The sequence below is a fragment of the Novosphingobium sp. TH158 genome (genome assembly GCF_002855555.1).
Classification (GTDB): domain Bacteria; phylum Pseudomonadota; class Alphaproteobacteria; order Sphingomonadales; family Sphingomonadaceae; genus Novosphingobium.
Window position 1 is genome coordinate 2,276,305 of the sequence record NZ_PKRT01000001.1, and the last position, 110,596, is coordinate 2,386,900.

Below are 110,596 nucleotides of genomic sequence, written 5' to 3' on the forward strand. Positions count from 1 at the left end.
TGCCGGTTATCCAGGGCAAGGCCTCGTTCCACGAATCGATCCGGGCGTGGGCATGGCCGGCCTTGTGCGCGCAATGGATATGCGGGGCGAGCAGCGGCTCGCCGCACAGGTGCAGGCGATGCACCTGCGGGGCCAGTTCGGCGACCGAGCCGTGATGGTGGGCAATGTCATCGACGAACAGCGCCCGGCTCGGCGCATACTCGGCAACAATGCGCTGCAGGGCCGGACCTTTCGGGCCCAGGTTGGTAAAGACCCTCAGGTCCAGCCCGTGCGCGGCAAGCTGGGCCGTGCGCGCGGCGTTGAAGTGATCGCCCAGGTTGGTGAGCACCACGACATCGGCCTCGCGGGCAATCTCGCCAATCGCCTCGATGGCTCCGGCAATCGGATACTGCCGGTCCATCTGGGTTTCGAAGAACTGGTTGAGCAGCCGCCAGGTTTCCTCTGCCGGCACCAGTTCGCCGGTGTCGGCACGATGCACCGCCTTGCCGAAATCGTTGCCGTTCCAGTGGAAATCGATGCCGTGGAATTCGAACAGCCAGTCGCGGAAGGGCTTCACCATGTGCAGCAGCACTTCATCGCAATCGGTGATCAGCAGGGGGCGGCTCATCGTGCCAGCCTTTCAGCCGCGGCGGCGAGCTGCGCCGGCGCAACCCCCAGCGCCTCGCTTGCCGCAACCAGATCGGGCTCATGCGCGCAGAGGAAATCGAGCACGGCACCCAGCATGCCGGGATCGCCCAGCCCGCCGCGCAGGTCATCCGGGGCAAGGCCGGTCAGCGCCAGCAGTCGCTGGGCGCGATTTTCGTCCGAAAGCACCCAGCCCAGCGCTCCCAGCGCCAGCACCTGGGGATCGGCTTCGGGGGATGGAGGCTCGCGGAGAATTGCCAGTTCCTTCGATTTGGGATTAGAGGACGCGCATGGCAAAGCGCATCCTTGTTGTCGAGGACAACGACCTCAACCGCAAGTTGTTCTGCGACGTCCTGAAGAGCCAGGGCTACGCGGTGGAACCTGTGGCCGACGGCCACGTCGCGCTGGATCGTGCGCGAGACTTTGTCCCCAACCTGATCATCATGGACATCCAGCTTGCCGACGTTTCCGGCGTGGAGCTGATCGAGAAGGCCAAGGCCGATCCGATCCTGCGCCCGATTCCGGTGCTGGCCGTCACCGCCTATGCCGGCAAGGGCGATGAGGAGCGCATCCGCGATGCCGGCGCGGAAGGCTACTTGGCCAAGCCGGTCTCGATCGGGCCGTTCATGATGGCGGTGAAGGGGCTGGTCGAGCGCGCCTGATTATCGGGCGTCCGGGTGCTGCCAAAGCGCGGCTTCCCGCCTGATCCACCCGGCGCCACTCGTGATCGACGCACGAGTGCCTCCACTTCGTGAAGCCTATTCTTCCTTGAACTTGTCGTGGCACTGCTTGCAGGCCGCGCCGGCTTCCTTCACCGCCTCCTGCAGGGTGACAACCGGCTGGCCGGCGGCGAAGGCGTCAGCGGCCGTCGAAAGCTTGGCGGATGCTGCCTGGAACTGGTCGAGCCGCGCCTTGAATTCGGCAGGCTGGGTCCAGACTTCCTGCTTGGTCTCGGTGCGCAGGCCATCGGCTGGGCCGCTGCCGGCGGGGAACCAGCCGGGCATGTCCTTGGCCTTTGCCGCCACGGTGACCACGGCGGCGCGGATCTTCTGCGCGTCGGGGGCCTGGGCCTTCATTTCATCGTTGATCGTCTTGAAGGCATCGCCCAGCGCCTCGAAATTCTCGTGCCGCGCATCGGCGGCACGGCCGCCGGGGGTGTCGGGATTGCCGCAGGCGGCAAGCGCCAGCAGGGGCAGGATCAGCGTGGTTCGGGCGATGGCATGGCGCATGGGAACGGCCTTCTTCCTCTCGTCGCGGTCGGCCCCGTGCCGACCGGTGTCTCGCTTCATGCCTGCAAGCGGGCCCCTTGCCAAGTTGTCACGACGGCGGACAGCGCCCCGGCAAGGCTTGACTTTTTCGCTCCATCGCCGCTTTTCGGCCCCAATCCCCGGCCAAGGGGCCGCACCAGACTTCGGGAGCACGTTTACGCATGGACCGCCAAGCCACTGACGAGAGGATCCGCGAGCTGATCGCCCCCTTCAACAAGAAGGGCGTGGAGATCGGCGATGCGACGACCTTTGCCGACGACCTGGAACTGGACAGCCTTTCGGTGATGGATTTCGTCGCCGCGATCGAGGATGAATTCGACATCATCATCTCGATGAACCAGCAGGCCGAGATCGAGAACTACGGCCAGCTGGTCGATGCCGTGGTGAAGCTGCGCGCATGAGCGACCTGTTCTCCAAGTTCGACCCGCTGATCGAACTGCGCCGCAACCTGCTCTCCGCCGGGCAGGAGGACCCGTTTGGTCTGGTGATGGAGAAGGTGATCTCGCCCACCGAAGCGATCTGCAACGGGCGGCCCACGATCCTGCTGGGCACCTACAACTACATGGGCATGACCTTCGATCCCGACGTCATCGCGGCGGGCAAGCAGGCGCTTGACGATTTCGGTGCGGGCACCACCGGCAGCCGCGTGCTGAACGGCACCTATGCCGGGCACAAGGCGGTCGAAGATGCGCTTTGCGAATTCTACGGCATGAAGCACGCCATGGTCTTCTCGACCGGGTACCAGGCGAACCTGGGCATCATCTCCACCGTCGCCGGAAAGGGCGATTACGTGGTGCTCGACATCGATAGCCACGCCTCGATCTGGGATGGCTGCAAGATGGGCGATGCCGAGGTCGTGCCCTTCAAGCACAACGATATCGAGGCGATGGAAAAGCGCCTGAAGCGCATCCCGGAAGGCGCAGGCAAGCTGGTCGTGCTCGAAGGCGTCTATTCGATGCTGGGCGACATCGCCCCGCTCAAGGAGATGATCAAGGTTGCCAAGGCCAACGGCGCAATGGTGCTGGTGGACGAGGCGCACTCGATGGGCTTCATCGGTCCCAACGGACGCGGCGTGGCGGAAGAACAGGGCTGCCTGGACGATGTGGATTTCGTCATCGGCACCTTCTCGAAATCGGTCGGCACGGTTGGCGGTTTCTGCGTTTCCAACCACCCGAAGTTCGAGATCCTGCGGCTGGTCTGCCGCCCCTATGTGTTCACCGCGAGCCTGCCGCCCAGCGTGGTGGCGACGGCCTGCACCTCGATCCGCAAGCTGATGCATGCCGGCAACAAGCGCGCCCACCTGTGGGAGAATTCGCGCACGCTGCACAAGGGGCTGAAGGATGCCGGCTTCCAGCTCGGCACCGATGAACCGCAGTCGGCGATCATCTCGGTGATCATGCCCGATCTCGAACGCGGCGCCGCCATGTGGGAAGCGCTGCTGCACGAAGGGCTTTACGTCAATCTCGCCCGCCCGCCGGCAACGCCCGCGAACATGACCCTGCTGCGCTGCTCGCTGTGTGCCGAACATACCGCGGAACAGGTGCAGAAGATCATCGGCATGTTCCAGCGGGCCGGGAAAACGGCAGGCATCCTCGGCTGATCGAATGGCGGGGGCGATGGTGCGACCGGGCTGGAAATCTCCTTCTGCCTGGCTGCGCGCCGCCGTCGTCGCGCTGGCCGTAGTGGGGGCCCTGCGCCTTCTTGCCCCGGCCCTGCGCCCGGCCACGCGCGGCATGGCGGACGATGCCTGTCCTTCGGCCGAAGCGTCCCTGTTGGACAAGGCTCTGCTCTCGCTGCGGGTGCTGGGCGGGGATCGACCCTATTTCGATCACTGGACCGCACTCTGCTTCTATGCCGAGGAAAACGCCGCGATCCTGCGCGAAGGGCGCAAGGTGGAGACGGCCTTCATCGGCGATTCGATCACCCGCAACTGGCTGATCAGCGATCCGGCGGCCTTTGCCGGGCCGCAGGTCAATCGCGGCATTTCCGGCCAGTCCGCAGCGCAGGTGCTGGCGCGGTTCCAGTCCGATGTCGTCGCACTGAAGCCGCGCACCGTGCACCTGATGATCGGCACCAATGATGTCGCCGGGCTGCACGGGCCATCGCGTCCGCAGGACTGGCAGGCAGCGATCCGCGCCATGGTCGATCTGGCGCAGGCAAACGGGATTGCCGTCATCCTCGCCACCCTGCCGCCGATGGCAGTCAATCCGGTCGATCCCGATCACCGACCTGCCGAGGTCATCCGACAGCAGAACGCGTGGCTGGCGCAGTTCGCGGCGGAGAAGGGGCTGGTCCTGGCCGATTACCACGCCGCGCTGGCCGATGCCCAAGGCGGCTTCCGGCCGGGCCTGTCGCTCGACGACATTCACCCTTCCGAACAGGGCTATGCCGCGATGAAGCCGGTGCTCGAAGGCGCGCTGGCGGCGGTCTCAGCCAGGCCAGCCGCCGAGGGGCGCTAGGATCACCCTGCCTGCACGGTCGTGGGGTGGGCGCACTTGGCTTCGGCTTCCTTGCCGCCGCCGCCCAGCAGGGTGATGGCGAGGAAGCCCGCTACGACCAGCGCGATGAAACCGGCAGTGGCCAGGCCCAGGTACTTGTCGATGAAGGCCTTGATCGGTGCGCCGAACAGGCGAAACAGTACGCCCACGATCATGAAGCTGATCGCCCGGCTGATCAGGCTGCCCAGCAGGAACACGCCCAGGCCCATGCCGATGAAGCCGGCGGTGATGGTCAGCAGCTTGAACGGGATCGGCGTCGCGCCCTTGGCCACGAAGATCCAGAAGCCGTATTCGTTGAGATAGCAGCGCGCGCTGGGGAAGCTGTCGGTCAGGCCAAGCAGCGCCAGGATCTGCGTACCCAGCGCATCGAACAGGAAATACCCGATGGCATAGCCCAGAAGGCCGCCGGCGACAGAGGCCAGCGTGGCGATCGCGGCAAAGCGCAACGCCTTCTTCGGTTCGGCAAGGCACATCAGGCCGAGCACCGGATGCGGCGGGATCGGGAAGAAGCTCGCTTCGATGAACGAGAACAGCGCCAGCCACCATTCGGCGCGCGGATCCGACGCCTTTGCCATGGTCCATTCGTAAAGGCGACGAAGCATGCGATCTCCCGGGGCGCTAGGTGGCGCCCTATTAGGGGGACTGCGGGAATCCGGCAAGCGCGCAGTCGATTAACCGATATGGTTCTTTGTGCTTGACAGCGTAACGCTGTTATGGCACAAATATGGAACATCGCGATGAACCGATTCGGATCGGTCTTCACCGCCTTCCCGCAACATTTTCCGGAAAGCCCTGCATGGCGGATAAGCCCAAGTCCTGCCCGCGCGCCCCCGTGGCCGTGCGGCAAAAGCCCAGCTTTGCCAAATGGTCGAAGTCCTTTCTCTCCGAACTCGCCGCCACGTCCAACGTTACCGCCTCGGCGCGCAAGGCGGGGGTAACCACCGCCACCGCCTATGATGCCCGCCGCGCCAACCCCGAATTCAACCGCGCCTGGCAGCGCGCCCTGTGCGAAGGCTATGATCACCTTGAGATGGAGCTGCTCCACCGCCTGCGGACCGGCGAGGTAAAGCCGGTTGCCGGGGCAAAGCGCGGCACCCGCGCCTTCGACAATGCCACCGCCTTTCGCCTGCTTGCCGCCCACCGCGACAGCGCCGCACGGCAGCGGGCGATCCAGTCGAACGAGGATGCCGAGAAGATCGTTCTTGCGATCAACGCCAAGCTGGAGGGCATGCGCCGCCGAATGCTCGCTGCCGCCAGCGAACCCCAGGGCGTGACGATCGCAGGGCAGGTCAGCGATGAACGCCGCGAACCGTAATGCCCTGCTCGCCTGGTTGCTCGACCAGGAAGAGGAGGTAAGGCTTGAGCACCTGCGCAGGCTATCCGAGGAAGAACGCAAGGAATTCGCCTCGCACTGGCGGCTTTGGGCCCGCAAGGACCAGCTCGCGCCTGCCGGTGACTGGCGCACCTGGCTGATCATGGCCGGTCGCGGTTTTGGCAAGACCCGCGCCGGGGCCGAATGGGTCCGCGCCGTGGCCGACAGCGATCCGCAGGCGCGCATCGCGCTGGTCGGCGCCTCGCTGGTTGAGGCGCGCTCGGTCATGGTGGAAGGGGAAAGCGGCCTGCTCGCGGTTTGCCCGCCGGGTCGCTGCCCTACCTTCGAACCCTCGTTGCGGCGGCTGACCTGGCCGAACGGCGCGCAGGCGCTGCTCTATTCCGCGCTTGAGCCCGAAGGCCTGCGTGGCCCGCAGCACAGCCACGCCTGGTGCGACGAAATTGCCAAGTGGGACAACGGCAGCTCGCGCGCCATGCGCGTGTGGGACAACCTGCTGCTCGGCATGCGTCTGGGCGAAAGCCCGCGGGTGCTGGCCACCACCACGCCGCGCGCGGTGCCGCTGATGCGCCGCGTGCTCTCGCGCGAGGAGGATGGCGTCGTCGTCACGCGGGGGCGGACAGAGGATAATGCCGCCAACCTGCCCGGCCGCTTCGTGCGCGATATCCGGCGCGAATATGGCCGTTCGCAGCTCGGCCGGCAGGAACTGGACGGCGAACTTCTCGAAGATATCGAAGGCGCGCTGTGGACCCGCGCCCTGATCGAGGCGGCGCGCGAGGGTTTCCCCTCGGCGTCGCCTCTGCAGCCGGAAAGCGCCCGCATCGTGATCGGCGTCGATCCGCCTGCCTCGGCGGGCGGCGATGCCTGCGGGATCATCGTCTGCGCCCTGGGCCATGATGGCATCGCCCGTGTGCTTGCCGATGCAAGCGTTACCCGGCCCAGCCCGGAGCGCTGGGCCCGCGCCGTCGCCAGCGCCGCCAGGGCCTGGACTGCCGACCGTGTCGTTGCCGAAGCCAACCAGGGTGGCGCCATGGTCGAAAGCGTATTGCGCGCCGCCGATGTCGCCCTGCCGCTCAGGCTGGTCCATGCCAGCAAGGGCAAGTCCGCGCGCGCCGAACCCGTTGCCGCACTCTACGAAGCGGGCCGCGTTCGCCACTGCGGGACTTTCCCGGCGCTGGAGGACGAACTGTGCGGCCTGATGGCCGGAGGCGCCTACGAGGGCCCGGGCCGATCGCCCGACCGCGCCGACGCGCTGGTCTGGGCCTTGACCGAACTGTGCTTGAAAAGCCGCGCCGCTCCGCGCGTCCACACCGATTTTTGACGAACGAAAGGCCCCCCATGTCCTTCCTCCAGACGCTTGCCGCCGCCTTCAAGGGCGGGGGTGATCGCGTGCCGCTGGCGCGCGCCTATACTTCTCCGTGGATCCTTGCCGAGGCCCATGCCGCCCGCGCGCCATTCGAATACCAGGGGGCGGTGCGGCGGGCCTATCTCGACAATCCGGTGGCCCAGCGCGCGGTGCGGCTGGTGGCGGAATCGATCGGGCAGGCACCGATGCTTCCTGTCGATCCCGCACTGGCGGCGCTGGTTTCCGAAACCAGTGCCGGGCAGCCCCTGCTTGAAACCCTGGCGGCGCAGCTTGTGCTGCATGGCAATGCCTTCGCGCAGGTGGTCAAGGACGGGCGCGGGCGGCCGATCGAACTCTTCGCCCTGCGCCCCGAACGCATGAGCGCCCAGCTTGGCGCCGACGGCTGGCCCACGGCCTGGACCTATCGCGTCGGCGAGAACGTGCTGACGATCCCGGTGCTGGACGAGGACGCGAGCCCCAACGTCATCCACATCCGCCACTTCCATCCGGTGGACGATCACTATGGCGCCGGCTGCCTTTCTGCTGCCGATCAGGCCGTGGCGATCCACAATGCCGCGAGCCTGTGGAACCGCGCCCTGCTCGACAATTCCGCCCGCCCGTCCGGCGCGCTGGTCTATGATGCGGGCGATGCAGGGGGGCTGACTGCCGACCAGTTCGACCGTCTGAAAGCCGAACTGGCCAATGCCTTCTCCGGCCGCGACAATGCCGGGCGCCCGATGCTGCTTGAAGGCGGGCTGAAGTGGCAGTCGCTGTCGCTTTCGCCGGCGGACATGGACTTTGCCACGCTCAAGGCTGCCGCGGCGCGCGATATTGCACTCGCCTTCGGGGTGCCGCCGATGCTGCTCGGCCTGCCGGGCGATTCGACCTATGCCAATTACCGCGAGGCCAACCGCGCTCTCTGGCGGCTGACGCTGCTGCCGCTGGCCGGCAAGCTGCTGGGCGCCCTGGGCGAGGGGTTGAAGACCTGGTTTGCCGACGAAAAGCTGGCCGTCGATCTCGATCGCGTGCCTGCCCTGGCCGAGGATCGCGAGCGGCTGTGGTCGCAGGTCAGCGCGGCTGATTTCCTTTCGTCCGATGAAAAGCGTGCCCTGCTGGGCCTGCCCCCGCGCGCGGATGCCGACGCGGAGGCTGCCCAAGCGCCCGCGAAGCCCACCCGCTCAAGGAACAAAACATGAACCGAGAAGACATGCTTGCCGGCCTGATTGCCCAGGCCGCGAGCACCGGCGCCGACCTGGTGACCCTGCGCGCCATTGTCGAGGAATCGAGCGAGCTGGGCGCGGTGCGCGTGCTGGCCCGCATGGGCCTCGACGATGCCAAGGCGCACGAGGACCTTTCCGAGCTGCGCGAACTGCTCGCCGCCTGGCGCGATGCCAAGCGCTCCGCCTGGCGCGCCTTCGTTTCTTGGGCGCTGCGCGGCGCGGCGGCGCTGCTGCTCATCGGCCTCGCCTATCGCCTCGGATTTTCGGAGATGCTGTCATGACTGAACCCGCGCCCACGGCCCTGCGTTTCGCCGGCTATGCCGCCCTGTTCGGCAGGCGCGATGCGGGGCTCGATGTCATTGCCCCCGGCGCCTTCGCCCGCAGTCTGGCCGAGCGGTCCGCGCCTTACCCGCTGCTGTGGCAGCACCGGCCGGACCTGCGCATCGGCTGGATCGAAAAGATCGCCGAAGACAAGCGCGGCCTGCGCGTGCTTGCCCGCATCGACAACCCCGTAGGCGGGGCGGCCACCGCGCTGAAGCGCGGCTCGGTCACCGGCCTGTCTTTCGGTTATCGCGTCCGCACCGCCCGCAATGACGGCATCGGCCGCGAGCTTTCCGACCTGCTGCTGTTCGAAGTCAGCCTCGTCACGCACCCGATGCAGCACGGCGCCCGGGTCCATCTCGTCGAATAGCCTCCCCTCCGCTCCAACCAGTCCGGCCGCCAACCCCTTTTCCCATGGGGAATTGCGGTCTTTTTCGTGAAAGGTGAACTGCCCCATGGATACCCCTGTCCCTGTCGATACGCTCGACACCTCCTTCGATATCGTCGCCCGCCAGGATGCCTGCGATGCGGCAATCGAAGGCCTGCGCACCGATGTCGAGGACGTAAAGTCGCGCCTCGACAAGGTATCGCGCGCTGCTGCCCGCCCGGTGCTCGACGGTGCCGCGCCGGTGCCTTCGGTCGAGGTGAAGAGCTTCGTCGATGGCTACCTGCGCCTTGGCCGTGAAGCCGAGGTGAAATCGCTGTCCGGCGCGGTCGCGGCCGATGGCGGCTTTGCCGTCCCGCGCGAGATCGACGAGCGCATCTCTGCCCAACTGAGGAAGATGAGCCCGATCCGCGGCATCGCGCAGGTCGTCCAGGTCGGCACGGCCGGCTATCGCAAGCTGGTGACCACCACCGGAGTCGCTTCCGGCTGGGTCAGCGAAACCGGCGCCCGCCCGGAAACCCAGACGCCAAAGTTCGCCGAAATTGTCCCGCCCTCGGGCGAGCTCTACGCCAATCCGGCGGCAAGCCAGGCCATGCTCGACGATGCGGCCTTCAACCTTGAAGAATGGCTGGCCGGTGAAATCGCCGCCGAATTCGCCCGCGCCGAAGGGGCCGCCTATGTCAGCGGCACCGGCACGAACCAGCCGCGCGGTTTCCTCTCCGCGCCGACTGCGGCCACCGCCGATGCCACCCGCGCCTTCGGCACGCTGCAGTTCATCGGCAGCGGCAATGCCACCGGCTTCGACACGGCGCCGGAACTGAAGCTGATCGACCTGGTCCACGCACTGAAGCCCGGCCATCGCCAGGGCGCCGTCTTCGTGATGAATTCGGCAACGCTTTCGGTGGTGCGCAAGCTCAAGGCGGCGGACGGCTCGTTCCTGTGGCAGCCGGGCATCATGGAAGGCCAGCCGGCCCGCCTGCTGGGCTATCCGGTGGTCGAGGCCGAGGACATGCCGGACGTTGCCGCCAATGCCTTCCCGATCGCCTTCGGCAACTTCCGCAATGGCTACCTGATCACCGAACGGACCGCGACGACGATCCTGCGCGATCCCTACACCAACAAGCCGTTCGTTCACTTCTACGCCACCAAGCGCGTGGGCGGCCAGGTGCTCGATTCGGATGCGATCAAACTGCTGAAGATCTCCACCTGAGGTCTTTGAACCGGCCGGCGAGCGCAGCCCCTCTCGCGCCCCGGCCGGTTTGCGCCCGCGCCTCCCTGCGGCTGCCGCTCCCTTCCCCCGCGGGAGGCGCGGGCGCCTTATCTTTCGCCTGACTGCGGTGCGGAAAGGTCATCCGGCTTTCCCTCGGCACGGCCCGTGCCCGGTGCCGCAAGCTCCCGATGGACCAGGCGCACACTCAAACGAACGGAGACCGCCATGAAGCGGGTTATCGTCGCCCAATCGACGCTTGCGCCACAGGCGCTCGCCGAGCTTAAGGAATGGCTCGGAATCACGACGGCGCAGGAGGACGCCACGCTTGCGGCCCTGATCCTCGCCGCGCTGGAAAGCTGCGAAGGGTTCACTGGCACCCTGCCGATCGAATGCGAATGCGAGGAATTGCTGCCGGTCTCCTCGCAATGGATGCGGATCGAGAGCCGGCCGGTCCATGCCATCACCGCGGTAGAGGCGATCCCCGCCGATGGCCCGCGCGTGACCCTGGAAACGGGCGCCTACGCGATCGAATTTGCCGCTGACGGAGCGGGGCTGGTCCGCATTGTCGATCCCGGGCTCGCCACCCGCGTGGCGGTTCGCTTCACGGCAGGACTGGCTCCCGATTGGACGGCGCTGCCCGATGGCCTGCGTCACAGTGTGGTGCGGCTCGCCGCCTATCATTACCGTCAGCGCGAAGGCGACGCAGGGCAGGCCCATCCGCCCGCCGCGGTTGCCGCGCTTTGGCGTCCCTGGCGCAGGCTGCGGCTGGCATGATTGCCACCAGGCCTGCCGCCTCGTTCGAAGGCTTCGCCGCCCGGCTGGCCGACAAGGCCCGGCGCCTGGCCGAAGCACGCGCCGAACTTGATGCCCGCGCCGCGCGCAACGATGCGTCGCGCTGGCGCAGTTCGGCCCTGCTCTGGCCCCTCTTCACCAAAGGATGATGCCGATGGAAGTGCCCTTCCGCGCCGCACTGCTCGGCTGGCTTGCCGCCGATCCGGCCCTGTCAGCCGCGTTGAACGCCATTGTCGAGGAAGCGCCCTCGCGAACCGCCTTGCCCTGGCTTGCCGTGGTCGCCAGCGCCAGCGCCGATTGGAGCGTCAAGGACCGTCAGGGACGCGAGGTGCGTCTGGCGCTGGAACTGCATTGCCGGGGTGACCGGCCCGAAAGCGCCAGCACCCTTGTTGCCGGCATCGAAAGCCGCATCGCCGCGATGCTTCGCGCACAGGATGGCTTCGAGATCGTCTCCAGCCAGTTCCTGCGCAGCCGCGCGGAACAGCGCGCCGCCAACACCCGCGCGATCCTTATCGAATACCGGTTCCGCCTGATTGCGCCCTGATCCCAGCGCGCACCCGACACCCCCAATCCCGCCCAAGGAGACCCCATCATGTCCGCCCAGAAAGGCGCTGCCTTCCTCCTCAAGATTTCCGATGGCGCAACGCCGCCCGTCTATCGCACCGTGGCCGGTCTGCGGACCACGCAGATGTCGATCACCGGCGATACCGTGGTGATCACCAGTCGCGATTCCGGCGGCTGGCGCGAATTGCTCTCCGGGGCGGGTATCCGCCAGGTCTCCGTTTCCGCCGCCGGCATCTTCCTCGGCAGCGAGGCGGAAAACCAGATCCGCGGCCACGTGCTGGCCGGCACGATCGACGATTACGAGCTCAGCTTCGAGGACGGCGCAAGGATGCGCGGTCGCTTCCTTGTCCAGCGACTCGATTACTCGGGCGATTACAACGGCGAGCGCAACTACTCGCTGGTGCTGGAGAGCTCGGGTGAGGTGGTTCCCGCGTGAGTGCGGGCGCAAACCCGCTGCGGGGTGAAGCAGAACTTCTCGTCGCGGGCCGGCCGCGCGTGCTGCGCCCGACCTTTTCGGCGCTGGTCGCGGCGGAAGAGGAGCTCGGCCCCCTCTTTGCGCTCGTTGAGCGGGCCGGTGAAGGGCAGCTGCGGATCGCCGAGATGGCGGCACTTTTCTGGCATTGCCTGAACGACCGCGACGGACTGACCCGCGAGGTCGTGGGCGAGGCAGTGGCTCAGGCCGGCCTTGCCGCCTGTGCGCTGCCGCTGCGTGCGCTCCTCGCCCAGATCCTCCAGGGCCGGGCGTGAGCGAGGGGCGCTTCGGCACTTCCGCCCTGCGCTTCTGTTCGCTCGCCGCCCGTATGCTCGGCTGGCACCCCGCCGAATTCTGGGACGCAACCCCTGCAGAACTTGCCGCCATCCTCGCCCCGCAAGGCGCAGACGGCGGACTCTCGCGCAACGATCTCACCCGAATGATGGAGCAGGATAATGGCTGACACCGTCGATACGCTGCTTGTCGATGTGCGCGCCTCGACCCAGGGGTTTGCGCAGGACATCGCGCAGATGCGCGGCACCTTCGATGGCACGCTGCTCAGCGGCTTCGAACAGGCCGGCACTGTCCTTGAACGCGGACTGACCACAGCGATCCGCAAGGGCACTTTCGGCTTCGAAGACCTGCGCCGCATATCGCTTGGCATCATCAACGACATTGCTGCTCAGGCCACGCGAACCCTGTTCGATTCGATCGGGCTGGGTGGTTCGGCTGGCGGGGGTGGTGGCACGCTGGGCGGGCTGTTCGGCGGCCTTATCGGCGGCCTGCTCGGCCTGCCGGGCCGCGCGATCGGCGGGCCGGTTTCTCCGGGCAAGGGCTATGTGGTAGGTGAACGCGGCCCCGAACTGTTCGTGCCGACAAGTGCCGGCCGGATCGAGAACGCGCTGGGAGCAGGCGGGTCGCGCGATGTGCGCATCGCCATCAGCGTCAATGCTCCCACCGGGCCGGCGGCCAGTCAGGCCCTGCAGCGCTCCAGCCGGCAGGTTGCGAGCGCCGTGCGCCGCGCGCTGCGCGAATTCTGAGGATTTCCATCATGGCCTTCTGGCTTGCCACTGCCCGCGAAGGGCAGGAAACCGACTGGATCCAGCGCTTCGACCCGCGCTTCTGGACGATAGATTTCCCGCGTCCGATGATGGCCTCGGTGGTTGCATCGGCCCCCGATGCACTGCGCGTCGATGCGGTGTTCATGACCGAGGGCGATCTGGCCGGGCTGATCTGGTCCAGCGAGGACCTGCTCGATCACCCCCTTCTCGCCTATCGGACCGACCGCGACTATACCGGGGCCACGCTCTCCTTCCGCTGGCGCTCGTCCGGGGTCGTCGCGCTCGATGCCGTCAACGGCCCGACGCTCACCGTCGAGGGCCGGGACGCCGCCGGAACTGCCCGGACATGGTACGTCCGCCTGTGGAACTATGCACAGGGCACGGGCAGCGATGCGCAGGTGTCCCTGCCGTTCAGGGAGCTTGCCGCAGGCTGGGCCGCCTATGGCGAGGCGGTCCACCCGGCTGCGATCGACCGCCTCTTCATTTCGCTTGTCGCTCCCGGTTATGTCGCCGGAAGCAGCACCCCGCTGCCGGCTCCGGCAGAAGCCTGGGTCGAACTCACCGGGATCGCCTGCACCGGTGCGCGCTGCATACTGGAAATCGGGGATGTCGTAGTGCCGCCGCATGGTCTGGCCTGCGCGACAGCCTATGACGATGCCTGCAACCAGACGCCGCAACGCCTGCTGCGCAACCTGATTGGCCTGGGTTATCGGGGATCGGTGCTGCACTACCTGGGCATGAGCCACTTTTTCAGGCTCAGCGCACAGGCTGGCGCATTCCTCGTGGACCCGGCAGCGCCCGCTTTCTGCACCCCTGCCGTTCGCTGGCACCGCGCCTACTTCGCCGCCTGCACCGAGGCCGGCCTCTCGCCGATTGCCTCGCTGTCCTATGAATTGCTGGCGCAGCATTGCCCTGATGCCTGGCAGCAGCGCGCCCATGACGGCGCGCCTGCGCGCACCGGCTGGGATCCGCCATCGGCACTGCTTTCGCCTGCCAGCAGCGCCGCAATGGCCTGGTTGCAGAAGGTCGGAGCCGCCGCTGCGACGATGCTGCGCGAGGCCGGCGCCGCGGTTCGTTTCCAGATTGGCGAGCCGTGGTGGTGGGTCGACGGGCAGAGACGGATCTGCCTCTATGATGATGCCGCCAAGGCCGCCTTGGGAGGCAATCCGCCGGTAATTGCCGATCTCGCAGCCCCGCTGACTGCGCCGCAGAAGGCGCTGCTCGACCAGGCCGGCGCGCTGCTTGCAGCGTCGACTGCGGCGCTGCGCGATGCCGTGCGTGCCGCTGCCGCACCGCAAGCGGCAGAGGTCTTGCTGCTCAGCTTCCTGCCGACCGTACTCGATCCGGCGACACCTGAAGCCCTGCGCGCAAACCTTCCGACCGGCTGGGCCAGTCCCGCGTTCGACCGGCTGCAACTGGAAGACTACGACTGGCTGACCGCTGGCAAGTCCGCCCTGCGCCGCGCCGCTTATGCGCTGGCCAATGACAGGCTCGGCTATCCACCGGCCGAGCAGGATTATCTGGCGGGTTTCGTGCCTGCCGGCCGCGAACCCGATCTCTGGCTCGCGATCGACGAGGGCATAGACGAAGCCCAGGCACGCAGCGCTCACGAGGTCTTCGTCTGGGCCCTGCCGCAGGTCTGCCGCGACGGTTTCGTGCGCTTGCCCACCCCGCAGGAGGACAGCCCCATGCAGGCTTTCGATGATATTGCCTATCCGCTCGCCCTTGGCCGCGATGCCACGGTCATTCCGGAATTTTCGACCAGCGTTTCGGTGACTGCATCCGGGTTCGAGCGCCGTAACAGCCTGTGGTCGAATGCGCGGCTGCGCTTCGATGTCGGGCCTGGCATCCGGTCCGAACTGGAACTGGGCGAACTGATCGCCTTCTTCCGTGCCAGGCGCGGCGCTGCGCGCGGCTTCCGCCTGCGCGACCCCACCGATTTCAGCTCCAGCGGAATGACCGGAACGCCGACGCCGGCCGATCAGTTGCTTGGCATCGGCGACGATGTAACGGCCAGCTATCCATTGGTAAAACGGTATGGCGAGGGCGCAGAGGCGCAGCTGCGCCGCATCACCCGGCCGCTTGCCGAAAGCGTCCTGGTCCAGGTTGGCTCCTCGGTGCTGGCTACGGGCTGGACGCTCGATCCCCTGGGTGTGGTTACCTTCCAGACACCGCCCGCAAGCGGCGTCGAAGTGCGCGCCGGCTTCCTGTTCGACGTGCCGGTGCGCTTTGCCGAGGACAGCCTGCAGGTGTCGGGCTCCAGCTTTGCCGCCGGGGAAGCGCCGAGCGTGCCGGTTGTCGAAGTGCGCGAGGCATCATGAGCCGGGTCTGGTTTTCCCAGTCGCTGGAAACGGTTGCCACGTTCTGGCGCGTTGCACGGCGCGACGGGGTTACGCTGGGTTTCACCACCCACGATGGCGATCTGTGGTTCGATGGCGTGCTGCACCGGGCCGTGCCCGGAATGCTGCCCTCGGCCATCCGCCGCAGTGCCGATCTCGAGCCTGACAGTGCCGAAGTCGAAGGGGCGCTCAGCCACGATTCGATCTCCACGGCAGACCTTGCCGCAGGACGCTTCGATGGTGCGCGGGTTGCGATCGGTCTGGTCGACTGGCGCAGCCTCGAACGTCACGTGCTCTATCGCGGTGCGATCGGGCAGGTGGTGGAGGAAGACGGCCGGTTCAACGCCGATCTTGTCTCTCGCAAGGCGGAATTGCAGCGCGATCCCGTGCCTCGCACCAGTCCCACGTGCCGTGCTGCTTTCTGCGGCCCCGGCTGCGGCCTCTCCGCCGCCCGCTTCACGCACGATGCGCGGGTTGTCGGCTGCGGTCTCGATACCGGCATCATCGCGCTCGAAGGCATAGCGGTGACGCAGGACCTTGTTGCCGGAGCCCTGCGCTGGCTCGATGGTCCGCTGTCGGGCACCGGCTCCGAGATTGCCGGCGTTTCAGGCAATGGCGTCGTGCTTTCCCTGCCGCTCGATGTCGTCCCGCCGACCGGCACGCGGGTGCGCCTGCGCGAAGGTTGCGACCGGACCCTTGCGACCTGCAGCTCCAGGTTTGGCAACGCGGTGAATTTCCAGGGCGAACCGCATTTGCCGGGGAATGACCTGATAGCCCGCTATCCCGTGGCAAATCCATGAGTGGCGAGGCTTTGGCCCGCGCCGCCATGGCCTTTGTCGGCTGCCCCTTCAGGCTGCACGGCCGCGATCCGGCAGCGGGCCTCGACTGTATCGGGCTGATCGAGGCATCGCTCCTCGCCATTGGCAGGCCTGCCCGCCTGCCCAATCGTTACGCTTTGCGAACGGGCCGTTGGCATGGCCTGGACGAAATGGCGCAAAGCTGCGGCTTCGCCTTGGCTCCAGGCGCCGAATTGCCGGGCGACATCTGTCTGTTCCGGCCATCGGCCATGCAGATGCATTTTGCGATTACCGGGCCTGACGCCGCCATTCGGATCGAGGCCCATGCGGGGCTTCGCAAGGTCGTCGCCACCCCCACTTCCGCAAGCACACCGCTCCGCCGCTGGCGGATGGACTGAGGCAAGACAATGGCAACACTGCTTTTTACCGCACTCGGCTCGCTGTTCGGCGGCCCGATCGCCGGCGCGCTCGGTGCATTGGTCGGGCGCCAGCTTGATCGCGCGATCATCGGTACGCCGGGACGAGAAGGCCCGCGCCTCAAGGAGCTTTCGGTCACGACCTCAAGCTATGGTACACCGATTCCCCGGGTCCATGGCAGGATGCGGGTGCCCGGCACGATTATCTGGGCCACCGACCTGGTTGAGCATCGCGACAAGCAGGGGGGCGGCAAGGGCAAGCCCTCCTACACCACCTACAGCTACTCCGCCTCGCTTGCCGTCGCGCTGTCGAGCCGCCCGTTGCAGGGCATCGGACGGATCTGGGCCGATGGCAATCTCCTGAGGGGGGCTGCGGGGGACATGAAAGCGGGGGGTGAAATCCGCTTTTACAACGGCTTCGGCGACCAGCCGGTCGACCCCTTGCTGGTTGCGGCAGAAGGGGCCGGTGAATGCCCGGCCTATCGCGGGTTGTCCTACGTCGTGTTCGAGGACCTGCAACTCGGGGACTTCGGCAACCGCATTCCAGCGCTCACCTTCGAAGTCTTCACCAGCGAGGGCGAACTCACCGTTTCGAGCCTGCTTGACGGTGTCATCGACGACGTATCCGGCAATCTTCCGCTCGAGGGTGTTGAAGGTATTTCCTGCGAGGGCCCGCTGGCGGACCTGCTCGGTCAAATGGATGCGGTTTTTCCGCTCGACTGCGATGTGAGCGGCGATCGTCTCTCGCTTGGGAGGGAGGGCGCCAGTCCGGTGCGGGCCTTGTCCGATGCGACGATATCGGTTGCCGATGATGCCTTTGGCGCGCAGCAAGGCTTCAGTCGCAAGCGGCTTCCCCAGCCCTCTTCCCGGCCTGAAATCCTGCGCTATTACGACGTCGACCGTGATTACCAGCCGGGCCTTCAGCGGGCCCCTGGCCGGCCCGCAGCAGGTCAGCCGGCGACAATCGACCTTCCGGTCGCCATCGCCGCCGGCAACGCCCGATCGCTCATATCCCGCACGGCGCAACGGGCGGGGTGGGCGCGGCAATCGCTTTCCTGGCGCACCGCCGAACTCGATCCTGCCATTGCTCCCGGCAGTCTCGTGACCATTCCGGGCGAGCCCGGCGTCTGGCGGGTTGAAGAATGGGAATGGCGCGAATCCGGGCTGGAACTGGGACTCTGGCGCGCGCCGGCGATCGCACCCGCCCTTGTCGGAGGAGATTCCGGCAGGCTCAATCCGCCGCTCGACCAGCCTGTTGGCGAGACCATCCTGCAAGCCTTCGAGCTGCCATGGGATGGCAACGGACCGGGCGATAGTCCGCTGCTCTACGCCGCCGTTTCATCACCTGCCGCAGGCTGGCCGGGTGCTGCGCTCTTTGCCGATCAGGGCGATGGACAGCTCCAGCCACTGGGGGCAAGCGGGCGGACCCGGGCGACGATTGGCGAAGTTCTCGGCGTCCTGTCTCCAAGCTCTCCGCACGTGTTTGACCGGAACTCGCAGATCGAGGTCCGCCTCGCCTCGCCCACGATGGCGCTTTCCTCCGCCGATGCACGTGCGCTTGCGTTCGGGGCAAATCGCGCCTTGCTTTGCAGCGAGATCGTTCAGTTTGCCGGGGCGGTATCGCTTGGCAACGGGCATTGGCGGCTCTCGGGTTTCCTGCGCGGCCGCGGCGGCACCGAGGCGGTGATCGCCGGCCATGGCGTGAACGAACGCTTCGTCCTGCTCGATGGCACTCAGGTGCCTCTCGATCCGGGCATTGTCGGTGATCTGGCCGGGGTCACGATTGCTGCCCTGGGCCTCGGCGAAAGCCAGCCGGTGATCAGCCAGATCGCCTGTCGCGGCATTACCCGCCGGCCGCTCAGCCCGGTCCATCCGCGAATGGCGAGCGATGGCTCCGGGGGGCTGGTGCTGCGCTGGACGCGTCGGGCGCGCGGCGCATGGGGCTGGCCGGATGGCGTGGACCTGCCTCTCAACGAAGAAACCGAAAGCTACCAGGTGGTCTACGAATCCGCCGGGGTCGCGTTGGCCGCCTGGACGGTATTCGAACCGCGGATCGAGATTGCGGCAAGCCTGCTTGCAAGCCTCGTCGAGGCAAGTCCGGCCGGTAATTTCGCGGTGCGCCAGCAGGGCAGGCACGGCCTGTCCGAACCGCTGTTGTTTGCTGCAACGGCATGAAACACAGGAGGAAACCGAAATGACCGACCCGATTTTCCTGGATCAGGTTACCCCTCGACTGGCGCTGCCGATGCTGTTTGCCGGGCAATCCCAGAAGGAAATTTTTGTAAACGAGGCGCTCGTCCGGATCGATGCGCTTTGCCATTGCATCATCGAGGATGAAATTGCGTCCCCACCGGCTTCCGCGCCTGACGGCACAGCCTGGCTGGTGGGTTCCGGCGCGACCGGAGAATGGGCGGGGCGCGACGGGGCAATCGCCTTGCGCCAACTCGGGCAATGGCAGTTTTCTGCGCCTGTGGACGGTATGCGAATCACCAATCGGGCGACCGGGCAGGTCATCGGGCGAGTGGACGATGCATGGGTCAGGCCAGTCGCGCCGCAAGTCCCTTCCGGAGGTGCCACGATCGACATCGAAGCGCGCGCAACCATCGCTGAACTGATCGCCAGACTACGCGAAGCCGGAATCTTCGCCATTGCCTGACCAGCAATGGCGGGAGTCCCGGAAATCCGCCAATGCTGGGAGAATTGCCATGCATTTTCTTGACCAACGCGTGGAAAATGCGGCATTCCTGCAACAGGATGGGGCTTTGATCGCTTGCGCGGCAAACCCTTAGGCGATAGACAGTCGCCACTCGGTGGCAACAATTCCAAGAAGAGGGGAATTTGTAATGCGGAAACTGGTCATAGGGATGGCGCTGGCTTCGACTGCCCTCGCCACGCCGGCACTGGCCCGTGACGACTCGTGGTACGTCGAACTCGACGGCGGTGCGATGCTCGTCGAAGACCTGAAGTACGATATCGGCACCACGGCGAACGCCATGCAGGTCGATAACAAGTACGGCTACGATTTCGGCGGTATCGTCGGTTATGACTTCGGCATGTTCCGTCTCGAAGCGGAAGCCAGCTGGCGCGAAGCCGATCCGGACGTCCTGAATTCGACGATCCGCATTCCGGCTGCCGGCAGCGTTGCCAGCCTGAAGTCGGGCATCGGTCGTTACGACTACGTCGCCGGTGACACGAACGCGCTGAGCTTCATGCTCAACGGCCTGCTCGATTTCGGTCCCGATGATGGCCTCCAGGGCTTCATTGGCGGCGGTGTCGGCGTTGCACGCGTCGGCGCTCACTACTCGATCAACTCGGCTGGCCCGGGCATCGTCAACGACAGCGATTCGGGCTTCGCCTGGCAGGCTCTCGCTGGCGTCCGCGCACCGCTCAACGATCACTGGGATGTCGGTCTGAAGTATCGCTTCTTCAACGTGAACAACGTTGACATGGTCGATACCGGCGGTCGCGCAATGTCCACGCGCTTCCGTACTCACAGCCTGATGGGTTCGCTGACCTACAACTTCGGTGGTGCAGAACCGGTGGCTCCGCCGCCTCCGCCGCCGCCGCCGCCGCCGCCGCCGCCCCCGCCTCCCCCGCCGCCGCCGCCGCCTCCGCCGCCGCCGTGCAACAAGGGCCCGTACATCGTGTTCTTCGACTGGGATAAGTCGGACATCACGCCTGAGGCAGCGTCGATCCTCGACAACGCCATCTCGGCTTACGGCAATTGCGGTGGTGCGCAGATCATGCTCGCCGGTCACGCTGACCGCTCGGGTGCGCCCAAGTACAACATGGGCCTCTCGGCACGTCGCAATGACTCGGTCACTGCCTACCTGACCAGCCGTGGCGTCCCGGGCGGTGTCATCACCAGCCAGGCCTTCGGCGAAACGGTCCAGCGCGTCCCGACCGCCGACGGCGTTCGCGAGCTGCAGAACCGTCGCGTCGAGATCAACTACGGTCCGGGTTCGGGCAATTGATCTCAGCCGCTAGGCAAACGAATTGGGGGCCGGAGCAATCCGGCCCCTTTTTCTTTGCGCGATGCCCGGCGCAAACGCGCCCCGTCCGCCAACGATTCAAATTCCTGAAAGAGCGAAATCAGTCCGCGTAGCGGATTGGATCGACACGGCCAGCTTGGGCAAAACCCTGCTTGCGCAGGCGGCAGCTATCGCAGACACCGCAGGCCAGGTCACCGGGCTGGGGATCATAGCAGGACCAGCTCAGGGCGGGATCGAGCCCGAGCCGGAACGCCTCGCTGGCGATCTCGGCCTTGCTCATGAACTGCAAGGGCGCATGAATGGTAAAGCCCCGTCCCTCTACGCCGGCCTTTGTCGCCAGGTTGGCCAGATCGGTAAAGCCTGCGATGAATTCGGGACGGCAATCGGGATACCCCGAATAGTCGAGAGCATTGACGCCGATGAAAATATCGCGCGCACCCACTGCCTCCGCCCAGGCGAGCGTCAACGAGAGAAAGACCAGGTTTCTGGCCGGTACATAGGTAACCGGAATCTCATCTCCAACACCGGATGCCGGCACATCGATATCGTCCGTCAGAGCGGAACCGCCGAATTGCCGCAGGTCGAGCGGCAGGACCACATGCCGATCGGCACCCAACTCGCCGGCGATAGCCGAGGCTGACGATAACTCACGCCGATGACGCTGGTTATAGTCGATGGTCAGCGCAAACAGCCTGAACCCGGCCTCGCGGGCATGGCCGGCTGCGACCATGGAATCCAGACCACCTGATAGCAGCACAACGGCTGCAGGCCTCTCTGCGCTGCGATTTTCCATGATCACCGGCTAGACGCCCACTTGGTCGCGGGCAATTGATTTCAGCTCGTGCAGTCGCCGACCCGGCGCCCCTCAGCCGCGAAATCGAAGGGCAGACCGCCTGCGATGCCTTGCGACTGCAATTGCACCAGCTGATCGTTTTCCCGCCGGATCTGGGTGCGGCCATAACCGCGGCCTCGGCAGGTGTACTGTACGGTTACCTGGTTCGGCTGGTCATCAACGACGAGCCTTTCACAAGCCTGCTCGGGATGGCGCAGCTGGATCAGTCCCCGTCCGTCCTGAAGGCACACGCGCTCGACCTGATTCCGCTCGCCGCGAATGCGCAATTCCCAGCGACCGTCCGCCAGCTGGTCCAGCATGGTGAGCGGACGCTTTTGCCCGAGTGCCGGTGCTTGCGCCCCGACAGCCAGCATCGCCGCCAAAACCACTGCGGGTCGAAAGAACCCAGCCAGACTCATCGCGTCACTCCTGCGGGGCCGCATCGAGAAGCGTAGCCCGAGTAATACGTATAAACGAAAAAGCCGCTGCGACCAAGCGTGTTAAACCATCGACGAACTGTGCCTAGATTTCGATCCGGAAAAGGCGCGAACAAAAGGCGCAGTCGATAGAAACAAGCCCATCATCGTCCCGCATTTCGATGCGGTCTTCTTCCGCGAAACGCGACAGGATCGAACGATAGTGTTCCTCGGTACAACGACATCCGCGTGAGAGCCCGGATCCCGGCTCTACCCGGATCTCGGCCTCGTCGTGAAACAGGCGCCAGACAATAGCTTCCAGCGAAAGATCGCGGCTTGCAAGCTCGTCCGCTCGCACCGAACCGCCTAGCGCTGCAACGTGTTCCCATTCCGGATGGTCCATGCGGACATGCAACCTTTCGCGGCCCTCCTCACCATCAGGCAGGTGCTGGACCAGGAAGCCAGCGGCAATGCAGCCGCTGCTTCCGGCGCGCACGGCAATCCGGATCAGCGTGGGAATCTGTTCGGACTGAGCGAAATAGTTCTCGCAGGATTCCGCCAGCGTTACGCCGACCAGCGGCACGATGCCCTGGTATCGCTGTCCCGATTCGCCAATATCGAAGGTGACCGCCAGGTAGCCCGAGCCAAGCAGGCTGGTGAGCGAGGGCATGGCTTCCAGGGCTGCCAGCCGCTCGGCATCGTGACGCACATAGCCGCGAATCTCGCCCCCCCGGAAATCGCACACCAGAAGGTCGACGATACCGTCATCGCTCTGCGCCTGCAGCGTCAGCTGGCTGCCATCGTTCTTGAGCAGCGAACCCAGAAGCACCGTGACAACGAGCGCTTCGGCCAGCAACTGGCGAATTGCGACGGGATAGTCATGCGCGGAGAGGATCGTGTCCAGCACAGGACCAAGACGAACCACCCGTCCGCGCGCATTCCGCTCAGGCAGGGTGAAGGCCAGCACCCGGTCAAAACCGGTCTCGCCTTCAGGAATGCCCGCCTCCTCCGTCACAGCAGCCCCGCTGCCCAGAGCAGGATGCTCTTCTGCGCGTGGATACGGTTCTCCGCCTCGTCCCAGACAACCGATTGTGGGCCATCGATCACACCGTCAGTCACTTCCTCTCCGCGATGGGCAGGCAGGCAGTGCAGGAACAGGGCATCCCCCTTTGCGCGGGCCATAAGGTCTTCGTTGACCTGGAACGGCGTCATCGCAGCAATGCGGGCTTCGGCTCCGGTCTGGCCCATGGAAACCCAGGTGTCCGTCACAACCACATCCGCACCATCAACGGCCGAGGCGGCATCGCGGTGGGTGGTGATGACCGCGCCGGCGGCCTGTGCCCTGGCGACGAAATCCCGATCGCAGTCATACCCATCTGGCACGCCGATACGGACGTTGAACTTCATCAGCCCCGCCGCTTCGACGATCGAGTTGAGCACGTTGTTACCATCGCCAAGCCAGGCGACTTCAAGTCCGGGCAGGGCCTTGCCGTGCTCGATCACCGTCAGCAGATCGGCAACGATCTGGCAGGGGTGGGAAAGGTCGGTCAGGCCATTGATCACCGGTACCGTGGCATGAGCAGCCATCTCCTCGACCTTCGCGTGATCGTCGGTGCGGATCATGATTGCATCGACCATGCGGCTGAGAACCCGCGCGGTGTCGGCAATTGTTTCGCCCCGGCCGAGCTGCATCGAACCGGCTTCCATCACGATGGCTCCGCCACCCAGCTGGCGCATCGCCATATCGAAGCTGACGCGAGTTCGCGTCGAACTCTTCTCGAAAATCATGGCCAGCGTACGCCCGGCGAGAGGCGCATCGCGATCGGCCGCGCCCTTGGGCATGCCGGTGCGCGCGTACTTGCGCGACAAGGCATCGTTGATCATGGCGGCGACGGCATCGCCGCCGGCATCTGCGAGGTTCAGGAAGTGGCGCGTGGTCATGCCGGTGCATCCGCCTTGTAGCTCGCTGCTGCGGCAGAGAGCTTTTCCATGAATTCATCGACGTGGGCATCGTCGATCACGAGCGGCGGCACGAGCCGGAAGGTGTTGTCACCACCAGACACCGTAAGCAACTGGTGGTTGTCGCGCATGTGAGCCACGAAGCCGCGCGGTTCGGGCTTCATCTTCACGCCCAGCATCAGCCCCTTGCCGCGGACTTCCTCGAACAGTTCGGGATAGTTGCCGATGAACTGTTCCAGCCGGGCCCGCACCTTGTCACCCATGGTGCGGACGCGATCGAGAAATTCCTCATTTGCCACGGCATCGAGCACGGCTTCGCCAGCGGCCATCGCCAGCGGATTGCCGCCATAGGTCGATCCATGCGTACCGATCACCATTCCCCTGGCTGCCTTCTCGGTGGCAAGGCAGGCGCCCAGCGGGAAGCCGCCGCCGATACCCTTTGCGCTGGCGAGAATATCCGGTTCGATGCCGTAATGCTCATAGGCGAAGAACTTGCCGGTGCGGGCATAGCCGCACTGCACTTCGTCCAGCACGAGCATCAGGTCATGCTCGTCAGCCAATGCGCGCAGGCCCTTCATGAATTCGTCCGAGGCCGGGCGGATGCCGCCTTCGCCCTGGACGGGCTCGACCAGGAAGCCTGCCGTGTTGGGGCCGATTGCCGCCTTCGCTGCCTCAAGGTCGTCGAATTCGACGTATTTGAACCCGGCGAGCAGCGGCAGGAACCCCTTGTGCATCTTTTCCTGGTTCGATGCGCTGATGGTCGCCAGCGTGCGGCCGTGGAAGGCGTTCTTGAAGGTGATCAGCTCGTACTTGTGGTCGTTCCCGACATGCTGGTGGTAGGCGCGCGCGGTCTTGATCGCGCATTCCACCGCTTCCGCACCTGAATTGGTGAAGAACACGGTGTCGGCAAAGGTCAGGTCGACGATCCGCTGGGCAAGGTGTTCGCCCTGGGGGCTGCCATAGAGGTTCGATACGTGCATCAGCGTTTCGGCCTGGCTCTGGATCGCGCCAATCAGGCCCTTGTGCGAATGGCCAAGGATGTTCACGGCGATGCCTGCCGCGAAGTCGAGATAACGTTGCCCGTCTTCGCCGATCAGGTGGCAGTGGTCGCCCTGTACGGGCCGGAACGCGCACCGCGGGTAAACTGGCATCAGCGGGGTAATCGACATCGAACGTATCCTTTGAATTCCAGAAATTGGCAGAACTGGGGAACGCAAACGACAAATGGCGACTCCATACGGAGCCGCCATTGCCACGCGTTTATTCGGTTGCGCGCCGCCGGTCAATTTCCGGCAGCGGTGCGCCGGCTGTCAGTCCTGGCGCGGCACCAGGTTGACCGCCGAGTACTTGCCTCGTCGATCGACCTCGATGTCGAATTCAAGCCGGTCGCCTTCATTCAGGTCGCGAAGACCCGAACGCTCGACCGCGCTGATGTGGACGAACGCATCCGGCTGGCCATCATCACGGGTGATGAAACCGAAGCCCTTCATCGAATTGAAGAACTTCACCGTGCCGGTCGCCTTTTCACCGGTCAGCTGGCGCTGGGGCGCAGCTTCGCGCTTTTCAACGGCGATCACATCGCCCACGACCGAGAGGTCGCTGGCAGAAATCTTGCCGCCGCGGTCAACCAGCGTGAACTCAAGCCCCTGGCCTTCGGCCAGGCCTTCAAGCCCGGCACGCTCGACCGCGCTGATGTGGACGAAGACGTCTTCGCCGCCACCTTCCTGCTGGATGAAGCCGAAGCCCTTCTGTGCGTTGAAGAACTTGACGACGCCCTTGCCCTGGCCAACGACCTGGGCCGGCATGCCGCCGCCACCGCCACCGCGGGGACCGCCGCCGAAGCCGCCGCCGCCACCGCGGGGGCCGCCGCCGAAGCCGCCGCGATCGCCGCCGCCGAAGCCGCCGCGCGGGCCGCCGCCGCCAAAGCGATCACCACCGCCGCCAAAGCGATCACCACCGCCGCCGAAGCGGTCGCCGCCACCAAAGCGGTCACCACCGCCCATGAACGGGTCGAAATTATCCTCTCCGAAACCGTCCCGCTTGTCGCGTCCCCGGCCGCGACGTCCTCTATCGAAACCCATAAACCTGCAATTACCTTCGCTTCGCCCAGTCATCACTGCCCAAACGACGCGGACGAGACGCGTTGGGCGACAGGACGAGCACCCACCTTTGCAAGCGGCACTCCCCTCTGCAAAATCGGGCATAACCTAAAAAAACCGCAAGAGCGAATCGAATCCGTGCATGGGCTATTTGTCGGAGAGGCGTGACATTTCTGCACGACGGGGCGGGGCATGCCGGTGAACGTGCTTGCCAGCCGATCAGCGCGCGACATAGAAGCTGCGCGATTGTTTTCGGGCCAGCAGGAAGGCAGGACATGTTTCGCAAGTTGACCGACCGGGTTTATGCCAGTCCGCAGATCGAACTGGCCGATGTGACGCAGGCGGCGGCCGAGGGCTTCGCCCTGATCATCAACAACCGCCCTGAGGGCGAAAGTGCAGACCAGACGCCCGGCAGCGAGATCGAGGCGGCTGCCGCTGCCGCCGGCCTTGGATACGTTGCCATCCCGGTCACCCACGCGGGCTTCAGCGAGCCGCAGGTTCGCGCCATGGCCGATGCGCTGGCGGGCGAAGGCAAGGTGTTGGCCTATTGCCGGTCCGGCACGCGCTCGACCCTGCTCTGGGCCCTGGCCGAGGCAAGCCGCGGGGAAGATCCCGAAGCCCTGGCCGTTGCGGCAGCGGGGGCGGTATACGATCTTGGCCCGGTCCGTTCACTCCTCGACATGCTTTCGGCACAGGCCAGGTGATCGCGACCCTGGTCCAGATTGCCGTTTCCCTGTTCGCCGTGCTTGCCCTTGCGGCTCTGGCGAGGCGCATGAGCCTTGGCGGCGATGTCCGCTTGCGCGACAAGGCCGAGGCCTGCGCCCTTGCTGAAGCCGCAGTCTGCGGCTTTTCTCCGGTTGAGGTGACGCTGGACAAGGCGGGGATCGGCGCGCTGCTACGCGATGCGCAGGACCGGGTGATGTTGCTCAAGCGGCACGGCGCCCACTTTGCCGCCCGCCTGCTTGCCAGCCACGAAGGCCTGCGGCTCGACCGGAATTTCCTCACCATCTCGACGGGCGAGCGCACCTTCGGCACGGTAACGCTCGACCTTGGCGGCGAAGCACAGGCCTGGGCAGGTAGCCTGCGCCGGTTGGGCAAGGCGCGATGAAATTCGATCCCGTCACCCTCGCGACGCCCGCCTTCCTGATCCTCATCGTGATCGAGATGCTGTGGGCGCGCAGGAAAAGGCCGGCGGCCTACGAGCCCGCCGATACGCTCGTTTCGCTGCTCATGGGATTGGGCAGCGTGGTGGCGGGAATGCTGACCGGCTGGCTGGTGCTGGAAGTGATGTTCGCAGCCTTTGAGCTGCGCCCGCTTACCGTTAGCTGGGAATGGTGGGCGTGGATCGCCTGCTTCGTGCTTGATGACCTTGCCTATTACTGGATCCATCGCACCGGCCACCGCGTCCGCTGGTTCTGGGCCAGCCATGTCAATCATCATTCCAGCCAGCACTACAACCTCTCGACCGCGCTCAGGCAAAGCTGGACCGGGTTCATCGCGCTGGGCTTCCTGTTCCGCGTGCCGCTGGCGCTTGCCGGTTTTCATCCCCTGATGATCGCTACCTGCGTGGGCGTGAACCTGACCTACCAGTTCTGGATTCACACAGAGGCTATCGGCCGCATGCCCCGGTGGTTTGAGGCCGTGTTCAACACGCCGGGATTCCACCGCGTTCACCACGCCGTCAATCCGCAGTACCTCGACCGGAATTATGCCGGCGTGTTCATCGTCTGGGATCGCCTTTTCGGCACCTTTCAGCCCGAGCAGGAGGGGGTGCGCATCCACTATGGGATCGTCAGGCAGCTTGGCAGTTTCAACCTGCTGTGGACTGCTTTCCACGAATGGATCGGCATTGCCCGTGACGTTTGGACTGCCCCGTGGCGGCACAAGCTTTCCTACATCTGGCGCGTCCCGGGCTGGACCCATGACGGCAGCCGCGACACCAGCGACGCGATCCGTCAACGCTGGCTGTCCCGCCAATCGGACTGACCTTCCCCCGGCTACTTGCCGATAACAAAAAAGGGCCCGGAAGCGGCTGGCTTCCGGGCCTTGTAGTTGCGTTCGCAGGAGGAACGTCGGGAGGCGGGACCGAGAGGAGGAGAGGAGGAGAGCTCCCGATCCCGCCAAGTTCGGGACAAGCGCTTAGTAGTTGTATGCGCGCTCGCCGTGTTCGTTGAGGTCGAGGCCTTCGCGCTCGGCATCTTCGCTGGGGCGCAGTCCGAAGACCTTGTCGATGGCGAAGAACAGCACGGCGGAGACCAGGCCCGACCAGACCAGGGTCAGGCTGACCGCCTTGATCTGCGTGACCAGCTGTGCGGCCATGTCATAGGTGCCGGGAACGGCGGGGAACTTCGTGTAATCGAAGAAGCCCTGGCCGCCGAGCGCCGGGTCGGCGACGATGGCGGTGCCGATGGCGCCGACGATGCCGCCCACGCAGTGCACGCCGAAGACATCGAGCGTATCGTCGTACTTCAGCTTGTTCTTCACCGTGGAGACGAAGAAGTAGCAGATCGGCGAAACGATCAGGCCAAGGGCAATGGAGGTCATCGGAGCCGCGAAGCCGGAGGCCGGGGTGATCGCGACGAGGCCGGCGACGGCACCCGTGGCGGCACCCAGCATCGAGGGCTTGCCGTGGTGGGCCTGCTCGACGAGCGACCAGGAAAGCGCGGCGGCAGCCGTGGCGACGAAGGTGTTGATGAAGGCCACCGCGGTCACGCCGTTGACTTCGAGGTTGGAGCCAGCGTTGAAGCCGAACCAGCCCACCCACAGCAGCGAAGCGCCGATCATCGTCATGGTCAGCGAGTGTGGGGGAGTGGCTTCCTTGCCAAAGCCCAGGCGCTTGCCGATCATGAGGCAGCCCACAAGGCCTGCGATACCGGCGTTGATGTGCACCACCGTGCCACCGGCGAAGTCCAGCGCACCCCAGCCCCAGAGCAGACCGGCATCGGTCGGTGCATCAGGCAGGAAGTCCGGTCCGGCCCAGTACCAAACCATGTGCGCGATCGGGAAATAGGCGATCGTCAGCCACAGGACAGTGAACAGCATCAGCGGCCAGAACTTGATGCGTTCGGCAAAGGCGCCGACGATCAGGGCCGGCGTGATGCAGGCGAAGGTCATCTGGAAAATGACGAAAACGAATTCAGGCAGGTAGACGTTGTTCGAGAACGTCGCGGCATAGGTCGAAGCCGAAACACCCTGGAGGAACGCCTTGTCGAAGCCGCCGACCAGCGATGGCCAGGGCGTGTTGGTAGAGGTGAAGGCCATCGTATAGCCCCAGCCCACCCACACGAGGGCGGCCACGCTGACGATCATGAAAACCTGCATCAGCACCGAAAGCATGTTCTTGGTGCGGACCAGGCCGCCGTAGAACAGCGCCAGTGCGGGGATGCTCATCAGCAGCACGAGGACCGAGCTGACCAGCATCCAGCTGGTATCGCCCTTGTTCACCATGGTAGCCATTTGCTCGACTGTCGGCGCCTTGATAGGCCCAGCGGCAGCGGCCTCCTGTGCGAAGGCGGCGGTGGCGGTGAGCAGCGAAGTGCCTACAGCGCCGGCGCCGCAAATCAGTTTGCGGAACATTGTGTTTTCCCTCCTGTCGGATTGGCGCGTCACAGCGCTGTATCCCCGGCTTCGCCGGTGCGAATGCGCACGGCCTGCGCGAGGTCGAGGACGAAGATCTTGCCGTCGCCGATGGCCGATGTGCTTGCCACTTGCTGGATGGTTTCGACCACCTGGGGTGCAAGATCGTTGCTTGCGGCAATCTCGATCTTCACCTTGGGCAGCATGTTGGTGGAATATTCTGCCCCGCGGTAAATCTCGGTCTGCCCCTTTTGCCTTCCGAAGCCTTTGACTTCAGACACTGTCATGCCGGCAATCCCGATCGAACCGAGCGCTTCGCGCACTTCGTCGAGCTTGAACGGCTTGATAATGGCGATGATGAATTTCATGCCTGTTTCCTGTCAGCCTGCCGGACCCGCTCCGGCTGGACTGACTTCGCAAAGCGCGTGCCAGAATTAGAAAAATAAAGAAATTCAGGTAAATAAGGAAAACGATAGTCAGGCAATGCTGCGATGCAGCGCCCGATTCGCAAGCATGTGCCTAAAAATTAGGCAGTGATGAGCTCGGCGAAAACGGGCAAATGATCCGATGCACGGGCGGCGAGGGGGCTGTGATGCACACCCTTGCGCAGGCACTGCCATTCGCTCGAGACGACGATCCGGTCCAATGCAGCAACGGGCTGCCGGGTCGGGAAGGAATTGCCCGGCGTCAGCAGGTGCCAGCCATTGTCGACCTCGCGCATCGCCCCGCGTGCGTGCGACCACTGGTTGAAATCGCCCATCAGGACGGCAGGCGCGGTCCGTCCGCAATTGGCAATGTGGTTGAGCACTGCGCGAAGCTGGTGCCGGCGGCGCAGGCCTGACAGGTCAAGGTGCATACCCACCACCAGCAGGCGTTTCCCGGCAATCGACAGTTCCGCGCAGACGGCGCCCCGCGGCTCGAGCGTGGGCAAGGGCACCGGCTCGGCGTGGATCACCTCGATCTCTCGGCGCACCAGCAGGGCATTGCCGTGCCAGCCGATCGAATCCGGGCGCATGCGAAGCGGCACCGCTTTCCACGGCGAATGATCGTCGATGGCCTGTCGCGGCAGGACGCTGGCCCGGTCGCCAAAGCGCAGGTCCGCTTCCTGAAGCGCGATCACATCGGCATCGATCTCGCGCAGGACCGCAAGGATGCGATCGGGATCCCGCCTGCGGTCAAGCCCCACGGCCTTGTGAATGTTGTAGCTGGCAACCTTGATATGCACGGGATCGGGTTCAGCCTGTCTCGCCGGGGATGTAGCGGTCCGTCGGCCGCGCGGGAAGGCCATCGATGCTGCGGGTGCGCGATCCGTACTTGGCGGTCCATTCACCGGCGTCCTTGCCGCTGTGGAACTTCACCAGCGTTTCGCGGTGCCGCTCGTGCGACATCATCGGTACGCCCCAGCCGCAGCTCGTCTGCACGCTTTCCACGGCAATGTCGAAGATCTGGCGGGTGCCCGGCAGCAGGGTGAAATGGGGGGCAAGTTCCGGCCAGTCTGGATCGGCAGGCAACACGGGCCGGCCGCGCCCGTAGATTCGCAGGATAAGCGCCGGCTGGTCGAAATTGCACATCATCACCGTGATGCGGCCGTCTGCCAGCAGGTGGGCGTTGGTCTCGTTGCCCGAACCTGCAAGGTCCAGGTAGGCAACGCGGCGGGGCGAGAGCACGCGGAACGTATCGGCCAGCCCCTTGGGGCTGAGGTTTATCCGCCCCTCGCTCGCGGAAGTGGCGACAAAATAGACCGATTGTTTGTCGATCATCTCGACATGGCTGGCCGTCAGGCTATCTGTGAACTCGGCCATGCGAACATGGCTAGACCAAGCGGCGCGGCTTGAACAGGCCCGCGTCCCGCCAGGACAGGGAAGCGACAGTTGAGCGAGAACGAAGCCGGGCGGAAGACCTATTCCCCCAATGCCGTGCTGGGCATGTTGCTGGTGGTCTATACTTTCAATTTCCTGGACCGGCAGATACTCGCCATCCTGGCCCAGCCGGTGAAGGCGGACCTTGGCCTCAGCGATACGCAGATGGGCGTGCTGGGCGGGCTGGCCTTCGCCTTGCTGTTCTCCACCATGGCGATTCCGCTGGGCGTTCTGGCCGACCGCAAGGGACGTGCCCGCGTGATCGGCTGGAGCCTTGCGGTGTGGAGCGGCTTTACCGCCCTGTGCGGCGTGGCGACGAGCTTCTGGCAGCTATTCCTGTTCCGCCTGGGGGTGGGCATCGGCGAGGCGGGCGGCGTTGCGCCGTCCTATGCGATCATTTCGGAAACCTTCCCGCCGGAAAAGCGGGCACGCGCCATGGCGACCTATTCGCTGGGCATCCCGCTTGGCCAGGCGGTGGGCGCGCTGTTCGGCGCGATGATCGCCGCGGCTGTAGACTGGCGGCTGGCCTTCATCGTGCTTGGCCTTGCCGGCCTGCTGGTTGTCCTGCCGTTCCGCCGGGTCGTGCGCGACCGGCCGATCGCGCCGGAGGCCGTGCAAGTGCCCGTGGCGCAGACCTTCGCCCGCCTTGCCCGCCTGCCGGTGTTCTGGCTGATGTCCCTGGGGGCGGCGACGGGCTCGCTTTGCGGATACGGCATCGCCTTCTGGGTGCCGACGCTGATCCAGCGCTCCTACGGGCTGACACTGGTCGAAACCGGGCAGTTCATGGCCGCGCAGCTGCTGCTCGCCGGTACGGTCGGGATGTATGCCGGCGGTTTCGTGGCGGACCGGATCGGTACGCGGGACCGGGCGGGCTATGCCCGCGTCGGGGCCATTGCCTATGCGCTGTCGTTCCCGCTCATGGCGCTCGCCTTCCTCAGCACCGATCTTGTCGCCCTGTTCCTCATCCTGCTGCTGCCATCGGGACTGATCTACGTCTGGCTCGGCCCGACGACGACGGCGATCCAGCACCTTGTCCCCGCGAATGAGCGGGCCACGGCTTCGGCGTGTTACCTCTTCGTCAACAATGGCATCGGGCTGACCTTCGGCTCGCTCGCGGTCGGTGGTCTCAGCGATGCGCTTGCGCCCTATTACGGGGCCGAATCGCTGCGCTGGGCTGTGATCGCGGTCTGCTCGCTCTATCTGCTTGCCGCCCTGTTCATGACGCTTGCCGCACCGCGCCTGCGCAAGGCCTGGATTGACTAACCGGATTTCGCGTCGGCCAACACCATTGCCGCACCCTTCTCGGCGATCATCATCACCGGCGCATTCGTGTTGCCTGAAGTGATCGTCGGCATGACCGATGCATCGATGACGCGCAGGCCGGAGATTCCCTGCACCCGCAACTGGCTGTCGACCACGCTGCCCATGGCGGCAGTGCCCACCGGGTGGAAAATCGTTGTCCCAACATTGCCGGCTGCCTCGATCAGCTGCGCCTCGTCCGCATATTGCATGCCGGGCCGCATTTCCTCGGGGGCATAGCGGGCAAGCGCCCGCTGGCCGACGATCTCGCGCGTGATTGCGATTGAGCGCGCGGCGATCCGCCGGTCCTCGTCGGTGGAAAGGTAGTTCGGCCGGATTGCCGGATGATCGGCCGGATCGGCACTGCGGATCAGGCTGGTGCCGCGGCTTTCGGGCCGAAGGTTGCAGACCGATGCGGTGAATGCCGGCCAGGGATCGAGGTTTCCGCCGAAGGCCTCAAGGCTCAGCGGCTGGACATGGTATTCAAGGTTCGCGCTTGCCTGCCGTTCGTCGCTTTTAAGGAACATGCCGAGCTGGCTGGGCGCCATGGCCATCGGGCCGCTGCGCCGCAGGACATATTCCAGTCCGATCAGCGCCTTGCCCAGCAAGCTGGCCGCGCGCTGGTTCAGCGTGGATACGCCCGATACCTTCCAGGCGCAGCGCAATTGCAGGTGGTCCTGCAGGTTGCCGCCAACGCCCGGCGCATCCACCTTGGGGGCAATGCCCAATCCGCGCAGCCGCTCTGCATCGCCGATGCCCGAGCGTTCGAGGATCGCCGGAGAGCCGATGGCCCCGGCGGAGAGCAGGACTTCGCCATCGGCACGCGCCACCCGCTCCTCCTGTCCGAGACGATAGGCGATGCCCACGGCGCGGCCCTGTTCGACGATCACCCGGTCCACCAGCGCCCCGGTGACGACCTTCAGGTTTGCCCGGCTGCGGACCGGCTTGAGGAATGCGTCCGAAGCGCTCCAGCGCCAGCCGCTGCGCTGGGTGACCTGGAACAGGCCGGAACCTTCATTGTCCCCGCGATTGAAATCGTCGGTCGGCGGTAGGCCCCATTCGGCTGCGGCCTGCTGGAAGGCTTCGAGGATTTCCCAGCGCAGGCGCTGCCGCTCGACCCGGATTTCACCGCCTGCACCGTGGAATTCGGTGGGGCCTGCGAAGTGGTCCTCTGCCCGGATAAACAGGGGCAGGACATCGTCCCAGCCCCAGCCCGGGTGGCCCAGTTGCCGCCAGTGATCGTAATCGCGCGCCTGCCCGCGCATGTAGATCATGCCGTTGATGGCAGAGCAGCCGCCCAGTACCCTTCCGCGGGGATACTTCAGGCTGCGACCGTTCAGTCCGGGGTCGGGCTCGGTGGTCATGCACCAGTCGGTGCGGGGATTGCCGATGCAGTAGAGGTAGCCGACCGGCACCTTCACCCAGATGTAATTGTCACGCCCGCCGGCCTCCAGCAGCAGCACACGGTTGCGCGGATCGGCGGAAAGGCGGTTGGCAAGCACACAGCCGGCGCTGCCCCCGCCGGCGATGACGTAGTCGAAGCGCTCCCCCTTCACGCGATCCCGTCCCACACAAGTTTGGCCCCCAGCAATACCATCAGCCAGTAGATGATGGTGTAGAACCGGTGCGAATCCAACCGGCGCAGGATCTTCAGCGTGATGATCGTGCTCACCACGGCCAGCGGCATGAGCAGCATGGCTGCTTTCAACGTCTCCCAGTTCAGCGTGCCCAGCATGATGTAGCCCGGCACCTTGATCCAGTTCATCAGGGCGAACAGCACGGCATTAGTGCCGATGTAGGTCGTGTGCGGCAGGCGGCGCGGGGTTACCCACATCTGGAAGGGCGGGCCACCGGCGTGGGCGACCTGGCTGGTGATCCCGGCGGCAACCCCGAACAGGGTGCCCACCCATCCCGGCGAGTTCGATGCAGCAACGATACGGCCGCCGCGTTCCACCCACAGGCGCAGCAGCCCGAAGGCCAGCGTTATCGCGCCGAGCAGCAGCAGCAGCCAGCGCTCGTCCACACTGGCGGCGAAACCGGTGGCCAGGGTAATGCCTGCGATCGTTCCCGGCAGCATCCACCCGACGATCCAGCGGCTCCAGTCATGCCGGAAGGACCATACGCTGACCACATCCTGCACGATGATCACCGGCAGCAGCACTGCCGCCGCGACTGCCGGGGGCAGGGCAAGCGCCAGGATCGGCGTGCCCAGCGCACCCACGCCCGAAAGCCCCCCCTTGGCCATGCCGATCACCAGCACGGCAAGGAATGCAAGCGCCAGGGCATAAGGATCGGCGAGCAGCGACATTGCCCGCCGCCAAGCACAGCCACCGGCGCAGTGCAAGTCGCGCTGTCCTACAGGCTCGCAGGTGTGCGACCATCGCGGGCCCAACCAGAATGAGGATACTCAATGGAACAAATCATAAACAAAATGGCCGCCGCAGGTCATCGGCTGGGTGGCCTGTCCGAACTGTACGAGAGCGGCGGGCGCGGTCCCGGCACGGTTTCGGGCGGGCAGGGCGATCCGGGGGGCGTGTCCTATGGACTGTACCAGCTCGCCAGCCGCACCGGCACCGCCGCTGCTTTCGTCAAGACAGAAGGCTCGCGCTGGGCTGCCGAACTCGCAGGGGAACCGGGGTCGCCCTGCTTTTCGGCGGCGTGGAAAGCCATCGCCCTGCGCGAAGGGGAAGCCTTTGCCACCGCCCAGCACGCATTCATCCAGCGGACCCACTACGTGCCTGCGGTGAGGGCCGTGCGCGCGGCCACGCGTTACGATCTCGATTGTCGCGGTCCTGCCTTGCGCGATGCCGTCTGGTCCACCGCCGTCCAGCACGGCAGTGCGGCGCGCCTGCTCATCGCCGCCGTTGCCGATGCCGACAAGCTTGCTCCCCGTGGCACAGTTGAACACGACCGCGCCTGTATCGAGGCGATCTATCGCCGGCGCACCGCGCATGTCATGGCGATAGCGGCAAAGTCCGGTCCCGCCGTCCGCCGCACGCTGACCAACGTGGCGCAGCGGCGTTATCCGGCTGAACTTTCGGCGGCGCTGGAAATGCTCGCGCGCCTGGGCTAGCTTTTCCCTGCCAATTCAATTGCAAGAGGGAAAAATCGACATGACCGATCCACGCGCCATGGTGCAGACCATGATCACGCTCGCTTCCGCCTCGCTCGGCCTTGTCGCCGCGCTGGCATGGAACGAAGCGATCAAGGCCACGCTCGGGAAGCTGGGGCTGGGAGACGATCTTGCCGGGCTTTACAGCTATGCCATCCTTGCCACCGTGATCGCGATTGTCGTGCTGACCATCCTCGGCCGGATTTCGGCCCGGATCGGCGGCAATGCCGCTTTCGAGCGCGAAGCCGAAGGCTGAGCCTGCCGCTTCTCCGAAAAGGCGCCTTGTGCAGGGAATCGACAGGCTGTTGCCCATTCCCCGCACAAGCGTCTAGCAATGCGGTTCAACCGAAAACCGGGGTCCTGTCCATGCGCGTCCATTCGATCACCTTCGCCGCCCTTGCCGCCCTGATTTCCGGCCCGTCCGCTGCCGGAACGCCCGAGCAGGTGGCTGATGCCGCGCTGAAGGCACAGCCGGTGTGGGACGGGCACAACGATGTGCCCGAGCAGCTGCGCGACCGGCGCAAGAACGTGCTTGCCGGGTTCGATTTCCAGGACACCACCGGCACGGCCGATCCGGCCAAGGGCGTGATCGCCATGCAGACAGACCTCAATCGCAGCCGCAAGGGCCGCCTGGGGGCGCAGTTCTGGTCGGTCTATGTCTCGGCCAACCTTCCCGAGCCGCAGGCCGTGCAGGCTACGCTGGAGCAGATCGACACGGTGAAGCGGCTCGTGGCGCTTTATCCGAAGTACCTGCAGTTCTGCGTTGACAGCGCCTGCGTCGCGGCGGCGCAAAAGGCAGGGCGGATCGCCTCGCTGATCGGCATGGAAGGCGGTCATTCGATCGGTGGCAGCCTGGCCGTGCTGCGCCAGATGCACGCACTGGGCGCCCGCTACATGACGCTGACCCATTTCAAGACCACCGCCTGGGCCGATGCTGCAACCGATGAACCCAGGCACGATGGCCTTACCCCGTTCGGCGAAGACGTGGTGCGGGAGATGCAGCGGCTGGGGATGCTGGTCGATCTCAGCCATGTCAGCGAAGCGGCCATGCTCGATGCCATGCGCGTGGCCCGGGCACCGGTATTCTTCAGCCACTCGAACGCGCAGGCGCTCAACAGCCATCCGCGCAATGTGTCGGATACCGCGCTGAAGGCGCTGAAGGCCAATGGCGGCATCGTCATGATCAACTTCTATCCGGCCTACGTGGTCGGCGATACACGCGCCTGGTCGATCCGCCGGTCAGCCGAAAAGGCCCGGATCGACGCGGTCAATCTTGGCAATCCGGCGGCAGCCAAGGCGGAAATGGCCGCCTGGGAAAAGGCGAACCCTGCCCCCAGCGGCACACTGGCCGACGTTGCCAACCAGATCGACTATGTCGCCAAGCTCATCGGCCCCGACCATGTCGGGCTGGGGGGGGACCTCGACGGGATCGATACGACGGTGAAGGGCATGGAGGATGTCTCCACCTATCCGGCGCTGTTCGTCGAACTGGCGCGTCGCGGCTGGAGCCAGACCGACCTTGAAAAGCTTGCCGGTCGCAACATGATGCGCGTGCTCAGGGCAGCCGAAGCCTATGCCGCCTCGCGCCGGGGTGATCCGCCGATCGAGAACCCCACCGCGTTCTAGTGCGCGTCGATGCGGCCCAGCATGCGGAAGAAGAAGGCCGTCGACCAGCCGAGCAGGATCATGCCGAGGATCGATTCGAAGGCGCCCAGCAGGCGCCACTCCTGCACGATGTGGGCATCATTGTAGCCGACGGTCGAATAGGAAATCGTCGAGAAGTACAGTGCGTTTTCCAGGCCCGTGACCGCGCCGGTGGCGAGATAGACGATGGCGAAAGCCCAGATCTCGACACCGTGCAGCGCCAGCATGGCGACCACCGTGGTCAGCGTGAAAATCGCCCCGCGCGGGCTGAGGGCATCGATGTTCTGCAACCGCTCCAGCGACGATTCCGTCCGCAGCGCGCGGCTCAGGCTGAACAGTCCGATGCCATGGATCGCCACGCAGAGCACCACCAGCAAGGTGGAAACCAGGAACTGCGTGGCGAGCTGGCTCATCAGTCGCGCAGCAATTCGTTGATGCCGGTCTTGGAACGCGTCTGGGCATCCACCGTCTTCACGATCACCGCGCAGTAAAGCGAGGGGCCGGGGGTGCCATCGGGGAGCGGCTTGCCCGGAAGCGCACCGGGGACGACCACCGAATAGGGCGGCACGCGGCCAATGTGGACCTCGCCCGTGGCGCGATCGACGATCTTGGTCGAGGCACCGATGTAGACGCCCATCGAAAGCACTGCGCCTTCGCCCACGACCACGCCTTCGGCTACTTCCGAGCGCGCTCCGATGAAGCAGTTGTCTTCGATGATGACCGGCCCGGCCTGCAGCGGCTCAAGCACGCCGCCGATGCCGGCGCCGCCCGAAATGTGCACGTTCCTGCCGATCTGGGCGCAGGAACCAACCGTTGCCCAGGTGTCCACCATCGTGCCTTCGCCCACATGGGCGCCCAGGTTCACGAAGCTCGGCATCAGCACCACGCCCTTGGCGATGAATGCGCTGCGCCGCACGACAGCACCCGGGACGACGCGCACGCCGGCTTCGCGGAAACGGGCATCGTCCCAGCCGGTGAACTTCAGCGGGACCTTGTCGAACGCCGGAGCGCCGGCAGAGCCGTATTCCATCACGCCGTTGTCGTTCAGGCGGAAGGAGAGCAGCACGGCCTTCTTCAGCCACTGGTTCACCTTCCAGCCGCCCTGTCCGTCCGGCTCGGCCACGCGGGCCTTGCCGCTGTCCAGCAGGTCGAGCGCCTGATCGACGATTGCACGCACATCGGCCGAAGCGGGGGTTACGGTATCGCGCGCTTCGAAAGCGGCTTCGATCTGGGTTTCGAGGTTGGACATCTGGGCTATCCCGAATGGAGTGAGTTCGCCAGCGCGCCTATCGCCAGTAACCGCTGGTAGCAAGCGCCGCGGCGCAGACGGTCTGTTCTAAAGATCACGATTGCGCCATGATCCTGGCGCAAGAGGGGAGGGTCATGGTCGCTCCATCCACCGCGTCCAAAGGGCGCAATCGCAATCCACGGGCACGACGCGCCTCTGCCGCGCTTGCCTTCTGCTTCATTCTCAACGCCTGTGGCGGCGGCGGGACGGTGAGCACACCGGCACCGCCACCTGCGCCAACACCGACGCCAACACCGACGCCGACGCCAACTCCCACCCCGGCTGCCGCATTCGATACGGCCGAATATCGCCGGTCTGACGGCCCTTCGTTCCACAACGTCATCCCCGCATGGCAACTCGGCGCGAACGGCGAGGGCGTTACCCTCGCAATCATCGATTCGGGCATCGACACGGCCAACCCGGAATTTGCCGGGCGCATATCGCCCCAGTCGCAGGACGTTGCCGGCAGCCGCGGGCTCGACAATGCGGACTCCAGCCATGGCACGCAGGTCGCCCTGACGGCAGCAGCGGCGCGCAATGGCACCGGGATCGTCGGCATTGCCTGGGGCGCGACGATCCAGGCCCTGCGGGCGGATTCGCCCGGATCCTGCGCTACGCCCAAGGATGGTGACAAGGGCGGCTGCACGTTCTTCGATTCGGCAATCACCGCCGGGGTCGACAGGGCCGTGGCGGCGGGGGCCAGGGTGATCAACATCTCGCTTGGAGGCTCGCCCCCCAACAGCTCCCTTCGCGCTGCGATTGCGCGGGCTGCTGCGGCGGGCATCGTCGTCATTGTTTCGGCCGGCAACGATGGGGTTTCGAGCACGACCAACCCCGACAGCTTCGCCGTGGGCCTGCGGCAGGCGGGCAACGGCAATGTCATCATTGCCGGGTCGGTTGACGAGAACCGCCAGATTTCCAGCTTTTCCAACCACGCCGGAACTGAGGCGCAATGGTATCTCATGGCGCTGGGTGAGCGGGTCTGCTGCGTTTACGAGAACGGGCAGATCAAGATCACGACCGACAGCAGCGGGCAGCAATTCGTAACTGTCGTGTCCGGAACCAGCTTTGCCGCGCCGCAGATCGCGGGGGCCGCAGCGCTGCTTCGCCAGTACTTCCCCAACCTCACGGCAACGCAGGTGGTCGACCTGCTGCTGCGTACCGCCAGCGACGCCGGGGCAACCGGCACCGACGACATCTACGGGCGCGGCATCATGAATATCGGCGCCGCCTTCGCGCCGCAGGGCACGACCAGTCTGGCCGATAATTCCACGGCGATGGTACCGCTGGGCGAAACGACCTTTTCCGGTTCGGCAGCGATGGGAGATGCGGCCAAGACGGGCAACCTGGCGGCCGTCGTGCTCGATTCCTATGGCCGCGCCTATCGCACCAACCTGGCCGCAAGCATGCGTTCCGCGCAGGTCCGGCCACGGCTGGGCAGCGCCCTGCTGGGCGGCAGCCGTTCAATAGACGGAGCGGCAGGAGGGCTCAGCCTCGCCTTCTCGGTGGTCGATCCGCTGCGGGCGGGGCGCGCTGGGGGCTGGAGCGGGCAATTGCGCCTGTCCTCTCGCGATGCCGAGGCCGCCCGCGTGCTGGCTGCGCGAGTGGTGGCCAGGGTTTCGCCGCGCGCCACCATGGCTTTCGCCTATGCCGAGGGTGCGGATGGCATGGTCGCGCAATTGCAGGGCCAATCGCGTCCCGCTTTTCTCGTCTCGGGCGATCCCAATGGCGATTTCGGTTTCTTCCGCACGGGGCTGACCTCGCTTGCCCTGCGGCGCCAGTTCGGTCCGCTGGGCCTCACGGCCCTGGCGGAAAATGGCAAGGTGCTCACCGGTTCGCCGATTTCGCTGACCCATTCGATCATGTCGCCGCGGCTGGAGGATCATTACTTCCGTTTCGGCCTGTCGCTCGACCGCCATTTCGGTCCGGTCGAAACCAGCCTCGGCCTGAGCTGGCTGCGTGAGGACCGCACGATGCTGGGCGCGCGGCTCCATTCCGGCCTTGCTGGCAGCAGCGGTGCGGACAGCCTGTTCCTTGACATTGGCGCGGCATACCGTCCTTCGGCGGACTGGCGGCTGGGGGCCAGCTGGCGGCGCGGCTGGACCTCGCCCCACCTCTCCGGAACGCTTGTTGCAGGATCGCGGCTTAGCAGTTCCGGCTGGGCGGTCGATGCCAGCAGGCTCAACCTGTTCCGCGATGGTGACAGCCTGTCCGTGCGCCTTTTGCAGCCGCTGCGGGTGGAAAGCGGCGGGCTGGCGATGCGGCTGCCCGACGCATACGATTATGCCACGCTGGCGGCGACCTCGGTGGTTCGGCGGCTCGACCTCAGTCCGCAAGGTCGCGAACTGATGCGCGAGCTCGCCTGGCGCGGGCCGCTCGGCGGTGGATCGCTGACGGCCAGTGCCTACTGGCGCAGCGACCCCCAGCATCATGCCGACCTGCCGGACGATTTCGGCCTTGGCCTGAGCTGGGCGGCGAGGTTCTGACAGGGGGCTGCACATGGACATTTCCCGGCTGTTTTCGCTCGAAGGGCGCGTGGCGCTCGTTACCGGGGGATCGCGCGGCATCGGCAGAATGATCGCCGAAGGATTCCTCGCTGCCGGTTGCCGGCGGGTCTACATTACCGCGCGCAAAGTGGCGGAGGTGGAGGCAACCGCCAACGAACTGGGCGAGCGCTGCATCGCCCTTCCCGGCGACATCGGCGACATGGCGGGGATCGAGGGCCTGGCTGGCGAGCTTGCCTCGCGCGAAGAGTGCCTGGACATCCTTGTCAACAACGCCGGGGTTGCCTGGGGCGCACCCTTCGACGCCTTCCCCGAGACGGGCTGGGACAAGGTGATGGACCTCAACGTCAAGACCCCGTTCTACCTGACGCAGAAGCTGCACCCCATGCTGCGCGCTGCCGCCAGCCGGGAACGCCCCGCCAAGGTGATCATGATCGCCTCGGTCGATGGCATGCGGCTCAACCCCTGGGAGACCTATCCCTACCAGGCATCGAAGGCTGCGCTGATCCACCTGACCCGGCGCATGGCGGCGCGATTGGCGGGGGAGAACATCGTGGTCAGCGGCATCGCGCCGGGCATGTTCCCTTCGCGGATGAACCGCGCGGCCGATCAGGCGCCGGAAAAGGTCGCGGCCCAGATCCCCGCCGGTCGCACCGGCTGCGATGAAGACATGGCCGCTGCTGCCATCTATCTTGCGGCGCGCGCGGGCGATTATGTGGTCGGCGAAACGATTGCCGTCGATGGCGGCTGGGTCAACGCCTGGGTGCCGGGGGATTTCGTCGGGCCGATGGGCGAATAGCCGCCCGCGGCCGGCTTACTTCAGCAGTTCGCGCACGAAGCCGATCAGCCCCGTCTGGCGCTGGCGGCGCATCCGTTCGGCCTCAAGGATCTGGACGACCTTGGCGAAGCAGGCGTCGATATCGTCGTTGACCACGACATAGTCATAGCCGTCCCAGTGGCTGATCTCCGCCTTGGCACGGTCCATGCGGGCCTGGATCACCTCGGCGCTGTCAGTGCCCCGACCGGTCAGGCGGCGGCTCAGCTCATCGATGCTGGGGGGCAGCAGGAAAACGCGGACAACGTCCTGCTGGTCCTTCTGGTAAAGCTGCTGGGTGCCCTGCCAGTCGATATCGAACAGGTAGTCCTGCCCGGCCTTGAGTCCGGCGCGGATGTGCGCCTTGGGCGTGCCATAGCACTGGCCGAATACTTCGGCCCATTCGTAGAACTCGTCCTCTTCCACCATGCGGTGGAATTCCTCGCGGCTGACGAAGTGGTAATCCTTGCCGTCAACCTCGCCGGGACGCATCGGGCGCGTCGTGGCGGAAACCGACAGCATGATCTCGCTGTCTTCGGCCAGAAGGCGCCTGGCGATGGTTGTCTTGCCCGCACCCGAGGGCGAGGAGAGGATGAACATCAGCCCGCGGCGATGCAGCGCGTCGGAACCGCTCATGCCTTGGTTTCCGGCTGGACGGCTGCCTTCATTGCCTTGCGCTTGTCATGCACGGCCTTGGCGATCAGGCCGCCGGTGACCAGGATCGCGCCCGGCACGGAACGGGTGGCCACCCGCATCAGGGCAGCTCCGGCAAGCTTTCCGGCGATGCCGCTTTTTGCCGTCACGGCGGGCGGCACAAGCCGGTCAACCGCTTCGTCGAGCAGCCTGCCGCCGTTCTGGCGGACAATCCGGCCAAGAATCGAGCGGACCATTACTTCCGCTTGCCGAAATCGACCGTGACCACGTTCGATCCGTCCTCGGTGGTTACGCTAGGGCCATCGGTGCCTTCGGGGGCGTCGTTTTCCGCATCGTCGTGCGGCTCGGGCGCGAGATCGGCAACCGTCGCCTGGAATTGCAGGCCGAAGTCCACCGCCGGATCGACGAACGCGGTGATCGCCGCGAAGGGGATTTCCAGCTTGGCGGGCACCTGGTTGAACGACAGGCCGACAGAGAAGTGATCCTCGGCGACGGTAAGGTCCCAGAACTTGTTCTGCAGGACGATGGTCATCTCGTCGGGGAAGCGTTCCTTCAGGTGCGTGGGGATCGATACGCCCGGTGCCGCCGTCTTGAAGGTGATGTAGAAATGGTGCGTGCCCGGCAGCGTGCCGCCGGTATCGACAATCTGGCCCAGCACCCGTCCCACCACGGCGCGCAGCGCCTCCTGCACGATTTCGTCGTAGGGAATGAGGCTGTCTGGTGTGTCGGTCATGATGATTCCCAAGTGGCCCCGCGCAATCGCCCGGTCAACCCCGCTTGCGCTTGCTGTTCGCAGGTCTATAGGCCCGCCAAGCAAAGGAATCGGCCATGCGCACAGCTTCGATCACGCGGAAGACTCACGAAACCGACATCGCGGTCGAGGTGAATCTCGACGGCACCGGTAACTATGAGGTGTCGACCGGCATCGGTTTCCTCGATCACATGATCGAACAGTTCAGCCGCCATTCGCTGATCGACATCAAGTGCCGCATCGTGGGCGACCTCCACGTTGACCAGCACCACACCACCGAAGACAGCGCCATCGCCATCGGCCAGTGCATTGTCCAGGCGCTGGGCGACAAGGCCGGGATCGGCCGCTACGGCGAAGCCCATTCGGCGATGGACGAGGCGCTGAGCCGTGTCGTGCTCGACATTTCCGGGCGTCCATGGCTGGTGTGGAACGCGAAGTTCACCCAGGAACGGCTGGGCGAAATGGACACCGAGCTGTTCCAGCACTGGTTCCATTCGATCGCCCAGGCGGCCGGGCTGACGCTGCACATCGAGCAGCTCTACGGTGAGAACAACCACCACATCATCGAAGGCATCTACAAGGGCTTCGCGCGCGCCATGCGGCAGGCGGTGGAACTCGATCCGCGCAAGGGCGGCGCCATTCCCAGCACCAAGGGGCTGCTCGGTGGCTGAAGTTGTAGCCCTCGTCGATTATGGCGCGGGAAACCTGCATTCGGTGGAGAATGCGCTGAAGGCAGCCGGTGGCGCAGGCGTTACCGTGACGGCCGACCCCGACGTGGTCCGCGCGGCAGACCGCATCGTCCTGCCCGGTGTCGGCAGCTTCAAGGCCTGCGCCGAAGGGCTGCGCGCCATCCCCGGCCTGGTCGATGCCATGGCGGAGCGGGTGCAGGTGGGCGGTGCGCCGTTCCTTGGCATCTGCGTTGGCATGCAGCTGCTCGCCAGCCGCGGGGTGGAGCATGGCATTACCGAAGGCCTTGGCTGGATTCCGGGCGAGGTCCGCCTGATCGAGCGCACCGATCCCGCGATCAAGGTGCCGCACATGGGCTGGAACGATGTCGCGCTCACGCCCCATGCCCCGGCGGGTGACCTGATCGAGCCGGGCGAGGCCTATTTCCTCCATTCCTATCACTTCGTTCCCGAAGACGGACGCGCCATTGCCGCGATGACCGATCACGGCGGCGGGCTGGTCGCGGCCGTGGCCGATGGCAACGTGGTGGGGGTGCAGTTCCATCCCGAGAAAAGCCAGGCATATGGCCTCGCGCTTCTCTCCCGCTTCCTCGAATGGAAACCGTAAGCATGATCGTCTTCCCCGCCATCGACCTCAAGCAGGGGCAGGTCGTCCGCCTGTCCGAAGGCGACATGGCGCGCGCCACGGTTTATGGCGACAATCCCGCAGCCCAGGCCATGCTGTTTGCCGAGGCTGGCTCGCAATACCTCCACGTCGTCGATCTCGACGGTTCCTTCGCGGGCCGCGCCGAGAACCGCGAGGCGGTGGAAGCCATCCTCGAAGTGTTCCCCGGCCACGTCCAGCTGGGCGGCGGCATCCGCACGCGCGAGGCGGTGGCCGGCTGGTTCGACATGGGTGTCAGCCGCGTGGTCATGGGCTCTGCCGCGCTGAAAGACCCCGAATTCGTCAAGGATATGGCCCGCGAATATCCGGGCGGCATCGTTGTTGCCGTCGATGCGCGCGACGGCATGGTCGCCACCGAGGGCTGGGCCGACGTGTCGGACGTTTCGGTGGTCGATCTTGCCCGCCGGTTCGAAGACGCGGGAGTTGCCAGCCTGCTGTTCACCGATATCGGGCGTGACGGACTGCTCAAGGGCGTGAACATCGATGCGACCGTCGATCTTGCGCGCCGGGTGGATATCCCGGTGATCGCCAGCGGCGGCGTGAAGGGGCTGGACGATATCCATGTCCTGTCGATGCACGCCGACGAGGGTATCGAGGGCGTGATCACCGGCCGGGCGCTTTACGAAGGGCGGCTGGACCTGAAAGCGGCCATCGCGATGGCCAACAGGGACTGAACCATGACCGTCCGCGTCCGCGTCATTCCCTGTCTCGACGTAGCCAATGGCCGGGTGGTCAAGGGCGTGAACTTCGTTGACCTCAAGGATGCGGGCGACCCGGTGGAACAGGCGCGCGCCTATGACGCGGCCGGGGCGGACGAGCTGTGCTTCCTGGATATCACCGCCAGCCACGAGGCGCGTGGCACCCTGCTGGATATCGTGCGCCGCACGGCGGAAGTCTGCTTCATGCCGCTTACCGTTGGCGGCGGGGTGCGCACGGTCGAGGATGCCCGTGCGCTGCTGCTTGCAGGGGCAGACAAGGTGGCGGTCAATTCCGCGGCGGTATCGCGCCCGGAAGTGGTTTCCGACATTGCGGAGAAGATGGGCAGCCAGTGCATCGTCGCCTCGGTCGATGCGCGGCGGGTCGAAAGCGGGCGCTGGGAGATATTCACGCACGGCGGGCGCAAGCCGACCGGGATCGATGCCCTGGAGCACGCGGTGAAGCTTGCCGGGCTTGGTGCAGGAGAGCTGCTGGTCACCTCGATGGACGGCGATGGCACCAAGGCCGGTTACGATCTGGACCTGACCCGCGCGATTGCCGATGCGGTGTCGGTCCCGGTGATCGCCAGTGGCGGGGTCGGTACGCTCGACCACCTGGTCGAGGGCGTGACCAAGGGCCACGCCAGCGCGGTTCTGGCCGCCTCGATCTTCCATTTCGGCACTTATTCGATCGCCGAAGCCCACGCTGCCCTGCGCGCAGCCGGATTGCCCGCCAGGGGCTGAAACTGTCGGTTACTTTTACGGTAACCATAATGCCGGAAGCCCGGTTAACCATTGATTCGGGCGGTTGAGGCGGCGTTGCCCAAGCTGGCATGGCGCTTGCGTTAACCCAGTCGATGATCACCAAGATCGCCATAATGGCCGCCTTCCCGGCGGTGCTCCTGGCCAGCCAGCCGGCAGGGCGGAACGCCAATGCGATTCCGGAGCCGACGCACCTTGCGCTGTTCGCCTTCGGCATCACCGGCGTGCTGCTGGGCCGCAGGCTGGCGCAGAAGCGCAAGGACGGCGACGAAGATTGAACGCGATTTCAGCGGGCTCCGGGTTTTCTCCTTTTTCCCGGCGCCCGCGAAGGGGGGAGGGCGCCCGGACCGACACGGGCGCCCTTTTCCATTGGGGAAACGCGTTCTATGGCAGGGCGCATGAGCGTCACCCTTTCCCGCCTCGAAGCGACAATCGCCGCGCGCCGCAGCGCCGACCCATCGCAAAGCTATGTCGCCAAGCTGCACGCCCGCGGCCTGCCCAAAATCACCCAGAAGCTGGGCGAAGAAGGGGTGGAAACGGTGATCGCCGCGCTCTCGGGCAGCCGCGAGGAACTGGTTGGCGAGGCGGCAGACCTGCTGTTCCACCTGCTTGTCCTGCTTGGCGCCAAGGACGTGCCGCTTGCCGATGTCCTCGCCGAGCTTGATCGCCGAGAGGGCGTTTCCGGAATTGCCGAGAAAGCCGCAAGGAAGCCAGACTGATGCCGATCGACCCGCGTGCCCCCTATGACGACAACAATGTCTTCGCCAGGATCCTGCGTGGCGAGATCCCGTGCAAGAAGGTCTATGAGGACGAGTGGGCGCTGGCCTTCCATGACATCAACCCCCAGGCACCGGTGCACCTGCTGGTGATCCCCAAGGGGCCCTACGTCAGCTGGGACGACTTCTCGCAGAAGGCCCCGGCAGAGGAAGTGGCCGGCTTCATCCGGGCAGTCGGGCAGGTCGCGCGCGAGGCGGGCCTCGTCGATCCGGGTTACCGGATGCTCGCCAATGTCGGCGGGCACGGCCACCAGGAAGTGCCGCACCTGCACGTCCACATCTTCGGCGGGCGCCAATTCTATGCCATGGTGCCGCAATAGGGCTTAGCTTCTGCACGGTTTGACTCCGCTTGCTCTTGTGCGGCGAGTCGCGCCCCGGCTAAGACCTGCCCGATGGCAGGCTATCCCCAACCTCCCGGCGGCGTGATCGATGGCTATGTCCATCGTTTCGCGGTGCGTGCCTATTTCGAGGACACGGACCTGTCCGGCGTGGTCTATCACGCCAATTACCTGCGCTGGTTCGAACGGGCCCGGTCGGATTTCCTGCGCCTGCTGGGAATAGATCAACGTGCCGTGCAGGAAGCCGGCGGCGGTGCCTATGCCGTCAGCGAGCTTACCATCCGTTATGCCGCCCCGGCGCGGCTGGACGATACCGTATTGATCGAAAGCGTGGCAGAGGAGCTGCGCGCTGCCTCCTGCCGCATTCACCAGACAGCCATGTGCGATGGTGTCCTGCTGGCCGAAGCGCGGCTGCGGGTCGGCTTCGTCGGCCCCGATGGCCGCCCCCGCCGGCAACCGGAAGAATGGCGCAAGGCCCTGGCGCACCTGGTTCCACCAACGACGGAAGAAAAATGAGCCTGACCCAAGTTCTCGCCGCCCCGGTCCTTTCCGGGCCGCTCAATCCCCTGCGGCTGTTCCTGCAGGCGGACCTTGTCGTGCAAGCAGTCATGGCCGGGCTGGTGATTGCCAGCGTCTGGGTCTGGGCAGTGGTAATCGGCTTTTCCTGGCGCATGCGCGGGCTGGACCAGCGCAACGAGGCCTATGAATCAGAGTTCTGGAAGGCCAAGGATATCGAGGCCTACCATGCGGAAAAGGGCAAGGGAGACATTCCCTCTGCCCGCGTTGCCGGCACGGCAATGGGCGAACTGCGCCGCTCGCTCAGCGTCAGGAACCCCGACCCCGAAGGCCTGCGCCAGCGGCTTGCGATGGCGATGAATGGCACGGTCGAGGCAGAGGCCGACCGTCTGGCAGCGCGGCTCAACATTCTTGCCACGGTCGGCACTTCGGCTCCCTTCATCGGCCTGTTCGGCACGGTCTGGGGTATCATGCGCACGCTGGGCGCCTATGCCGAGGAAAGCTTCACCATGGCCCGTGTTGCGCCGGAACTGTCCGAGGCGCTGTTTGCCACCGCCATCGGCCTGTTCGCCGCCATCCCGGCGGTGATCGCCTATAACCGCCTGAGCCTGACGGTGAACCGGTTCGAATCGCGCTTGCAGCGCTTCGCCGACAAGCTGCACGCATCGCTGACGCGCGAGCTGGGGGCCGGCTGATGGGCGGCGGGTTCTCTCCGGGGCCGGGAAGGCGGCATTCGCGGCGCAACGGTCGTGCGCCGATGGCGGAAATCAACGTGACTCCGCTGGTGGACGTGATGCTGGTGCTGCTGGCGATCTTCATGGTCACCGCGCCGCTGCTGGCCGCGGGCGTGAAGGTCGAGCTGCCCGAAAGCCGCGCCGAAGCCCTGCCGCAGGCCGCGCAGCAGGTGACGCTGACCATGACCGCAGACGGGCGCATGTGGCTGGACCAGGACGAGCTTGCCCCCGGCGAGCTGCCTGACCGGCTGGCGCAGGCCGTCGAAGCCAGTGGCGGCAAGCCTCCGCAACTGACCCTGCGCGCCGACAAGGCCTTGCCCTATGGCGATGTCATGGTGGCAATGGGAGAAGTGAACCGCGCGGGCGTCACGTCGATCGCGCTGGTCACCGACAGTTCAGTTTCGGCACCATAGTCCGGCACCATGGCAGCAACGCGCATCCGTGGAGAGGACATTGCCGGCATCGCCATTGCCGTCATGGCGCACGTGGCGCTGCTCGCCGTTCTGGTCCTGCGGCGCGAGCCGGAGCCGCCCCCGCCGGTCCGCAAGATTACCGTAACCCTCCAAGGCCCGATCGCCGCCGAAGCGGGATCGCCATCGCGTGAAGAAGCGGCCGCTGCCGTCGCACCGCGGCTGGCGGAAGAACCATCGCCGCCTGAAGCCGCCCCGGCACCGCCGCCGCCGGCTGTGCAGCCACGGCCTGTACCCCGGGCGGAGCCACAGCGGATTCAGCCGCCGCCCCGCCCTGCGCCCAAGGCAGCGCCCCAGCCTGTTCCGGCCCCGCGCGCCCAGCCGCGTCCTGCCGTGGCCCAGCCCAAGGCCGCACCGCCGCGCCCGGCATCGCCGCCGCCCAAGACCGGGCCTGCGCGCCCTTCGCGCATTGGCGACAATTTCCTGCCGCCGCAGCCCAAGGGCCAGCCGGGACAGGCCTCGCGCACCGGTGGCGGCAGCCGGATCGGCGACGATTTCCTGCGCGGCGCTTCAGCCGGCAAGGGCAAGGCGGAAACGCCGCCCGGCCCGGCCCTGACGCCGCAGGTGCGCTCCTCGCTGGCCATGGCCGTCTCGCGCGAGTTGAAGCCGCACTGGCAATCACCGCAGGGGCTGGAAGTGGAAAAGCTGGCCACGACCATCGAGTGGGACCTGAAACCCGATGGAACGCTTGATGGATCGCCGCGGTTCATTTCGCAAACCGGTGTCACCCAGGCCAATCGCCCGCAGGCCGACCGTCATCGGGAACAGGCGATCCGCGCCGTCCGCCTCGCCGCGCCTTTCGCATTGCCGCCGCAATTCTATGCTGGCTGGAAGCGCGTACGCTTTACCTTCGACCGAAAGCTCGATTGATGAAACGCCTGACTTTCCTGATCGCCCTTGCCCTTCCCGCTGCGGCACTCGCGCAGCCTGCCCCCGCGCCAACACCCGGCGCAACGCCGGTTGCCACCGATGCGCCCGAGGTGCTGACCGGTACGGTTACCGACGAAAGCGCCTGGCAGGACCTTGGAATTGCCATTCCCGCCTTCCCGACCAATGCCGATGTGCCAACCCAGGCAAGCTCGGGCAGCACGGCGGCGACGGGCCGGGCGCTGGCGCAAGTGATCACCGACAACCTGCGCAACAACGGCCTGTTCAAGCCCACCGGGCCGGGAAGCCTGCCGGTGCCAAGCGTGGCCCAGGTTACCGCGCCCGATTTCCCCGTATGGCAGGGCAAGGGCGCAGACATGCTGGTCCACGGCTATGTGCGCGCCAATGGCGACGGCAACCTGACGATCGGCTGCTATCTTTATGATGTCGCGCTCAACCAGCAGCTGGTGAAGGGGGCATGGGTGGTCGGCCCTGCCGAGTGGCGCCGGGCTGCGCACAAGTGCTCCGACCTTGTCTATTCGCGGCTTTCAGGCGAGAATCCGTTCTTCGACAGCCGCATCGCCTATATCGCCGAAACCGGCCCCAAGGACCGGCGGATGAAGCGGCTGGCCGTGATGGATTCCGATGGCGCGAACCACCGCTTCATCACCAGCGGGCAGGCCATCGCGCTGACCCCGCGCTATTCGCCGGACTACAAGCAGATCGTCTACCTCAGTTACCTTAACGGCAACCCGCGCATCTACATCTACGATACCGAGCGCGGCACGCAGAAGCTGGTGACGCAAAGCAAGAACCCCACCTTCGCCCCGCGCTGGTCGCCGGATGGCAAGTGGATCCTTTATTCGATGGCGGTGGGCGGCAATACCGATGTCTACCGCGTTCCCGCCAGCGGCGGGGAAAGCCAGCGCCTGACCGATTCGCCGGGCATCGACGTTGGCGGTTCCTATTCGCCCGACGGCAGCCGGATCGTCTTCGAGAGTGACCGCTCGGGCAGCCAGCAGGTCTATGTGATGAACGCCGATGGAACCGACCAGAAGCGCATTTCGTTCTTCGGGGGGCGTGCGGCCACTCCGGAATGGAGCCCGCGCGGTGACCAGATCGCTTTCACCCGCATCGCCGGCGATTTTCACATCGCGGTGATGAACCCGCAGGGCGGCTCGGTACGTGAACTGACCCAGGGCTGGCAGGATGAAGCGCCTACCTGGGCACCGAACGGTCGTGTCATCCAGTTCTTCCGGACCGAGAAGAACTCCGGCCGCTCGGCCCTGTGGCAGGTGGACCTGACGGGCAAGAACGAACGCCGCCTGCCCACGCCGGTCGACGCGTCGGACCCGGCATGGGGCCCGGTTTTGCCATGATCGGCGCCAAGTTCAGTATTACGGGGGCATAAGGAGATAGTCATGTCGCAATCGAAGACCCTGATCCTGCTGCTTGCAGGCAGCGCCGCGCTTGCCGGGTGCAGTCCCAAGCCGCCCAAGCAGCTGCCGCCCGATCCCGGCAATGTCGCGACGACGACGCAGACCACGCCGGGAACCATGGGCCAGCCGGCACCTGGCAGCCAGGCTGACTTTGTCGCCCGCATGATGGGCAGGGACACGATTTACTTCGATACCGACAAGTTCAACATCGACAGCCAGGATGCCGTTGCCTTGCAGGGGCAGGCGCAGTGGCTGATGCAGTATCCCGCCAAGCGCGCCACGATCGAAGGCCATGCCGACGAGCGCGGCACGCGTGACTACAACCTGGCGCTTGGCGAAAAGCGGGCCAATGCGGCGAAGAACTATCTGGTTAGCCTGGGTGTCGAGGCGAGCCGCCTGACGACGATTTCCTATGGCAAGGAGCGCCCGGTGGCGACCGGTTCGAACGAGGAAGCCTGGGCGAAGAATCGCCGCGCGGTCACGCTCACGATCGATTGATCGCGCTGGCTCAGCGCAGGATCGGCATTTCCGGAAGGGCGGGCAGTTGCAGCAGTTCCGCCCTTTCGGGGACCAGCGCGGCGGCACCGGCATCCGATCCCAATTCCACCGACTTGCCGCCCAGCACGGCAAAGCCTGCCATCAGCAGGACGGAAAGTGCAGAGGAAAAAGCCAGCTTCTTGCTCATGTTCGGTATCCGTGATGCTAACCGTGCTTAATATAAGCGCGGCATGAAGATGTTGCAACGCACAATCTACTCGTCACATATGAACGGCAGGTTGACCGTTCAAGTGCTTGCCCGATCGCTGCCCGCGCGACTAAGGCATGGTCATGAGCCGTGCACGCCGATCCGATAACTGGGGCTTCCCCCGCTGGGGCGGGTACGGTGGCACGCGCGAGGCGGTGACGGTGCGGCTCTGCGACCGCACGGGCTGCAATGAAAAGGGCGATTGCCCCGCTCCGAAGAGCCCCAGCAGCCCGGACCGCTGGTATTTCTGCCAGAAGCATGCCGCAGAATATAACGCCGGGTGGGACTATTTCGCCGGGCTCGATGCCGAAGAGGCAGCCGAGCGCGAAAAGGCGGAACGCCAGACTCACGAAGGCTACCAGGAATCGGCGCACTATGGCTGGGCTGGCTCTGGCGATGGCACCCGCAGCCGCGACGAGCTTCGCGCGCTCGAGGTGCTGGGGCTGGGGACCGATGCCGATTTCGATGCGGTGAAGAAGGCCTGGCGGTCGAAGGCCAAGGAAGTCCACCCCGACGTCAAACCGGGGGACGAGGTTGCCGCCAAGGCCTTCCAGGCGATCCAGCTGGCCTACGAAGTGCTGCGCGCCGCCGAAGAACGGCGCGAGTGGAAGGGCTGAGGGCTCAGGCTTCCTCGGGCAGCTTCTCGTTACGGCCGAGCAGCAAGAGCAGCAGCGAACCAAGGATCACGCCCACGCCGGTGACCAGCAGGAAGACCACGAAGTTCCCCGTCTTGGCCAGGGTAAAGCCCAGGAATGCCGCACCGATCGAGGTGGAGAACGAGGTGATGGCAGTGATCAGGCCCATCACCGAGGAATAGACCCCCACACCGAACCGCCGGGCAACGAGAAAGGCCACGACATCGCCTTCCGCGCCGAAGGTGAAGCCGATGAAGTAAACCGACAGCAGCAGCAGGACATGGGCATCCATGCTGCTTGCGATGAAGAACAGGCCGATGCTGGGCAGGGCCATGGTCAGGAAGGCCACGCGATAGGGGTTCATCCGGTCGATCGCGAAACCGGCGATCAGCCGCCCCGAAAGCTGGCCCAGCAACAGCGCGATGGTGGCCTGCCCCATCATCATCCCGGTCATGCCGTTTTCAAGGATCAGGTTCTTGAGCTGCGCCTGCGGAATGGTCTGCGGCAGGTTGCACAGCAGCATCGATGCGCCCAGCATCCAGAAGGCGGGATTGCGGAAGATCATCGGGTAATCGTCACGCGCGCGCCGTTTCGTGCTGGCAACGCCGTGGCTCTTCGATCCTGGCGGGATCAGCAGGAAGGTGACGATGCCGGCCACCACGGCGAACATCGCAAGGAACTGGTAGCCGTCGCGCCAGCCCTGCGTTTCGACGATGGAATTGAGGATCGGGCCGACGATCATGCCGAAAAGCGCCGGGCCGGATGCGACAATGGCAAGCGCCATGCCGCGCGATTTCTGGATATATTGCACGGCGAGACGGCAGAAGACCGTGGCGGTCGTGGTCATGCCGATCACGCCCTGGGCAACGAACAACATGCTGTAGGTGCCGATCGAGCCATCCATCAGGCTGAGCAGCAGGTAGATCACCGGCATGGCGACCATGCCGATCAGCGCGGTCATCCGCACGCCCAACACGTCTGCCAGGCGTCCGACGAAGGGCAGGACCAGCGAGGAAAACAGCCCCAGGGTGCCGACATAGGCAAAATCGGAGGGAGACCAGCCGTTGCTCTTGATCAGAGAGGGAGCCATCGTGCTGATGACCGTGCCGGCGAGCGACATGCCCGTGCCGACCCCGATGGTTGCGGCCAGCAGCGGGCGCCAGTTATCGCGCAATTCGCGGACGTAGGTCATGCAGTGGTCTCTCCCAGCCGGACGGCCCGCAGCCGCCCTTGCGCGCCTGTCTCTGCGATTGCCTCTTCCGGGTCAACTGCGCCACCAATCGCCGGAGCGGTTTGCTCCCGCCAATTGTCAGACGGCGGCAAGCGCCTGTTCGAAGTCCGCGATCAGGTCGTCGGCGTCCTCGATGCCCACGGATATCCGCACGAGGTTGTCGGTGATGCCCAGTTGCGCCTTGCGCTCGTCGGGCACGGAAAGGTGGGTCATGCTCGCCGGGTGGCTGGCCAGGGTTTCGGTGCCGCCCAGGCTGACCGCGAGCTTGGCGATCTTCAGCGCATCAAGGAAGCGGAAGCATTCTGCCTCGCCGCCCTTGATGAACACGGAAAAGGTGCTGCCTGCGCCGCTGCAGTGGCGGCGGAAGATGTCTGCCTGCGCCGGATCGTCGATCATGCCGAGATAGCCCAGCCCTTCCACCTTCGGATGCTGCCTGAGGAAGGCGCAGACCTTCGCCGCGTTCTCCCCCGAGCGGGTCATGCGCAGTTCCACCGTCTCGAGGCTGCGCAGCAGCATCCACGAGGTATTGGGATCGAGGATTGTGCCCATGGTGTTGCGCAGCATGCGTACCGGATCCATCCAGCGCTTTGCGCCCGAAAGCCCGCCTGCCACGAGATCGGAATGGCCGCCGGCATATTTGGTCAGCGAATAGACAACCACGTCCGCACCCTGCCTCAGCGGTTGCTGCCACAGCGGGCCGAGGAAGGTGTTGTCGATCGCGATCGGCACATCGGCGCCTAGCACTGCATTGCGCGCGGCATTTACCGCCTCCACGTCTACCAGCGCGTTCGTCGGGTTTGCCGGGCTTTCCAGATAGACCATGGCGACCCTGCTGCCCTGATCTTCCGCCAGCTGCCTGCCCTTTTGCAGCGCCGCCTCGATTTCTCCCTGCGCGGCCCCGGCCGGAAAATCGACATAGCCAATGCCGAAACGCGAAAGCGTCTTTGCAATGAACCCCTCGGTCGCGGCATAAAGCGGGCCGGAATGGACGATGACGTCGCCTTGGTTGCAGAAGGCCAGCAGCAGGGTGGCAATGGCCGACATCCCGCTGGAGAACACCAGCGCATCCTCTGCACCGTCCCAGACGGCCAGGCGATCTTCGAGAATCTCCTGGTTCGGGCCGTTGAAGCGGGAATAGACCAGTCCTTCGGCCCCGCCGGGCCGCTTGCCGGTAATGCCTTCGAAGAACCGCTTGCCCTCAGCCGCACTGGGAAAGGCGAAGGTGGAGGTAAGGAAGATCGGCGGCTTCAGCGACCCTTCCGACAAAGTGGGGTCATAGCCGTGACCCATCATCAGGGTGGAAGGCTTGAGCGGCCGATCGCCGATCGTGGTGACCTGGGCCTTGGGCTTGCGGCGGGGGGTAGGGGGAACGGACATGGTTTCTTGTGTAACCTTTTCCCGACGCCATGGCGAGGAGGAATTGCCCGTCCCGCGTCAGACCACCGCGTGGACCATCCAGACCACCCCGACGATCAGGAACACACCGGCAAGATCGAGCGCGAGCCCGGCCTTCACCACGCGGCCGAGCGCGACGTGCCCGGTGCCCCAGGCAATCGCGTTCGGCCCGGTGCCAGCCGGCAACATGAAGCCCCAGGTGGAAGCAATCGCAGCCGGCAGGGCCAGCAGGATCGGATCGCCACCCAGCGCCACTACCAGCGCCGCGACGACCGGCATGATGCCGCTGGCCGTCGCGATGTTGCTGGCAAATTCGGTGATAAGGATGACGAAGGCCACCAGCGCCAGTGCCACCACCGGGAGCGGCACCGATTTCAGCGGCAGCAGCATCTCGCCCATCCAGGCGGCAAGGCCGGATTCGGTCATGCCCATGGCCAGTGCCAGCCCCCCGCCGAACATCAGCACCACGTCCCAGGGCGCGCGATTGGCTTCGCGCCACAGCAGCATCGGGCGACCGGTCCCGTCGGGCAGGACGAACAGGACAAGGCCCGCAATGGCGGCGATGGTGCCGTCGGTCAGGCCGCCCTTGGGGAACAGCCCCTCAAGCCAGGGCTGAGCAATCCAGGCACCCATTGCCAGCACGAAAACCGGCAGCAGCCTGCGTTCCGGCGTGCTCCAGATGGTCGCCTGCGCAATAGCCGCGCGCGCGGCGGCCGGATCGAAGGTGTCATGCCTGAGGTTCTGGACACGGGCGATGATGAAGGCGGCCAGCGGCACGGCGATCAGCACGATCGGCATGCCGTAGATGCTCCATTCAAGGAAGGTGATCTTCACGCCCAGTGCCTTGTCGATCAGTCCGACGGCGATGGCATTGGTCGGCGTGCCGATCAGCGTGCCGAGGCCGCCGATCGATGCGGCAAAGGCGATGCCCATCGGCAGGGCGCCGGCGATGCCCTCGGTCTCGCCCTCCTTCACGCCGCCCGCAGCCAGCATGGCCAGCGCCATGGGCATCATGATCAGGGCAGTGGAGGTGTTGGAAATGACTGAGGACAGCAGCGCCGTCGCCATCATCACCCCCAGCAGCAATTGCCACGGCTTTGCCCCGGCCAGGCCCATGATGAACAGCGCCAGCCGTCGGTGCAGGCCGGTCCGCTCGATTGCCAGGGCCAGGAAGGCGCCGGCGATGAACAGGAACATGATCGGCGAATAATAGGCCGACGCCGTCTTGTTGGCATCGGCCACTCCCACCAGCGGCAGGACGATGAAAGGCAGGATTGCCGTGGCATAGAGCGGCAGCGCCTCGGTCATCCACCAGACCGCCATCCACCAGACGAGGCCAGCTGCGGGCCATGCCGCATCGGGCATCGATCCGGGCGGCGGCACCAGCAAGGTCAGGATGAAACCGGCCAGGCCAAGCCAGAAGCCGATCCTTCGCGTCGTCATTCCTGCCCCCTTGCACTGCACGCTTGGTGAAAATCGCTTTCCGGCCTAGCCTTATCGCCTGACAGGCGAAAGGGAAGCCACCCGATGAGCGAGGCTGACAGCAGCGGTGCAGGAAGGGTGCTGGGGATCGGCGGATTGTTCTTCCGGTCGCCGGATCCGGAGCGGCTTTCGGCCTGGTATCGCGCGCACCTGGGCGTTGGTGCGGGCTGTTCGGGCACCGGCGAGCCCGCCGGCGAGTGGACGTGGAAGGCCGCGGGCGGGGATACCGTCTTCGTCCCGTTCCGGCAGGACAGCGATTACTTCGCCGCCGACAAGGCGTTCATGATCAACTTGCGGGTAAGCGGCATCGATGCCCTCGTCGACCGGCGGGAAGCGGCAGGCATCATGGCCGAGCGGCGTGCCGAATGGGACGATCCCGCAGTCGGGCGATTCGCCCGGATCCATGATCCGGACGGCAACGCCATCGAATTGTGGGAACCCCCGGCCAGCTGACCGGGGGCAGGCCGGATCACTTCGGTGAAATGACCATCAGCATCTGGCGGCCTTCCATGCGGGGATAGGCCTCAATCTTGGCGATTTCCGCCGTGTCTTCCTGCACCCGGCGCAGCAGGTTCATGCCGAGCTGCTGGTGGGCCAGTTCGCGACCGCGGAAGCGCAGGGTGACCTTGACCTTGTCGCCCTCGCCGATGAACTTGTGGATCGCCTTCATCTTCGTATCATAGTCATGATCGTCGATGTTCGGACGCATCTTGATCTCCTTGATCTCCTGCGTCTTCTGGGTCTTGCGGGCGAGGTTGGCCTTCTTCTGAGCCTCGTAGCGGAACTTGCCGACATCGAGGAACTTGCAGACCGGCGGATCGGCGTTGGGCGAAACCTCTACCAGGTCAAGGCCGACATCGGCCGCCTGCTCGATTGCTTCGCGGGTGTACATGACGCCAATGTTTTCACCGTTCTCATCGATCACGCGGACCTTGTCCGACTGGATGAGGTGATTGTAGCGCGGCCCGCTCTTTACTGGGGGCTGCAGCATGCGCCGGGGTGGGGGAGCTATAGTCTGATCTCCTGTAATTGCTCTTTGGGCGCGCTCTTAAAGCGAATCACCGCCTTGGGGAAGCGGCGATTTCATGCAGCTTCCACTTCCACGGTTTCCTCACCGGCAGCTTCGAGCAGGGTTGCCTCCACCTCTTTGATGCGACCGGCGTGTTCCAGTTTCTCGCCGAGCAGGTCCGTGACGTAGAATGTGTCGACCGCGCGTTCGCCATAAGTGGCGATATGGGCGGAATGGACGATCAGGCGCGCCTCGAACAGCGCGCGGGCAAGGCGATTGAGGAGGGCGGGGCGGTCCCGCGCCGCCACCTCGATCACGGTAAAGCGGTTGGAGGCCTTGTTGTCGAAGGCAACACCGGGGCGCACGGTAAAGGCCTCGGCGCGCGGGCGGGCAAGTGGCCGGGCGGCAAGGCGCGGCACCAGCTTCACCCGGTTGGCCAGGGCATCGGCAATCATCGTTTCGATGCGCTTGAGCTGGTCGCCTTCGCTGAACGGGCGGCCCAGCGGATCCTGCACGAGGAAATTGTCCACCGCCACGCCGTTCTTCGCGGTGTGGATGCGCGCATCGATGATGTTGCCGCCGGCAAGGTGGATGCCGCCCGCGATGCGATAGAACAGCCCCGGATGGTCGGCGGCGATCACCGTGACGAGCGTTGCCCCGCGCGCGGCGTAGTATTCGCAGGCCACGTGCAGCGCGGCGCCCTTCGATGCCTCAAGCTGGCGGACGTTCCAGGCGATGATGTCTTCGGGTTCGGCAATCCAGTAGGCATCGCCAAGTTGCTTGCCAACGGAATCGACCAGCTTGCCCTGCTTGCCCAGCAGCTCGCGGACCTTGTCCTTCTTGCGCGCCACGCGTTCGCTGCGGCCGTGCTGCGCATGGCCCAGCCGCAGCCGTTCCTCCGACGCCTCGTAAAGATCGCCCAGCAGCTGGCGCTTCCAGCTGTTCCAGGTGGTGGGGCCGACCGCGCGGATATCGACGATCGTCAGCAGGGTCAGCTGGCGCAGGTTCTCGATCGACTGCACGACCTCGACGAAATCGGTGATCGTCTTCCAGTCGGCAAGATCGCGACGGAAGGCGGTGTCGCTCATCATCAGGTGATGGCGCACCAGCCAAGAGACGAGTTCCGTCTCGCCGGCATCGAGGCCGAAGCGCGGGCAAAGCTTGCGCGCCACTTCGGCACCAAGCACCGAATGGTCCCCGCCGCGCCCCTTGGCGATATCGTGCAGCAGCACCGCGCAATAGGTGACCCGGCGCGAGCGGATCTGCGGCAGCAGCCGGGTGGCAAGAGGGTGGTCTTCCTTGCGCTCGCCCCGCTCGATCTGCGCCAGCAGGCCGATGGCGCGGATCGTGTGCTCGTCCACCGTATAGTGGTGGTACATGTCGAACTGCATCTGCGCGTTGACCCGGCCGAAATCGGGCACGAAGCGGCCGAAGACGTCCGCCTCGTTCATCCAGCGCAGGACGGTTTCCGGGTCATTGCGGCTGGTCAGCAGGTCAAGGAACAGGGCATTGGCGCGCGGATCGGCGCGCACGGCAGCGTCGATCAGCTTGGCGTCGCGGGCCGCCCGGCGCATGGCCGAAGGGTGGATTTCCAGCCGGTGCGTATCGGCGAGGTGAAACAGCTCGATCAGGCGGACGGGATCCTTTTCGAACCAGTCGTCCGATGGCGTGTCGATCTTGCCGCCGAATACGCGCCAGCCACCTGCCAGTGTGCGCGAGCGGGCGCGGAACCCGGCGAGCAGGCCCTTGGGCTGCTTGCGGGCGAACTGCTCGTCCAGCTGGGCCAGGAACAGGCCGCTCAAGGCCCCCACGCGCTTTGCCTGGAGGAAGAAGTACTGCATGAACCGCTCGACCGCGCTCTTGCCCGGGCGGTCGGCAAAGCCCATGCGGGCGGCAACCTCGCGCTGGAGGTCGAAGGTCAGGCGGTCCTCGGCGCGGTTGGTGATGGTGTGCAGGTGGCAGCGCACCGCCCAGAAGAAGGTCTCCGCCCGCTTGAACGCGCGGTATTCCGTTGCCGTCAGCAGCCCGACATCGACCAGCTCGGAAGCGCTGCGCACCTTGTGGATGTACTTGCCGATCCAGTAGAGCGTGTGCAGGTCACGCAGCCCGCCCTTGCCTTCCTTGACATTGGGTTCGACGACGTAGCGGCTGTCGCCAAGACGCTTGTGCCGTTCGTTGCGCTCGACCAGCTTGTCGGTCACGTATTCGCGCTCGGTCCCGGCGACGACTTCGGCCCAGAACCGGCGGGTCGCCTCGTCGAACAGGTCCTGATCGCCCCAGACATAGCGCCCTTCCAGAAGCGCGGTGCGGATCGTCAGGTCGCTGCGCCCCATGCGCACCATGTCATCGAGGCTGCGGCTGGAATGGCCGACCTTCAGGCCCAGGTCCCACAGGAAATAGAGGATCGCCTCGATCACCTGCTCGCACCAGGGGGTCTGCTTGCCGGGCGTCAGGAAGCCAATGTCCACGTCCGAATGCGGCGCCATCTCGCCCCGGCCATAGCCGCCCACCGCCATCACGGTGATACGCTCGCCAGTGGAACGGTTGCTCGCGCGGTAGACATCGCCCACCACGTGATCGTGGATCACCCGCACCAGCTGGTCGACGAGGAAGGCTTGTGCCGTGGCGCATTCGTTGCCGGCAGATGGCTTCTCAGCCAGCCGCCTGGCGATTTCCGCCCGCCCGGATTTCATCGCCTCGCGCAGCAGTTCCACCACCCGCTGGCGCGCGCGCTCCGCCCCTTGTTCGGCGACCTTGTCGGCAATGGCGGCGGCAAGCGCGCGCCGGTCGATGATGGCGCGCTGGTTGGCAATGCGTTGAAACGTCAAGGGTCGGGTCCGTAAAGATTCAGCGCCCGTTCCATTGAGCCGCATAGCGCGCCTTGAGGCTGCGCTTGTCGACCTTTTCGGTACCGAGCCGCGGCAGTCTATCCGATTCCCGCCAGAAACGCACCGGTATCTTGAAGGCGGCGAGCCGTGCGCCCAGGAATTCGCGCAGGTCGTCTTCGGAAACGTCGGCTCCGGGGTGCGTCACGTAGACCGCCACCGGCTGTTCGCCCAGCCGTTCGTCCGGCAGGCCGAACACGCTTGCTTCGGCAAGGCCTGGATGGTCGTAGAGCGCGGCCTCCACCTCGCTTGCGGTGATGTTCTCGCCGCCGCGAATGATGATGTCCTTCTTGCGATCGACGATGAACAGGTAGCCATCCTCGTCCAGATAGCCGAGGTCGCCCGACAGGAACCAGCCGTCTTCGGTAAGGCAGGCACGGGTCGCCTCCTCGTTGCGCCAGTAGCCAAGGAAGTTGCAGACCGAGCGGATCGCCACTTCGCCGACGGCACCGGGGCCGAGCGGCTGGCGGGCATCGTCGAGGATCGCAAGGTCCACCAGCGGCTTGCTCGCAGGGCCCGTGGAGTTGGGCTTGTCGAGGTAGTTTTCGTTGAAATTGCCGCAGCCCACGGCATTGGTTTCGGTAAGCCCATAACCCAGGATGGGATAGCCGGTTGGCAAGGCATCGCGGATGGCGCGCACATGGCTTGCCGGGCGCGGCGCGCCGCCCGCGGCGAAGTGGAAGCAGGTTGAAAGGTCAAACCTGCCGCGATCGGGATGCATGGCGATCTCGTGGCTCATCAGCGGCACGCCGATGAAATAGCTTACCTGTTCGCGCTCGATCAGCCGCATGGCCTCCACCGCGTCCCAGCGCGGCATGATCACCAGCTTGCGCCCGGTGATCATGCTTTGCAGCATCAGCGGGATTTCGCCGGTCACATGGAACAGCGGCACGGCCACCAGCGCGGCGGGCTGCCGGTCCGGCACCTGGCCAAGCCCCGCGTGGTACGTGTAAAGCATCAGCGTCTGCGCGGCGAAGTTGATCGTTGCCTGCACCACGGCGCGATGGTCCGATACCGCGCCCTTGGACTGTCCGGTCGAACCGGAGGTGAACAGGATCGTGGCAAGATCGTCCCCGCGCAGAGCCGGCAGGGTGGCCTCGCCCGAACCGAGCAGGCAGGCCAGCCCTTCGCGCGGATCGCCGTGGTCAAACAGCAAGACCTCTCCGCCGTGGTCGATCGCCTCAAGCCGTGCGGCCCGCGAGGCATCGGCAAGGATCAGGCGGCAATCGGCCAGCCGGATGCCGCCAGCCAGTTCCTCGCCGGTCCACCAGCCGTTGAGCAGCGCGACGCAGCCACCCGCGAAGAGCACGCCCATGTAGGCGATGATCCAGTTTGCCGAATTGCGCGCGGCAATGCCCACGCGCTCTCCGCGCTGCAGGCCATGGCGGTTGACCAGTCCTGCCCCCACCTCGCGGGCAAGGGCAAGGGTTTCCCCGAAGGTCAGCCGCAGCTCACCGTCGACGATGAAGTCCTTGGCCGCGTGGGCCGACCCATAGGCATCGAAAAGGGCGGGCAGGCTGGGCGGGGCGTTGCGGAACACCGTATAGGTCTGTCCGCGCACCTCCTGCGTGGCCGTTTCCAGCATGGCCCCCGGTGCGGTCAGGCCATCCATCACCTTGCGCAATGTAAGGTCGAGATCACTCGGCATGGTGCGCCGCTACATCCTTTCCCGCTGAACCTTCATTGTCCACAGCCTGTTCCCTCTCGGGCCAGCCTGTGCCAGAAGCATTTGTGCAACCGGTTCTAGGGGTTTGGCACCTTGCTGTCACTATTGCTTACCACTGCGGCGCAGCCGATCTACTTCGACGATCTGGGGCTGACGCGCGGGATCGATCTCGGCTTCTTCATGCTGCGCTGGTACAGCCTGGCTTACCTGGCCGGCATTGTCCTGGCCTATTGGCACACTTCGAAGGCGATCAAGACGGCCGGTGCCCCCCTTGCCCAGCGCCATGCCGACGACCTGTTCTTCTATTGCACGCTCGGCATCATCATCGGCGGCCGGCTTGGCTATGCCACGTTCTACGCTCCCGAGCTGTGGGCCAGCCCCGGCGATCTGGTGAAGCTGTGGGAAGGCGGGATGAGCTTCCATGGCGGCCTGCTCGGCGTGGTCGCCGCCTTTGCCTGGGTATCTTGGCGCGGCAAGCTGAACTTCCTGCGCGTGGCTGACTACGTCTCGGTCGCCGTGCCCTTCGGCATGCTGTTCGGGCGGCTGGCCAACTTCGTCAACGGTGAACTCTGGGGCCGCCCCGCCGGACCGGACGTGCCCTGGGCGATCGTATTCCCCGATGCCGGCCTTGAAGCGCGCCACCCCAGCCAGCTTTACGAGGCCGGGCTGGAAGGCCTGCTGCTGCTGCTGGTGATGATGTACCTTTTCTGGCGCACCCGCGCCCGCTTCCGCCCGGGCCTGCTTGCGGGCGTGTTCGCTGCGGGCATCGCGCTCGGCCGTTTTGTCGTCGAATTCTTCCGCGAGCCCGATGCCCAGCTTAAGGCCTTTGCCCAGTCGACCGGGTTGTCGATGGGCCAGTGGCTGACCGTTCCGCTGTTCCTGGCTGGCGTGTTCTTCATTGTTCGCGCCCTGAAGCGGCCCCCGCTCGGAACCGTTGCCCCGCCACCGCAATGACCCCGGACGCTTCGCTTTCCGCCATTTTCGAACGCCTGATCGGCCATTCCGGGCCGATCAGCGTGGCGCACTACATGGCCGAGGCGAACGCCCGCTACTATGCCTCCAAGGACCCGTTCGGCGAGGCGGGCGATTTCATCACCGCCCCCGAAATCAGCCAGATGTTCGGCGAACTGATCGGCCTGTGGCTGGCTGACATGTGGATCCGTGCCGGCCGGGAAGAGCCCGTGCACTATGTCGAACTGGGGCCTGGCCGCGGCACGCTTGCGCGCGATGCGCTTGCCGCGACGAAGCGCTATGGCCTGACCCCGCGGGTCCATTTCGTCGAAACGTCCACCCGGCTGAAGGATATTCAGCTCGCGACCATGCCCGATGCGATCTGGCATGACGATCTTTCCACCGTCCCCTTCCAGGGGCCGATCCTGCTGGTGGCGAACGAGTTTCTCGACGCCCTGCCGGTACGCCAGATGGTGAAGACGGGCGATGGCTGGCGCGAGCGGATGGTGGGCTTCCAGCAGGGCCGGTTCCTGCCCGTGGCGGGCCAGATGCCGATGGATGCCGCCGTGCCCGAGGCGCGCCGCGAGGCAGCGGAGGGGACGATCATCGAAACCTGCCCGGCAGCGGCCGCCATCGTCTATGAAGTCGCCGGGCGGCTGGTCGAACAGGGCGGCGCTGCGCTGTTCATCGATTACGGCACTGACACGATCCGCGACGGATCGACGCTGCAGGCGGTCCGCGCCCACCGCAAGGTCGATCCCTTCGCCGCACCGGGAGAAGCGGACCTTACGGCGCACGTGGATTTTGCTACGCTGGCCCCGATCGTCGAATCGCGGGGGTGCCGCTGGCTCGGCACGGTTCCGCAGGGCCGCTGGTTGCGCGCACTGGGGATCGAAGCCCGGGCTGAAGCGCTCGCCCAGTTCGCGCCGCAACATGCCGGGGCCGTGCGATCGGCCATGGACCGGCTGATCGGGGAGGGGCAGATGGGTTTGCTGTTCAAGGTATTCGGCATGGCCGCGCCGCGCTGGCCCGATGGAGCGGGCTTCTGACCGGAGGCACACCGCGCTATTCGATCTTCACCCGCTGCGTGCGGGCGGTGTTGTTATTCTTCTACCACCTGCAGGGATGGAAGCTGGAAGGCGGCGGGCCGCAATCGCGGCGCTGCATCATCATCGGCGCACCGCACACCACCAACTGGGATTTCATCTTCTTCGCCGGCGCCACGCACGAACTGGGCCTGCACGCCGGCTTCATGGGCAAGGACACGCTTTTCCGCTGGCCGATGGGGCGCTTCATGCGCGAAATGGGCGGGGTTCCCGTGGTGCGATCATCGCGCCAGAACTATGTCGAACAGATGATCGAGGCATTCCGCACCCGTGACGAGCTGATGCTGGTGATCGCGCCCGAAGGCACGCGCAAGCAGGCCCGGCGCTGGAAATCGGGCTTCTATCATATTGCCGTCGGCGCAGGGGTGCCGATCGTCCTGGGGTGGCTCGATTACAACACCCGTCGCGGCGGGCTGGGCCCGGAAATGATGATGACCGGCGATTACCCCGCCGATATGGCGCGCATCCGCGCCTTTTACGAAGAACGCCTGCCAGGCCATCCGCAACTGGCCGCGATTACCGCCGGAGACGAAAGCGATGACCGAGATCCTGCTCACCAACGCCGTGCTGATCGGCGCGCTCATGCTGGCGCTGTGCGCGCTGGCGGTGCGGATTGACGATGTTTCCTTCATCGATGCGGTCTGGGGGGCGGGCATGGCGCTGCTCGCCTTCTCGGCCTGGCTGCAACTGGGCGATCCGGGCCAGCGCGCCGGACTGATTTCCGCCATGGCGGTGATCTGGGGCCTGCGGCTTGGCCTGCACCTGCTGATCCGCTGGCGGGCGAGCGGGGAAGATCCGCGTTACAAGAAGATCCTCGCCCCCGCGCGCGAAGCGGGCCGCTATGGCCGCGGCGCCTTGCTGCGGGTTTTCCTGCCCCAGGCGGTGCTGCTTTGGATTACCTGCCTTCCCGCCCAGGCTGGCATCGCCGCCAGCGGTATCGCGCCGGCCGGCACGCTCGCCATGGCGGGTGCGGCGCTGTGGCTGATCGGCATGGTGTTCGAGACGGTGGGGGATTGGCAGCTGACGCGCTTCCGCGCCGATCCGGCAAACAAGGGCCGCGTGCTCGATACTGGCCTGTGGCGCTATACCCGCCACCCCAACTATTTCGGCGATGCCTGCGTCTGGTGGGGCATCTGGCTGGCGGCGGCGGAGGCTGGCTTGGGTGTGGCGCTTGGCACGCTTATCGGTCCGGTCTTCCTGACCTTCACGCTGACGCGCTGGTCGGGAAAGCCGCTGCTGGAACGCAGCCTGGTGCAGAACCGCCCCGGCTATGCGGAATACGTGGCGCGCACCTCGGGCTTCATCCCCTGGCCGCCGAAGCGGGGCTAGGCCTCAGTTCGCGACCGAAAGGTCGCTCGTGCGGCCAACCGGGGGCATCTGCCGCACCGGCTCGGCACGAATCCACGCTTCGAGCGCTTCCAGATCTTCCGCGCCGGTCACCGTCTCGGTTCCTTCGCGGAACATGGTGAAGCTGTCCCCGCCGGCAGACAGGAAGCTGTTCATCGTCACGCGATAGCGGCGGGCCGGATCGATCGGCTTGCCGTCCAGCGTCGCAGAAACCACGCGCTGGCCTTCGGGTCGCCGCGTGTCGTAGCGCATGGCAAAGCCTTGCGACGGTGCGAGCAATTGCACGAAGCCATCTGCATCGAACTGTTGTTCCAGCAGCTTCAGCAATTGCGCGCCGGTCATCGTCTTGGTCACCAGCGTGTTGCCGAAAGGCTGGGCGGCATAGATATCGGCAAAGCGTATCGATCCGTCGGCAGCAGGCGTGATCCCGGCCCGGATGCCCGAGGGGTTCATGAAGGCCACCTGCGCGCCTGCCGGACGGGTGGCAGCAAGCTGGGCATCGGCGATCAGGTTGCCGAAGCTCGATTCGATTGTCGAAGCCGGCTTGTCCGAACCGGCGGAGAGCTTGCCCACGGGCCGCTCCGCCACTTCGCGCGCGGCTGCGGCATAGCGCGCGACATAGGCGGCCATTGCCTGGTCGATCCCGCCCGTGGTGCTGCCATCGGCGCGGACCAGCACGTTGCGCGCTTCGGAGGAGAGGACCTTGCCGCGCTTCGGATCGACCTTCAGCGTCACGTCGGTAAGGAAGGTGCCGCCATAGCCGGCGCTGGTGACGAGGATTGGGCGCGAGGGATCGATCTTCGCATAGTCGCAGACGTAGAAGTTGTGCGTGTGGCCGGACAGGACAAGGTTCACGCGCGGATCGAGCCGCGACAGGATGCCCAGGAGCGGCCCGTTGATGCCCTCGCAGCCGGGCGCATCGTTCGGCCTTTCGCTGTAGAGCCCCTGATGGATGGCGACGACCAGCACGTCGGCGCCCTTGGCCACCAGCTCTGGCACCTGCGCGTTGATCGCATCGGCCTCGTCCGAGAATGCCAGCCCGTCGACACCGCTGGGGGTGACGAGGTTCGGCGTATCCTTCAGCGTCAGCCCGATCACCCCGATGGTCACCTTGGCCCCGGACTTGCGGATGGTCCGCAGGCCGGCCGCGGGAAACAGCGTTTCCCCGGTGCTTTTGGTGGTGACGTTGGCAGAGAGGAAGCGGAATTTCGCGCCCTTGAACTGCTCCACCTGACAGGGCTTGCGGATCGACAGCCGGGCGCAGCCGCCATCCTGCATGCGTCGCAGTTCCTGCCAGCCGCGATCGAATTCGTGGTTGCCCACTGCGTTGAAATCCAGCCCGATGGCATTCATCGCGTTGACCGACGGTTCATCGAGGAACAGCGAGGAGATCAGAGGGCTGGCGCTGATAAGGTCGCCGGCGGAAATCACCAGCGTATCGGGATCGCTGCGCCGGCGCTGGGCAATCGCGGCGGAAAGCGCCGCCGCGCCGCCGACCTGCACCTTCTCCTGCGTGCCGTCCGCCGATACCAGGGTGAAGGGCCGTCCGATCGGCTCGAGGTTGCCGTGGAAATCGTTGATACCGACGATTCGCACCGCCACCGGGCCTGCTGCCGGCCTGCTGCCGCTCGTCGCGCAGGCGGCGAGCAACAGGGTGGCTCCGAGCGCGGCGAACGGACGCAGGCTGCGCATCGTCACACGTCGAGGTTGGCGACGTTGAGCGCGTTTTCCTGGATGAAGTCGCGCCGCGGTTCGACGATATCGCCCATCAGGCGGGTGAAGATCTCGTCGGTCACGTCGGCGTCTTCCACCTTGACCTGCAGGAGGATGCGGTTGTCCGGATCGAGCGTGGTTTCCCAGAGCTGCTCCGCGTTCATTTCGCCCAGGCCCTTGTAGCGGGCGATGGAAAGGCCCTTGCGGCCATTGGCCAGTACGGCATCCAGCAGCTGCGAGGGGCGGGTGATCGAACCGTCGCCGGCAACGGCACGGGCCGGAATTTCGGCCTGGTCGCCAGCGCCGGGTTCGGCGGTTTCGGTTTCGGGCTCCGGCTCGGCCGCACCAGCCCGGACCAGTCGGGCAATGCCGGAATAGACCTCTGCCTGTTCGGCAGCGATCCGCGCCAGTTTGCGGGCTTCGGCGGAAACGAGGAAGCTGGCGTCGATCGGGTAGGCGTCGGTTACGCCGCGCCACACGCGTTCGACCAGCACCGAGCCATCCTCGCGCAGGGCTGCGCGCCACACGGCCTCGCGGTCGCCACGGCCAAGCCATTCGGCAGCGCGGGCAACGGCGGCGGTGCGGCCGGCGGCATCAAGGTCCGGCTCAAGCGCGCCGGCCAGGGCCAGGCCCTCGATCACGGCCGGATCGTACTTGCGCGGCACAAAGCCCATCAGGGCGCGCAGGCGCAGGGCATGTTCGACCAGCCCTTCCAGCTCCGCTCCGCCGCGCGTACCGCCCGGGGTTTCGAGGAAGCGGTTGGCCAGCCCTGCTTCCACCAGATAGCGGTCAAGCGCGGCCTGGTCCTTCAGGTAGACCTCGCTGCGGCCCTTGGCGACCTTGTAAAGCGGCGGCTGCGCGATGAAGAGATGGCCGTTGCGGATGATTTCCGGCATCTGGCGATGGAAGAAAGTAAGCAGCAGGGTGCGGATGTGCGCGCCGTCCACGTCGGCGTCGGTCATGATGACGATCTTGTGGTAGCGCAGCTTGTCGATGTTGAACTCGTCGCGGATGCCGGTGCCCATGGCCTGGATCAGCGTGCCGACTTCCTTCGAACCGATGATGCGGTCAAACCGGGCGCGTTCCACGTTCAGGATCTTGCCCTTCAGCGGCAGGATCGCCTGGTAATGGCGATCACGGCCCTGCTTGGCGGAACCGCCTGCGGAATCACCCTCGACCAGGAACAGTTCGCACTTGCTCGGATCGCGTTCCTGGCAGTCGGCCAGCTTGCCGGGCAGCGAGGCGATGTCCATCACGCCCTTGCGGCGGGTCAGCTCGCGAGCGCGGCGGGCGGCTTCGCGGGCAGCGGCGGCATCGATGATCTTCTGGATCACCGCCTTGGCGTTGGCCGGGTTTTCCTCGAGCCATTCGGTCATCTTGTCGCTCATCAGGCTTTCGAGCGGTTGGCGAACCTCGGAGGAAACCAGCTTGTCCTTGGTCTGGCTGGAGAACTTCGGGTCCGGCAGCTTGACCGAGACGATGGCGGTCAGCCCTTCGCGCATGTCATCGCCGGTAAGGTTCACCTTCTCCTTCTTCAGCAAGCCGGACTTTTCGGCATAGCCGTTGAGGGTACGGGTCAGCGCGGCACGGAACGCGGCGAGATGGGTGCCGCCGTCACGCTGCGGGATATTGTTGGTGAAGCACAGGACGTTTTCGTAATAGGAATCGTTCCATTCCAGCGCGACATCGATGCCGATGCCGTCGCGCTGCGCGCTGATCGCGATGGGGTCGGGCAGCAGCGCCTGCTTATTGCGATCGAGCCACTTCACGAAGGCCGCGATGCCGCCTTCGTAGAACAGGTCATGCTCCTTCACTTCCTCGTGCCGCTTGTCGCGCAGCAGGATGCGTACGCCGGAATTGAGGAAGGCGAGCTCGCGATAACGGTGCTCAAGCTTGTCGAAATCGAACTCGGTGACGTTCTTGAACGTGTCGGTAGAAGCGAGGAAGGTCACGCGGGTGCCCTTCTTGGGCTGGCCCTTGCGCCCGCCCTCGGTAGCGATCGGCGCTTCACCGCGCACGATCAGCGGCCCCACGGCATCGCCATGGGCGAACTTCATCCAGTGCTCCTTGCCGTCGCGCCAGATCGTCAGTTCCAGCCATTCCGACAGCGCGTTGACCACCGAGACGCCGACGCCGTGCAGGCCGCCCGAAACCTTGTAGGCATTGTCTTCGCTGGTGTTCTCGAACTTTCCGCCCGCGTGCAGCTGGGTCATGATGACTTCGGCTGCCGAAACGCCTTCTTCGGCGTGAATGTCGGTCGGGATGCCGCGGCCGTTATCCTCGACGCTGACCGAACCGTCGGGATTCAGTTCGATCAGGACCAGGTCGCAATGGCCGGCCAGCGCCTCGTCAATGGCGTTGTCCGATACCTCGAAGACCATGTGGTGCAGGCCCGATCCGTCATCGGTATCGCCGATGTACATGCCGGGGCGCTTTCGCACGGCATCGAGCCCCTTGAGGACCTTGATCGAATCGGCGCCATAGCTGTTGGCGTTGGGCTTGTTTTCAGGGCTTTCGGACATGGCTGGCATATAGGTGCAGGGGCGCGGAATCGGAAGGCTTTTCGGCCTTCCATCCACAGCGGCTTTGTGGTCTTTTCGCGAGGCTTCGCACGGGGGGTCAAGGCTATGAAATCGGTTTCGTTTCTTGCGGCATCGGCGCTCGCGCTGGCCTCGGCGCAGCCGGTGTTGGCCCGGCCGGTCGATCGCAGCACGCTCGATGCCCTGATGGACAAGGCCGATGCCTTCGACACCGGCTCCGATCCCAAGGCCGGCATGGTGCTTTACGAGAATGCCGTAGCCGAGGCGAAGCGCATATACCCCGCCGGCCACCCCGCGATCGCCGCTGCTCGCCAGGGCATTGCCATGGCCTATGCCGCCCAGGGCAAGATGGATGACGCCGCCCGGGTCGTCGCGGAAATCCAGCCGGTGCTCGAAAAGGCCGGCCCTGCCCATCTCAAGGCCCTGGCCGGCACGTACAACGTTCGGGGGTTCATCGCGCATTACCGCAGCAACCTTGACGAAGCGCTTCCCGCCTTCTCGACCAGCCTTGCGATTGAGCGTGGCCTTGCCAAGGGGCGGCCGACCCTGGACCTTGCCAAGGCATTGGCAAACCTTGCCGGGATCAACTGGGAAGCCGGCAAGCAGGAGCAGACTCTTGCCCTCAATGCAGAGGCCATCGCCATGGGCAAGGCGCTAACGCCAGTGCCGGGCGACATAGCCATCTGGTATGCGAACCGCGCTGCCTATCTCCATTCGCTCGGGCGTTCGGACGATGCCGTTTCAGCCGCTCGCGAGGGCATTGCCATCAGCGAGACATTGCTGCCCAAGGGGCATCCGGCGGTGTCGAACCTCCATGCCAACCTGGGTGCATTGCTAGTGCGTCAGGGCAAGCCGAACACGGCCGTGCCATACCTGCGCCAGGCCTTTGAAGCGATCGAAGCGGTTAATGGCGCGCCTAACCAGAACAGCGCGGCCATGCGCGCGATGATGGCAACGGCACTGTCGGATGCGGGCAATTACGAACAGGCCCTTGCCTTTCTCGACCAAGCCATCGGCGTGATCGAAAAGCAGCTTGGCCCGGAAAGCAACCGCGCCCTTCAATCGCAGGAGGTCCGGGCCCTTGCGCTGATGCGGCTCGGCCGGTTCGATGAAGCCTTGGCCGGCCAGCAGAAGGTGCTGGAGGTCCGCGACCGCAGGCTTTCCGCCCAGCACCGCGACCGCATGTCGGGGCGCGGCATGCTGGCCCGCATCGCGCTGGCCAAGGGCGACCTTGCGCTGGCGGAGAAGACCATGCGCGAAGGGGTGGCGCTGCGCACTGCCGCCGCACCGCCGCAGCACCCGGACCTGCTGGCGGAGAGGGCGCTGTTGCTGCTGGTGCAGTCGCGGGCATCTTCGCGCCCGAGGGATGAGATACTGGCGGATGCGAATGACATCCTCGCTCGTGCCAAGGCCAATGTCGCGGCCAACCCGGCGGCAGAGCTGACTATCGTGGCCCGGGGCACCTTCCAGTACCTGGCCGAAGTCTATCAGCGGATCGGGGCGGTCGAGGTCGCCTTCGAGGCGCAGCAATGGACGGTGCGCGGCTCTGTCGATTCGGCTGCCGCCCTTGCTGCCCAGCGCCGGGCCGCCTCGCGCGATCCGGCAACGGCAGCCCTGTTCGAGCAGCGGCGCAAGCTGGGTGCAGAGCGCGCTTCGGCTATGGCCGCGATCGAAGTCCAGCTCGCTTCGCCCAAGGCCGGATTCGACCCTGCCGCGGCCAACGCGAACCTGACGCGCCTCGATACGGAGATTGCCCGGGTCGATGCCGACCTCGCCGCTCGCAAGATCGATGCCGGGCAATTGCCGACGGTCGGTCTGGCCGATGCTCGCGCCCAGCTCGCCAAGGGCGAACTCTTCCTCCAGATCACCCCGTCCTACGATCGCTTCATCGTTACCGCCGTCGGACCCGCTGCCACGCTGCAGTACGTGAGCACTGCCGATCTGCACGCCGTGCAGCGCACGGTGGCCCGCCTGCGCCGTGCGCTGGATCCGGCGGCGGCAGCGGTGCCATTCGATGCCGCAGCTGCGGCTGAACTTTACCGTGCGCTGGTTTCCCCCCGCCTCGACAAGGAACTCCGCCGGACCCGTCACCTGCAGGTCAGCGCTCACGGGGCGCTTGGCGCAGTGCCATTCGCGTTGCTTGCCATGGACGCAAAAGGCAGCGCCTTCCTGACCGACCGAATGGCTGTCACCCGCCTGGCAGGGCCGCCGCGACGCGCTGCCGCTGCCGGTTCCGCCCCTGCGGCGCTGATGTTCGGTATCGGTGCAACCGAGGCTGCCGGGGTGCCGGGCGGCCCATCGGTTCGCCGGGGGCAGGTCGAAGGTCTGGACCGCCTGCCGCCGCTTCCCGATGCCGCTGGCGAACTGGCGGGGATTGCCGGGGCCGTCGGTGCCGAACGGCCGATGATCCTGACCGGTGCGGCAGCGACCGAATCTGCGCTCGCCAATGCCCGTATCCGGCCGGGCACGGTGCTCGCTTTTGCTACGCACGGGCTGGTATCGGGCGAGTACGAAGGGCTTAGCGAGCCCGCGCTGCTGCTCAGCCCGGCGGGGGATGATGATGGCCTGCTCACCGCCAGCGAGATCGCCCGGCTCGACCTGCCGGCATCCTGGGTGATCCTTTCGGCCTGCAACACGGCGGCCGGTTCGGGGCCGGATGCACCGAGCCTTTCAGGCCTTGCCCAGGCGTTCATCCTTGCCGGGGCGGATACCATCCTTGCGACCCACTGGCCGGTGCGTGACGATATCGCCCGCGCTGTGACGACCGGAACCCTGCGCCATGCCGCCGCCGGCGACGCACCCGCCAACGCACTGCGCAAGGCGATTGCCGAAGTGCGCAAGGGGCCGATCGAGGGGGCCGCCAATCCCGCGCTGTGGGCCTCGTTCGAACTCGTCCGGCCTTAGGTGGCTGCCGGACGGGCGGAAAATGGAAATGTTATATTGTAACATGAATTGATACGCGCTAATGCGCCGGCACGGCCCCGGACGGGGCGCAAACCGGCGAGTTGCAATGTTGATGAAGAATACCCTGCTTTTCGGCGTCGCCGCCGCAGCGATCTGCACCGTGCCTTCCGCTTTTGCGCAGGAGCATGATGAAAAGCACATCGACGAGGATATCGTCGTAACCGGTGCGCTGATCCGCAATCGCGTTGACGTGCTATCGGGCGTCGCCATCGTTTCGGGCGAGGAACTGGCCCAGCACCTGCGCCCTTCGCTGGGCGAAACGCTCGATCACACGCCGGGCGTCTCGGCCACATCGTTCGGGCCTTCGGCCTCGCGCCCGGTGCTGCGCGGCCTGCAGGGCGAGCGCGTGCGCGTGCTGACCGATGGTATCGGCACGATCGACGTGTCCAACACTTCGGTGGACCATGCCACGGCGGTCAACCCGCTGCTGGCTGAACGCATCGAAGTGCTGCGCGGGCCGCAGTCGCTGCTCTACGGTGCCTCGGCAATCGGCGGCGTCGTTAACGTCATCAGTCGCCGCATCCCGACCTCCGTGCCGGACGAGCCGATCCATATTGGCGCCGTGGCTTCCTATGGCTCCGCGGCAGACGAGCGCACGCTGGCCGGAACGGCGGCAATGCCGCTTGGCGAGAACTTCGTGGTCCACGTCGATGGTTCCTGGTCGAAGAGCGACGACCTGCGTATCGGCGGTTTCGCGCTGACACCGGCCCTGCGCGCGCAGGCAATTGCGTCCAGCCTGCTACCGCCTGAACCGGATTCCGACATCGATTTCCTTGAAAACGCCGCCGTTGCCGGACGGCTGCCCAACACTGCTGCGCGCAGCTGGGATGCAGCGGTAAGCGCAGCCTATATCAACGAGGGCGGCAACATCGCGGTCGCCTACAGCCACATCGACAACCTCTATGGCATTCCGCTGCGCTTTGCGACGCAACCGGGTCAGGAGCAGGAAGCGCCGCGCATCCATGTAAAGCAGGACCGCATCGATGCCCGCGCCGAGATCGCGCCACAGGGCGCAGTGATCTCGAAGCTGGGCCTGCGCTTCGGCTTTGCCGACTATCGCCATGCCGAGCTTGAGGAAGACGGCGCGGTCGGTACCGAATTCTTCAACAAGGGGCTGGAGACGCGCTTCGAGATTACCCAGGCCGATCGCGGCGGCTGGTCGGGCGTTACCGGCGCGCAATATGTGAACCGCAACTTCAACGTGGTCGGCGCAGAAGCGTTCCTGCCGCGATTTTCGGTCAGCCAGTTCGGCCTGTTCACCATGCAGCAGTTCGAACTCGATGCCCTGAAGGTAGAGGCCGGCGCGCGCTATGACCGCTCGGTCATGCACGCAAAGCCGGTGTCGCTGGCCGGGGCCTTCGTTCCGGCCCTGCGCACTTTCGATACCGTCTCCGGCTCGCTGGGTGCGTCCTGGCGGTTTGCCGAAGAATGGCGCTTCGGGGTCAACCTGTCGCGCACGTCACGCGCGCCGGCGGCGGAAGAGCTGTTCGCCAATGGCCCGCACGCCGGAACCAATGCTTACGAGATCGGCGATCTCGACCTCAAGCCCGAGCGCACCTGGAGCGTCGAGGCGCTGCTGCGCGGCAAGGGCGATGGCTATTCGCTGGAAGCGTCGGCCTATCACTCGTGGTTCTCGAACTTCATTTTCGACGGGCGTACCGGCGGGTTCGAAGACGGGCTGCCTGTCTACCAGATCGGGCAGGCCGATGCGCGCTTCTATGGTTTCGAGGTCGAGGGCACCCTGCGCCTCGCCACCTTCGGCGACTGGAAGCTCGAGGCCGATGCCCTGGTCGACTATGTCCATGCCGAGATCGAAAGCTATGGCCCTGCACCCCGCATCCCGCCGCTGCGCGTGCTGGGCGGACTTTCGCTGACGTCGGAAAAGTGGGATCTGCGCGCCGAGGTTGAGCGGGTGACGGGCCAGGACCGGGTCGCGCCCAACGAAACGCCGACGCCGGGCTTCACCATGACCAACCTTGAACTGGCCTGGCGCCCCTGGGGCGGTCACCAGCCGCTGAGCTTCATGCTGAGCGCCAGCAACCTATTCAACGTCAACGCCCGCCGCCATGCAAGCTTCCTGAAGGATTACGCGCCGCTGGCCGGTCGTGACATCCGCATTTCGGTGCGGCTGGAAATCTGATTTGCCAGGGCCGCAAATGCGAAACGGCCGCCGGGCAAATGCCGGGCGGCCGCTTGCTTTGGGGGAGTGCTGCTTAGACGCTCAGGCGAGCGTCGCGGTGAAGATCAGGCCGCTGGTCGTAGCGGCAGCGATCACCGGCAGCACGATCGAGTAGATGCTGCGCATTGGTATCTCCTGTTGCATGTGCGAATGCACTTCGCAGTTGCAACATAAGTATTTCGATAGAGTATACAAGCGCGTTTGACGCGCGGGCAGTTGCAGAAAACGCAACTTACGGCCCAAAAAAGAGGCCGCCCACTTGCGTGAGCGGCCCCTGCGGCCTGGCGTCTGATCAGGCCGAAGCTTCAATAAGCCTTGGATTACATAAGCGTAAGGACGAATCCGATGGTGCTTGCAAGCATTGCAAGGACAACGCCCAGGATGGTTTCGTTGCGGGTGTGCATGGTCAGTCTCCAGAATTCATGGTGCCGATTCGGCATCCTCACCTACATTATTATAGCAGTGCTTATAATGTTTCAACCGCTAATAGCGGCAGCAGGTAAAGGCTTGGTTGACGGCGACGTGCTGGGGATCGCGGCCTGCTGCTGCTGGACAGGCGGTGGAGCCGCCTTTATCGGCGCTGCATGAGCGTCCAGCCTTCCGATTCCATCCTCATTGTCGATTTCGGCAGCCAGGTGACCCAGCTGATCGCGCGCCGCGTGCGCGAAGCCGGCGTCTATTCCGAAATCGCCCCGTTCAACTCTGCCGAGGAAGCCTTCCACCGGATGAAGCCCAAGGGCGTTATCCTGTCGGGCGGGCCGGCCTCTGTCACGGCAGAGGGCAGCCCTCGCGCGCCGCAGGCCATCTTCGATTCAGGCCTGCCGATCCTGGCAATCTGCTATGGCCAGCAAACGCTGGTAACCCAGCTGGGCGGCAAGGTGGAAGGCGGCCATGCAGCCGAATTCGGCCGGGCGGACGTGCTGATCCACAAGGCCTCGCCCCTGTTCGACGGGTTCTGGGAAGTGGGCCAGCAATATCCGGTGTGGATGAGCCATGGCGACCGCGTCACGATCGCCCCCGATGGCTTCGAAGTGATCGGCACTTCGCCCAATGCGCCTTTCGCCATCTGCGTGAACGAGGCGAAGCGCTATTACACCACCATGTTCCACCCCGAAGTGGTGCACACGCCTGACGGGGCGAAGCTGATTTCCAACTTCGTTCACAAGATCTGCGGCCTCGCTGGTGACTGGACCATGGCCGAGTTCCGCGCCACCAAGATCGCCGACATCCGCGCGCAGGTGGGCAAGGGCCGGGTGATCTGCGGCCTTTCGGGCGGCGTCGATTCCGCCGTTGCCGCGGTGCTGATCCACGAGGCGATCGGCGACCAGCTGCACTGCGTCTTCGTCGATCACGGCCTGCTGCGCATGAACGAGCGCAAGCAGGTGGAGGACCTGTTCCGAGGCCACTACAACATCCCGCTGGTCGTCGTGGACGCCGAAGAGCGGTTCATGAAGGGTCTTGCCGGCGTCACGGACCCGGAAAAGAAGCGCAAGTTCATCGGCGCGGAATTCATCAACGTGTTCGAGGAAGAGGCGAACAAGCTGGGCGGCGCGGATTTCCTCGCCCAGGGCACGCTCTATCCCGACGTGATCGAAAGCGTCTCGTTCACCGGCGGTCCCTCGGTAACCATCAAGAGCCACCACAACGTCGGCGGCCTGCCCGAACGGATGAACATGGCGCTGGTCGAGCCGCTGCGCGAACTGTTCAAGGACGAGGTGCGCGAGCTGGGCCGAGAGCTGGGCCTGCCCGAAGTGTTCGTCGGCCGCCATCCCTTCCCCGGTCCGGGCCTTGCCATCCGCATCCCCGGCGAGGTGACGCACGATCGCTGCGAGGTGCTGCGCAAGGCCGATGCCATCTACCTCGAGGAAATCCGCAACGCGGGCCTCTACGACGATATCTGGCAGGCTTTCGCCGTGCTGCTGCCGGTGCGCACGGTCGGCGTCATGGGCGATGGCCGCACTTACGATTGCGTCTGCGCCCTGCGCGCGGTGACCAGCACCGACGGCATGACTGCCGACATCTACCCCTTTGACGCCGCCTTCCTCAGCCGCTGCGCCACGCGCATCATCAACGAGGTGAAGGGCATCAACCGCGTGGTCTATGACTACACGTCAAAGCCGCCCGGCACGATCGAGTGGGAGTAAACCGGATCACGTGAACGTCCGGGGGACGTTCGCCCGGTTTGCGCCGTGGCGCAAGGAGCCGCAGGGCGCTAGATCGCCACGAACTTCCCAGCCTCGCGGTCCTTGCGGACTTTTAGCCCGTCGAACACCTGCCCGCTCATGGCGATCCACACGCCGGGAGGGGCGGTCTGCGCCGTAGCGAAGGCCATGCCGAGGTTGAAGGGCGCATCGGTTTCGGCAAAGCGCGCCGGGCTCAAGGCGCCGGTCAGCACCACTGTCTTGCCGGGAACTTCGCTGGCGATGACCTTTGCGGTCTCGGTCATCGTGTCGGTGCCGTGCGTGATGACAACGCGGGCTTCGGGCGCTTCGCGCGCGGCCGAGGCGATCAGGGTGCGGTCGGCATCGGTCAGCTCAAGACTGTCCTTGCGCATCAGCTCCACGACCCGGAACGGCAGCGCAACGCGCGCCTCCTTCAGCAGTTCCGGAATGCCGCTGTCGACGATCTGGTATTCGGAGAGCGCGTCGAAATAAGCCTTGTCGATCGTGCCGCCGGTGGTGAGGACGAGGATGGAACTGTCAGTCATCCCCGTCCCTTAGCCCGGCTTGCGCGGTCCGTCAGCCGGGATCGGATACCTTGCGATAAGGCACGAATTCATCGAGGCTCACGAAACCGCTGTACCACATGCCCGTGCGCTCGTGCAGCCGGACGAGGTCCATGCGGCAAAGCTGGCTGCCGTGCGTTTCGGTGACGAGGATATCGTCATCGTCGAGCGAAGCCGCATTCTTCGGGCGGTTGACGTAAATCACCGAACCGGAGTTGTAGGCGATGGCCGTCTTGTCGAACACCTGCGTGTCGCGCGCGTTCATCAGGCTGATGCAGCTGACCGGCTTTCCGGCAACGCGACCTTCAAGCAGCTTGGCCAGCTTTTGCTCGGGCGTCTGCTTCGGCTTTGCCGAAACGACCGCCGGGGCCGCAAGCAGCGAGGCGGCGGACAGGGCGAGGATGAGCTTCTTCATCACGGTTCTCCCGAATATCACCGGTCAATCTGCCCCGGCATAGCTGAACGGCGGCTGAAAATCATGCCGTGCCGCCCACGGTCAGCCCTTCGATCAGCAGGCTAGGCTGGCCGACGCCGGCCGGCACCGATTGCCCGCCCTTGCCGCACATGCCCACGCCGTGGTCAAGCGCCATGTCGTTGCCGATGCCGGTGACGCGGGTGAGCACGGTCGGCCCGTCGCCGATCAGCGTTGCGCCCTTGATCGGCGCGCCCAGCTTGCCGTTCTCCACCTTGTAGGCCTCGGTGCAGGAAAACACGAACTTGCCCGAAACGATGTCCACCTGCCCGCCGCCGAAGCTCTTGGCATAGATGCCGTTCTTCATCCGGCCGAGCAGTTCGGCCGGATCATCGTTGCCGCCCCGCATGAAGGTGTTGGTCATGCGCGGCATGGGCGCGTGGGCATAGCTCTCGCGGCGACCGTTGCCCGTGGCCAGCACACCCATCAGCCGGGCGTTGAGCCGGTCCTGCATGTAGCCCTTGAGGATGCCGTCCTCGATCAGCACGTTTTCCTGCGTGGGCGTGCCTTCATCGTCGATGGAGAGCGAGCCGCGGCGGGCGGCGATCGAGCCGTCATCGACCACGGTCACCCCTGGTGCGCCGACGCGTTCGCCGATGCGGCCGGAAAAGGCGCTGGTGCCCTTGCGGTTGAAATCGCCTTCAAGGCCATGTCCCACGGCTTCGTGCAGCAGTACGCCGGGCCAGCCGGGGCCGACCAGCACGGTCATCTCGCCCGCCGGGGCATCGACCGATTCAAGATTGGTGAGGGCCTGGCCCAGCGCATGGTCGATGGCGCCGTTCCATGCCTCGGGCGCGAACAGGTCATCGTAGAGCTTGCGCCCGCCCATGCCGTAGCTGCCGCTTTCCCGGCGACCGTTGGCCTCGGCAACGATGCTGACGTTGAGCCGCACCAGCGGGCGCACATCGGTAGCCACGAAACCGTCCGCGCGGACGATCTCGACCACCGACCACGATCCGACAAGGCTGGCTGAAACCTGCGAGACACGCGGATCGCGCGCGCGGGCGATGCGGTCGATCTCCTCCAGCAGCTTCACTTTCGCCTCGAAGGAGACGGCATCGAGCGGCGACGCATCGGTATAGAGGTGGCGATTGGTCGGCTTGGGCGGCGCTGCCATGGGCTGGCGTGCCGGATCGAGCAGCTTCAGCGTCTCGCCCGCGCGCCGGATGGCGGCCGCGCTGATCTCGTTGGCATGGGCAAATCCGGTCATCTCGCCCGAAACCCCGCGCAGGCCGAACCCGGCATCGCGCGAATAGTCCGCCGTCTTCAGCCGTCCATCGTCGAAGCCGAACGCCTCGCTGGCGATGAACTGCATGTAAAGCTCGCCATCGTCGCAGCGCGACAGGGTTTCGCGAGCCAGAGCCTGCGCCTCGGCGGGATCAAGCTGGCGGTAAAGGAGCGAGCGGGGATCGGTGATGGTCATGGTGCTGCATATAGGAACTGCCGGGGCCGGACGGAAGCGCCGGTTGCGTGGCGTGAGAAATCGGCAGTTCCGCTATCATTCGGCACTTTAAGCGGCCTTTCCGATTACTCTGATCCCACAAATCCATTGGAGGCGGGCGGCTGGAGAAACCTATCACCCCCGCCATCGTCCGGATCCTGCCGGATGTCCAAGCAGAGGGGATCAGATCCATGAACCTGAAGAAAGTCGCCATTGCGGTGCTGATGGCCGCCGCATCGCCGATCGCAGCCGCGCATGCCGCAGAAGCCGGTGCCGCTCCTGCCGCCAAGGAATGGTGGCCCAAGAGCGTCGATCTTACCGCGCTGCGCCAGAACGAAGCGCAGTCCAACCCCTATGGCGCCGATTTCGATTACGCCAAGGAATTCGCCAGCCTCGACCTCGATGCCGTCAAGGCCGATATCCGCAAGGTGCTGACCACCTCGCAGCCCTGGTGGCCCGCCGATTATGGCCACTATGGCCCGTTCTTCATCCGCATGGCCTGGCACAGCGCGGGCACCTATCGTTCGGCTGACGGACGTGGCGGTTCGGACGGCGGCGAGATGCGCTTCGAGCCGCTCAACTCCTGGCCCGACAACGTCAACCTCGACAAGGCCCGCCGTCTCGTCTGGCCGATCAAGCAGAAGTACGGCCGCAAGCTCTCGTGGGGTGACCTGATGGTCCTCACCGGCAATGTCGCCATGGAAGACATGGGCTTCAAGACGCTGGGCTTCGCCGGTGGACGCGTTGATGCCTGGCAGCCCGACCTTGTGTTCTGGGGGCCGGAAACCAAGCTGCTCGACGACAAGCGTCGCGACGGCAAGGGCAACCTCAAGGGGCCGCTCGCGGCAACCCAGATGGGCCTGATCTACGTCAATCCGGAAGGTCCGAACGGGGTTCCCGATCCGCTGGCGGCTGCCACCGACATTCGCCGCGCCTTTGGTGCGATGAACATGGACGATGCCGAAACCGCGGCGCTGATCGCCGGCGGCCACACCTTCGGCAAGGCGCACGGCGCGCGCAAGCCCGAGGAATGCATCGGCAACGATCCGGGCATGGCGACCATCGAGAACCAGGGCCTGGGCTGGAACAACAAGTGCGGCAAGGGCCACTCGGAAGATGCCACCAGCAGCGGCCTTGAAGGTGCCTGGACATCGAACCCGATCGCCTTCACCAGCCAGTACCTCGACAACCTCTACGGTTTCGAATGGGTGAAGACCAAGAGCCCGGCGGGCGCGACCCAGTGGATCCCGAAGGACCCGGCGGCGGCGAACCTGGTGCCTGACGCGCACCGGCCCGACGTGCGCCATGCGCCGATCATGTTCACCACCGATATCGCCCTGCGCGAGGATCCGGGCTTCCGCAAGATCACCCAGCGCTGGCAGAAGAACCCGCAGGAATTCGCCGATGCCTTTGCCCGCGCCTGGTTCAAGCTGACTCACCGCGACATGGGTCCGCAGGCCCGCTATCTCGGCAAGGATGCCCCGAAGGTGACCTTCACCTGGCAGGACCCGCTGCCCAAGGCGACCTATGCGCCGATCGACACGGCGGATATTGCCTCGCTCAAGGCATCGATCCAGGCTTCGGGCCTCAGCAATGCCGAACTGGTGCGCGCAGCCTGGGCCTCGGCCTCGACCTTCCGCGCCACCGACATGCGCGGTGGTGCCAACGGCGCGCGCTTCCGGCTCGATCCGCAGCGCAACTGGGCGGTGAACGATCCGGCCGAACTGGCGAAGGTGACCGCGAAGCTCGATGCCATCCGCACGGCCTTCAACAAGGGCGCGACGGGCGGCAAGCAGGTGAGCATGGCCGATCTCGTCGTGCTGGGCGGCGGCGTTGCCATCGAACAGGCGGCGAAGGCAGCCGGCCACAGCGTGACCGTGCCGTTCAAGCCGGGCCGCGTCGATGCTACCCAGGCCCAGACCGAAGTGGCCTCGTTCGCGCACCTCGAGCCGAAGGCAGACGCATTCCGCAACTATTACAGTGCGGATGCCTACCTTGGTCCGGTCGAATCGCTGGTGGACAAGGCCGACCTGCTTGGCCTGACCGTGCCCGAAGCCACCGTGCTTCTGGGCGGCATGCGTGCGCTGGGCGCCAATGCCGGCGGATCGCAGGCCGGCGTGCTGACCAGCCGTCCGGGAACGCTGTCCAACGACTTCTTCGTCAACCTGCTGTCGATGGACACGGTCTGGTCGAAGTCAGCCACTGCGCCGGGCCTTTATGAGGGCAAGGACCGCAAGACCGGTGCGGCGAAGTGGACGGCAACGCCGGTTGACCTGGTGTTCGGTTCCAATTCGGAACTGCGCGCCGTGGCGGAAGTCTACGCTTCCGATGATGCCAGGGAAAAGTTCACGGCCGACTTCGTCAAGGCCTGGACCAAGGTGATGGACGCCGACCGCTTCTGAGCGGCAAGCCCATGCAACAAGCGGCGGCGGGACTTCGGTTCCGCCGCCGTTACTTTTTGGATCAGCGGCTCATGCCGCCGGAAATGTCCGCATCGGCGGGGCCATGGTCATGGCCTTCCAGCACGAAGCGCTTGTCGCAATAGCCGCAATCGACATAGCCGCGCTCGTCGATTTCCAGCCAGACGCGCGGATGGCCCAGCGCCGCGCCGCCGCGCACCTCGCTCGCGCCGTCGCAGCGGACGCGGTGGGAGTTGACGATCACGGTCTCGGGCGGGGGCGGTGCGATTTCGGTCATGACAGGGTTCCGGGTGCGAATTGCTCGGTCCCCCCTTTACGCAAAGGCCGCGCTGTCGCAAGAGCCTGTCATGTCCACGCTCGGCCCCGCCATCTCGATCCGCAACCTCTCCAAGGTCTATGCCGGCGGCAAGCAGGCGCTGAACGATGTTTCATTCGACGTCCCGGCCGGGCAGATATTCGGCCTGCTCGGGCCGAACGGGGCCGGCAAGTCGACGCTGATCAACATCCTTGCCGGGCTGGTGAACAAGACCTCGGGCGAAGTCTCGATCTGGGGACACGATATCGATGCCGATCCGCGCAACGCCAAGCGGTCGATCGGCATCGTGCCGCAGGAGGTGGTCTTCGATCCCTTCTTCACGCCGGCCGAAGTGCTTGAGAACCAGGCCGGTTTCTATGGCGTGCCGAAGGCGGCACGGCGCACGCTCGACCTGCTCGCCGCCGTGCACCTGTCGGACAAGGCCAACGCCTATTCGCGCACGCTTTCCGGGGGTATGAAGCGCCGCCTGCTGATCGCCAAGGCGCTGGTCCATACCCCGCCGGTGATCGTGCTCGACGAGCCGACCGCAGGGGTGGACGTGGAACTGCGCCGCCAGCTTTGGGAGCTTGTCAGCCAGCTCAACGCCGAAGGTGTCACGGTGGTGCTGACCACGCATTACCTCGAGGAAGCGGAAGAGCTGTGCGATCGCATCGCGATCATCAACCATGGCCGCCTGATTGCCGACAAGCCGACGCGCGAACTGGTCGGCATGGCGCACGAGAAGGTCGTGGTCGTGACGCTGGACAGCGAAATTGCCGAACTGCCCTGCCACGATGCCTTCCTCAAGTGCGAGCGCGAAGGGGAACGCGGGCTGGCGATCACCTATGACACCAGCCGCACCAATGCCGGCGAAGTGCTCTCGCTGGTGCAGGCCCAGGGCCATGCCATTGTCGATGTCACGACACGCGAACCGGATCTTGAGGATGTGTTCGTTTCGCTGACCAGCGCTGCGGCTTAGGCCTTGAGGCCCGGAATTAGGCGGTCTTGAACAGTCCGCTGGGGTTCCAGTCCTTCTTCCATTCGCCCTTGTCTTTGCGGCGGATCGCCTGTCCGCAGCTGGTGCAGGTGCTGACGTAGTGCAGCCCGTCCCACCGCACTTCACGGCGGATGGGCTCGTGCCGGTCAAACCTGCAAAACAGGCGGATATGGAAGTTCATGGTGCGTCCCGTTGAGCCCGCCCGTCTGTGCGAGCCTCGGCGGAATACCTATGGCAGCCTTAAACGGTTGTAAACACCGAGCCTTATTGCCGGCTAACTCAAAGCCATGCGGCGTTGTCGGAACCTTCCGGCATCCACTCCTTGCGCCAGACTTTCGAGGTGACACGCCGGATCGGCTTGCCGCAATTGCGGCAGGTCGAGATGAAATGGGTTCCGTCCCACCGCGCGCGGTCGCGGGTGGGCGTGTGGCGGTTCAACCAGCAGAAAGATAGGCGCATGGCGCAATACCTCGTCGACAGAAGGACCGATTTTGCTCTCTCTGCTGCGTCTCGCCGAGTACAATCGAACCCATTGTGGAGCGACCAATGCAGGCGACTCGGCCAATCCGCTTTTCTTGCAGTCCCGATTGCGCCAAAGCGGAACGATGCAGCATGATGTGATCATCGTCGGATCGGGTGCCGCCGGACTTACGGCCGCACTCGCCCTGGGGCAGGACCGCAAGGTGCTGGTGCTGGCGAAAGGCGGGCTCAATGGCGGTTCCACCGCATGGGCGCAGGGCGGCATTGCCGCCGTGCTGGACGCCGGCGATACATTCGAGAACCACATTCGCGACACCATGGTTGCCGGTGGAGGGCTGAATCGCCTCGAAACGGTGGAATTCGTCATCGAACGCGCGCCCCATGCGATCGACCGGCTGGCGCAACTGGGCGTGCCTTTCAATACCGAGGGCAACAGCCTGCACCTGACGCGTGAGGGCGGGCACTCGCACCGCCGCATCGTCCATGTCAACGATGCCACCGGCTGGGCCGTGCAGCAGGCCCTGCTCCGCGCTTGCGAGGCCAACCCCAACGTCACCCTCCTGCCCAACCGCGCCTGCATCGACCTGATCACCGGCCGGCACGAGGAACGCTATTCCGGTTCCGGCCGGGTCTGGGGCGTCTATGCGCTCGACGAGGAAAGCGGAAAGGTTGAGGCGCACACCGCGCGCGCCACCATCCTCGCCACTGGAGGGGCCGGGCGCGTGTACCAGTTCTCCACCGCGCCGCGCGGGGCAACCGGCGATGGCATCGCCATGGCATGGCGCGCCGGGGCCCGCGTCTCCAACATGGAGATGATGCAGTTCCACCCGACCTGCCTCTACAACCTCGAGGTCAAGAACTTCCTGATCACCGAGGCGGTGCGCGGCGAAGGCGGGCACCTGATCAATCCCAAGTCCGGCCGCCGCTTCATGGCCGATTATGACGAGCGGCTGGAACTGGCCCCGCGCGACGTCGTCGCCCGCGCCATCGATGCCGAAATCAAGCGTGACGGGCTGGACTATGTCCACCTCGACATCAGCCACCAACCCGCCGAATTCGTGCGCGAGCACTTCCCCAACATTTACGAAAAGCTGCTGGGGCTGGGCATCGACATGACGGTCCAGCCGATCCCGGTTGTGCCGGCGCAGCATTATACCTGCGGCGGGGTGCTGGTCGATCTTGACGGGCGCACGGACCTGCCGGGGCTTTATGCCGCAGGTGAATGCACCGAAAGCGGTCTCCACGGGGCGAACCGGCTTGCTTCCAACAGCCTGCTGGAATGCTTCGTCTTCGGCGAGGCGGCCGCTGCCCATATCCTGGAGAACTGGGACAGTTTCGAAGCCCCGCCCAAGGTGCGCGGCTGGGACGAAAGCCGGGTGACCGATTCCGACGAGGAAGTGATCATCAAGCAGAACTGGACCGAGATCCGCCGCTTCATGTGGAACTATGTCGGCATCGTGCGCACCACCAAGCGTCTCGAACGCGCCGCGCACCGCATCAAGCTGCTGACCGACGAAGTGGAAGACTATTACGGCCATTTCCGCGTTTCGACGGACCTGATCGAACTGCGCAACCTGCTGCAATGCGCGGATCTGATCGTGCGCTCCGCCCTGCGCCGCAAGGAGAGCCGGGGCCTGCATTATACGCTGGACTATCCCCAGACACTGAAGATCGCTCGCGATACGGTGCTGGTGCCCTGATCCCCCCCTGCCGCGCGGGCGGGGAGCGGGAAGCAGGGTATCCTTCAGGCGTCAGTCGCGTTCGGCACCGACCGAGGCCGCAATTTCAGCACGGGCCTGCGCGCGGGCGCGGCGCAGGGCGGCGCTGGTATCGGCATCGGGGCGCAACTGCTTGATCGCCTTGCCCAGGCTCACCCGGTTATCGCCGGTGACCTGCGCCTTGAGCGCGGGGAAACCGCCCGTGAGGTTGAGGTTGCTGGCAACGTGTATTGCCGAGAGGCAATCACCCAGGTTCGCAAAGCCGCTGCAAGCAGCCGATAGCCCACCCGCGGGCAGCGCCGTGCCGCTGCGCGCCAGCGAACGGGTCAGCGCGGCTTGCAGGCGGGCGTTGCTGTCCAGCGTCATCGGGCGGGTCCGTTCGGCCGCGCGTACCGATGCGGCAGTATCAAGCCCGATCGAGCCGGAAGCGCCGCGGTTCGGCAGGTCCATGCCGCCCCGGATTCCGCCGCCCACGCCGATGCCCATGCCGCCAGCCCCGATGCCGCCCCCGGCACCCACGCCGCCGCCCGCGCCAATGCCGCCATTGGGCACGCCGCCGGGGTTGGCATGGGCCGGAATTGCGAGCGCCATCGAGGCGGCAACAAGGCTCGAAATTGAAAGGAAAGAGCGCATCGAAAGTCTCCTTGGTCTGTGTCGGTCTTTCCCACCCACTTCCAGCCAATAGGAGCCCCGCGCACCTTGCGGCGGGGTGAACGTCATGCGTCGGTAGCATCGACTTGCCGCAGCATGGCAACCGATGGCCGATCAGGCAGCGCCCGGTGCCATTTCCCTTGCAGCGCCGGCAGGGGAGTGCGCGGCGTCAACGGCCTCGATCTCAACAAAGGCATCGTACAGGCCCGATCCGCCGCCCCAGTCCGTCTCGGCTTCGTCGGTAAGGACATTGACGCCGCGCCGCAGGCCGCTGGCATCCTCAAGGTGGCCGAAGGGCATCCAGGCAAGTCCGGGGCGCAGGCGCTGGCTGATGCGGCACAGGGCGTGGACCTCGCCCAGCCGGTTGTGCACGCGCACCTTCATGCCCTCGGCCAGTCCGCGCGCCGCCGCGTCGGCCGGATCGACTTCCACGAACAGGGTTCCGGCGCGCTTGCGGTGCCGATCGATGTGGCCATAACCCGAATTGAGCACGGCAAGCTGCTTGCCGGTGATCAGTTGCAGGCCGGCTTCGCGCCGGATGGCGCCGAGGCCGGGCAGGGGATCCTGCCCCATGGCGGCTAGCGTTTCGGACCACAGTTCGGCCTTGCCCGAGGGTGTCGGGAATTGGCCATCGGCAAAGGGGCGCCAGTCTTCCGGTGCGGCGAGGCGCGCGTGGCCTTCCTCCCACAGCTGCTCGAACGTGATGCCTTGCAGCCAGGGATGCCCGCTGGCCAGCGCGGCGCGGATCATGGCCTCGTCGCTTTCATGCAGCCATGGCTCCTCGCGCCCCAAGGCCGTTGCCAGCCGCCGGAACAGTTCGGTGTTGCACAGCGCCTCGCCTGGGGGCGAGATCGCCGGGCGGTTGAGCGCGAGGTAGAGATGGCCCCAGGCCGGCGCGAGATCGAGGTGCTCGATCTGGCTGGTGGCTGGCAGCACGTAGTCGGCGAACCGGGCCGTGTCGGTCATCACCATGTCGTGCACCACGGTGAACAGGTCCTCCCGCGCCAGGCCCTTTGCGATCAGGGCCTGGTTGGGGATGGAAACCATGGGATTGGCGCCATAGACCATCAGCGCCTTGACCGGCGGGGCCAGCGCCGGATCGCACAGGTCCCTGCCCAGATCGCGCATGTTCAGCGTGCGTGCCGGTTGCCACAGGTCGGGCCGCTCGACCGCCGCCATGTCTAGCGCGGCGAAGTGCAGGGCGTGGGTTGACCGGGCAATGCCGCCACCACGGTGACGGAAGGCGCCGCTAAGCACCGGCAGGCAGGAAACGGCGCGGAACTGCATGGCGCCGTTGATGTGATGTTCGATCCCGATCAGCGGGCGCAGCAGGCTGGGGTGGGTGGTGGCATAGAGCCGGGCGAAGCGTTCGATCTCTTCCGCAGGCAGGCCGATAATCGGTGCCATGGCCTGCGGCGAATGATCGGCCAGCCGCTCGACAAGCTGGTCGTAGCCAAGGGCATGGGCGCGGACATAGTCTTCGTCCACCAGCCCATCGCGGTGCATGACGTGCATCACCGCCATGGCCAGCGCGGCATCGCTACCGGGCAGCAGCTGGATATGCCAGTCCGCCTCCTCGGCCGTGCGGGTGCGTACCGGATCGATCACCACCAGCGTTGCGCCGTTTTTCTGTGCGGCCTTCACCAGCGGCCAGTAATGCAGGTTGGTGATGACCGTATTGGTTCCCCACAGCACGATCAGCCGGGCATGGGCGACCTCTTCAGGATCGATGCCCGAGCCGACCCCCAACGTTGCCTTCATGCCTGCCGAGGCGACTGCGCCGCAGATGTTCCGGTCCAGCCGGCTGGCACCCAGCGCGCCGAACAGCCGCATGTCCAGCGAGGCCTGCTGCACTAGCCCCTGCATCCCGGCAGAGCTGTAGGGCAGGATCGCCTCGGCCCCGTATTCGGCAATGATTGCCTGCCAGCGTCCGGCAATATCGGCCAGGGCCTCGTCCCAGCTCACCCGCTCGAACTGGCCCGATCCCTTGGGCCCGGTTCGCCGCAGCGGATGGAGCACGCGATCGGGGTGATAGACCCGGTCAAGGTAGTGATTGACCTTGGCGCAAAGCGTACCCCGGGTGAAAGGGTGGTTCCTGTCCCCGGCGAGCGCTGTCGCGCGTCCCTGCTCGACCGTTACCACCCATGCGCAGGTATCGGGGCAATCGTGGCCGCAGGCTCCGCGGATCTGTTCGGGGGATGAGGTCATTTCCTGCCGACAATAGCGCCCTGCCAGGCGGGGTCAAACTTGCGCGCAGGTCAGCCGGTTGCCACAAGGCCGGTCATGCTGATTGCCACGTCCGGCCACATCGACCACGGCAAGACCGCGCTGGTCCGCGCACTGACCGGCGCCGAGACCGATCGCCTGCCCGAGGAACAGCGGCGCGGCATCACCATCGACCTTGGCTTTGCCTATTGGCCCCTGGGCGATGGCGTGACTATCGGTTTCGTCGATGTTCCCGGGCACGAACGCTACCTTCGCAACATGATCGCCGGGCTGTGCGGCGTGGAGTTCGCCCTGCTGGTGGTTGCGGCGGATGATGGCGTTATGCCGCAGACGGTCGAACACCTTGAAGTGCTGGACTTGCTGGGTATTTCGCGCGGGATCGTTGCGATCACGAAGGCTGACCTTGTGGCACCTGCGCGGCTGGATGCCGTGCGCGATGAGGTGGCGGATCTGCTGGCAGGAACGGGGCTTGCAGGCAGCCCGATCCACGCCGTCTCGACTGTCAGCGGCGCGGGCCTCGACGGCCTTTCCGCCGCGCTTCGGCACGCCGCCGCTGGCACCGACGAAGGCGAAGGCGCGCGTGCATTTCGCATGGCGGTGGACCGGGTGTTCACCGTTCCCGGTGCCGGCACGGTTGCGGCGGGAACGGTGCTTTCCGGCAGCATTGCCCGCGAAGATGCCGTGGTGATCGCGCCGTCGGGCAGTCCTGCGCGGGTGCGGGGCATTCAGAGCGGCGGCCTGGCCGTTGAGCGGGCAGGCGCAGGCCAGCGCTGCGCGATCAACCTTCCGGGCGTCGACATGTCCAGCCTTGGGCGCGGCACCTGGCTGGTCGAGCCGGGGCTTGGCACCTGCACCGACCGGATCGAGGTGCGGATCGACCTGCTGGAAGGGCGGCAGGACAGGATCAAGCACGGCGGACAAGTGCACCTGCACATCGGCACCGCCGATATCGGCGCGCGGGTGTTGCTTGGTACGGCAGGCGCACAGGGGCTCGCGACGCTGCATTGCGACGGGCCGGTCCATGCCGTGACCGGCGATCGCTTCGTGCTGCGCGATGCTTCGGCGCGCGACGTGCTGGGCGGGGGGCGCGTTCTCGATCCCGAACCCGGCCGGGGGCGGGCCTGGCGGACCGGGCGCGCGGCCCTCGCCAGTGCCATGGCGGAACCGGAGCCCACCGGGGCGCTCTCGGCGCTGCTCGACATTCCGGGCCATGAACTCGACCTGTCGCGTTTCGCCCGCGCCTGGCACCTGCCGCTCGATCGGGCCGAAACCCTTGCCTTTGCAGCCGGAGGGGAACGCGTCGGCCGCAAGGCGGCGGTGTTCATGCGTTCCGAGCGCCTGCACAGCCTGGCCGATGCCGTGGTCGCGGCCCTTGCGGCACATCACGCGCAGGACAGTGCCTCGGGCGGGATGACTGCGCGCGACCTCAGGGCGGCGGCGGGCAATGCCCTGTCTGCCAGACCGTTTGCGACACTGCTGCGCCGCCTGCTCGACGAAGGCAGGATCGAACAGGCCGGGCCCCTGCTGCGATTGCCCGGCCATGCGCCGTCGTTTGCGCCGGGTGAGGTGGTGCTGTGGAACCGTCTGGTCGCCGCTTACGAAGATGCCCCGCCGCGCGCCTTCAGCCTGGCTGATGCGGCAAGGGAACTGGGCGCGAGCGAGGCCAGCACCCGCGCCATGCTCTATCGCCGCCAGGTGGCTGGCGATTGCCGGGCTTTTCCCGGCGACAGGTTCATCCTCGAAAGCCACGTTTCTGCAATCGGCGCGGCGGCAGCAAGCCTTGCCGAAGCCCATCCGGAAGGCTTCACCGCCGCGCAGTTCCGCGATGCCACGGGAATCGGTCGCAACATGGTGATCCGCCTGCTCGAATTCCTCGACGCAACCGGCGTTACCCGGCGCGTGGGAGATGCCCGCCTATTGCGCGAGTGACCGGCGATTGGTCAGTGTTGGCAGGCTAATTGGTCTGGCCATTTGCGGCACCTTGCGGTAAGGCCGCGCGCGGCGGCGCGAGTGCGCCTGACAAGCAAAAAGGGAGTTACGATGCCTCGTTCGGTTGGTGCGCTTCGTCTTGCGGTGAGCGCCATTGCCCTGGCCTGCGCGCCGCACACGGTCCTTGCCCAGGCAGCAGCTCCCAATCCGTGGATGAGCCCGGAGATCATCGCCGAACAGTCGAAGGCGGCAGACGATGCCGCGCGCGAGGCAGTGGCCAACCGCCGGGCCAAGCTGCTGATCGCGGCGATGACCCTGCCGCAGAAGTTCCAGCAACTGACCGGCGCCAGGCCCGAAATCCTGCCCGAATTGCCCCACTGCCTGGGTGCGCGGCACGTCACGGGGATCGCCAGCCTGAACATCCCCACGTTCCGCATCACCAACGGGCCGGTGGGCGTGGGCCAGAACGATTGCGTCGATGCCAGCATCGCCACCAAGCTGGCTGCCAACCCGGCGGCCATGGCGCCCGCCTATACCGACCCCAGTTCCGCCAAGGCGACGGCCCTGCCTTCGGCCATCGGCGTGGCCGCCTCGTTCGATCCGGCGGTGGCGGCGCGGTTCGGGGATGTCATTGCGACGGAAATGAACAATCTGGCGCTGCACGTTTTCGAGGCGCCGGGCGTGAACCTTGCCCGCCTGCCGATCCTGGGGCGCAATTTCGAATATTTCGGCGAGGATCCCTACCTCAGCGGCGTCATGGCGACGGCGGAGACGCAGGCGGTGCAGTCCAAGGGGCTGATCGCCATGCTCAAGCATTATGTTGCCAACGAGCAGGAAACCAACCGCATGACGATCCAGGAAACGGTCGGGCGGCAGGCGCTGCGCGAACTGTACCTGTTGCCGTTCGAGATGGCGATCAAGGATGGCAAGGCGGCCTCGGTGATGTGCGCCTACAACTACGTCAACGGCCAGTCCTCATGCGAAAGCAAGGAACTGCTGACCGACGTGCTGCGCAAGGACTGGGGTTTCACCGGCTACGTCCAGTCGGATTTCTTCGCGATGAAGAGCACGGTTGCGACCATGACCAATGGCATGGATCACGAGATGCCGATGCCGGTGCAGTGGTCCCCCGCAAAGCTGCAGGCTGCGCTCGACAAGGGCGAGCTAACGGTGGCGCAGATCGACCAGGCGCTGGAGCGCCGCTACACGCAGACCTTCAAGGCGGGCATCTTCGATCGCAAGCTGGTGCAGACGCCGATCGATTTCGCGGCCGGTGGCAAGGCCGCGCGCGAGATCGGCACGCGATCGGCGGTGCTGTTGCAGAACAATGGCGCACTGCCGCTGCGCCATGACCTGAAAAAGCTGGTGCTGATCGGCAAGGCGAGCCGCGTCTATGCCCAGCAGGCTGTCGCCGGCGGCGCCGTGGTGGGCGAGCCGATGGGAGCGGGCGGCGGCAGTTCCGACGTGGTCCCGACCTATACGGTCACCCCGGTGGAAGGCCTGCGCAAGGCGCTGGCCGAACTCGGCAACGGCGCGGCCCAGGTCGAACTGATCCTTGTCGACGATGACAACCGCAACGCCACCATTGACGGCAAGGCGGCCGCCTTTGCCGATGTCCTCGCAAGGGCCGGATCGGCGGATGCCGTCGTGATGATGGCCGGCACCGTGTCCGAGGAAGGCGCTGACCGGGCAACCTTTACCGACGCCAATGGCAAGCAGCTGGCCGAACCGGCCAGTCGCGGCAGCGGGCTGGACTGGTACGCCCATCGCGGCAACATCATTGCCACGGCCAAGGGCCCGAACCCGGCGAAGGACAGCCGCACCGTGGCGATGATCGACGCGATCATGGCTGTGCGCTCAACCAGCGGACGATCCATGGCGGCCAAGTCGGTGCTGGTGCTCAAGGACAACGCCGGGGTGGCCCTGCCGCGCTCGCTGGTGGGGACCAAGGCCCCGGCCATTCTGGAAACCTGGTTCCCCGGCCAGGAAGACGGCAACATCGTTGCCGACGTGCTGTTCGGCCGGGTCAATCCCTCGGGCAAGTTGCCGGTGACCGTGCCTTTCGAGGGCAGGGGGTTCCTCGATTCGGTTTCGGCCGCGCAGTTCCCCGGCGTGATCGGCCCGGACAAGAAGCAGGCGGTGACCTATAGCGAGGACCTTGCCATCGGTTATCGCTGGTATGACAGCAATGCAGGCGGCGGCTGTGCAGAGCGCGCGGGTCGCAACCCCTGCGTGGCCTTCCCGTTCGGTCACGGCCTGTCCTACACCCGCTTTGCCATGGGCAAGCCGCAGCTCGCCGCCGCGGGCAAGGGCTGGCAGGCCAGCGTCAAGGTGAAGAACACCGGCAAGCGGGCCGGGGCGGAAGTCGTGCAAGTCTATGTGACGTTGCCCGCCAGCGCCAATGCCCTTGGCGCAAAGCAACCGCCGCGCCGGCTGGTCGGCTTCCAGCGCCTGATGCTCGAACCGGGCGCCTCGGGCGAAGCGGTCATTGCCATCGATCCCGATGCCAGCAACCACCCGCTCAGCGTATGGAGCGAGAAGGAAAACAAGTGGGTGATGCCGAACGGCACCTACACCGTCTGGCTGGGCCGTTCGTCCTCGCCGCGTGACCTGGTGAGGGCGGGGGTGATCCGCCGCTGATCGGGCCGGTCGCAGCCTAGGCGGCAAGGTGCCCGGCGATGCGGCTTCGCGCCGGCGCGTCGGGCTGCCATGCCGATGCCAGCACGCCCGCCGGCCCGAACAGCGCGTCGACCGCATCCGGCCCGGCTGCTGCCTCGGCCAGTCGCGCCGCAAGCGGATCGTCCACTGGCCCGTTGGCGCCGCGCAGGTGGCGGATCCATGCCGCGATCCCGGCCAGGATCGCCGGGCACTCGCGCCCCTGCTGCTGGTTCGCCGCCAGCGTTTCCAGCCAGCGCTGCGGGATCTTCTGGCTGCCGTCCATGGCGATCTGGATCAGCCGGTGGTTGAGTGCCGGATTGGCAAAGCGCGCCAGCAGGGCATTGGCATAGGCGCCAAGGTCCTGTCCGGGGGCGGCGACAATCGTGGGTGCGGCCTCCTCACGCATAAGCGCTTCGGCCAGCTTGCCGATCTGCGGGTCGGCCACGGCCTCGTGGACGTAGGTGTGGCCATGCGCCAGCCCGACATAGGCGAGCATCGAATGGGCGCCATTCAGCATCCGCAGCTTTGCTGTTTCGTAAGGGCGCACGTCGCTGACCAGTTCGGCACCGACCGATTCCCAGCGGGGCCTGCCGGCCACGAAGCGATCCTCGATCACCCACTGGCTGAACGGCTCGGTCATCACGGCGGCTTCGTCGCGCAGGCCATCGAGCGCTTCGGCCACCTGTTCGCGGTCATCGGCGGTGGTCGCGGGCACGATGCGATCGACCATGGTGGAGGGGCAGGAACATTCCGCCTCGAACCATGGCAGCAGGGCGGGGTCGCGCGCCTGCAGGTATTGGCCCATCAGGCGGGCCAGTTGCCGGCCATTGTCCGCCAGGTTGTCGCAGCTCATCAGCGTCAGTCCGCCAAGGCCCGCATCGCGGCGGCGGCGCAGGCCATCGGCCAGGAAGCGATAGACGCTGTCCTCGCCCGCCAGCGCGGGATCGAGGCTGCCGTCGGCAGCACGGCAATAGCCCTTTTCGGTGATCGTGAAGCTGGCGATACGGGTGCCGGGCGCGGCGAGCGCGGCCACAACCTCCTCCGGTTCGTAGGGGGCGACCAGCACCTGCCTGACCGCGCCGACCACGCGGGTGTGCGCTCCTTCGCCCGAACGCTCGGTGACGGTGTAGAGCCCTTCCTGCGGGTTCATCTGGTGCGCCACTTCGGCAGAGCGCAGCGATACGCCGATGATCGACCAGTCGCGGTCACCGGCCGCCATCGCGCGGTCGGTGTACCAGGCCTGATGCGCCCGGTGGAACGCGCCGATTCCGAAATGGACGATGCCAACGGCCTGCGCCGCGCGGTCATAGCCGCAGGTTTCGGCATCGGCGGGCGCGAAGGTGGCCAGCGTGAACGGATCGAGTCGCAGGTCGGTCACAGGCGGTAGGCCTGCTTGACCAGGTTGTAGGTCAGGTCGCGGGCCAGTTCGGCAGCTTCCCAATCCTCGATGCGGTGTTCCATCACCAGTTCGGCAAGGAAGCCGCAGTCGATCCGGCGGGCAACGTCGTGCCGGGCCGGGATCGAGAGGAAGGCGCGGGTATCGTCGTTGAAGCCGACGGTGTTGTAGAACCCGGCCGTCTCGGTCGTCGCGCGGCGGAACCGGCGCATGCCTTCGGGGCTGTCGTGGAACCACCAGGCCGGCCCCAGCTTGAGGCAGGGATAGTGCCCGGCCAGGGGCGCCAGTTCGCGCGCATAGGTGCTCTCATCCAGCGTGAAGAGGATGATCGACAGGCGCGGATCGTTGCCGAAGCGGTCAAGCAGCGGCTTGAGCGCCTGGACATATTCGGTGCGGCTGGGAAGATCGGCGCCCTTGTCGCGGCCGAAGCGCGCAAACACCCGCGCGTTGTGGTTGCGGAAGGCGCCCGGGTGGATCTGCATGACCAGGCCATCGTCCACGCTCATCGCGGCCATCTCGGTCAGCATCTGGGCGCGGAAAAGCTCAGCCTCTGCGGCGGTAAAGTCACCCGCGCTGACCTTGCGGAACAGCGCCTCGGCGGCCAGCGCGTCAAGATCGGCGGTCTGCGCCGTGGGATGGCCGTGATCGGTGCTGGTCGCCCCCATCGCGGCGAAGAAGGCGCGGCGCTGGCGATGCGCGGCCAGATAGCCCGACCACGAAAGGCAGTCCTCGCCGGTCATTTCGGACAGGCGGTGCAGGTTGTCACGAAACCCTTCGAACTCGGGGTCGATGACTGGATCGGGGCGGTAGGCGGTGATGACCTTGCCCTGCCAGCCGCTTCTGCGGATCGCCGCATGGTGTTCCAGCGTGTCGAGCGGGCTTTCGGTTGTCGCGATCACTTCGATGTTGAAGCGTTCGAACAGCGCGCGCGGGCGGAATGCATCGCTGGCAAGGCTGTCGGTGATCGTGTCGAAATAGAGGTCGGCGGTTTCCGCCTCGAGCCGCACCTCGATGCCGAAAGCCTCGGCAAAGACCCAGTCCAGCCACATCCGCGAAGGCGTGCCGCGGAACAGGTGGTAGTTCCGGGCGAACAGTCGCCAGGCCGCGCGCGGATCGGCTTCCGGGTTGCAGACCCCAAGATCCTCCATGGCCACGCCCTGCGAATAGAGCATGCGGAACACGTAGTGATCGGGCACCAGCAGTAGTTCGGTGGCATTGCCGAAAGTGGCATCGCTTGCCCACCATTGCGGATCGGTATGCCCGTGCGGGCTGACGATCGGCAGCCCGGCCACCTCGGCATAGAGCGCGCGGGCCAGATCGCGCGTGGCGGGATCGGCGGGGAACAGGCGGTCGGGATGGAGGTGCAGCGGTCGGCTCATGCAGTGGCTCTGGAATATCTTTCCCGCTTGGCCTGGGCGGCCTTGCGTGCTTCTTCGATCTGGCGTTCTTCGGTGGTGAACAGCAGGCTGTCGATCACCTGGGTGAGATGGTGGCGCATGGCGGCACGCGCCCCGGCCGGGTCATGCTGACGCAGCGCGGTGAGGATGGCCGAGTGCTCCTCGACCACCGGCTTGACGTTGGCGGTACGCGCCTTGGCATGGAGCAAGGCCGCTTCGGGCGAGGCCTGGCGCAGGTCCCACAAGTGCTCGACCGCGTTGTAGATTGCCGAATTGCGGGTGGCGCGGGCAATGGCCAGGTGGAAGGCGCGGTCGGCCCGGTCGGTGCCGGCGGGATCGTTGTTTTCGCGCGCGATTTCCTCGACCAGAGCGGCGATCGCTTCCAGTTCCTCGTCGGCGATCTGCGTGGCGGCGAGCGCTGCGGCCTCGCTTTCAAACAGCAGGCGCGCCTCGGTCAGTTCGAAGGCGGTGATGTTGAAGCCGGGCAGGTTGTCCTTGCCGGGGAGCCGGACGACGTAGGCGCCCGATCCGATCCGCACTTCCACCAGCCCCTGCACTTCCAGCGCAATGATCGCCTCGCGCACCGTGGGGCGGCTGACGTTGTGGATCGCGGCCAGTTCGCGTTCGGCCGGCAGGCGGCTGCCCACGGGCCATTTGCCCGAGGCGATTTCCTCCAGCAGCACGCGTGCGAGTTCCTGATAGAGACGGTCATGTCCCGGCTTGTCGCTCATAGGCTGTTCCTTTGGCCTTACCAATTCCCTTGACGGGCCAGACTGATCTGGTCAAGACGAGGCTGTAACCGACAAACAATTTCCTGAACAGGCACAGCCCATGAAAATCACTTCCGCCCGCGTCATCGTCACTTGCCCGGGCCGCAACTTCGTCACGCTCAAGATCGAGACCGACCAGGGCGTCTATGGCATCGGCGACGGCACGTTGAACGGGCGCGAGCTTTCGGTGGTGTCCTACCTGCAGGATCACGTGGTGCCCTGCCTGATCGGCATGGACCCCCGCCGGATCGAGGATATCTGGCAGTACCTTTACAAGGGTGCCTACTGGCGGCGCGGCCCGGTGACGATGCGCGCCATCGCCGCGGTGGACATGGCGCTGTGGGACATCAAGGCCAAGATGGCGGGGATGCCGCTCTACCAGCTGCTCGGCGGGCGCAGCCGCGATGGCGTGATGGTCTATGGCCACGCCAATGGCTCTGACATTGCCGAGACGGTCGATGCCGTGGGCCACTATATCGACATGGGCTACAAGGCGATCCGCGCGCAGACCGGTGTTCCGGGCATCAAGGATGCCTACGGTGTCGGGCGCGGCAAGCTTTACTACGAACCTGCCGACGCCAGCCTGCCCTCGGTGACCGGCTGGGATACGCGCAAGGCGCTGAACTATGTGCCCAAGCTGTTCGAGAAGCTGCGCGAAACCTATGGCTTCGATCACCACCTGCTGCACGATGGCCATCACCGCTATACCCCGCAGGAAGCGGCGAACCTGGGCAAGATGCTTGAGCCCTACCAGCTGTTCTGGCTGGAAGACTGCACGCCTGCGGAAAACCAGGAAGCGTTCAAGCTGGTGCGCCAGCACACGGTTACGCCGCTGGCGGTGGGCGAAATCTTCAACACCATCTGGGATGCCAAGGACCTGATCCAGAACCAGCTGATCGACTATATCCGCTGCACGGTCGTGGGCGCGGGCGGCATCACGCACCTTCGCCGGATTGCCGATCTTGCGGCCATGTACCAGATCCGCACCGGCTGCCACGGCGCGACCGACCTTTCGCCCGTCACCATGGGCTGCGCGCTGCACTTCGATACCTGGGTGCCCAATTTCGGCATCCAGGAATACATGCGCCACACCGAGGAAACCGACGCGGTGTTCCCGCATGACTATCACTTCGAGGCGGGCGAGCTGTTCTGCGGCGAGAACCCCGGCCACGGTGTCGACATCGACGAGAAGCTGGCTGCGAAGTATCCCTACAAGCCCGCCTACCTGCCGGTCGCCCGGCTGGAAGACGGGACAATGTGGAGCTGGTGAACGAACGATCCGGGCTTGCATGAGGCGCGCCGCGCGGCCAATCAGCCGCCATGCGCGTTGCCCTGTTCGAGCCCGAGATTGCCGGAAATGTCGGAGCCGTCCTGCGGCTCGGTGCCTGCCTTGGCGTTGCTGTAGACCTGATCGAGCCCATGGGCTTTGCCTGGGACGATCGCCGTGTGCGCCGCACGGCGATGGACTACATCGATCACGTCTCGGTCACGCGGCACTCGGGCTTTGCCGAATTCCGCGCGATGATCGGGGAAAGCCGCCTGTTGCTGTTCACCACCCGGGGCAGTGAAGCGGTCTATGATTTCGCCTTCCGGCCTGATGACGTGCTGCTGTTCGGCAAGGAGAGCGCCGGGGTTCCCGCCACGGTCGCAGAGGTCTGCGATGCGCGCCTGCGCATCCCGATCCGCCCGCAGGTCCGCTCGATGAACCTCGCCTCGTCAGCCGCGCTCGCGCTGGGCGAAGCGCTGCGCCAGACAGGTGCCTTGCCGGGTTAGATCGCGCATGGTCCGTGCCCCCAACCTGTCCGTCCGGACAGGCCACTTTGGCACGATTTGGCCTTGCCCCTTTGCGACACATTGCGCAAATGCAGACCATGACAGCAAAGACGCCAGTCCTGCGCGCGCCCAAGAGCGATGAGCCTGCCGCAACCGCGCCGGCATCGGCCCTGTCGCGCGATGCGCGTGCTGTGCGATCCGGCCTGGCGCTGCGCGAGGCGCTGCTCGCGCTGCTGGAACGCAAGCCGTTCGACCAGATCACCGTGCGCGATATCTGCGCCGAGGCCGGGGTCCACTACGCCACCTTTTTCCGCCATCACCCGACCAAGGAAGCGCTGCTCGATACCATCGCGCGCGACCAGATCTCGCGGTTGAGCGACCTTGCCATGGCGATCCGCGGGGCGGACGATTACCAGGCCGGCTTCCATGCCATGTGCGCCTATGTCGACGATCACCGCGACTTGTGGTCCACCCTGCTGAACGGCGGCGCGGGCGCCGCCATGCGCGAGGAATGGGTCCGCGTGGCAACCGAAGTGGCAAAGAACGAGACCTCGGTGAACGACTGGCTGCCGGTGGAGCTTGGCACCGTCTGCACGTCGACGGTGATCGCCGAAACGCTCGCCTGGTGGGTGGCGCAGCCGCGGGGCAAGATCTCGGTGGACGAGATTGCCAAGATCCTGAACCGCATGCTGACGGCGATCATCGCCCCCTGAAGCGGGGCCGGGGTTCGCGGTTCAGTAGTGCTGGCTCTCCGGCAGGTTCAGCACCATGCCTTCCATCGCCTCGATCACCTTGGTCTGGCAGGCAAGACGCACGCCATCGGTCGTGTCCTCGGAAAATTCGATCATTTCCTGCTCGTTGCCTTTCGGTTCGGCAAAGCAGTGCCGCCATTGTGCAGGAACATAGATGCGGCAGGTGCCGCAGGCGCAATTCCCGCCGCAATCCGCTGAAATGCCCGGCACGTTGCCATAGGTCGCGGCCTTCATCAGCGAGAGGCCGGGTTCTGCCTCGACCTCGGTCTGCGATCCGTCATGCTCGACGAAAGTGATCTTCACCATTGAAACGGTCCTTTCGCGATCAGGCGGGGTCGAAATCCATCCACTGCTCGGTCACGCCGTAAAGCGAATAGTTGGGCAGGTGTTCGAAGCGGCGGGCGCCCTTGGGGCCGTGCCGCTCGTCGCTGATGCGGATATTCTCCATGCGGGCGAGCAGGCGCTCGATCGCGACGCGGCCCTCGGCGCGCGCCAGCGGCGCACCGGCACAGGCATGCAGGCCGCGGCCGAAGGCAACATGGGTGCGCCCGTTCTTGCGGTCGATGTCGAACGCGGCCGGATTTTCAAAGCGGCGCGGATCGCGGTTCATCGCCAGGGTATGGATCATCACGTGCTGGCCCGGCTCGAAATCGAAACCGGCGATGTTCACCGGCTTGCGGACATAGCGGAAAGTGCTCTTGGACGTGCCTTCCAGACGCAGGTTCTCGTCGACGAAATCGCCGATCTTGTTCGGCTCGGCGCGCAGGCGGTCTGCCAGTCCTTCTTCGTCCGAAAGGCGGCGGAGCATGGCGGCGAACAGCTGCACGGTCGTGTCCTGCCCGGCACCGAACAGGAATGTCGCCAGCCCGACGATGTCGACGATTTCCGGCAGGGTGCCATCCTCGAACGTCTGCTGCGCCATCAGCGTCAGCACGTCGTTCCTCGGATTGGCACGGCGATCGGCGATGTAGCCATAGAACTGCATGCCCATGCGGGCGAGCGGGTTGGTCGACATGTCGAAGTGCCCGCCAAGGTTGCCCGGCAGCTGGTTGGGCGGAGCAACAAGGCCGCGGATGGCCTCATGGTCTTCTTCCGGCACGCCCAGCAGGTCGGCCACGGTCAACTGTGCAAAGGGCGATCCGAAATCGGTGAGCACATTGAAGGTGCCCTTGTCGATGAACTCATCGATGATGCGATCGGCGAGCCGGTACATGAAGGCCTCGTTGGCCTTCAGGCGCGCCGGGGTGATCATGCCGTTGAGGATCGACTTGGACTTGGCGTGCTTCGCCTCGTCCTCGGTCATGATCGTGCCGAGATAGGGGTTGCCGGCGCGGGTTTCCTCGATCTGTTCGTCGATATCGCGCGAACTATCGTATTCCAGCGGCAGGTAGGGACCGGTCACGGTGTTGATGGCGGAAAAGTGGATGTCGTCCTTGTAGATCGCCACGCCCTCGTCATAGCCGGTGACCGCCACGACATTGCGGAAGCCCAGCGGCACGATCGGACCCTTGGCGCGCAGCGCCTCGAAATAGTCGAACGGCTTCTGCGCCACGGCATTGTCGGTGAATACGTCGGCGCTGGTCAGGTCGGTCATGTCACTCTCCGCAGGGTCTCGAAATGCTTATGCGATACACTGTAGCATAGGAGACGGAATCGGCCTGAGTCAATCGCCTTGCAGGCGATGGCGATCAGGCCCGTGTGCCGGTGACCTTGGCCGATCCGAACATGCCCATCTTACACTTGCCCGAAAGCGTATCGCCGGTGATCTCGAGGTCGTACTTGAGCGTGATCTTCATCGGCTTTTCCACCTTCAGGTCAAAGCGCACGCGATTGCCCTCAAGCGTTCCGCCGGTGAATTCCTGCGCTCCTTCCGGGCTGGTAAGTGCGCCGGAAACCGCGTTGCCCTCGGTGCGCAGCGTCAGGACCATCGCTTGGGGTCCCATCGGAGTCTTGAGCACCGCGTTCCAGTCGCCATCGACACTGGCAGGGCCCGAAGTCTCCGCAGGTGCCGCCAGGCCTTGCGCCGTGGTCGCGGGGGCTGCCGGCTGCGGCGCAGCAGCAGGTGCCGATGCCACAGGCGCAGGGGCGGAGTGGCCGGATACGTCGCGTTGCTCGATCACGTCGAGGATCCGCGCCGGGGTCAGCGGCAGGACAAGATCGTCGATCTCGCCAAAGGGGGAAAGGGCATCGGCGATGGCATTGACCAGCGTGGGCGGACCGATGATCGCGCCGCCTTCACCCACCCCGCGCATCCCGCCGATGGTCTTCGACGGGGTGTTGGCGTGGATGAATTCGAACTGCGGCACGTCGCTGATTGCCGGCAGCAGGTAATCCTTGAACGTCGCCGCCTTGGGATTGCCGCGGGCATCGTAGGGCATGTCCTCAAGCAGGACCATGCCGATCGCCTGGGCGAGGCCGCCGGAGATCTGCCCTTCGACCACGCCGGGGTTGATTACCGTGCCGCAGTCCTCGCTGCTGATCCAGCGCAGGATGCTGACGAAGCCGGTATCGGCATCGACCTCCACCACGCAGGCATGGGCGGCGCTCGTCATGGTCATCGGCGGGGGCTGATAGCGGAACTGCGCCTCAAGCCCGGTATCGAGCCCGGGCGGCAGGCGGTCAGGCTCGCCATAGGCGATGGCTGCAAGCTCGCCCAGCGAACGCGACATTTCGGGCGCGCCGGCCACGTGGACCATGCCGTTTTCGACCGAGATGCTATCGGGCGAGGCGTTGTAGAGGTGTGCGGCAACGGCCTTCACCTTGCCCGCCAGCAGTTCGGCCGCGCGGATCGCCGCGCCGCCGCCGATCACGCCCTGCCGGCTGCCCGCCGCGCCGGGGCCGAAACCGCCGTGGGCGCTGTCGCCTTCGAAGACGGTCACGTCCTCATAGGCCACGCCCAGCCGGTCGGCGATGCACTGGGCCATGGTGGTGGCCGTGCCGTGGCCCTGGCTATGGGTAGACATGGCGGCGGTCACCTTGCCGGTGGGCTCGATCCGCACCTGCGCCAGCTCGCCGGTCATCGGTGCCATGGTCCCCGCCGCGCCGGTCGGCTCGACATAGGCGGCAATGCCAAGCCCGAGGTAACGCCCCTGCTTGCGCGCCTCGGCCTGCTCCTTGCGGAAGGCGGCGACGTCGAAATGGCTCACCAGCTTTTCCAGGCACTCGCCCGGGGTGATATCGTCCACCGGGATGCCCATCGACGAGACGGCAGGCTGGTCCTTCAGGTAAAGCAGGTTGCGGCGGCGCAGTTCGACCGGGTCCATGCCAATCTTGCGCGCCGCCTTGTCGAGCAGGGTCTCGCGGATCAGCGATTCCATGGCCCAGGGCCCGCGATAGGCGGCAAGGCCGTTGGTATTGCTGTACCACCCGCGCGAAAGGAACGAATAGGCGGGCATCCGGTAGGCAGCCCAGACGAACATGTGCACGGCAATGTTGTTGTCTGCCCCCTGCGGATAGGCTCCGTTGTTGCAGTCATAGACCGCATGGGCGGCAAGCAGGCGGCCATCGGCGTCGAAGCCGGTGTCGAGCACCATTTCCGCCTCGCGTGCCTGGTTGGAAGCGGTCAGCGCTTCCCAGCGGTCTTCGGTCCATTTCAGCGGACGGCCGAACAGCCAGGCTGCGCAGACCACCGCGCATTCCTCTTTCCACGGCGTGTTCTTCAGCCCGAACGATCCGCCCACGTCCTTGGATATGACCCGGATCGCCGTCTGCGGCAGGCCCAGCGCAAGGCTCATCCAGCGGGCGATGTTATGCGGGCTCTGGCAGGTGATGTAGAGCGTCAGCTCTTCGGGGCCTTCGCGCGTCGCGATGACTGCGCGGTTTTCCATCGGGGCCTGGCTGATACGCTGGTGAACAACCTTCTGGCGGACCCGGAAGACTGCGGTTTCGAGTGCCTGCGCCAGATCCTCCTCCGGCTCCTCGTCGCCGATCTCGGAGGCCACGTTGCTGTCGGTGCCGGGATGGATCGGCGGGGCCGAGCGCGCATCGGCCAGGGTGACGACGGGATCGAGCTCCTCGTAAGTCACTTCGACCAGCGAAGCGGCATCTTCCGCCAGCGCGCGGCTGTCAGCAATGACCAGCGCCACCGGATCGCCGGCATATTGGACGTAACCATCTGCCAGTGGCGTGGTCGGAACTTCCATCGGCGCGAAGTAGAAGCTCAGCATGGTGAACGGCCGCTGCGCCAGGTCCTTGGCGGTATAGACCGCGTGGACGCCGGGCAGGTCGAGCGCCGCCGAGGTGTCGATCGACACGATGTTGCCGCGCGCGATCGGGCTTCGCGCGAAGGCGACATGAAGCATGCCGGGCAGGACGACATCATCGGTAAACTGCCCCCGCCCGGTCAGCAGGCGCGCATCTTCCTTGCGCTCAACACGCTTGCCGATCAGGCGTGCCGCGCCGATGCCTGCGGCGCCAACAGGATCGCTCATTGTCCGCCTCCCTGTCCGACGGTGCCCGCGGCAAGTGCTCTCGCGGCCTTGCGGATGCCCTGGTAGCCGGTGCACCGGCAGGTGTGGCCCGACATGGCCTCGAGCAGTTCGGCCTCGTCAGGCGTGCCGTCGCGCTCCATCAGCGCGGCGAAGGTCATCACCACGCCGGGGGTGCAGAAGCCGCATTGCAGGGCGTGGTTCTCGCGCATGGCCTGCTGCACGGGGTGCAGCGAGCCATCAGGTGCGGCAAGGCCCTCGGCAGTCTTCACCTCGGCCCCGTCGGCCTGGACGGCAAGCATCAGGCACGAACGGACCGCCCGGCCATCGACCATCACCGTGCAGGCACCGCAGACGCCATGTTCGCAGCCAAGGTGGACGCCGGTCCACCCGCCCTCGTTCCGCAGGAAATCGCCCAGGCTGGTGCGTGCCTCGGTCGTGGCGGCAAGCCGCGCGCCATTGACGGTCATCTCGACCTTGTGCTCGCTCATGCCGCTTCCCTCGCTTCCAGTGCTGTGCGCAGTGTCTTTTCGAACAGGCGCCGGCCCACCGTGCGGCGGTATTCGGCGCTGGCGTGGCTGTCATCGAACGGGGCCGTTCCCGATAGGGCCAGCTCGGCCAGCCCGGCGGGATCGACGCCGGAAAGCGTCTGGCCGACCAGCGCCCCTTCTGCCTCGCGCATGGCCACCGGGATCGGCCCCATGGCGAACCAGCACAGGCCGGCGCGGGTGATGCGTTCGCCGTCCAGAGCCAGCGCGCCGACCATGCCGGTCAGCGCAAAGTCCCCCGGCCGGCGGGCCACTTCGCGGAACAGCCACCGGTGGCCCGGCCCCCAGTCCGGATAGGTGATGCCGGTCACCAGTTCGTCCGGTTCCAGCGCGGTCATGTAGGGGCCGATATAGAAATCGCGTGCCGCCAGCCTGCGGGTGCCGCGCGTCGAGGCGATCTCGATCGTTGCGCCCAGCGCAACCGCAACGGCAGGCATTTCTGCCGCTGGCTCGCCCAGCGCCACCGAGCCGCCGATGGTGCCGCGATTGCGCGTCTGGTGATGGCCGACGTGGGCGAGGGCCTGGACCAGTGCGGGCACGTGCGCCTGCAAGGTTGCATCCGCCAATGCGTCGGCCTGCCGGGTGGCCGGGGCGACGCGGATGCCGTCTGCGGTGCGTGCGACGCCGGTGAAGCCTTCGATGCGGGTGATGTCGACAAGGATGAAGGGCTGGCTCATCCGCAGGTTCAGCAGCGGCATCAGCGTTTGCCCGCCCGCGATCACCGTGGCGCCGCCACCCGCTTCGGCGAGGATCTGGCAGGCCTCCGCCACGCTGCGGGGCGCGACATAGTCGAAAGGGGCCGGCTTCACTTGCCGCCGCTCCGCTTCCCGGCCTCGTAAGCCGCAGCGGCGACAATGACGAGCAGGGCGAGCACCAGCGAAACCAGTCCGCCCGAGACGAAATGCGCGCCGAGGTAATAGCCGACGAGTATCGCGGCGAGCAGGGCAGCCACCCAGCCCCACAGACCCGTGCCGCCGACCCCGGCCGGGGCACGGGGGAGGGATGGGGCCGGCGCGGATGTGGCGGCCTGTGTCGGCGCTCCGGCGGCAGGCGCGGAGGCAGCGGTGCCGATGACCACTTCGCCGAACCTGGTGAAGAACTTGCCGGCCAGGTTCCTTGCCGTGGCATCGATGATCGGTCCGCCCAGCTGCGCCATTCGCCCGCCGACTTCCGCCTCCACCGTGTAGGCTACGATTGTGCCCCCCGCGCCATCGTCGGAGAGGCGCACCTTTGCGCCGCCCCGGGCGTTGCCGGCCACCCCGCCATTGCCGGACCCGGAGATGGTATAGCCATTGGGCGCGTCGATATCGGAAAGCTGGACATTGCCTTTGAAGCGCGCGCCGATCGGCCCGATCTTCACTTCGGCCACGGCGGCAAAGCGATCATCCGCCTGCTTTTCAAGGCTCTGGCAGCCGGGGATGCACTGCGAGAGCACGGCAGGATCGTTAAGCGCCTCCCACACCCGCTGGCGCGGCGCGGCTATCCGCTGTTCTCCCGTCATCTGCATTGACATTCCCCTCCGCAAAACTCTCAATCTTGAATCTTGTGGCGCTTCCTTAATCAGGTTATGCGCCGATGTGTAGCACAACTTTCGGCGATGCGGCAGAACCGCTCGACCGCGCGAATAAAGACAGGTTTCGGGAAGGGGACAAGCCTTGGGCAGGGTGCAGATCGGTCGTTTCTTGGCAGCTTTCGGAGCGCTGGCCCTGCTGGCTTCCTGCGCCGGCGGGCCCGCCAACCCCATCGAGGAGGCAATGCTTGCCAACCCGGATGAATGGACCAGCTGGGGCCGCACCGGGCACGAAACGCATTATTCGCCGCTCGACGATATCGACACCGGCAATGTTGCCGACCTGAAACTCGCCTGGCACTTCGATCTCGAGCCCGGCTATTCGGCGTCCACCCCGCTGATGGCAGAAGGCAAGGTGTTCATCACCACCGGCCATTCGCACATCCGCGCGCTCGATGCCGTGACCGGCCAGCAGGTGTGGGAATACGATGGGGGCACGCGCCAGCGCGCCACCTCGTCGATGGGGCTGGGCTGGGGCAGCAAGGGCATCGCCTATGATTCGGGCCGGGTCTTCCTCACCACCACGGATGGCTGGGTCGTCTCGCTCGACGCCAGGACCGGCAAGGAAGCGTGGAAGGTGCAGGACAATCCCGATCCCGCCCCGCGCCAGTACAATGGCCCGCCGCGCGTGTTTGGCGGCAAGGTGATCGTCGGCTACGGCGGTGCGGACATCAGCGCGGCGCGCGGCTTCATCACGGCCTATGATGCGGCAAGCGGACAGCGCGCTTGGCGCTTCTACACAACGCCCGGCGACGAGCCCAATTCCGGCGGGCCCAAGGCGGACGAGCTGATGGCCAAGACCTGGCCCGGCGGCTGGAAGAAGCCCGACGGATCGCGTCGCGGCGGTGGCGGCACGGCGTGGAATGCGTTCAGCTATGATGCCGAACTGGGCCTCGTCTATCTCGGGGTCGGCAACGGTTTTCCCTATAACCAGAACCTGCGCAGCCCCGAAGGCGGCGACAACCTGTTCCTTTCGGCGATCGTCGCAGTCGACGTGAAGAGTGGGGCCTACAAGTGGCACTACCAGCTCTGCCCGGCCGAACAGTGGGACTGCACCGCCACGGCGGACATGACGCTCGCCACGCTGGAGATCGATGGAAAGCCGCGCAAGGTGCTGATGCAGGCGCCCAAGAACGGCTTCTTCTATGTCATCGACCGGACGAACGGGCAGTTCATCTCGGCGGAAAAGATCGCCAAGGTCACCTGGGCCGAGAAGATCGATCCCAAGACCGGCCGGCCGGTGGAAAATCCCGGCATCCGCTATAACGGCAAGCCCGGCCTGTTCGAAATGTGGCCCGGGCCGACGGGGGCTCATTCCTGGATGCCGCAGTCCTACAGCCCGCAGACCGGCCTCGTCTATGTTCCCATCCAGGAACTTGGCGCGCTGATCGGCGAAGGCCAGAAGGGCGGCGGGGAAATCGCCGCGGGCATGGGCACCACGCTGATCCCGGAAGTGGACCTGCCCGGCGGGCACAAGTCTTACCTCAAGGCATGGAACCCGGTGACGCAGAAGGAAGCCTGGCGCGTTGAACTGCCCGGCACCTGGCCGGGCGGCACCATGGCCACTGCCGGCGGGCTGGTGTTCCAGGGGCGCATGGACGGCACTTTCGTTGCCTATGATGCGGCAAGCGGCAAGCAGCTGTGGTCGTTCAAGACCGAAAGCCCGATCGTCGGTGCGCCGATCTCATACCGGGTGAACGGCAGGCAATACGTGACGGTCATCACCGGGGCCGGCGGGCAGGGCGCAGGCATGCAGACCCTGGGCAATGCCGGCCTGCGCACCGACTATCGCCTGCCGCGCCGGGTGCTGACCTTTGCGCTCGACGGCAAGGACACGATCCCGCCATTCGCTTACGAAGAGCCGCAGCCGCCGGCCGATCCCGAATTCCGGGCCGATGCTGCGCGGGCGCAGGCCGGGGCCATGCTCTATGGCGGCAATGCGTGCCTCGTCTGCCATGGCTGGAATGCCGTGGCGAGCGGTGCCGCGCCGGACCTGCGCTATTCGCCGATCATCACCGATCCCGCCACCTTCAAGGCCGTGGTCCAGGGCGGGGCGCTCAAGCTGAACGGCATGCCGCCTTTCCCGCAGATCAAGGATGGCGACCTTGAGACGATCCGCTTCTTCCTGCGCAGCCGCGCGCAGCAGGTGCCGGCCGAACGCAAGGCGCTTGAGGAACGCAAGAAGGCGCAGGCGGCATCAACCGCCAAGGCGCCGGACTTTGCGGGGAAGTGGGCCGTGGTGATCCAGACCTCGGCCGGGCCGCAGGAGGCTGTGCTCGACCTTGCGGTGAACGGCAACACGGTAACCGGCAAGGCCATCGCCTCGCAGGGAACCGCCGATCTTGCCGGCGCCTTCGCCAATGGCCGCATCAAGCTGGAAGGGCGGGCATCGATGCCCTTCCCCATCTCGATCGGCTATGACCTCACCATCCGTGACGGCGAGCTGACGGGAGACAACTCCAACGGCCCCTTCGGCACCTTCCCGGTGCGGGGAACGCGGCAGAAATAGCGGAGCTGGTCGCCGGGCTTTCGCCTCAGGCGACCAGTTCGGTGACGGTGCGGCTGGTGTTCATCGCACCGGTGCCCCAGTTCTCCACCTGCACGCCCATGGCCTGCTGGACGGATAGGACCACCCGCGATGTCGCATCGGCGCGGCCCGCCTTGTGATAGCCGGTACGCACGCGCCCGCCAGCACCGCCGATGATCATCATCGGGATGCCTTCCACCGCGTGCGACTTGGCGATGGAGCAGTCCGAGTGGGCGAACATCAGCGTATTGTCGAGCAGGGTGCCGTTGCCTTCCTTGATCGAGGCCAGCGCATCCACGAAATCGCGGCAGGCAAGCATGCTCTTGGCGGCGAACCAGGCGACCTGTTCCTGGTAGCCCAGCTTGGGATTGACCGGCTCTTCGTGTGTCAGCGTATGGTGCGTATCGGAGGACGATGACCGGCGCAGGTTCGATGCCGTGTCGGAGAACAGCATGTTGAACACGCGGGTCTGGTTGCAGGCCAGTGCCTGGGCCAGCAGCCCGGCCATGATCTTGTGATTGACCATGACGTTTTCGATATCGGCATCGACCACCGTCTTGCCGGGGGCCGAAGGCTTGGTGAAGTTCTCCACCCGTGCCGGCGGCTGGAGCTGCAGTTCAAGCTGCTGTTCCAGCTGGCGGACCGAGGTGAAGTATTCGTCCATCCGCTCGCGGTCGGCCGCGCCCAACGTCTTCATCAGCCGCTCGCGATCATCCTTCACGGCAGACAGCACGCTCTGGCGGACCATGGTCCGCGGATCGGGCGAGAAGGTGCCTTCGTTGGGATCGCGGAAGCCCTCGCCGAACAGGCGCTGGTACAGCGCGATGGGCGATGTCTCGCTGGGATTGGGCGATGCCGCGCCGCGATAGGAATAGGAACGCTGGATGCCGGACGCGCTCAGCTCGATGGAGCGGAAGCGGGTATCCTGGCCGATGACATTGCCGATGGCCACGTCAAAGGTGCCGGTCTTGGGCGTTTCGCCCGGCACCGGTATGCCGGTGCGCAGGCCGAAGTTGCCGGTCTGGTGCGGCTTGTTCGCCACCCCGTCCAGCTTCACGTCATAGCCGGTGAACAGGGCCATCTGCTTGCGATAGGGGGCCAGCGGCTCAAGATCCGGCGGCATCACGTAGTCAGCGCCTTCGGTCGCCGGGATGAACCGTTCGGGGATGAACCCGCAGCCCCAGATCCAGGTGCCGAAGCGCACCGGGATGCGCTGGCCCGTGGCGGCCAGGGCTTCGCCATTGCCGTCAAGGAACATGTTGAGGAAGGGCAGGGCGACGCCAACCTTGGCGCCATTGATCATGCCGCGAAGGATCGTGCGGCGGTTAAGGCTGGTCACGAGTTGTCTCCCTTCTTGCGCGTAATGGCTGTCTTGGTCCCTGCGGGGACAAGGGCCGGGTTCGATATGGTGAAGAACGCGGGGCCGGTGGCAATGGCCCGCATCAGATCAGGCACGCGGTAGCCGTTTGCGGCGAACTGTTCGGCCAGCTTTTCGAGGTAGGGCTCCTCTGCCGGGTTCGCCTTCCTGCCCGATGCGGTGCGCAGCATCTTGTCTGCCAGGCAAACCGGCAGGCCCGGGTGATCGTGCAGGGCCTTGCCCAGGCCCGTCGCGCCGGTGAACGAGGCGCCCATGAGCGAGCCGGTAAGGTCCAGCGTCACCCCGTTTTCCTTGCTGCGGAAGGTACCGATGCCATCGAAGCTTTCCAGCGTGAAGCCCATCGGATCGGTGATCTTGTGGCAGCCGGCGCAGGCCGGGTTGTCGTTATGCTCGGCAAGCCGCATCCGGGCGGTGGAGCCGGGACGATTGACCGCATCCTGCACTACCGAAAAGTTCACGTTGGCCGGCGGATCGGGAACCTTCTCGCACAGGAACACTTCGCGCAGCGACTTGCCCCGCAGCGTGGGCGAAGAGCGCCCGGGATGCGAATGCAGCGCCAGCAGGCTGATGTCGGTCAGGATGCCGGAGCGCTGGCTGGAGGGGGCATATTCGGTCTGCTCCCAGCCATTGCGGGTGGGAACCGGCTGGCGATAGATGATGCCCAGTGAGCGGTTCATCCACGTCTTGCGGGTGGTGAACAGCCCGCGATAGTCGCCCCGGTCCGCCACCAGGTGCGAAACGATCGTGCGCAGCGTCTGTTCCTGCGCATCGTTGGCCACGGCGACAGTATAGGCGGGATAGATCGAGGGG

112 protein-coding genes (2 of these 112 running past the window's edge) are annotated in these 110,596 nt (G+C 65.8%); 63 read left to right on the forward strand and 49 right to left on the reverse strand.

All coding sequences use genetic code 11. From position 1 onward, the window contains the following. Both C0V78_RS11260 and C0V78_RS11265 read right to left on the reverse strand, forming a co-directional pair. A protein-coding gene (locus C0V78_RS11260; protein WP_101797798.1) for a hypothetical protein crosses the window boundary here: on the reverse strand, positions 1–607 show its 5' portion. 26 nt of this gene lie to the left of the window's left edge; the window shows 607 of its 633 coding nt (coding positions 1–607); it begins with the start codon at positions 605–607; the stop codon falls past the left edge of the window. Continuing rightward, on the reverse strand, positions 604–840 hold the full coding sequence (locus C0V78_RS11265) for a DUF3572 family protein (protein ID WP_371514437.1): 237 nt from the start codon (positions 838–840) through the stop codon (positions 604–606). Before C0V78_RS11265 ends, C0V78_RS11260 begins: the two co-directional genes overlap by 4 nt. Positions 841–914: 74 nt before the next feature. On the opposite strand from C0V78_RS11265, the gene C0V78_RS11270 reads away from it, so the two are divergent. Next, on the forward strand, positions 915–1,286 hold the full coding sequence (locus C0V78_RS11270; protein ID WP_101797799.1) for a response regulator: 372 nt from the start codon (positions 915–917) through the stop codon (positions 1,284–1,286). Between the two features lie 96 nt (positions 1,287–1,382). Here C0V78_RS11270 and C0V78_RS11275 read toward each other — a convergent pair whose 3' ends face one another. Beyond that, on the reverse strand, positions 1,383–1,913 hold the full coding sequence (locus tag C0V78_RS11275) for a cytochrome c (RefSeq protein WP_101797800.1): 531 nt from the start codon (positions 1,911–1,913) through the stop codon (positions 1,383–1,385). 140 nt (positions 1,914–2,053) lie between these two features. On the opposite strand from C0V78_RS11275, the gene C0V78_RS11280 reads away from it, so the two are divergent. The 3 genes from C0V78_RS11280 to C0V78_RS11290 are packed head-to-tail and all read left to right on the forward strand — an operon-like array spanning position 2,054 to position 4,351. Further along, positions 2,054–2,293 carry an acyl carrier protein gene (locus C0V78_RS11280; protein ID WP_101797801.1) on the forward strand — a complete coding sequence of 80 codons (240 nt, stop codon included), beginning with the start codon at positions 2,054–2,056 and terminating at the stop codon, positions 2,291–2,293. After that, positions 2,290–3,492, forward strand: a complete 1,203-nt coding sequence (locus C0V78_RS11285) for an aminotransferase class I/II-fold pyridoxal phosphate-dependent enzyme (RefSeq protein ID WP_101797802.1) — start codon at positions 2,290–2,292, stop codon at positions 3,490–3,492. The genes C0V78_RS11280 and C0V78_RS11285 overlap by 4 nt, the downstream gene beginning before the upstream one ends. A 4-nt stretch (positions 3,493–3,496) precedes the next feature. Beyond that, complete coding sequence (locus tag C0V78_RS11290; RefSeq protein WP_101797803.1) at positions 3,497–4,351, forward strand: GDSL-type esterase/lipase family protein; 855 nt, start codon at positions 3,497–3,499, stop codon at positions 4,349–4,351. 2 nt (positions 4,352–4,353) lie between these two features. Here the strand turns inward: C0V78_RS11290 and C0V78_RS11295 are convergent, their stop codons facing one another. Further along, entirely contained in the window at positions 4,354–4,992 is a 639-nt protein-coding gene (locus C0V78_RS11295) for a YqaA family protein (RefSeq protein ID WP_101797804.1), read from the reverse strand. A 194-nt stretch (positions 4,993–5,186) separates the two neighbouring features. On the opposite strand from C0V78_RS11295, the gene C0V78_RS11300 reads away from it, so the two are divergent. The 19 genes from C0V78_RS11300 to C0V78_RS11385 all read left to right on the forward strand — a co-directional run bounded on the left by C0V78_RS11300 (position 5,187) and on the right by C0V78_RS11385 (position 20,616). Then, positions 5,187–5,705 carry a hypothetical protein gene (locus C0V78_RS11300; protein WP_144039883.1) on the forward strand — a complete coding sequence of 173 codons (519 nt, stop codon included), beginning with the start codon at positions 5,187–5,189 and terminating at the stop codon, positions 5,703–5,705. Beyond that, complete coding sequence (locus tag C0V78_RS11305) at positions 5,686–7,041, forward strand: DNA-packaging protein (protein WP_101797806.1); 1,356 nt, start codon at positions 5,686–5,688, stop codon at positions 7,039–7,041. The genes C0V78_RS11300 and C0V78_RS11305 overlap by 20 nt, the downstream gene beginning before the upstream one ends. A gap of 17 nt (positions 7,042–7,058) precedes the next feature. Continuing rightward, complete coding sequence (locus tag C0V78_RS11310; protein ID WP_101797807.1) at positions 7,059–8,261, forward strand: phage portal protein; 1,203 nt, start codon at positions 7,059–7,061, stop codon at positions 8,259–8,261. Then, a complete protein-coding gene (locus tag C0V78_RS11315; RefSeq protein ID WP_101797808.1) occupies positions 8,258–8,566 on the forward strand; it encodes a DUF6127 family protein in 309 nt (102 codons plus the stop codon). The genes C0V78_RS11310 and C0V78_RS11315 overlap by 4 nt, the downstream gene beginning before the upstream one ends. Then, positions 8,563–8,976, forward strand: a complete 414-nt coding sequence (locus tag C0V78_RS11320) for an HK97 family phage prohead protease (RefSeq protein ID WP_101797809.1) — start codon at positions 8,563–8,565, stop codon at positions 8,974–8,976. The genes C0V78_RS11315 and C0V78_RS11320 overlap by 4 nt, the downstream gene beginning before the upstream one ends. 85 nt (positions 8,977–9,061) lie before the next feature. Next, on the forward strand, positions 9,062–10,201 hold the full coding sequence (locus tag C0V78_RS11325; RefSeq protein ID WP_101797810.1) for a phage major capsid protein: 1,140 nt from the start codon (positions 9,062–9,064) through the stop codon (positions 10,199–10,201). A 225-nt stretch (positions 10,202–10,426) separates the two neighbouring features. Then, on the forward strand, positions 10,427–10,975 hold the full coding sequence (locus tag C0V78_RS11330; RefSeq protein ID WP_101797811.1) for a phage head-tail connector protein: 549 nt from the start codon (positions 10,427–10,429) through the stop codon (positions 10,973–10,975). After that, complete coding sequence (locus C0V78_RS14960; RefSeq protein ID WP_158241545.1) at positions 10,972–11,142, forward strand: hypothetical protein; 171 nt, start codon at positions 10,972–10,974, stop codon at positions 11,140–11,142. The genes C0V78_RS11330 and C0V78_RS14960 overlap by 4 nt, the downstream gene beginning before the upstream one ends. 5 nt (positions 11,143–11,147) lie before the next feature. Continuing rightward, positions 11,148–11,537 carry a DUF3168 domain-containing protein gene (locus tag C0V78_RS11335; protein ID WP_101798333.1) on the forward strand — a complete coding sequence of 130 codons (390 nt, stop codon included), beginning with the start codon at positions 11,148–11,150 and terminating at the stop codon, positions 11,535–11,537. A 48-nt stretch (positions 11,538–11,585) separates the two neighbouring features. Further along, positions 11,586–11,993, forward strand: a complete 408-nt coding sequence (locus tag C0V78_RS11340; RefSeq protein ID WP_101797812.1) for a phage major tail protein, TP901-1 family — start codon at positions 11,586–11,588, stop codon at positions 11,991–11,993. Then, a complete protein-coding gene (locus C0V78_RS11345; protein ID WP_101797813.1) occupies positions 11,990–12,304 on the forward strand; it encodes a gene transfer agent family protein in 315 nt (104 codons plus the stop codon). Before C0V78_RS11340 ends, C0V78_RS11345 begins: the two co-directional genes overlap by 4 nt. Continuing rightward, positions 12,301–12,492 (forward strand): phage tail assembly chaperone, encoded by a 192-nt coding sequence (locus C0V78_RS11350; RefSeq protein WP_254049898.1) that lies wholly within the window; start codon positions 12,301–12,303, stop codon positions 12,490–12,492. The genes C0V78_RS11345 and C0V78_RS11350 overlap by 4 nt, the downstream gene beginning before the upstream one ends. Continuing rightward, positions 12,485–13,069 carry a tail tape measure protein gene (locus C0V78_RS11355; RefSeq protein ID WP_101797815.1) on the forward strand — a complete coding sequence of 195 codons (585 nt, stop codon included), beginning with the start codon at positions 12,485–12,487 and terminating at the stop codon, positions 13,067–13,069. Before C0V78_RS11350 ends, C0V78_RS11355 begins: the two co-directional genes overlap by 8 nt. Positions 13,070–13,080: 11 nt before the next feature. Further along, the gene (locus tag C0V78_RS11360) at positions 13,081–15,411 is read left to right on the forward strand and encodes a DUF2460 domain-containing protein (RefSeq protein ID WP_101797816.1); all 2,331 of its coding nucleotides are present in this window, start codon (positions 13,081–13,083) and stop codon (positions 15,409–15,411) included. Then, positions 15,408–16,229, forward strand: coding sequence for a DUF2163 domain-containing protein (locus C0V78_RS11365; RefSeq protein ID WP_101797817.1), 822 nt, complete (start codon positions 15,408–15,410; stop codon positions 16,227–16,229). Before C0V78_RS11360 ends, C0V78_RS11365 begins: the two co-directional genes overlap by 4 nt. Continuing rightward, the gene (locus tag C0V78_RS11370) at positions 16,226–16,624 is read left to right on the forward strand and encodes a hypothetical protein (protein WP_144039884.1); all 399 of its coding nucleotides are present in this window, start codon (positions 16,226–16,228) and stop codon (positions 16,622–16,624) included. The genes C0V78_RS11365 and C0V78_RS11370 overlap by 4 nt, the downstream gene beginning before the upstream one ends. 9 nt (positions 16,625–16,633) lie before the next feature. Then, entirely contained in the window at positions 16,634–18,817 is a 2,184-nt protein-coding gene (locus C0V78_RS11375) for a phage tail protein (RefSeq protein ID WP_101797819.1), read from the forward strand. Between the two features lie 19 nt (positions 18,818–18,836). Then, entirely contained in the window at positions 18,837–19,298 is a 462-nt protein-coding gene (locus tag C0V78_RS11380) for a DUF2793 domain-containing protein (RefSeq protein WP_101797820.1), read from the forward strand. Between the two features lie 187 nt (positions 19,299–19,485). Then, positions 19,486–20,616 carry an OmpA family protein gene (locus C0V78_RS11385; protein WP_101797821.1) on the forward strand — a complete coding sequence of 377 codons (1,131 nt, stop codon included), beginning with the start codon at positions 19,486–19,488 and terminating at the stop codon, positions 20,614–20,616. 118 nt (positions 20,617–20,734) lie between these two features. Here the strand turns inward: C0V78_RS11385 and queC are convergent, their stop codons facing one another. From queC to C0V78_RS15265, 6 genes are all read right to left on the reverse strand, one after another. Next, positions 20,735–21,427 carry a 7-cyano-7-deazaguanine synthase QueC gene (queC, locus tag C0V78_RS11390; protein WP_101797822.1) on the reverse strand — a complete coding sequence of 231 codons (693 nt, stop codon included), beginning with the start codon at positions 21,425–21,427 and terminating at the stop codon, positions 20,735–20,737. A gap of 41 nt (positions 21,428–21,468) precedes the next feature. Continuing rightward, the gene (locus C0V78_RS11395; RefSeq protein WP_254049899.1) at positions 21,469–21,885 is read right to left on the reverse strand and encodes a hypothetical protein; all 417 of its coding nucleotides are present in this window, start codon (positions 21,883–21,885) and stop codon (positions 21,469–21,471) included. 103 nt (positions 21,886–21,988) lie between these two features. Continuing rightward, positions 21,989–22,897, reverse strand: a complete 909-nt coding sequence (locus C0V78_RS11400; RefSeq protein ID WP_101797823.1) for an Hsp33 family molecular chaperone HslO — start codon at positions 22,895–22,897, stop codon at positions 21,989–21,991. Beyond that, the gene (gene argF / locus C0V78_RS11405; RefSeq protein WP_101797824.1) at positions 22,894–23,823 is read right to left on the reverse strand and encodes an ornithine carbamoyltransferase; all 930 of its coding nucleotides are present in this window, start codon (positions 23,821–23,823) and stop codon (positions 22,894–22,896) included. The genes C0V78_RS11400 and argF overlap by 4 nt, the downstream gene beginning before the upstream one ends. Further along, positions 23,820–25,010, reverse strand: coding sequence for an aspartate aminotransferase family protein (locus C0V78_RS11410; RefSeq protein ID WP_101797825.1), 1,191 nt, complete (start codon positions 25,008–25,010; stop codon positions 23,820–23,822). Before C0V78_RS11410 ends, argF begins: the two co-directional genes overlap by 4 nt. A 141-nt stretch (positions 25,011–25,151) precedes the next feature. Next, positions 25,152–25,922: a cold-shock protein gene (locus tag C0V78_RS15265; RefSeq protein WP_101797826.1), complete on the reverse strand. Its 771-nt coding sequence runs from the start codon at positions 25,920–25,922 to the stop codon at positions 25,152–25,154. A gap of 293 nt (positions 25,923–26,215) precedes the next feature. Here C0V78_RS15265 and C0V78_RS11420 point away from each other — a divergent pair, with 293 nt between their 5' ends. From C0V78_RS11420 to C0V78_RS11430, 3 genes are read left to right on the forward strand one after another with little or no spacing between them, the layout of a single operon-like run. Further along, positions 26,216–26,644: a TIGR01244 family sulfur transferase gene (locus tag C0V78_RS11420; protein ID WP_101797827.1), complete on the forward strand. Its 429-nt coding sequence runs from the start codon at positions 26,216–26,218 to the stop codon at positions 26,642–26,644. Further along, positions 26,641–27,048 carry a hypothetical protein gene (locus C0V78_RS11425; RefSeq protein WP_101797828.1) on the forward strand — a complete coding sequence of 136 codons (408 nt, stop codon included), beginning with the start codon at positions 26,641–26,643 and terminating at the stop codon, positions 27,046–27,048. The genes C0V78_RS11420 and C0V78_RS11425 overlap by 4 nt, the downstream gene beginning before the upstream one ends. Continuing rightward, positions 27,045–27,926, forward strand: coding sequence for a sterol desaturase family protein (locus C0V78_RS11430; RefSeq protein WP_101797829.1), 882 nt, complete (start codon positions 27,045–27,047; stop codon positions 27,924–27,926). Before C0V78_RS11425 ends, C0V78_RS11430 begins: the two co-directional genes overlap by 4 nt. Before the next feature lie 153 nt (positions 27,927–28,079). Here C0V78_RS11430 and C0V78_RS11435 read toward each other — a convergent pair whose 3' ends face one another. The 4 genes from C0V78_RS11435 to C0V78_RS11450 all read right to left on the reverse strand — a co-directional run bounded on the left by C0V78_RS11435 (position 28,080) and on the right by C0V78_RS11450 (position 31,318). Further along, complete coding sequence (locus C0V78_RS11435) at positions 28,080–29,516, reverse strand: ammonium transporter (protein ID WP_101797830.1); 1,437 nt, start codon at positions 29,514–29,516, stop codon at positions 28,080–28,082. Positions 29,517–29,545: 29 nt separating this feature from the next. Beyond that, a complete protein-coding gene (locus C0V78_RS11440; RefSeq protein WP_101797831.1) occupies positions 29,546–29,884 on the reverse strand; it encodes a P-II family nitrogen regulator in 339 nt (112 codons plus the stop codon). A gap of 158 nt (positions 29,885–30,042) precedes the next feature. Then, complete coding sequence (locus tag C0V78_RS11445) at positions 30,043–30,741, reverse strand: endonuclease/exonuclease/phosphatase family protein (RefSeq protein ID WP_101797832.1); 699 nt, start codon at positions 30,739–30,741, stop codon at positions 30,043–30,045. 10 nt (positions 30,742–30,751) lie between these two features. Then, a complete protein-coding gene (locus tag C0V78_RS11450) occupies positions 30,752–31,318 on the reverse strand; it encodes a pyridoxamine 5'-phosphate oxidase family protein (protein ID WP_101797833.1) in 567 nt (188 codons plus the stop codon). Between the two features lie 123 nt (positions 31,319–31,441). Here C0V78_RS11450 and C0V78_RS11455 point away from each other — a divergent pair, with 123 nt between their 5' ends. Continuing rightward, on the forward strand, positions 31,442–32,638 hold the full coding sequence (locus C0V78_RS11455; RefSeq protein WP_101798335.1) for an MFS transporter: 1,197 nt from the start codon (positions 31,442–31,444) through the stop codon (positions 32,636–32,638). Here C0V78_RS11455 and C0V78_RS11460 read toward each other — a convergent pair. Then, entirely contained in the window at positions 32,635–34,230 is a 1,596-nt protein-coding gene (locus C0V78_RS11460; protein ID WP_101797834.1) for a GMC family oxidoreductase, read from the reverse strand. The genes C0V78_RS11455 and C0V78_RS11460 overlap by 4 nt on opposite strands. After that, the gene (locus C0V78_RS11465) at positions 34,227–34,982 is read right to left on the reverse strand and encodes a sulfite exporter TauE/SafE family protein (RefSeq protein WP_101797835.1); all 756 of its coding nucleotides are present in this window, start codon (positions 34,980–34,982) and stop codon (positions 34,227–34,229) included. The genes C0V78_RS11460 and C0V78_RS11465 overlap by 4 nt, the downstream gene beginning before the upstream one ends. Before the next feature lie 102 nt (positions 34,983–35,084). Between C0V78_RS11465 and C0V78_RS11470 the strand changes: the two genes are divergently transcribed. From C0V78_RS11470 to C0V78_RS11480, 3 genes are all read left to right on the forward strand, one after another. Continuing rightward, entirely contained in the window at positions 35,085–35,747 is a 663-nt protein-coding gene (locus tag C0V78_RS11470) for a hypothetical protein (protein WP_144039885.1), read from the forward strand. A 40-nt stretch (positions 35,748–35,787) separates the two neighbouring features. Continuing rightward, positions 35,788–36,042 (forward strand): DUF5654 family protein, encoded by a 255-nt coding sequence (locus C0V78_RS11475; protein ID WP_101797837.1) that lies wholly within the window; start codon positions 35,788–35,790, stop codon positions 36,040–36,042. A 110-nt stretch (positions 36,043–36,152) separates the two neighbouring features. After that, positions 36,153–37,412: a dipeptidase gene (locus tag C0V78_RS11480; RefSeq protein WP_101797838.1), complete on the forward strand. Its 1,260-nt coding sequence runs from the start codon at positions 36,153–36,155 to the stop codon at positions 37,410–37,412. Here C0V78_RS11480 and C0V78_RS15165 read toward each other — a convergent pair. Further along, entirely contained in the window at positions 37,409–37,843 is a 435-nt protein-coding gene (locus tag C0V78_RS15165; RefSeq protein ID WP_254049900.1) for an ion channel, read from the reverse strand. The genes C0V78_RS11480 and C0V78_RS15165 overlap by 4 nt on opposite strands. Next, positions 37,843–38,679 (reverse strand): 2,3,4,5-tetrahydropyridine-2,6-dicarboxylate N-succinyltransferase, encoded by an 837-nt coding sequence (dapD, locus tag C0V78_RS11490; protein ID WP_101797839.1) that lies wholly within the window; start codon positions 38,677–38,679, stop codon positions 37,843–37,845. Before dapD ends, C0V78_RS15165 begins: the two co-directional genes overlap by 1 nt. A 134-nt stretch (positions 38,680–38,813) precedes the next feature. Between dapD and C0V78_RS11495 the strand changes: the two genes are divergently transcribed. Both C0V78_RS11495 and C0V78_RS11500 read left to right on the forward strand, forming a co-directional pair. Further along, positions 38,814–41,204, forward strand: a complete 2,391-nt coding sequence (locus C0V78_RS11495; protein WP_101797840.1) for a S8 family peptidase — start codon at positions 38,814–38,816, stop codon at positions 41,202–41,204. A gap of 13 nt (positions 41,205–41,217) precedes the next feature. Then, positions 41,218–42,021: an SDR family oxidoreductase gene (locus C0V78_RS11500; RefSeq protein WP_101797841.1), complete on the forward strand. Its 804-nt coding sequence runs from the start codon at positions 41,218–41,220 to the stop codon at positions 42,019–42,021. Between the two features lie 15 nt (positions 42,022–42,036). Here the strand turns inward: C0V78_RS11500 and gmk are convergent, their stop codons facing one another. From gmk to C0V78_RS11515, 3 genes are read right to left on the reverse strand one after another with little or no spacing between them, the layout of a single operon-like run. Next, positions 42,037–42,672, reverse strand: coding sequence for a guanylate kinase (gmk, locus tag C0V78_RS11505; RefSeq protein ID WP_101797842.1), 636 nt, complete (start codon positions 42,670–42,672; stop codon positions 42,037–42,039). Continuing rightward, entirely contained in the window at positions 42,669–42,926 is a 258-nt protein-coding gene (locus C0V78_RS11510; RefSeq protein WP_101797843.1) for a hypothetical protein, read from the reverse strand. The genes gmk and C0V78_RS11510 overlap by 4 nt, the downstream gene beginning before the upstream one ends. Then, positions 42,926–43,426 (reverse strand): SspB family protein, encoded by a 501-nt coding sequence (locus C0V78_RS11515; protein WP_101798337.1) that lies wholly within the window; start codon positions 43,424–43,426, stop codon positions 42,926–42,928. Before C0V78_RS11515 ends, C0V78_RS11510 begins: the two co-directional genes overlap by 1 nt. A 92-nt stretch (positions 43,427–43,518) precedes the next feature. Here C0V78_RS11515 and hisB point away from each other — a divergent pair, with 92 nt between their 5' ends. From hisB to pal, 13 genes are all read left to right on the forward strand, one after another. Beyond that, a complete protein-coding gene (gene hisB, locus C0V78_RS11520) occupies positions 43,519–44,112 on the forward strand; it encodes an imidazoleglycerol-phosphate dehydratase HisB (protein ID WP_101797844.1) in 594 nt (197 codons plus the stop codon). Beyond that, the gene (gene hisH / locus C0V78_RS11525) at positions 44,105–44,734 is read left to right on the forward strand and encodes an imidazole glycerol phosphate synthase subunit HisH (RefSeq protein WP_101797845.1); all 630 of its coding nucleotides are present in this window, start codon (positions 44,105–44,107) and stop codon (positions 44,732–44,734) included. The genes hisB and hisH overlap by 8 nt, the downstream gene beginning before the upstream one ends. Positions 44,735–44,736: 2 nt before the next feature. Next, positions 44,737–45,465, forward strand: a complete 729-nt coding sequence (gene hisA / locus C0V78_RS11530) for a 1-(5-phosphoribosyl)-5-[(5-phosphoribosylamino)methylideneamino]imidazole-4-carboxamide isomerase (RefSeq protein ID WP_101797846.1) — start codon at positions 44,737–44,739, stop codon at positions 45,463–45,465. Positions 45,466–45,468: 3 nt separating this feature from the next. Continuing rightward, a complete protein-coding gene (gene hisF, locus C0V78_RS11535; protein ID WP_101797847.1) occupies positions 45,469–46,230 on the forward strand; it encodes an imidazole glycerol phosphate synthase subunit HisF in 762 nt (253 codons plus the stop codon). 89 nt (positions 46,231–46,319) lie between these two features. Then, positions 46,320–46,526, forward strand: a complete 207-nt coding sequence (locus C0V78_RS11540; protein WP_101797848.1) for a PEP-CTERM sorting domain-containing protein — start codon at positions 46,320–46,322, stop codon at positions 46,524–46,526. Positions 46,527–46,646: 120 nt separating this feature from the next. Next, positions 46,647–46,967 carry a phosphoribosyl-ATP diphosphatase gene (locus tag C0V78_RS11545; protein ID WP_101797849.1) on the forward strand — a complete coding sequence of 107 codons (321 nt, stop codon included), beginning with the start codon at positions 46,647–46,649 and terminating at the stop codon, positions 46,965–46,967. Next, a complete protein-coding gene (locus C0V78_RS11550; protein WP_101797850.1) occupies positions 46,967–47,344 on the forward strand; it encodes a histidine triad nucleotide-binding protein in 378 nt (125 codons plus the stop codon). The genes C0V78_RS11545 and C0V78_RS11550 overlap by 1 nt, the downstream gene beginning before the upstream one ends. Positions 47,345–47,416: 72 nt before the next feature. Then, positions 47,417–47,878, forward strand: a complete 462-nt coding sequence (locus tag C0V78_RS11555; RefSeq protein WP_101797851.1) for a YbgC/FadM family acyl-CoA thioesterase — start codon at positions 47,417–47,419, stop codon at positions 47,876–47,878. Beyond that, a complete protein-coding gene (locus C0V78_RS11560; RefSeq protein ID WP_101797852.1) occupies positions 47,875–48,573 on the forward strand; it encodes a MotA/TolQ/ExbB proton channel family protein in 699 nt (232 codons plus the stop codon). Before C0V78_RS11555 ends, C0V78_RS11560 begins: the two co-directional genes overlap by 4 nt. After that, on the forward strand, positions 48,573–49,025 hold the full coding sequence (locus tag C0V78_RS11565; protein ID WP_101797853.1) for a biopolymer transporter ExbD: 453 nt from the start codon (positions 48,573–48,575) through the stop codon (positions 49,023–49,025). The genes C0V78_RS11560 and C0V78_RS11565 overlap by 1 nt, the downstream gene beginning before the upstream one ends. 9 nt (positions 49,026–49,034) lie before the next feature. Continuing rightward, complete coding sequence (locus C0V78_RS11570) at positions 49,035–49,952, forward strand: hypothetical protein (RefSeq protein WP_101797854.1); 918 nt, start codon at positions 49,035–49,037, stop codon at positions 49,950–49,952. Further along, positions 49,952–51,328 carry a Tol-Pal system beta propeller repeat protein TolB gene (tolB, locus tag C0V78_RS11575; protein WP_101797855.1) on the forward strand — a complete coding sequence of 459 codons (1,377 nt, stop codon included), beginning with the start codon at positions 49,952–49,954 and terminating at the stop codon, positions 51,326–51,328. Before C0V78_RS11570 ends, tolB begins: the two co-directional genes overlap by 1 nt. Positions 51,329–51,370: 42 nt before the next feature. Further along, positions 51,371–51,886, forward strand: a complete 516-nt coding sequence (gene pal, locus C0V78_RS11580; RefSeq protein WP_173843388.1) for a peptidoglycan-associated lipoprotein Pal — start codon at positions 51,371–51,373, stop codon at positions 51,884–51,886. Positions 51,887–51,896: 10 nt separating this feature from the next. On the opposite strand, the gene C0V78_RS14965 is transcribed toward pal, so the two are convergent. Continuing rightward, positions 51,897–52,073: a hypothetical protein gene (locus C0V78_RS14965; RefSeq protein ID WP_158241546.1), complete on the reverse strand. Its 177-nt coding sequence runs from the start codon at positions 52,071–52,073 to the stop codon at positions 51,897–51,899. A 143-nt stretch (positions 52,074–52,216) separates the two neighbouring features. Between C0V78_RS14965 and C0V78_RS11585 the strand changes: the two genes are divergently transcribed. Beyond that, positions 52,217–52,750, forward strand: a complete 534-nt coding sequence (locus C0V78_RS11585; RefSeq protein WP_101798339.1) for a J domain-containing protein — start codon at positions 52,217–52,219, stop codon at positions 52,748–52,750. 4 nt (positions 52,751–52,754) lie between these two features. Here the strand turns inward: C0V78_RS11585 and C0V78_RS11590 are convergent, their stop codons facing one another. From C0V78_RS11590 to C0V78_RS11600, 3 genes are all read right to left on the reverse strand, one after another. Continuing rightward, positions 52,755–53,960, reverse strand: coding sequence for an MFS transporter (locus C0V78_RS11590; RefSeq protein ID WP_101797856.1), 1,206 nt, complete (start codon positions 53,958–53,960; stop codon positions 52,755–52,757). A gap of 117 nt (positions 53,961–54,077) precedes the next feature. Further along, positions 54,078–55,376 carry a cystathionine gamma-synthase family protein gene (locus tag C0V78_RS11595; RefSeq protein WP_101797857.1) on the reverse strand — a complete coding sequence of 433 codons (1,299 nt, stop codon included), beginning with the start codon at positions 55,374–55,376 and terminating at the stop codon, positions 54,078–54,080. 57 nt (positions 55,377–55,433) lie between these two features. Next, positions 55,434–56,837: a DASS family sodium-coupled anion symporter gene (locus C0V78_RS11600; RefSeq protein ID WP_101797858.1), complete on the reverse strand. Its 1,404-nt coding sequence runs from the start codon at positions 56,835–56,837 to the stop codon at positions 55,434–55,436. Positions 56,838–56,921: 84 nt separating this feature from the next. Here C0V78_RS11600 and C0V78_RS11605 point away from each other — a divergent pair, with 84 nt between their 5' ends. Beyond that, entirely contained in the window at positions 56,922–57,329 is a 408-nt protein-coding gene (locus tag C0V78_RS11605) for a VOC family protein (RefSeq protein ID WP_101797859.1), read from the forward strand. A gap of 16 nt (positions 57,330–57,345) precedes the next feature. Here C0V78_RS11605 and infC read toward each other — a convergent pair whose 3' ends face one another. From infC to C0V78_RS11620, 3 genes are all read right to left on the reverse strand, one after another. After that, positions 57,346–57,867: a translation initiation factor IF-3 gene (gene infC, locus C0V78_RS11610; RefSeq protein ID WP_101797860.1), complete on the reverse strand. Its 522-nt coding sequence runs from the start codon at positions 57,865–57,867 to the stop codon at positions 57,346–57,348. A 92-nt stretch (positions 57,868–57,959) separates the two neighbouring features. Next, on the reverse strand, positions 57,960–60,713 hold the full coding sequence (locus C0V78_RS11615) for a [protein-PII] uridylyltransferase (RefSeq protein WP_101797861.1): 2,754 nt from the start codon (positions 60,711–60,713) through the stop codon (positions 57,960–57,962). A 19-nt stretch (positions 60,714–60,732) separates the two neighbouring features. Further along, a complete protein-coding gene (locus tag C0V78_RS11620; protein ID WP_101797862.1) occupies positions 60,733–62,418 on the reverse strand; it encodes a class I adenylate-forming enzyme family protein in 1,686 nt (561 codons plus the stop codon). Positions 62,419–62,532: 114 nt separating this feature from the next. Between C0V78_RS11620 and lgt the strand changes: the two genes are divergently transcribed. The 4 genes from lgt to C0V78_RS11640 are packed head-to-tail and all read left to right on the forward strand — an operon-like array spanning position 62,533 to position 65,822. After that, entirely contained in the window at positions 62,533–63,390 is an 858-nt protein-coding gene (gene lgt / locus C0V78_RS11625; RefSeq protein ID WP_371514444.1) for a prolipoprotein diacylglyceryl transferase, read from the forward strand. After that, entirely contained in the window at positions 63,387–64,436 is a 1,050-nt protein-coding gene (locus tag C0V78_RS11630) for a class I SAM-dependent methyltransferase (RefSeq protein ID WP_101797864.1), read from the forward strand. The genes lgt and C0V78_RS11630 overlap by 4 nt, the downstream gene beginning before the upstream one ends. A gap of 47 nt (positions 64,437–64,483) precedes the next feature. Next, a complete protein-coding gene (locus tag C0V78_RS11635; RefSeq protein WP_254049902.1) occupies positions 64,484–65,110 on the forward strand; it encodes a lysophospholipid acyltransferase family protein in 627 nt (208 codons plus the stop codon). Beyond that, the gene (locus C0V78_RS11640) at positions 65,031–65,822 is read left to right on the forward strand and encodes a DUF1295 domain-containing protein (protein ID WP_101797866.1); all 792 of its coding nucleotides are present in this window, start codon (positions 65,031–65,033) and stop codon (positions 65,820–65,822) included. Before C0V78_RS11635 ends, C0V78_RS11640 begins: the two co-directional genes overlap by 80 nt. 3 nt (positions 65,823–65,825) lie before the next feature. Here C0V78_RS11640 and C0V78_RS11645 read toward each other — a convergent pair whose 3' ends face one another. Both C0V78_RS11645 and gyrB read right to left on the reverse strand, forming a co-directional pair. Next, positions 65,826–67,532: a bifunctional UDP-sugar hydrolase/5'-nucleotidase gene (locus tag C0V78_RS11645; RefSeq protein ID WP_101798340.1), complete on the reverse strand. Its 1,707-nt coding sequence runs from the start codon at positions 67,530–67,532 to the stop codon at positions 65,826–65,828. Between the two features lie 2 nt (positions 67,533–67,534). After that, positions 67,535–70,075, reverse strand: a complete 2,541-nt coding sequence (gyrB, locus tag C0V78_RS11650) for a DNA topoisomerase (ATP-hydrolyzing) subunit B (RefSeq protein WP_101797867.1) — start codon at positions 70,073–70,075, stop codon at positions 67,535–67,537. A 105-nt stretch (positions 70,076–70,180) separates the two neighbouring features. Between gyrB and C0V78_RS11655 the strand changes: the two genes are divergently transcribed. The 3 genes from C0V78_RS11655 (at position 70,181) to guaA (ending at position 77,380) form a co-directional block, all read left to right on the forward strand. Next, positions 70,181–72,997, forward strand: a complete 2,817-nt coding sequence (locus tag C0V78_RS11655; protein WP_101797868.1) for a CHAT domain-containing tetratricopeptide repeat protein — start codon at positions 70,181–70,183, stop codon at positions 72,995–72,997. Between the two features lie 106 nt (positions 72,998–73,103). After that, positions 73,104–75,197: a TonB-dependent receptor gene (locus C0V78_RS11660; protein WP_101797869.1), complete on the forward strand. Its 2,094-nt coding sequence runs from the start codon at positions 73,104–73,106 to the stop codon at positions 75,195–75,197. A 623-nt stretch (positions 75,198–75,820) separates the two neighbouring features. Further along, positions 75,821–77,380: a glutamine-hydrolyzing GMP synthase gene (gene guaA / locus C0V78_RS11665; RefSeq protein ID WP_101797870.1), complete on the forward strand. Its 1,560-nt coding sequence runs from the start codon at positions 75,821–75,823 to the stop codon at positions 77,378–77,380. A gap of 68 nt (positions 77,381–77,448) precedes the next feature. Here guaA and C0V78_RS11670 read toward each other — a convergent pair whose 3' ends face one another. The 3 genes from C0V78_RS11670 to tldD all read right to left on the reverse strand — a co-directional run bounded on the left by C0V78_RS11670 (position 77,449) and on the right by tldD (position 79,856). Beyond that, a complete protein-coding gene (locus C0V78_RS11670; RefSeq protein WP_101797871.1) occupies positions 77,449–77,943 on the reverse strand; it encodes an asparaginase domain-containing protein in 495 nt (164 codons plus the stop codon). Positions 77,944–77,974: 31 nt separating this feature from the next. Beyond that, positions 77,975–78,376: a hypothetical protein gene (locus C0V78_RS11675; protein WP_101797872.1), complete on the reverse strand. Its 402-nt coding sequence runs from the start codon at positions 78,374–78,376 to the stop codon at positions 77,975–77,977. Positions 78,377–78,437: 61 nt separating this feature from the next. Continuing rightward, positions 78,438–79,856 (reverse strand): metalloprotease TldD, encoded by a 1,419-nt coding sequence (gene tldD / locus C0V78_RS11680; protein WP_101797873.1) that lies wholly within the window; start codon positions 79,854–79,856, stop codon positions 78,438–78,440. Between the two features lie 209 nt (positions 79,857–80,065). Between tldD and katG the strand changes: the two genes are divergently transcribed. Further along, on the forward strand, positions 80,066–82,276 hold the full coding sequence (gene katG, locus C0V78_RS11685; protein ID WP_101797874.1) for a catalase/peroxidase HPI: 2,211 nt from the start codon (positions 80,066–80,068) through the stop codon (positions 82,274–82,276). Positions 82,277–82,337: 61 nt separating this feature from the next. Here katG and C0V78_RS11690 read toward each other — a convergent pair whose 3' ends face one another. Further along, positions 82,338–82,571, reverse strand: a complete 234-nt coding sequence (locus tag C0V78_RS11690) for a zinc-finger domain-containing protein (RefSeq protein ID WP_101797875.1) — start codon at positions 82,569–82,571, stop codon at positions 82,338–82,340. 70 nt (positions 82,572–82,641) lie between these two features. On the opposite strand from C0V78_RS11690, the gene C0V78_RS11695 reads away from it, so the two are divergent. Further along, positions 82,642–83,568: an ABC transporter ATP-binding protein gene (locus tag C0V78_RS11695; protein WP_101797876.1), complete on the forward strand. Its 927-nt coding sequence runs from the start codon at positions 82,642–82,644 to the stop codon at positions 83,566–83,568. Positions 83,569–83,584: 16 nt separating this feature from the next. Here C0V78_RS11695 and C0V78_RS14775 read toward each other — a convergent pair whose 3' ends face one another. Both C0V78_RS14775 and C0V78_RS14780 read right to left on the reverse strand, forming a co-directional pair. Further along, a complete protein-coding gene (locus C0V78_RS14775; RefSeq protein ID WP_144039886.1) occupies positions 83,585–83,767 on the reverse strand; it encodes a hypothetical protein in 183 nt (60 codons plus the stop codon). Between the two features lie 98 nt (positions 83,768–83,865). Further along, positions 83,866–84,045, reverse strand: coding sequence for a hypothetical protein (locus C0V78_RS14780; RefSeq protein WP_144039887.1), 180 nt, complete (start codon positions 84,043–84,045; stop codon positions 83,866–83,868). 146 nt (positions 84,046–84,191) lie between these two features. Between C0V78_RS14780 and nadB the strand changes: the two genes are divergently transcribed. After that, complete coding sequence (gene nadB, locus C0V78_RS11700; RefSeq protein WP_101797877.1) at positions 84,192–85,766, forward strand: L-aspartate oxidase; 1,575 nt, start codon at positions 84,192–84,194, stop codon at positions 85,764–85,766. Positions 85,767–85,817: 51 nt separating this feature from the next. On the opposite strand, the gene C0V78_RS14970 is transcribed toward nadB, so the two are convergent. Both C0V78_RS14970 and C0V78_RS11715 read right to left on the reverse strand, forming a co-directional pair. Then, a complete protein-coding gene (locus tag C0V78_RS14970; protein ID WP_158241547.1) occupies positions 85,818–86,417 on the reverse strand; it encodes a hypothetical protein in 600 nt (199 codons plus the stop codon). Positions 86,418–86,549: 132 nt separating this feature from the next. Next, positions 86,550–88,643 (reverse strand): molybdopterin-dependent oxidoreductase, encoded by a 2,094-nt coding sequence (locus tag C0V78_RS11715; protein ID WP_101797880.1) that lies wholly within the window; start codon positions 88,641–88,643, stop codon positions 86,550–86,552. A 75-nt stretch (positions 88,644–88,718) separates the two neighbouring features. Between C0V78_RS11715 and selB the strand changes: the two genes are divergently transcribed. Continuing rightward, positions 88,719–90,590: a selenocysteine-specific translation elongation factor gene (selB, locus tag C0V78_RS11720; protein WP_101797881.1), complete on the forward strand. Its 1,872-nt coding sequence runs from the start codon at positions 88,719–88,721 to the stop codon at positions 90,588–90,590. Positions 90,591–90,701: 111 nt separating this feature from the next. Continuing rightward, the gene (locus C0V78_RS11725; protein ID WP_216822178.1) at positions 90,702–93,230 is read left to right on the forward strand and encodes a beta-glucosidase; all 2,529 of its coding nucleotides are present in this window, start codon (positions 90,702–90,704) and stop codon (positions 93,228–93,230) included. Positions 93,231–93,246: 16 nt separating this feature from the next. Here the strand turns inward: C0V78_RS11725 and C0V78_RS11730 are convergent, their stop codons facing one another. The 3 genes from C0V78_RS11730 to C0V78_RS11740 are packed head-to-tail and all read right to left on the reverse strand — an operon-like array spanning position 93,247 to position 96,772. After that, positions 93,247–94,626 carry a mannitol dehydrogenase family protein gene (locus C0V78_RS11730; RefSeq protein ID WP_371514438.1) on the reverse strand — a complete coding sequence of 460 codons (1,380 nt, stop codon included), beginning with the start codon at positions 94,624–94,626 and terminating at the stop codon, positions 93,247–93,249. Then, complete coding sequence (gene uxaC, locus C0V78_RS11735) at positions 94,623–96,023, reverse strand: glucuronate isomerase (protein WP_101797882.1); 1,401 nt, start codon at positions 96,021–96,023, stop codon at positions 94,623–94,625. The genes C0V78_RS11730 and uxaC overlap by 4 nt, the downstream gene beginning before the upstream one ends. Then, entirely contained in the window at positions 96,020–96,772 is a 753-nt protein-coding gene (locus C0V78_RS11740; RefSeq protein WP_101797883.1) for a FadR/GntR family transcriptional regulator, read from the reverse strand. The genes uxaC and C0V78_RS11740 overlap by 4 nt, the downstream gene beginning before the upstream one ends. A gap of 100 nt (positions 96,773–96,872) precedes the next feature. Here C0V78_RS11740 and manD point away from each other — a divergent pair, with 100 nt between their 5' ends. The 3 genes from manD (at position 96,873) to C0V78_RS11755 (ending at position 99,297) form a co-directional block, all read left to right on the forward strand. Then, entirely contained in the window at positions 96,873–98,081 is a 1,209-nt protein-coding gene (gene manD / locus C0V78_RS11745; protein WP_101797884.1) for a mannonate dehydratase, read from the forward strand. 50 nt (positions 98,082–98,131) lie between these two features. After that, positions 98,132–98,584, forward strand: coding sequence for a tRNA (cytidine(34)-2'-O)-methyltransferase (locus C0V78_RS11750; protein WP_101797885.1), 453 nt, complete (start codon positions 98,132–98,134; stop codon positions 98,582–98,584). 98 nt (positions 98,585–98,682) lie between these two features. Then, complete coding sequence (locus C0V78_RS11755) at positions 98,683–99,297, forward strand: TetR/AcrR family transcriptional regulator (protein WP_101798343.1); 615 nt, start codon at positions 98,683–98,685, stop codon at positions 99,295–99,297. Positions 99,298–99,318: 21 nt separating this feature from the next. Here the strand turns inward: C0V78_RS11755 and C0V78_RS11760 are convergent, their stop codons facing one another. From C0V78_RS11760 to C0V78_RS11785, 6 genes are all read right to left on the reverse strand, one after another. After that, positions 99,319–99,642 (reverse strand): 2Fe-2S iron-sulfur cluster-binding protein, encoded by a 324-nt coding sequence (locus C0V78_RS11760; RefSeq protein ID WP_101797886.1) that lies wholly within the window; start codon positions 99,640–99,642, stop codon positions 99,319–99,321. A gap of 19 nt (positions 99,643–99,661) precedes the next feature. Further along, positions 99,662–100,930, reverse strand: a complete 1,269-nt coding sequence (locus C0V78_RS11765) for a cytochrome P450 (RefSeq protein WP_101797887.1) — start codon at positions 100,928–100,930, stop codon at positions 99,662–99,664. Positions 100,931–101,024: 94 nt separating this feature from the next. Then, on the reverse strand, positions 101,025–103,766 hold the full coding sequence (locus C0V78_RS11770; RefSeq protein ID WP_101797888.1) for a xanthine dehydrogenase family protein molybdopterin-binding subunit: 2,742 nt from the start codon (positions 103,764–103,766) through the stop codon (positions 101,025–101,027). Next, on the reverse strand, positions 103,763–104,254 hold the full coding sequence (locus C0V78_RS11775) for a (2Fe-2S)-binding protein (RefSeq protein WP_101797889.1): 492 nt from the start codon (positions 104,252–104,254) through the stop codon (positions 103,763–103,765). The genes C0V78_RS11770 and C0V78_RS11775 overlap by 4 nt, the downstream gene beginning before the upstream one ends. Further along, positions 104,251–105,120 carry a xanthine dehydrogenase family protein subunit M gene (locus C0V78_RS11780; protein ID WP_101797890.1) on the reverse strand — a complete coding sequence of 290 codons (870 nt, stop codon included), beginning with the start codon at positions 105,118–105,120 and terminating at the stop codon, positions 104,251–104,253. Before C0V78_RS11780 ends, C0V78_RS11775 begins: the two co-directional genes overlap by 4 nt. Then, positions 105,117–105,818 carry a CoxG family protein gene (locus C0V78_RS11785; protein WP_101797891.1) on the reverse strand — a complete coding sequence of 234 codons (702 nt, stop codon included), beginning with the start codon at positions 105,816–105,818 and terminating at the stop codon, positions 105,117–105,119. The genes C0V78_RS11780 and C0V78_RS11785 overlap by 4 nt, the downstream gene beginning before the upstream one ends. A gap of 175 nt (positions 105,819–105,993) precedes the next feature. Here C0V78_RS11785 and C0V78_RS11790 point away from each other — a divergent pair, with 175 nt between their 5' ends. Further along, positions 105,994–108,390, forward strand: a complete 2,397-nt coding sequence (locus C0V78_RS11790; protein ID WP_254049903.1) for a PQQ-dependent dehydrogenase, methanol/ethanol family — start codon at positions 105,994–105,996, stop codon at positions 108,388–108,390. A gap of 25 nt (positions 108,391–108,415) precedes the next feature. Here C0V78_RS11790 and C0V78_RS11795 read toward each other — a convergent pair whose 3' ends face one another. Together C0V78_RS11795 and C0V78_RS11800 are read right to left on the reverse strand one after the other, a co-directional pair. Next, on the reverse strand, positions 108,416–109,747 hold the full coding sequence (locus C0V78_RS11795; protein WP_254049904.1) for a DUF1552 domain-containing protein: 1,332 nt from the start codon (positions 109,745–109,747) through the stop codon (positions 108,416–108,418). Next, on the reverse strand, positions 109,744–110,596 hold the 3' portion of the coding sequence (locus C0V78_RS11800; RefSeq protein ID WP_101797892.1) for a DUF1592 domain-containing protein. The gene runs 863 nt beyond the window's last position; the window shows 853 of its 1,716 coding nt (coding positions 864–1,716); the start codon falls outside the window, past its right edge — the gene reads right to left on this strand; its stop codon occupies positions 109,744–109,746. The genes C0V78_RS11795 and C0V78_RS11800 overlap by 4 nt, the downstream gene beginning before the upstream one ends.

What these genes read in the sequence shown, in the direction of transcription:
- C0V78_RS11270 (WP_101797799.1), top strand. Translation starts at nt 915, where the DNA reads ATGGCAAAGCGCATCCTTGTTGTCGAGGACAACGACCTCAACCGCAAG.
- C0V78_RS11275 (WP_101797800.1), bottom strand. Translation starts at nt 1,913, where the DNA reads ATGAAGCGAGACACCGGTCGGCACGGGGCCGACCGCGACGAGAGGAAG.
- C0V78_RS11280 (WP_101797801.1), top strand. Translation starts at nt 2,054, where the DNA reads ATGGACCGCCAAGCCACTGACGAGAGGATCCGCGAGCTGATCGCCCCC.
- C0V78_RS11285 (WP_101797802.1), top strand. Translation starts at nt 2,290, where the DNA reads ATGAGCGACCTGTTCTCCAAGTTCGACCCGCTGATCGAACTGCGCCGC.
- C0V78_RS11290 (WP_101797803.1), top strand. Translation starts at nt 3,497, where the DNA reads ATGGCGGGGGCGATGGTGCGACCGGGCTGGAAATCTCCTTCTGCCTGG.
- C0V78_RS11295 (WP_101797804.1), bottom strand. Translation starts at nt 4,992, where the DNA reads ATGCTTCGTCGCCTTTACGAATGGACCATGGCAAAGGCGTCGGATCCG.
- C0V78_RS11300 (WP_144039883.1), top strand. Translation starts at nt 5,187, where the DNA reads ATGGCGGATAAGCCCAAGTCCTGCCCGCGCGCCCCCGTGGCCGTGCGG.
- C0V78_RS11305 (WP_101797806.1), top strand. Translation starts at nt 5,686, where the DNA reads ATGAACGCCGCGAACCGTAATGCCCTGCTCGCCTGGTTGCTCGACCAG.
- C0V78_RS11310 (WP_101797807.1), top strand. Translation starts at nt 7,059, where the DNA reads ATGTCCTTCCTCCAGACGCTTGCCGCCGCCTTCAAGGGCGGGGGTGAT.
- C0V78_RS11315 (WP_101797808.1), top strand. Translation starts at nt 8,258, where the DNA reads ATGAACCGAGAAGACATGCTTGCCGGCCTGATTGCCCAGGCCGCGAGC.
- C0V78_RS11320 (WP_101797809.1), top strand. Translation starts at nt 8,563, where the DNA reads ATGACTGAACCCGCGCCCACGGCCCTGCGTTTCGCCGGCTATGCCGCC.
- C0V78_RS11325 (WP_101797810.1), top strand. Translation starts at nt 9,062, where the DNA reads ATGGATACCCCTGTCCCTGTCGATACGCTCGACACCTCCTTCGATATC.
- C0V78_RS11330 (WP_101797811.1), top strand. Translation starts at nt 10,427, where the DNA reads ATGAAGCGGGTTATCGTCGCCCAATCGACGCTTGCGCCACAGGCGCTC.
- C0V78_RS14960 (WP_158241545.1), top strand. Translation starts at nt 10,972, where the DNA reads ATGATTGCCACCAGGCCTGCCGCCTCGTTCGAAGGCTTCGCCGCCCGG.
- C0V78_RS11335 (WP_101798333.1), top strand. Translation starts at nt 11,148, where the DNA reads ATGGAAGTGCCCTTCCGCGCCGCACTGCTCGGCTGGCTTGCCGCCGAT.
- C0V78_RS11340 (WP_101797812.1), top strand. Translation starts at nt 11,586, where the DNA reads ATGTCCGCCCAGAAAGGCGCTGCCTTCCTCCTCAAGATTTCCGATGGC.
- C0V78_RS11355 (WP_101797815.1), top strand. Translation starts at nt 12,485, where the DNA reads ATGGCTGACACCGTCGATACGCTGCTTGTCGATGTGCGCGCCTCGACC.
- C0V78_RS11360 (WP_101797816.1), top strand. Translation starts at nt 13,081, where the DNA reads ATGGCCTTCTGGCTTGCCACTGCCCGCGAAGGGCAGGAAACCGACTGG.
- C0V78_RS11365 (WP_101797817.1), top strand. Translation starts at nt 15,408, where the DNA reads ATGAGCCGGGTCTGGTTTTCCCAGTCGCTGGAAACGGTTGCCACGTTC.
- C0V78_RS11370 (WP_144039884.1), top strand. Translation starts at nt 16,226, where the DNA reads ATGAGTGGCGAGGCTTTGGCCCGCGCCGCCATGGCCTTTGTCGGCTGC.
- C0V78_RS11375 (WP_101797819.1), top strand. Translation starts at nt 16,634, where the DNA reads ATGGCAACACTGCTTTTTACCGCACTCGGCTCGCTGTTCGGCGGCCCG.
- C0V78_RS11380 (WP_101797820.1), top strand. Translation starts at nt 18,837, where the DNA reads ATGACCGACCCGATTTTCCTGGATCAGGTTACCCCTCGACTGGCGCTG.
- C0V78_RS11385 (WP_101797821.1), top strand. Translation starts at nt 19,486, where the DNA reads ATGCGGAAACTGGTCATAGGGATGGCGCTGGCTTCGACTGCCCTCGCC.
- queC (WP_101797822.1), bottom strand. Translation starts at nt 21,427, where the DNA reads ATGGAAAATCGCAGCGCAGAGAGGCCTGCAGCCGTTGTGCTGCTATCA.
- C0V78_RS11395 (WP_254049899.1), bottom strand. Translation starts at nt 21,885, where the DNA reads ATGAGTCTGGCTGGGTTCTTTCGACCCGCAGTGGTTTTGGCGGCGATG.
- argF (WP_101797824.1), bottom strand. Translation starts at nt 23,823, where the DNA reads ATGACCACGCGCCACTTCCTGAACCTCGCAGATGCCGGCGGCGATGCC.
- C0V78_RS11410 (WP_101797825.1), bottom strand. Translation starts at nt 25,010, where the DNA reads ATGTCGATTACCCCGCTGATGCCAGTTTACCCGCGGTGCGCGTTCCGG.
- C0V78_RS15265 (WP_101797826.1), bottom strand. Translation starts at nt 25,922, where the DNA reads ATGGGTTTCGATAGAGGACGTCGCGGCCGGGGACGCGACAAGCGGGAC.
- C0V78_RS11420 (WP_101797827.1), top strand. Translation starts at nt 26,216, where the DNA reads ATGTTTCGCAAGTTGACCGACCGGGTTTATGCCAGTCCGCAGATCGAA.
- C0V78_RS11430 (WP_101797829.1), top strand. Translation starts at nt 27,045, where the DNA reads ATGAAATTCGATCCCGTCACCCTCGCGACGCCCGCCTTCCTGATCCTC.
- C0V78_RS11435 (WP_101797830.1), bottom strand. Translation starts at nt 29,516, where the DNA reads ATGTTCCGCAAACTGATTTGCGGCGCCGGCGCTGTAGGCACTTCGCTG.
- C0V78_RS11440 (WP_101797831.1), bottom strand. Translation starts at nt 29,884, where the DNA reads ATGAAATTCATCATCGCCATTATCAAGCCGTTCAAGCTCGACGAAGTG.
- C0V78_RS11450 (WP_101797833.1), bottom strand. Translation starts at nt 31,318, where the DNA reads ATGGCCGAGTTCACAGATAGCCTGACGGCCAGCCATGTCGAGATGATC.
- C0V78_RS11455 (WP_101798335.1), top strand. Translation starts at nt 31,442, where the DNA reads ATGTTGCTGGTGGTCTATACTTTCAATTTCCTGGACCGGCAGATACTC.
- C0V78_RS11465 (WP_101797835.1), bottom strand. Translation starts at nt 34,982, where the DNA reads ATGTCGCTGCTCGCCGATCCTTATGCCCTGGCGCTTGCATTCCTTGCC.
- C0V78_RS11470 (WP_144039885.1), top strand. Translation starts at nt 35,085, where the DNA reads ATGGAACAAATCATAAACAAAATGGCCGCCGCAGGTCATCGGCTGGGT.
- C0V78_RS11475 (WP_101797837.1), top strand. Translation starts at nt 35,788, where the DNA reads ATGACCGATCCACGCGCCATGGTGCAGACCATGATCACGCTCGCTTCC.
- C0V78_RS11480 (WP_101797838.1), top strand. Translation starts at nt 36,153, where the DNA reads ATGCGCGTCCATTCGATCACCTTCGCCGCCCTTGCCGCCCTGATTTCC.
- C0V78_RS15165 (WP_254049900.1), bottom strand. Translation starts at nt 37,843, where the DNA reads ATGAGCCAGCTCGCCACGCAGTTCCTGGTTTCCACCTTGCTGGTGGTG.
- dapD (WP_101797839.1), bottom strand. Translation starts at nt 38,679, where the DNA reads ATGTCCAACCTCGAAACCCAGATCGAAGCCGCTTTCGAAGCGCGCGAT.
- C0V78_RS11495 (WP_101797840.1), top strand. Translation starts at nt 38,814, where the DNA reads ATGGTCGCTCCATCCACCGCGTCCAAAGGGCGCAATCGCAATCCACGG.
- C0V78_RS11500 (WP_101797841.1), top strand. Translation starts at nt 41,218, where the DNA reads ATGGACATTTCCCGGCTGTTTTCGCTCGAAGGGCGCGTGGCGCTCGTT.
- gmk (WP_101797842.1), bottom strand. Translation starts at nt 42,672, where the DNA reads ATGAGCGGTTCCGACGCGCTGCATCGCCGCGGGCTGATGTTCATCCTC.
- C0V78_RS11510 (WP_101797843.1), bottom strand. Translation starts at nt 42,926, where the DNA reads ATGGTCCGCTCGATTCTTGGCCGGATTGTCCGCCAGAACGGCGGCAGG.
- hisB (WP_101797844.1), top strand. Translation starts at nt 43,519, where the DNA reads ATGCGCACAGCTTCGATCACGCGGAAGACTCACGAAACCGACATCGCG.
- hisA (WP_101797846.1), top strand. Translation starts at nt 44,737, where the DNA reads ATGATCGTCTTCCCCGCCATCGACCTCAAGCAGGGGCAGGTCGTCCGC.
- hisF (WP_101797847.1), top strand. Translation starts at nt 45,469, where the DNA reads ATGACCGTCCGCGTCCGCGTCATTCCCTGTCTCGACGTAGCCAATGGC.
- C0V78_RS11540 (WP_101797848.1), top strand. Translation starts at nt 46,320, where the DNA reads ATGGCGCTTGCGTTAACCCAGTCGATGATCACCAAGATCGCCATAATG.
- C0V78_RS11545 (WP_101797849.1), top strand. Translation starts at nt 46,647, where the DNA reads ATGAGCGTCACCCTTTCCCGCCTCGAAGCGACAATCGCCGCGCGCCGC.
- C0V78_RS11550 (WP_101797850.1), top strand. Translation starts at nt 46,967, where the DNA reads ATGCCGATCGACCCGCGTGCCCCCTATGACGACAACAATGTCTTCGCC.
- C0V78_RS11555 (WP_101797851.1), top strand. Translation starts at nt 47,417, where the DNA reads ATGGCAGGCTATCCCCAACCTCCCGGCGGCGTGATCGATGGCTATGTC.
- C0V78_RS11560 (WP_101797852.1), top strand. Translation starts at nt 47,875, where the DNA reads ATGAGCCTGACCCAAGTTCTCGCCGCCCCGGTCCTTTCCGGGCCGCTC.
- C0V78_RS11565 (WP_101797853.1), top strand. Translation starts at nt 48,573, where the DNA reads ATGGGCGGCGGGTTCTCTCCGGGGCCGGGAAGGCGGCATTCGCGGCGC.
- C0V78_RS11570 (WP_101797854.1), top strand. Translation starts at nt 49,035, where the DNA reads ATGGCAGCAACGCGCATCCGTGGAGAGGACATTGCCGGCATCGCCATT.
- tolB (WP_101797855.1), top strand. Translation starts at nt 49,952, where the DNA reads ATGAAACGCCTGACTTTCCTGATCGCCCTTGCCCTTCCCGCTGCGGCA.
- pal (WP_173843388.1), top strand. Translation starts at nt 51,371, where the DNA reads ATGTCGCAATCGAAGACCCTGATCCTGCTGCTTGCAGGCAGCGCCGCG.
- C0V78_RS14965 (WP_158241546.1), bottom strand. Translation starts at nt 52,073, where the DNA reads ATGAGCAAGAAGCTGGCTTTTTCCTCTGCACTTTCCGTCCTGCTGATG.
- C0V78_RS11585 (WP_101798339.1), top strand. Translation starts at nt 52,217, where the DNA reads ATGAGCCGTGCACGCCGATCCGATAACTGGGGCTTCCCCCGCTGGGGC.
- C0V78_RS11590 (WP_101797856.1), bottom strand. Translation starts at nt 53,960, where the DNA reads ATGACCTACGTCCGCGAATTGCGCGATAACTGGCGCCCGCTGCTGGCC.
- C0V78_RS11595 (WP_101797857.1), bottom strand. Translation starts at nt 55,376, where the DNA reads ATGTCCGTTCCCCCTACCCCCCGCCGCAAGCCCAAGGCCCAGGTCACC.
- C0V78_RS11600 (WP_101797858.1), bottom strand. Translation starts at nt 56,837, where the DNA reads ATGACGACGCGAAGGATCGGCTTCTGGCTTGGCCTGGCCGGTTTCATC.
- C0V78_RS11605 (WP_101797859.1), top strand. Translation starts at nt 56,922, where the DNA reads ATGAGCGAGGCTGACAGCAGCGGTGCAGGAAGGGTGCTGGGGATCGGC.
- infC (WP_101797860.1), bottom strand. Translation starts at nt 57,867, where the DNA reads ATGCTGCAGCCCCCAGTAAAGAGCGGGCCGCGCTACAATCACCTCATC.
- C0V78_RS11620 (WP_101797862.1), bottom strand. Translation starts at nt 62,418, where the DNA reads ATGCCGAGTGATCTCGACCTTACATTGCGCAAGGTGATGGATGGCCTG.
- C0V78_RS11630 (WP_101797864.1), top strand. Translation starts at nt 63,387, where the DNA reads ATGACCCCGGACGCTTCGCTTTCCGCCATTTTCGAACGCCTGATCGGC.
- C0V78_RS11640 (WP_101797866.1), top strand. Translation starts at nt 65,031, where the DNA reads ATGACCGAGATCCTGCTCACCAACGCCGTGCTGATCGGCGCGCTCATG.
- C0V78_RS11645 (WP_101798340.1), bottom strand. Translation starts at nt 67,532, where the DNA reads ATGCGCAGCCTGCGTCCGTTCGCCGCGCTCGGAGCCACCCTGTTGCTC.
- gyrB (WP_101797867.1), bottom strand. Translation starts at nt 70,075, where the DNA reads ATGTCCGAAAGCCCTGAAAACAAGCCCAACGCCAACAGCTATGGCGCC.
- C0V78_RS11655 (WP_101797868.1), top strand. Translation starts at nt 70,181, where the DNA reads ATGAAATCGGTTTCGTTTCTTGCGGCATCGGCGCTCGCGCTGGCCTCG.
- C0V78_RS11660 (WP_101797869.1), top strand. Translation starts at nt 73,104, where the DNA reads ATGTTGATGAAGAATACCCTGCTTTTCGGCGTCGCCGCCGCAGCGATC.
- guaA (WP_101797870.1), top strand. Translation starts at nt 75,821, where the DNA reads ATGAGCGTCCAGCCTTCCGATTCCATCCTCATTGTCGATTTCGGCAGC.
- C0V78_RS11670 (WP_101797871.1), bottom strand. Translation starts at nt 77,943, where the DNA reads ATGACTGACAGTTCCATCCTCGTCCTCACCACCGGCGGCACGATCGAC.
- C0V78_RS11675 (WP_101797872.1), bottom strand. Translation starts at nt 78,376, where the DNA reads ATGAAGAAGCTCATCCTCGCCCTGTCCGCCGCCTCGCTGCTTGCGGCC.
- tldD (WP_101797873.1), bottom strand. Translation starts at nt 79,856, where the DNA reads ATGACCATCACCGATCCCCGCTCGCTCCTTTACCGCCAGCTTGATCCC.
- katG (WP_101797874.1), top strand. Translation starts at nt 80,066, where the DNA reads ATGAACCTGAAGAAAGTCGCCATTGCGGTGCTGATGGCCGCCGCATCG.
- C0V78_RS11690 (WP_101797875.1), bottom strand. Translation starts at nt 82,571, where the DNA reads ATGACCGAAATCGCACCGCCCCCGCCCGAGACCGTGATCGTCAACTCC.
- C0V78_RS11695 (WP_101797876.1), top strand. Translation starts at nt 82,642, where the DNA reads ATGTCCACGCTCGGCCCCGCCATCTCGATCCGCAACCTCTCCAAGGTC.
- C0V78_RS14775 (WP_144039886.1), bottom strand. Translation starts at nt 83,767, where the DNA reads ATGAACTTCCATATCCGCCTGTTTTGCAGGTTTGACCGGCACGAGCCC.
- C0V78_RS14780 (WP_144039887.1), bottom strand. Translation starts at nt 84,045, where the DNA reads ATGCGCCTATCTTTCTGCTGGTTGAACCGCCACACGCCCACCCGCGAC.
- nadB (WP_101797877.1), top strand. Translation starts at nt 84,192, where the DNA reads ATGCAGCATGATGTGATCATCGTCGGATCGGGTGCCGCCGGACTTACG.
- C0V78_RS14970 (WP_158241547.1), bottom strand. Translation starts at nt 86,417, where the DNA reads ATGCGCTCTTTCCTTTCAATTTCGAGCCTTGTTGCCGCCTCGATGGCG.
- C0V78_RS11715 (WP_101797880.1), bottom strand. Translation starts at nt 88,643, where the DNA reads ATGACCTCATCCCCCGAACAGATCCGCGGAGCCTGCGGCCACGATTGC.
- selB (WP_101797881.1), top strand. Translation starts at nt 88,719, where the DNA reads ATGCTGATTGCCACGTCCGGCCACATCGACCACGGCAAGACCGCGCTG.
- C0V78_RS11725 (WP_216822178.1), top strand. Translation starts at nt 90,702, where the DNA reads ATGCCTCGTTCGGTTGGTGCGCTTCGTCTTGCGGTGAGCGCCATTGCC.
- uxaC (WP_101797882.1), bottom strand. Translation starts at nt 96,023, where the DNA reads ATGAGCCGACCGCTGCACCTCCATCCCGACCGCCTGTTCCCCGCCGAT.
- C0V78_RS11740 (WP_101797883.1), bottom strand. Translation starts at nt 96,772, where the DNA reads ATGAGCGACAAGCCGGGACATGACCGTCTCTATCAGGAACTCGCACGC.
- manD (WP_101797884.1), top strand. Translation starts at nt 96,873, where the DNA reads ATGAAAATCACTTCCGCCCGCGTCATCGTCACTTGCCCGGGCCGCAAC.
- C0V78_RS11750 (WP_101797885.1), top strand. Translation starts at nt 98,132, where the DNA reads ATGCGCGTTGCCCTGTTCGAGCCCGAGATTGCCGGAAATGTCGGAGCC.
- C0V78_RS11755 (WP_101798343.1), top strand. Translation starts at nt 98,683, where the DNA reads ATGACAGCAAAGACGCCAGTCCTGCGCGCGCCCAAGAGCGATGAGCCT.
- C0V78_RS11760 (WP_101797886.1), bottom strand. Translation starts at nt 99,642, where the DNA reads ATGGTGAAGATCACTTTCGTCGAGCATGACGGATCGCAGACCGAGGTC.
- C0V78_RS11765 (WP_101797887.1), bottom strand. Translation starts at nt 100,930, where the DNA reads ATGACCGACCTGACCAGCGCCGACGTATTCACCGACAATGCCGTGGCG.
- C0V78_RS11770 (WP_101797888.1), bottom strand. Translation starts at nt 103,766, where the DNA reads ATGAGCGATCCTGTTGGCGCCGCAGGCATCGGCGCGGCACGCCTGATC.
- C0V78_RS11775 (WP_101797889.1), bottom strand. Translation starts at nt 104,254, where the DNA reads ATGAGCGAGCACAAGGTCGAGATGACCGTCAATGGCGCGCGGCTTGCC.
- C0V78_RS11785 (WP_101797891.1), bottom strand. Translation starts at nt 105,818, where the DNA reads ATGCAGATGACGGGAGAACAGCGGATAGCCGCGCCGCGCCAGCGGGTG.